Annotated in this window: 98 protein-coding genes and 1 pseudogene (2 of these 99 cut by a window edge); 47 read left to right on the forward strand and 52 right to left on the reverse strand. The window is 45.5% G+C overall.

Features of this window, described 5'->3' with window-relative positions:
* The 10 genes in view from flgK to flgB are tightly spaced (at most 26 nt apart) and all read right to left on the reverse strand, a layout consistent with a single transcriptional unit that may run on beyond the window.
* A protein-coding gene (gene flgK / locus KHN79_RS20720; protein ID WP_182010814.1) for a flagellar hook-associated protein FlgK crosses the window boundary here: on the reverse strand, window positions 1-966 show its 5' portion. It extends 408 nt beyond the left edge of the window; only the first 966 of its 1,374 coding nucleotides appear in the window; it begins with the start codon at window positions 964-966; the stop codon falls past the left edge of the window.
* A complete protein-coding gene (locus KHN79_RS20725; protein WP_182010813.1) occupies window positions 967-1,488 on the reverse strand; it encodes a rod-binding protein in 522 nt (173 codons plus the stop codon).
* 9 nt (window positions 1,489-1,497) lie between these two features.
* Window positions 1,498-2,622, reverse strand: a complete 1,125-nt coding sequence (locus KHN79_RS20730) for a flagellar basal body P-ring protein FlgI (protein ID WP_182010812.1) — start codon at window positions 2,620-2,622, stop codon at window positions 1,498-1,500.
* Window positions 2,622-3,317, reverse strand: coding sequence for a flagellar basal body L-ring protein FlgH (gene flgH, locus KHN79_RS20735; protein ID WP_182010811.1), 696 nt, complete (start codon window positions 3,315-3,317; stop codon window positions 2,622-2,624). The genes KHN79_RS20730 and flgH overlap by 1 nt, the downstream gene beginning before the upstream one ends.
* Before the next feature lie 26 nt (window positions 3,318-3,343).
* Window positions 3,344-4,129, reverse strand: a complete 786-nt coding sequence (gene flgG / locus KHN79_RS20740) for a flagellar basal-body rod protein FlgG (protein ID WP_182010810.1) — start codon at window positions 4,127-4,129, stop codon at window positions 3,344-3,346.
* Window positions 4,130-4,155: 26 nt separating this feature from the next.
* Window positions 4,156-4,887: a flagellar basal body rod protein FlgF gene (locus tag KHN79_RS20745; protein WP_182010809.1), complete on the reverse strand. Its 732-nt coding sequence runs from the start codon at window positions 4,885-4,887 to the stop codon at window positions 4,156-4,158.
* A gap of 11 nt (window positions 4,888-4,898) precedes the next feature.
* On the reverse strand, window positions 4,899-6,095 hold the full coding sequence (gene flgE / locus KHN79_RS20750) for a flagellar hook protein FlgE (RefSeq protein ID WP_182010808.1): 1,197 nt from the start codon (window positions 6,093-6,095) through the stop codon (window positions 4,899-4,901).
* A 26-nt stretch (window positions 6,096-6,121) separates the two neighbouring features.
* Window positions 6,122-6,802 carry a flagellar hook assembly protein FlgD gene (gene flgD / locus KHN79_RS20755; protein ID WP_182010807.1) on the reverse strand — a complete coding sequence of 227 codons (681 nt, stop codon included), beginning with the start codon at window positions 6,800-6,802 and terminating at the stop codon, window positions 6,122-6,124.
* Complete coding sequence (gene flgC / locus KHN79_RS20760; protein ID WP_182010806.1) at window positions 6,802-7,236, reverse strand: flagellar basal body rod protein FlgC; 435 nt, start codon at window positions 7,234-7,236, stop codon at window positions 6,802-6,804. Before flgC ends, flgD begins: the two co-directional genes overlap by 1 nt.
* A gap of 2 nt (window positions 7,237-7,238) precedes the next feature.
* Window positions 7,239-7,583, reverse strand: a complete 345-nt coding sequence (flgB, locus tag KHN79_RS20765) for a flagellar basal body rod protein FlgB (RefSeq protein ID WP_182010805.1) — start codon at window positions 7,581-7,583, stop codon at window positions 7,239-7,241.
* A gap of 225 nt (window positions 7,584-7,808) precedes the next feature.
* Here flgB and flgA point away from each other — a divergent pair, with 225 nt between their 5' ends.
* The 4 genes from flgA to KHN79_RS20785 all read left to right on the forward strand — a co-directional run bounded on the left by flgA (window position 7,809) and on the right by KHN79_RS20785 (window position 10,036).
* The gene (flgA, locus tag KHN79_RS20770) at window positions 7,809-8,459 is read left to right on the forward strand and encodes a flagellar basal body P-ring formation chaperone FlgA (protein ID WP_244812723.1); all 651 of its coding nucleotides are present in this window, start codon (window positions 7,809-7,811) and stop codon (window positions 8,457-8,459) included.
* A 125-nt stretch (window positions 8,460-8,584) separates the two neighbouring features.
* Window positions 8,585-8,866, forward strand: coding sequence for a flagellar biosynthesis anti-sigma factor FlgM (gene flgM, locus KHN79_RS20775; RefSeq protein WP_182010803.1), 282 nt, complete (start codon window positions 8,585-8,587; stop codon window positions 8,864-8,866).
* Between the two features lie 16 nt (window positions 8,867-8,882).
* Window positions 8,883-9,320 (forward strand): flagellar protein FlgN, encoded by a 438-nt coding sequence (locus KHN79_RS20780; protein WP_182010802.1) that lies wholly within the window; start codon window positions 8,883-8,885, stop codon window positions 9,318-9,320.
* On the forward strand, window positions 9,320-10,036 hold the full coding sequence (locus KHN79_RS20785) for a lytic transglycosylase domain-containing protein (protein ID WP_182010801.1): 717 nt from the start codon (window positions 9,320-9,322) through the stop codon (window positions 10,034-10,036). The genes KHN79_RS20780 and KHN79_RS20785 overlap by 1 nt, the downstream gene beginning before the upstream one ends.
* Window positions 10,037-10,275: 239 nt before the next feature.
* Here KHN79_RS20785 and KHN79_RS20790 read toward each other — a convergent pair whose 3' ends face one another.
* The 4 genes from KHN79_RS20790 to KHN79_RS20800 form a co-directional block, all read right to left on the reverse strand.
* Complete coding sequence (locus KHN79_RS20790; RefSeq protein ID WP_182010800.1) at window positions 10,276-11,346, reverse strand: YadA-like family protein; 1,071 nt, start codon at window positions 11,344-11,346, stop codon at window positions 10,276-10,278.
* A gap of 571 nt (window positions 11,347-11,917) precedes the next feature.
* Window positions 11,918-12,277: a hypothetical protein gene (locus KHN79_RS21700; RefSeq protein ID WP_224915410.1), complete on the reverse strand. Its 360-nt coding sequence runs from the start codon at window positions 12,275-12,277 to the stop codon at window positions 11,918-11,920.
* Window positions 12,278-12,427: 150 nt separating this feature from the next.
* Window positions 12,428-12,817, reverse strand: coding sequence for a cytochrome b562 (locus tag KHN79_RS20795; RefSeq protein WP_182010799.1), 390 nt, complete (start codon window positions 12,815-12,817; stop codon window positions 12,428-12,430).
* Window positions 12,818-12,956: 139 nt separating this feature from the next.
* Window positions 12,957-13,709 carry a phosphatase gene (locus KHN79_RS20800; protein WP_182010899.1) on the reverse strand — a complete coding sequence of 251 codons (753 nt, stop codon included), beginning with the start codon at window positions 13,707-13,709 and terminating at the stop codon, window positions 12,957-12,959.
* Between the two features lie 341 nt (window positions 13,710-14,050).
* Between KHN79_RS20800 and KHN79_RS20805 the strand changes: the two genes are divergently transcribed.
* Window positions 14,051-15,100 (forward strand): serine protease, encoded by a 1,050-nt coding sequence (locus KHN79_RS20805; protein WP_182010798.1) that lies wholly within the window; start codon window positions 14,051-14,053, stop codon window positions 15,098-15,100.
* Window positions 15,101-15,158: 58 nt separating this feature from the next.
* Here the strand turns inward: KHN79_RS20805 and KHN79_RS20810 are convergent, their stop codons facing one another.
* Window positions 15,159-15,446, reverse strand: coding sequence for a hypothetical protein (locus KHN79_RS20810; RefSeq protein WP_182010797.1), 288 nt, complete (start codon window positions 15,444-15,446; stop codon window positions 15,159-15,161).
* A gap of 192 nt (window positions 15,447-15,638) precedes the next feature.
* A complete protein-coding gene (locus KHN79_RS20815) occupies window positions 15,639-16,109 on the reverse strand; it encodes a GNAT family N-acetyltransferase (protein WP_182010796.1) in 471 nt (156 codons plus the stop codon).
* A 460-nt stretch (window positions 16,110-16,569) separates the two neighbouring features.
* On the opposite strand from KHN79_RS20815, the gene KHN79_RS20820 reads away from it, so the two are divergent.
* The 8 genes from KHN79_RS20820 (at window position 16,570) to KHN79_RS20855 (ending at window position 25,451) form a co-directional block, all read left to right on the forward strand.
* Complete coding sequence (locus tag KHN79_RS20820) at window positions 16,570-17,427, forward strand: DMT family transporter (RefSeq protein WP_182010897.1); 858 nt, start codon at window positions 16,570-16,572, stop codon at window positions 17,425-17,427.
* A gap of 404 nt (window positions 17,428-17,831) precedes the next feature.
* Window positions 17,832-20,030: an FUSC family protein gene (locus KHN79_RS20825; RefSeq protein WP_182010795.1), complete on the forward strand. Its 2,199-nt coding sequence runs from the start codon at window positions 17,832-17,834 to the stop codon at window positions 20,028-20,030.
* 10 nt (window positions 20,031-20,040) lie between these two features.
* Window positions 20,041-21,678, forward strand: coding sequence for a TolC family protein (locus KHN79_RS20830; RefSeq protein WP_182010794.1), 1,638 nt, complete (start codon window positions 20,041-20,043; stop codon window positions 21,676-21,678).
* A gap of 2 nt (window positions 21,679-21,680) precedes the next feature.
* The gene (locus tag KHN79_RS20835) at window positions 21,681-21,884 is read left to right on the forward strand and encodes a DUF1656 domain-containing protein (protein WP_182010793.1); all 204 of its coding nucleotides are present in this window, start codon (window positions 21,681-21,683) and stop codon (window positions 21,882-21,884) included.
* Window positions 21,885-21,896: 12 nt separating this feature from the next.
* Window positions 21,897-22,784: an HlyD family secretion protein gene (locus KHN79_RS20840; RefSeq protein ID WP_182010792.1), complete on the forward strand. Its 888-nt coding sequence runs from the start codon at window positions 21,897-21,899 to the stop codon at window positions 22,782-22,784.
* Window positions 22,785-22,805: 21 nt separating this feature from the next.
* Entirely contained in the window at window positions 22,806-23,492 is a 687-nt protein-coding gene (locus KHN79_RS20845) for a potassium channel family protein (RefSeq protein ID WP_182010791.1), read from the forward strand.
* Window positions 23,485-24,627 (forward strand): AI-2E family transporter, encoded by a 1,143-nt coding sequence (locus KHN79_RS20850; protein WP_182010790.1) that lies wholly within the window; start codon window positions 23,485-23,487, stop codon window positions 24,625-24,627. Before KHN79_RS20845 ends, KHN79_RS20850 begins: the two co-directional genes overlap by 8 nt.
* Window positions 24,628-24,797: 170 nt before the next feature.
* Window positions 24,798-25,451: a DUF2057 domain-containing protein gene (locus tag KHN79_RS20855; RefSeq protein WP_182010789.1), complete on the forward strand. Its 654-nt coding sequence runs from the start codon at window positions 24,798-24,800 to the stop codon at window positions 25,449-25,451.
* 118 nt (window positions 25,452-25,569) lie between these two features.
* Here the strand turns inward: KHN79_RS20855 and KHN79_RS20860 are convergent, their stop codons facing one another.
* The gene (locus KHN79_RS20860) at window positions 25,570-26,334 is read right to left on the reverse strand and encodes a ferredoxin--NADP reductase (protein ID WP_182010788.1); all 765 of its coding nucleotides are present in this window, start codon (window positions 26,332-26,334) and stop codon (window positions 25,570-25,572) included.
* A 207-nt stretch (window positions 26,335-26,541) separates the two neighbouring features.
* On the opposite strand from KHN79_RS20860, the gene KHN79_RS20865 reads away from it, so the two are divergent.
* A complete protein-coding gene (locus tag KHN79_RS20865; RefSeq protein WP_182010787.1) occupies window positions 26,542-26,994 on the forward strand; it encodes a thioesterase family protein in 453 nt (150 codons plus the stop codon).
* 97 nt (window positions 26,995-27,091) lie between these two features.
* Here the strand turns inward: KHN79_RS20865 and KHN79_RS20870 are convergent, their stop codons facing one another.
* Window positions 27,092-27,310, reverse strand: coding sequence for a VF530 family protein (locus tag KHN79_RS20870; protein WP_014234972.1), 219 nt, complete (start codon window positions 27,308-27,310; stop codon window positions 27,092-27,094).
* A 165-nt stretch (window positions 27,311-27,475) separates the two neighbouring features.
* Window positions 27,476-28,630, reverse strand: coding sequence for a D-alanyl-D-alanine carboxypeptidase family protein (locus KHN79_RS20875; RefSeq protein WP_182010786.1), 1,155 nt, complete (start codon window positions 28,628-28,630; stop codon window positions 27,476-27,478).
* Window positions 28,631-28,854: 224 nt separating this feature from the next.
* On the opposite strand from KHN79_RS20875, the gene KHN79_RS20880 reads away from it, so the two are divergent.
* On the forward strand, window positions 28,855-30,150 hold the full coding sequence (locus tag KHN79_RS20880; RefSeq protein WP_182010785.1) for an alpha/beta fold hydrolase: 1,296 nt from the start codon (window positions 28,855-28,857) through the stop codon (window positions 30,148-30,150).
* Window positions 30,151-30,262: 112 nt separating this feature from the next.
* Here the strand turns inward: KHN79_RS20880 and KHN79_RS20885 are convergent, their stop codons facing one another.
* Together KHN79_RS20885 and hutG are read right to left on the reverse strand one after the other, a co-directional pair.
* Window positions 30,263-31,585 (reverse strand): YjiH family protein, encoded by a 1,323-nt coding sequence (locus KHN79_RS20885; RefSeq protein ID WP_182010784.1) that lies wholly within the window; start codon window positions 31,583-31,585, stop codon window positions 30,263-30,265.
* Window positions 31,586-31,820: 235 nt separating this feature from the next.
* Window positions 31,821-32,633: an N-formylglutamate deformylase gene (hutG, locus tag KHN79_RS20890; RefSeq protein WP_182010783.1), complete on the reverse strand. Its 813-nt coding sequence runs from the start codon at window positions 32,631-32,633 to the stop codon at window positions 31,821-31,823.
* A 242-nt stretch (window positions 32,634-32,875) separates the two neighbouring features.
* On the opposite strand from hutG, the gene KHN79_RS20895 reads away from it, so the two are divergent.
* The 3 genes from KHN79_RS20895 (at window position 32,876) to KHN79_RS20905 (ending at window position 36,154) form a co-directional block, all read left to right on the forward strand.
* Window positions 32,876-34,261, forward strand: a complete 1,386-nt coding sequence (locus tag KHN79_RS20895; RefSeq protein ID WP_182010782.1) for a formimidoylglutamate deiminase — start codon at window positions 32,876-32,878, stop codon at window positions 34,259-34,261.
* The gene (locus KHN79_RS20900) at window positions 34,254-34,850 is read left to right on the forward strand and encodes a HutD family protein (RefSeq protein WP_182010781.1); all 597 of its coding nucleotides are present in this window, start codon (window positions 34,254-34,256) and stop codon (window positions 34,848-34,850) included. The genes KHN79_RS20895 and KHN79_RS20900 overlap by 8 nt, the downstream gene beginning before the upstream one ends.
* A gap of 323 nt (window positions 34,851-35,173) precedes the next feature.
* The gene (locus KHN79_RS20905) at window positions 35,174-36,154 is read left to right on the forward strand and encodes a rhodanese-related sulfurtransferase (protein ID WP_182010780.1); all 981 of its coding nucleotides are present in this window, start codon (window positions 35,174-35,176) and stop codon (window positions 36,152-36,154) included.
* A gap of 137 nt (window positions 36,155-36,291) precedes the next feature.
* Here the strand turns inward: KHN79_RS20905 and KHN79_RS20910 are convergent.
* Both KHN79_RS20910 and KHN79_RS20915 read right to left on the reverse strand, forming a co-directional pair.
* Window positions 36,292-37,165 (reverse strand): annotated as a pseudogene (locus tag KHN79_RS20910) (patatin family protein).
* Window positions 37,166-37,285: 120 nt separating this feature from the next.
* Window positions 37,286-37,927, reverse strand: a complete 642-nt coding sequence (locus KHN79_RS20915) for a MarC family protein (RefSeq protein WP_182010778.1) — start codon at window positions 37,925-37,927, stop codon at window positions 37,286-37,288.
* Window positions 37,928-38,113: 186 nt separating this feature from the next.
* Here KHN79_RS20915 and nfsA point away from each other — a divergent pair, with 186 nt between their 5' ends.
* The 5 genes from nfsA to KHN79_RS20940 all read left to right on the forward strand — a co-directional run bounded on the left by nfsA (window position 38,114) and on the right by KHN79_RS20940 (window position 44,854).
* The gene (gene nfsA / locus KHN79_RS20920) at window positions 38,114-38,836 is read left to right on the forward strand and encodes an oxygen-insensitive NADPH nitroreductase (RefSeq protein WP_182010777.1); all 723 of its coding nucleotides are present in this window, start codon (window positions 38,114-38,116) and stop codon (window positions 38,834-38,836) included.
* Between the two features lie 484 nt (window positions 38,837-39,320).
* Window positions 39,321-40,442, forward strand: coding sequence for a polysaccharide export protein (locus tag KHN79_RS20925; protein ID WP_182010776.1), 1,122 nt, complete (start codon window positions 39,321-39,323; stop codon window positions 40,440-40,442).
* A gap of 98 nt (window positions 40,443-40,540) precedes the next feature.
* A complete protein-coding gene (locus tag KHN79_RS20930; RefSeq protein WP_182010775.1) occupies window positions 40,541-40,981 on the forward strand; it encodes a low molecular weight phosphotyrosine protein phosphatase in 441 nt (146 codons plus the stop codon).
* Between the two features lie 26 nt (window positions 40,982-41,007).
* Window positions 41,008-43,158, forward strand: coding sequence for a polysaccharide biosynthesis tyrosine autokinase (locus KHN79_RS20935; protein ID WP_182010774.1), 2,151 nt, complete (start codon window positions 41,008-41,010; stop codon window positions 43,156-43,158).
* A 391-nt stretch (window positions 43,159-43,549) separates the two neighbouring features.
* The gene (locus tag KHN79_RS20940) at window positions 43,550-44,854 is read left to right on the forward strand and encodes a dicarboxylate/amino acid:cation symporter (RefSeq protein ID WP_182010773.1); all 1,305 of its coding nucleotides are present in this window, start codon (window positions 43,550-43,552) and stop codon (window positions 44,852-44,854) included.
* A 78-nt stretch (window positions 44,855-44,932) separates the two neighbouring features.
* Here KHN79_RS20940 and KHN79_RS20945 read toward each other — a convergent pair whose 3' ends face one another.
* The 8 genes from KHN79_RS20945 to KHN79_RS20980 form a co-directional block, all read right to left on the reverse strand.
* Window positions 44,933-45,979 (reverse strand): lipase family protein, encoded by a 1,047-nt coding sequence (locus KHN79_RS20945; protein ID WP_244812726.1) that lies wholly within the window; start codon window positions 45,977-45,979, stop codon window positions 44,933-44,935.
* Between the two features lie 80 nt (window positions 45,980-46,059).
* Window positions 46,060-46,578, reverse strand: coding sequence for a DUF6795 domain-containing protein (locus KHN79_RS20950; RefSeq protein WP_182010772.1), 519 nt, complete (start codon window positions 46,576-46,578; stop codon window positions 46,060-46,062).
* A 220-nt stretch (window positions 46,579-46,798) separates the two neighbouring features.
* Window positions 46,799-47,161, reverse strand: a complete 363-nt coding sequence (locus KHN79_RS20955) for a YkvA family protein (protein ID WP_182010771.1) — start codon at window positions 47,159-47,161, stop codon at window positions 46,799-46,801.
* A gap of 153 nt (window positions 47,162-47,314) precedes the next feature.
* A complete protein-coding gene (locus KHN79_RS20960; protein WP_182010770.1) occupies window positions 47,315-49,378 on the reverse strand; it encodes an alpha-amylase in 2,064 nt (687 codons plus the stop codon).
* A 140-nt stretch (window positions 49,379-49,518) separates the two neighbouring features.
* Window positions 49,519-50,205 carry a monofunctional biosynthetic peptidoglycan transglycosylase gene (gene mtgA / locus KHN79_RS20965; RefSeq protein WP_182010895.1) on the reverse strand — a complete coding sequence of 229 codons (687 nt, stop codon included), beginning with the start codon at window positions 50,203-50,205 and terminating at the stop codon, window positions 49,519-49,521.
* Window positions 50,206-50,350: 145 nt separating this feature from the next.
* Complete coding sequence (glgB, locus tag KHN79_RS20970; protein WP_182010769.1) at window positions 50,351-52,555, reverse strand: 1,4-alpha-glucan branching protein GlgB; 2,205 nt, start codon at window positions 52,553-52,555, stop codon at window positions 50,351-50,353.
* Window positions 52,556-52,802: 247 nt separating this feature from the next.
* Window positions 52,803-54,983, reverse strand: a complete 2,181-nt coding sequence (gene malQ / locus KHN79_RS20975) for a 4-alpha-glucanotransferase (protein ID WP_182010768.1) — start codon at window positions 54,981-54,983, stop codon at window positions 52,803-52,805.
* A gap of 134 nt (window positions 54,984-55,117) precedes the next feature.
* Window positions 55,118-57,571 carry a glycogen/starch/alpha-glucan phosphorylase gene (locus tag KHN79_RS20980; protein ID WP_182010767.1) on the reverse strand — a complete coding sequence of 818 codons (2,454 nt, stop codon included), beginning with the start codon at window positions 57,569-57,571 and terminating at the stop codon, window positions 55,118-55,120.
* Between the two features lie 716 nt (window positions 57,572-58,287).
* On the opposite strand from KHN79_RS20980, the gene malT reads away from it, so the two are divergent.
* The 7 genes from malT (at window position 58,288) to sstT (ending at window position 67,214) form a co-directional block, all read left to right on the forward strand.
* Entirely contained in the window at window positions 58,288-60,996 is a 2,709-nt protein-coding gene (malT, locus tag KHN79_RS20985) for an HTH-type transcriptional regulator MalT (RefSeq protein ID WP_182010766.1), read from the forward strand.
* Between the two features lie 695 nt (window positions 60,997-61,691).
* The gene (locus tag KHN79_RS20990; RefSeq protein WP_182011183.1) at window positions 61,692-62,609 is read left to right on the forward strand and encodes a DUF368 domain-containing protein; all 918 of its coding nucleotides are present in this window, start codon (window positions 61,692-61,694) and stop codon (window positions 62,607-62,609) included.
* Between the two features lie 147 nt (window positions 62,610-62,756).
* Entirely contained in the window at window positions 62,757-63,182 is a 426-nt protein-coding gene (locus tag KHN79_RS20995; protein ID WP_182011182.1) for a hypothetical protein, read from the forward strand.
* 9 nt (window positions 63,183-63,191) lie between these two features.
* Window positions 63,192-63,791, forward strand: coding sequence for an SCO family protein (locus KHN79_RS21000; RefSeq protein ID WP_182011181.1), 600 nt, complete (start codon window positions 63,192-63,194; stop codon window positions 63,789-63,791).
* Between the two features lie 114 nt (window positions 63,792-63,905).
* Window positions 63,906-64,208 carry a PTS glucose/sucrose transporter subunit IIB gene (locus tag KHN79_RS21005; RefSeq protein ID WP_182011180.1) on the forward strand — a complete coding sequence of 101 codons (303 nt, stop codon included), beginning with the start codon at window positions 63,906-63,908 and terminating at the stop codon, window positions 64,206-64,208.
* Between the two features lie 319 nt (window positions 64,209-64,527).
* On the forward strand, window positions 64,528-65,604 hold the full coding sequence (gene rsgA / locus KHN79_RS21010) for a ribosome small subunit-dependent GTPase A (protein WP_182011179.1): 1,077 nt from the start codon (window positions 64,528-64,530) through the stop codon (window positions 65,602-65,604).
* Window positions 65,605-65,993: 389 nt separating this feature from the next.
* The gene (sstT, locus tag KHN79_RS21015; RefSeq protein WP_182011178.1) at window positions 65,994-67,214 is read left to right on the forward strand and encodes a serine/threonine transporter SstT; all 1,221 of its coding nucleotides are present in this window, start codon (window positions 65,994-65,996) and stop codon (window positions 67,212-67,214) included.
* 66 nt (window positions 67,215-67,280) lie between these two features.
* Here the strand turns inward: sstT and pdxY are convergent, their stop codons facing one another.
* Both pdxY and KHN79_RS21025 read right to left on the reverse strand, forming a co-directional pair.
* Window positions 67,281-68,150 (reverse strand): pyridoxal kinase PdxY, encoded by an 870-nt coding sequence (gene pdxY / locus KHN79_RS21020; RefSeq protein WP_182011177.1) that lies wholly within the window; start codon window positions 68,148-68,150, stop codon window positions 67,281-67,283.
* Window positions 68,151-68,339: 189 nt separating this feature from the next.
* Entirely contained in the window at window positions 68,340-69,533 is a 1,194-nt protein-coding gene (locus tag KHN79_RS21025; RefSeq protein ID WP_182011176.1) for a tetratricopeptide repeat protein, read from the reverse strand.
* Window positions 69,534-70,205: 672 nt separating this feature from the next.
* Here KHN79_RS21025 and pulA point away from each other — a divergent pair.
* The 3 genes from pulA to KHN79_RS21040 all read left to right on the forward strand — a co-directional run bounded on the left by pulA (window position 70,206) and on the right by KHN79_RS21040 (window position 78,012).
* Window positions 70,206-74,171: a pullulanase-type alpha-1,6-glucosidase gene (gene pulA, locus KHN79_RS21030; RefSeq protein ID WP_182011175.1), complete on the forward strand. Its 3,966-nt coding sequence runs from the start codon at window positions 70,206-70,208 to the stop codon at window positions 74,169-74,171.
* A gap of 216 nt (window positions 74,172-74,387) precedes the next feature.
* A complete protein-coding gene (locus KHN79_RS21035) occupies window positions 74,388-76,472 on the forward strand; it encodes an alpha-amylase (RefSeq protein WP_182011174.1) in 2,085 nt (694 codons plus the stop codon).
* 418 nt (window positions 76,473-76,890) lie between these two features.
* Entirely contained in the window at window positions 76,891-78,012 is a 1,122-nt protein-coding gene (locus KHN79_RS21040; RefSeq protein WP_182011173.1) for a hypothetical protein, read from the forward strand.
* Window positions 78,013-78,398: 386 nt separating this feature from the next.
* Here KHN79_RS21040 and KHN79_RS21045 read toward each other — a convergent pair whose 3' ends face one another.
* The 4 genes from KHN79_RS21045 to lamB all read right to left on the reverse strand — a co-directional run bounded on the left by KHN79_RS21045 (window position 78,399) and on the right by lamB (window position 82,938).
* Window positions 78,399-79,994, reverse strand: coding sequence for an alpha-amylase family glycosyl hydrolase (locus KHN79_RS21045; RefSeq protein WP_182011172.1), 1,596 nt, complete (start codon window positions 79,992-79,994; stop codon window positions 78,399-78,401).
* A gap of 88 nt (window positions 79,995-80,082) precedes the next feature.
* Window positions 80,083-80,601, reverse strand: a complete 519-nt coding sequence (locus KHN79_RS21050; RefSeq protein ID WP_182011171.1) for a glycosidase — start codon at window positions 80,599-80,601, stop codon at window positions 80,083-80,085.
* 163 nt (window positions 80,602-80,764) lie between these two features.
* Complete coding sequence (locus KHN79_RS21055) at window positions 80,765-81,676, reverse strand: MalM family protein (RefSeq protein WP_182011170.1); 912 nt, start codon at window positions 81,674-81,676, stop codon at window positions 80,765-80,767.
* An 83-nt stretch (window positions 81,677-81,759) separates the two neighbouring features.
* Window positions 81,760-82,938 (reverse strand): maltoporin LamB, encoded by a 1,179-nt coding sequence (lamB, locus tag KHN79_RS21060; protein ID WP_182011169.1) that lies wholly within the window; start codon window positions 82,936-82,938, stop codon window positions 81,760-81,762.
* Window positions 82,939-83,396: 458 nt separating this feature from the next.
* Here lamB and glgX point away from each other — a divergent pair, with 458 nt between their 5' ends.
* From glgX to KHN79_RS21075, 3 genes are all read left to right on the forward strand, one after another.
* Complete coding sequence (gene glgX / locus KHN79_RS21065) at window positions 83,397-85,367, forward strand: glycogen debranching protein GlgX (protein ID WP_182011168.1); 1,971 nt, start codon at window positions 83,397-83,399, stop codon at window positions 85,365-85,367.
* Between the two features lie 383 nt (window positions 85,368-85,750).
* Entirely contained in the window at window positions 85,751-86,395 is a 645-nt protein-coding gene (locus tag KHN79_RS21070) for a recombinase family protein (protein WP_182011167.1), read from the forward strand.
* Entirely contained in the window at window positions 86,392-87,600 is a 1,209-nt protein-coding gene (locus KHN79_RS21075) for a multidrug effflux MFS transporter (protein WP_182011166.1), read from the forward strand. Before KHN79_RS21070 ends, KHN79_RS21075 begins: the two co-directional genes overlap by 4 nt.
* Window positions 87,601-87,669: 69 nt before the next feature.
* On the opposite strand, the gene KHN79_RS21080 is transcribed toward KHN79_RS21075, so the two are convergent.
* Both KHN79_RS21080 and KHN79_RS21085 read right to left on the reverse strand, forming a co-directional pair.
* Window positions 87,670-89,700 (reverse strand): TonB-dependent receptor, encoded by a 2,031-nt coding sequence (locus KHN79_RS21080; RefSeq protein WP_182011165.1) that lies wholly within the window; start codon window positions 89,698-89,700, stop codon window positions 87,670-87,672.
* A 137-nt stretch (window positions 89,701-89,837) separates the two neighbouring features.
* Window positions 89,838-90,776 carry a LysR family transcriptional regulator gene (locus KHN79_RS21085; protein WP_182011164.1) on the reverse strand — a complete coding sequence of 313 codons (939 nt, stop codon included), beginning with the start codon at window positions 90,774-90,776 and terminating at the stop codon, window positions 89,838-89,840.
* A 194-nt stretch (window positions 90,777-90,970) separates the two neighbouring features.
* Here KHN79_RS21085 and KHN79_RS21090 point away from each other — a divergent pair, with 194 nt between their 5' ends.
* The 5 genes from KHN79_RS21090 to KHN79_RS21110 all read left to right on the forward strand — a co-directional run bounded on the left by KHN79_RS21090 (window position 90,971) and on the right by KHN79_RS21110 (window position 95,105).
* The gene (locus KHN79_RS21090) at window positions 90,971-91,891 is read left to right on the forward strand and encodes a siderophore ABC transporter substrate-binding protein (RefSeq protein WP_182011163.1); all 921 of its coding nucleotides are present in this window, start codon (window positions 90,971-90,973) and stop codon (window positions 91,889-91,891) included.
* Window positions 91,892-91,980: 89 nt separating this feature from the next.
* Entirely contained in the window at window positions 91,981-92,937 is a 957-nt protein-coding gene (locus tag KHN79_RS21095) for an iron chelate uptake ABC transporter family permease subunit (protein ID WP_182011162.1), read from the forward strand.
* Window positions 92,930-93,880, forward strand: coding sequence for an iron chelate uptake ABC transporter family permease subunit (locus tag KHN79_RS21100; protein ID WP_182011161.1), 951 nt, complete (start codon window positions 92,930-92,932; stop codon window positions 93,878-93,880). The genes KHN79_RS21095 and KHN79_RS21100 overlap by 8 nt, the downstream gene beginning before the upstream one ends.
* An 11-nt stretch (window positions 93,881-93,891) precedes the next feature.
* Complete coding sequence (locus KHN79_RS21105) at window positions 93,892-94,653, forward strand: ATP-binding cassette domain-containing protein (RefSeq protein WP_182011160.1); 762 nt, start codon at window positions 93,892-93,894, stop codon at window positions 94,651-94,653.
* 104 nt (window positions 94,654-94,757) lie between these two features.
* Window positions 94,758-95,105 carry a RidA family protein gene (locus KHN79_RS21110; RefSeq protein ID WP_182011159.1) on the forward strand — a complete coding sequence of 116 codons (348 nt, stop codon included), beginning with the start codon at window positions 94,758-94,760 and terminating at the stop codon, window positions 95,103-95,105.
* Between the two features lie 102 nt (window positions 95,106-95,207).
* Here KHN79_RS21110 and KHN79_RS21115 read toward each other — a convergent pair whose 3' ends face one another.
* Window positions 95,208-96,095, reverse strand: coding sequence for a LysR family transcriptional regulator (locus tag KHN79_RS21115; protein WP_259345775.1), 888 nt, complete (start codon window positions 96,093-96,095; stop codon window positions 95,208-95,210).
* Window positions 96,096-96,187: 92 nt separating this feature from the next.
* On the opposite strand from KHN79_RS21115, the gene KHN79_RS21120 reads away from it, so the two are divergent.
* Window positions 96,188-96,502, forward strand: a complete 315-nt coding sequence (locus KHN79_RS21120) for a multidrug efflux SMR transporter (protein ID WP_182011157.1) — start codon at window positions 96,188-96,190, stop codon at window positions 96,500-96,502.
* Between the two features lie 72 nt (window positions 96,503-96,574).
* Here KHN79_RS21120 and KHN79_RS21125 read toward each other — a convergent pair whose 3' ends face one another.
* The gene (locus KHN79_RS21125) at window positions 96,575-97,408 is read right to left on the reverse strand and encodes a LysR family transcriptional regulator (protein WP_182011156.1); all 834 of its coding nucleotides are present in this window, start codon (window positions 97,406-97,408) and stop codon (window positions 96,575-96,577) included.
* Between the two features lie 123 nt (window positions 97,409-97,531).
* Between KHN79_RS21125 and KHN79_RS21130 the strand changes: the two genes are divergently transcribed.
* A complete protein-coding gene (locus tag KHN79_RS21130) occupies window positions 97,532-98,179 on the forward strand; it encodes a glutathione S-transferase family protein (protein WP_182011155.1) in 648 nt (215 codons plus the stop codon).
* Between the two features lie 123 nt (window positions 98,180-98,302).
* On the opposite strand, the gene KHN79_RS21135 is transcribed toward KHN79_RS21130, so the two are convergent.
* The 5 genes from KHN79_RS21135 to KHN79_RS21155 all read right to left on the reverse strand — a co-directional run bounded on the left by KHN79_RS21135 (window position 98,303) and on the right by KHN79_RS21155 (window position 103,434).
* Window positions 98,303-99,394, reverse strand: coding sequence for a P1 family peptidase (locus tag KHN79_RS21135; RefSeq protein ID WP_182011154.1), 1,092 nt, complete (start codon window positions 99,392-99,394; stop codon window positions 98,303-98,305).
* A gap of 17 nt (window positions 99,395-99,411) precedes the next feature.
* On the reverse strand, window positions 99,412-100,230 hold the full coding sequence (locus KHN79_RS21140; protein WP_211907289.1) for an ABC transporter permease: 819 nt from the start codon (window positions 100,228-100,230) through the stop codon (window positions 99,412-99,414).
* Between the two features lie 39 nt (window positions 100,231-100,269).
* Window positions 100,270-101,169, reverse strand: coding sequence for an ABC transporter permease (locus KHN79_RS21145; protein ID WP_182011152.1), 900 nt, complete (start codon window positions 101,167-101,169; stop codon window positions 100,270-100,272).
* Window positions 101,166-102,290: an ABC transporter ATP-binding protein gene (locus tag KHN79_RS21150; protein WP_182011151.1), complete on the reverse strand. Its 1,125-nt coding sequence runs from the start codon at window positions 102,288-102,290 to the stop codon at window positions 101,166-101,168. Before KHN79_RS21150 ends, KHN79_RS21145 begins: the two co-directional genes overlap by 4 nt.
* Window positions 102,291-102,369: 79 nt before the next feature.
* Window positions 102,370-103,434 carry a spermidine/putrescine ABC transporter substrate-binding protein gene (locus KHN79_RS21155; protein ID WP_211907290.1) on the reverse strand — a complete coding sequence of 355 codons (1,065 nt, stop codon included), beginning with the start codon at window positions 103,432-103,434 and terminating at the stop codon, window positions 102,370-102,372.
* A gap of 289 nt (window positions 103,435-103,723) precedes the next feature.
* Here KHN79_RS21155 and KHN79_RS21160 point away from each other — a divergent pair, with 289 nt between their 5' ends.
* A complete protein-coding gene (locus KHN79_RS21160; protein ID WP_182011150.1) occupies window positions 103,724-104,602 on the forward strand; it encodes a MurR/RpiR family transcriptional regulator in 879 nt (292 codons plus the stop codon).
* A gap of 77 nt (window positions 104,603-104,679) precedes the next feature.
* On the opposite strand, the gene KHN79_RS21165 is transcribed toward KHN79_RS21160, so the two are convergent.
* Window positions 104,680-106,176: a CoA-acylating methylmalonate-semialdehyde dehydrogenase gene (locus tag KHN79_RS21165; protein WP_182011149.1), complete on the reverse strand. Its 1,497-nt coding sequence runs from the start codon at window positions 106,174-106,176 to the stop codon at window positions 104,680-104,682.
* 38 nt (window positions 106,177-106,214) lie between these two features.
* Window positions 106,215-107,555, reverse strand: a complete 1,341-nt coding sequence (locus tag KHN79_RS21170) for an aspartate aminotransferase family protein (RefSeq protein ID WP_182011148.1) — start codon at window positions 107,553-107,555, stop codon at window positions 106,215-106,217.
* A 99-nt stretch (window positions 107,556-107,654) separates the two neighbouring features.
* Here KHN79_RS21170 and KHN79_RS21175 point away from each other — a divergent pair, with 99 nt between their 5' ends.
* Window positions 107,655-108,569, forward strand: coding sequence for a LysR family transcriptional regulator (locus KHN79_RS21175; RefSeq protein ID WP_182011147.1), 915 nt, complete (start codon window positions 107,655-107,657; stop codon window positions 108,567-108,569).
* Between the two features lie 263 nt (window positions 108,570-108,832).
* Window positions 108,833-110,032 (forward strand): type III PLP-dependent enzyme, encoded by a 1,200-nt coding sequence (locus tag KHN79_RS21180; RefSeq protein WP_182011146.1) that lies wholly within the window; start codon window positions 108,833-108,835, stop codon window positions 110,030-110,032.
* Window positions 110,033-110,099: 67 nt separating this feature from the next.
* Here KHN79_RS21180 and KHN79_RS21185 read toward each other — a convergent pair whose 3' ends face one another.
* The 4 genes from KHN79_RS21185 to KHN79_RS21200 are packed head-to-tail and all read right to left on the reverse strand — an operon-like array spanning window position 110,100 to window position 114,474.
* On the reverse strand, window positions 110,100-111,500 hold the full coding sequence (locus tag KHN79_RS21185; RefSeq protein WP_182011145.1) for an APC family permease: 1,401 nt from the start codon (window positions 111,498-111,500) through the stop codon (window positions 110,100-110,102).
* Between the two features lie 52 nt (window positions 111,501-111,552).
* Complete coding sequence (locus tag KHN79_RS21190) at window positions 111,553-112,845, reverse strand: FAD-binding oxidoreductase (RefSeq protein ID WP_182011144.1); 1,293 nt, start codon at window positions 112,843-112,845, stop codon at window positions 111,553-111,555.
* Window positions 112,846-112,881: 36 nt separating this feature from the next.
* Window positions 112,882-113,301: a RidA family protein gene (locus KHN79_RS21195; protein WP_182011143.1), complete on the reverse strand. Its 420-nt coding sequence runs from the start codon at window positions 113,299-113,301 to the stop codon at window positions 112,882-112,884.
* Window positions 113,302-113,334: 33 nt separating this feature from the next.
* On the reverse strand, window positions 113,335-114,474 hold the full coding sequence (locus tag KHN79_RS21200; RefSeq protein WP_182011142.1) for a tyramine oxidase subunit B: 1,140 nt from the start codon (window positions 114,472-114,474) through the stop codon (window positions 113,335-113,337).
* A 232-nt stretch (window positions 114,475-114,706) separates the two neighbouring features.
* Between KHN79_RS21200 and KHN79_RS21205 the strand changes: the two genes are divergently transcribed.
* Window positions 114,707-115,343, forward strand: partial view of an AraC family transcriptional regulator gene (locus KHN79_RS21205; protein ID WP_182011141.1) — the 5' portion only. It continues 206 nt past the right edge of the window; the window shows 637 of its 843 coding nt (coding positions 1-637); its start codon is at window positions 114,707-114,709; the stop codon falls past the right edge of the window.

The raw sequence follows: 115,343 nt of genomic DNA on the forward strand, positions 1-115,343 counted from the left end.
AAACAAAGGCGCTCCCGGATTACCATTAAGATCGGTACCAGTAGCAAGTACGGCATTAAATTCATCCGCAAACGCCTGCGCCATATCATCAATTGCACTCTGATAGGGCTCTAAGACATTTTGCTGATAATCATTTAATGCACCGATTTCACCGCCCTGAACATCAGGAACAATGAAGCTTTGTTTACCAAACTCGACTTCAATCACAGGCAAGCCTGATGCCGAAGGATCCGGGGTTGCTTTTAGCGTACCGTAATCGCCGCCCATCACCAAAGGTTGACCGGAAGCTAACGCAACCTGAACACCACCGTCTGACTGAGTAGTCGTTTTAATTTCAACAAAGTTTGATAATTCACCGATCAACTTGTCACGAGCATCTAAAAGGTTACTAGGATTTCCACCTGTCCCCTGTAACTCTATGATCTGTTTGTTAATACCGGCGATATTACTTAGCAAAGTATTGGTATGGTTAATTGCCGCGTTTCGCTGGTCATCCACATTTTGTAATTGGCTATATAATGACTCGCTTAAGGTGTTAAAACGAAGGCTCAGTGCTTCTGCTTCGCTAATGATTTGCTGGCGGTAAGGGACCGATTCTGGCTTGACCGTTGCGTCATTCAAACTCGCAAACAGGGCATCGAACCCGGCAGAAAGATTAAGACCATCAGCGTTGAGTGTATTTTCCAGTTGACTCATGTTGGTAGTGTAGCGAGAAGCATAAGCGGCAAAGCTGTTTGTCGACCACATCTGCTTCACCAGATACTCATCACTGACACGACGAATGCTGGAGACTTCCACACCGATACCTGGGCTAAGGCGGTCATATTTACCGCCTTCAACGGAAGCCATCAATGCCTGTTGGCGGCTGTAACCCGGTGTATTCACGTTTGCCACGTTTTGTGCCGTGACATCCAAAGCAACCCGGTTGGCATTCAGACCAGATAAAGCGATATTGATTAGACTCATTTACAGCTCCCTTTTACGAATCAGTGGCTGCGCAAAAGCAGTGGTATTCACTTCCTGCTGCGCCTGCTTAACAGAGGCGACCGTTTCCCCGGAAAGATGTATCTCTTTACCAAAAATACTTGCCACATCTTCAGTGCCAGACTTTTTGAGTCGGTTATCATTTGCGGCCTGAAGGGTGCTGCTGTTCTCAGACTTTACGCCATTGAGCGGGTTACCCAGTTGTTTAACCAACATATCAGCGATACCAGAGTTCTGCTTATTTGCCATATTGATAGCTAGCTGTCCGTCGTACATATCGCGGAACACACCTTGTTGCTGGCTGGCAAACGGGCTGTCCTTATCTGCCAGTACATCACTACTACTGCGCATCTGGCGCAATACCATCTGTAAAAACATCGCCTCGAACTGCTCAGCAACCACTTCTAAGGCTTCGCCTTGCTGGTTGCTTTGCTTGATCTGCTTTAGTGTATTGTTGTCGTGGTAGAGCACAGAGCTCTGTTCATTTAGCCCTTCCAGGTTCATAAGTGCTCCTTAAATCACCACAAGTTCTGCATTTAGCGCACCAGCCTCATATAACGCCTGTAGAATCGACATTAAATCGGTTGGTGTTGCACCTAAGCTGTTTACTGCGTTCACAATCGTATTTAACTCAGTGCCCGGGGGCCAGATAACCATCTGAGCACGCTCTTCACGTACGTCCAGATCAGAACGGTCAACTACCTGAGTTTCACCGCCGTTAGCAAACGCATTGGGCTGGCTTACCTGCTGAGCTTCAGAAATAGTCACAGTGAGGTTACCGTGGCTAACCGCCGCTTCACTGACTTTGACATTCTTACCGACGACAACCGTGCCGGTGCGGGAGTTAAATACAATGCGTGCAGGTTTTCGTCCTTCCATTACTTTCAGCTCTTCCAGCATCGACATCATAATGACGCGCTGTTGGGTATCTTTAGGAGCCTGAACATCGATACGTACCTTGTTTACCGCCACCGCGACTTTAGGGCCAAAAATATTGTTCACTTCGCGCGTAATGTTTTTTGCGGTGGTAAAGCTGGGTTTACGCAGGTTCAACACGATTTTTTCCATCTGGTTGAAGTCACTTGGAATCGCACGCTCCAGTGTCGCTCCGTCCGGAATTCGCCCAGTTGTTGGTGTGTTGACGACGACCTTAGAGCCGCTCTGACCTTCTGCAGATACGCCACCCACGACTAAGTTACCCTGAGCAACTGCGTAGACTTCTCCGTCGACGCCTCGCAAAGGAGTCAGTAAAAGCGTACCGCCGCGCAGGCTTTTTGCATCACCGAGAGAAGATACAACCACGTTCAGTTTCTGACCCGGGCCCGACATAGGCGATACAACAGCGGTAACACTCACTGAAGCGACATTACGCAGTTTAGGATTGCTGTTATCGTCGATCTGAACACCAAACTGACGAAGCATGTTAGTGACAGACTGCGAAGTGAAATTGACTTGGTTCCGGTCACCCTGTCCATCCAGGCCGACGACCAAACCGTAACCCACCAGTTGGTTATCACGGATGCCCTGTACATCAACCAAATCCATAATAGGGATGGCAACTTGCGCTTTTGCAACCGGATTCATTCCCAGTGACAGCAAAAGAGAGAAGACGATAAAAAGAGAATTTTTTAACTTCATTAAAACGGTACCCAAGGGCTGTTGAAGAGTTGTGAAAGCCAGCCTGCAGCATTGCTGTCAGCCAGAGCCCCCCGGCCTGAGTAAGTGATCCTTGCATCACCAATGCGTGATGAAGGGACCTGGTTATTGCGGCTGATATCATCAACGCGGACAATGCCGGTCAAGCGAATGAATTCATCGCCTTGATTAAGACGAAGCCACTTTTCACCACTTACGCGCAATACGCCATTCGGCATGACTTCATGAACCGTTACGGTAATTTGCCCTTCAAGTCTATTGCCCTGAGAGCTCGATGCACTACCGTCGAAACTGCGTTCGCCATTCACGCTCGCACTTAAATCATTAAAGGTTTTGTTGCCAAATACCGGAGCGGCGAAACCAACGTTAGCGCTTTTATCATATTGCGTATCAGCGGTTTTGCTCGATTCCGTCTCTTCAGACAAAACGACAGTCAGCATATCCCCGACACGGTAAGCACGTCTGTCCTGAAACAGCGTCACATGGTAATTGTGACGATAAAGGCTACCTGCTTTTGCTTCCGGCAATGAGTAGTCCAGTTTTGGCGGTGCGTATTTTTCTTCATCCGGTTTAGGCGGAATGAATTCGTCCCGACCAGCGCACCCGGCCAACAGAATGACTGCGGCGGTGACTATCCAGCCTTTAGAAAAAACGTTCATTCTTAGATCCTTTATCATCACATTTTTACTGCATTAATCTCGTATTACATCGATTGAGCGACAAACTTCAGCATGTCGTCAGCCGCCGATACGACTTTTGCGTTCATTTCGTAAGCACGCTGAGTGGTGATCATGTCAACCATCTCTTCCACTACCTGAACGTTTGAGCCTTCCAGTGCTCCTTGCTTGATGCTGCCGGCACCATCTTCACCCGCAATTAGCTCATCTGCAGGACCACTCGCTTCTGTTTCTCTGAACAGGTTTCCGCCCATTGCCTCAAGACCTGCCGGATTAACAAAATTAGCTAGGGTGATCTGCCCCAGGTTCTGCGGTCTCACGTCTGCTGCTGTCGTCGCAGTTACCGTGCCGTCAACACCTACTGACAAGGAGATCGCGTCTTCAGGGATTTGAATTTGCGGCTCAAGAGGAAGCCCTTGTGTATTCACCATTAGGCCTTCTGAGTTGACGTGAAACTGGCCATTACGGGTATACATGATCTGACCATCTGAATTTTCAATCTGGAAAAAGCCCTGACCCATTACGGCAAGGTCGAGTTCCTGACTGGTATTTTGGGTGTTACCCTGAGTAAACACTTTTTGCGTGCCCACAACACGTACACCGCTACCCAGCTGTACTCCGCTCGGCAGTTCATTAACCTGGTCAACAGCAGCACCCGGCTGACGCTGAATGCTGTAGAACAAGTCCTCAAACACAACGCGATCGCGTTTAAAACCGACGGTGTTAACGTTAGCCAGGTTGTTTGAGATGGCGGTCATTTTCGTGTCCTGAGCCGCCATGCCCGTTTTACTTACCCATAGTGCTGAATGCATTACTATTTACTCCTGTACATCCGTGTTTAGCGGGATGCCATTAATTTGTTTCCGGCCTGAGCAAGTGTCTCTGCCGTTTTCATCATGCGTACCTGCATCTCAAAGTTGCGGGTCAGTGACATCACGTTAAGCAGCTCATCAATCGCTGACACGTTACTGCCTTCAATGTGTCCTTGCGCAAGCTGAACCGTTGGATCAGCTTCGAACTGCGCATCGTCAACACCGTGTAAAAGACTGTCACTCCCTTTTTGCAGCTGGCCTTGTGGTGGGTTAACCAATTTCAGTGTCCCTACCACCAGCTCTGCACCACCACCAGGTGGAACTACAGAAACCTGGCCACGCTCGCTGATTTCTACTTTTTGATAATCAGGAAGGATTACAGGTCCGCCATCACCAACGACAGGAAAACCGTTGATGCTAAGCGCACCAAAGTTATCGACAGCGATGTTACCGGCACGGGTATACGCTTCGTTACCATCTGGGGTTTCCACTGTAAGGAAACCCTCACCCATAACGGCGACATCAAGTGCTCTTCCGGTTTTAATCACGTCACCCGCGTCAAAACGAGTAGCTGCAGAGTTACTGGAAACCAGTGTACGGCCATCAAATCCCGAGCCCTGCAGCGCAGTACTTTTTACCTGCTCCATATCAGCACGAAAACCTGCGGTGTCCGCGTTTGATAAGTTGTTCGAACGCACGTGCTGAGCTTGAAGAACCCGGCTGGCACCTGACGTTGCGGTAAATAACAAACTATCCATTTCAGACTCCGTTAAATCGCGTTAAACAACGCCTGAGTTAACTGGTCATTGGTTGAGATGGTTTTAGCATTCGCCTGGTAGTTACGCTGTGCTGTCATCAGATTAACCAGCTCACTGGTTAGGTCGACGTTAGAGCCTTCCAATGCACCCGGAGTTAGGTCGCCCAGAGTACCTGAACCAGGAGCACCAACAATTGGCGCACCAGAGTTAAAGCTTTGGCTCCATGAAGTGCCGCTGACTTTAGCCAGTGCTTGCGGGTTAGCAAAGTCAGCCAGTACCAGCTGACCTTGTAACTGAGACTGACCATTGGTGAAGGTTGCGTAAACCATGCCGTTATCTTCAACACGAACGCCTGCCAGCTCACCAGAACTGTAGCCATTAGGGTTATTTGTGCTTACACCAAACGCAGCGCCAAACTGAGTAGAACCAGCAAGGTCAATATCAATACTCATCGCATTTGCGCCCGCCGCAGGAAATGCAACGTTAAACGTTCCTGCTGGTGTTGCAATAGAACCATCAGTATTGAAAGTAACCGACTCAGTCGCGACCGGTGTAGCAGAGCCATCCACCTGAACATTCACTTCCCAGGTGTTTGAAGCGGTTTTAGTGAAATACTGAGTGACGGTGTGCGTGTTACCTAATGAGTCGTAAACTTGAGAAGTGTAAGACGAGTTAAACGAATCAGGATCATTAGGATCGAAAGGGTTTACTACTGTATCGATAGTAGTCGCACTGGCATCAAAGTTAGCAACGAAGCTAAGGCTATCTGTCGCTTTCGCCGCTAAGTTAGCCGTTGAAATCTGTAAATCACCAACCGCACCAGTCTGCAGAGTATTGTTGTTATCAACACTGTAACCCTGAAGCTTCGCGCCAGTATTACCGACGATGTAGTTGTTTTTATCCGTACCAAAAACGCCAGCACGGGTATAAAGCGTTTGTCCCGCGGTGTCTTTAGTAACGAAAAAGCCGGTGCCGTTTATGGCTAAATCCATCGAACGTCCCGTTCCACTGACCGAACCGTTTTTATCAAAGTTTTGCGAGATAGCGGCGACTTCTACACCACCAGGTTGCATGCCGTTGTAAACAGCAGAAAACTCTGTACGAGCGCCTTTAAATCCGTATGTTGATGCGTTCGCAATGTTGTTACTGATAGTACTCAGTTCTGTGTTAGTAACATCCAGACCGCTAAGTGCAATATTAAAACTCATAACTAACCTCTGTATTCCTTATTTGGTTAAGCACCAAACTGACTGATTTGATAGAAAGGCACGCTACCGACACCTTCGATATTGACAAACGAAGTACCGCTAGAGCCTGAAATTTTGACGTTCTCGACCTTACCTGCCAGAAGAACATCGGGTGCTTGCTGCCCTTCCTGAACTTCAACAGATAGTGTGTAGTTACCCGGTTTGAGACCAAGCTCCTCCGGGTCAATAGAAAAGTCGACTTCACCAGCCGGATGAGCGCCGAGAGGGACTTTGGTTGACTGGCCAAACTGATCCGTGACGACCAAATTGACCTGATTTGAGTTGCTGGTAAGTTCGACTTTACCGCTTTGTACGCCCTCACCCAGTTCAAATTCATTGCCATAGACATAAACCGTCTGCCCAACGAGACCCGCTGTTGAAAGCACCTGCAGGTTTTCCTGCAAAACCATGCTGTTCTGCATAATGTTCGCCATGTTTTCAGTGCTCTGTACTTGGGAGAACTGAGCTAACTGACTCACATATTCAGTGCCGTCTAACGGATTCAGTGGATCCTGATTTTGGATTTGTGCCACCATCAACGAAATAAATTCGTTCTCAAGTGATGTCGCACTGTTCATGTCTAACGCGTTTCCAGAAACACTCGCGGTTGATGAAGTCGTTTGAGTCGCAGTGTCAGCACTTAATGCCGTATATTGAGCAATACTCATTAGCTGCCCTGCCCTAGTTTTAGCAGGCCTTGCTGCATACTTTTCACGTTAGCAAGCACCTCAACGTTAGTTTCAAAACTGCGGGTCGCCGACATCATGTCCGCCATTTCGGACACAACATCAATATCCGGGTAGTAAACGTAACCTTCATCGTTTGCCAGAGGATGACTCGGCTCAAAGCGCTTTTCTGCTTCACCGGCACTTTGTACAACGTCTACGATTTTCACTTCAGCACTTGGGTACGCGTCGTTACTCATAGCAAGTTGCGACTTGCCGTAGACAGTAGCAAAAACAGGTTTCAGCGCTTTATACGCATCATCAGGGTTTGCGGATACGGCATCCGCATTCGCAAGGTTACTTGCCACCGTATTCAGACGTACGGTCTGCGCATTCATTGCGGAACCTGCGATGGAGTAAATATCAGTAAATGACATGCTTAGCGTCCTTCTATTGCTCTTGCTAACCCGTTAAATTTCATATTAAGAAACGTCAGGCTAGTCTGAAAATCCATACTGTTTTGTGTAAACTTTCCTTGCTCAACACTAAGTTCCACAGTGTTGCCATCCTTGCTGTTCTGGAATGGAATCGCATATTGAGTCGATACCTGCATCTTGGGTGCAGAGGACATCTCGCTCATTACCGTGGTAAAGCTGAGGTCTTTTGCTAAATACCCTGGGGTATCAACATTCGCTAGGTTACTCGCCAGGACTTTGGTACGCTGAACGCGAAAATTCAGAGAGTCCGGGTGTACACCCAACGCATTTTCAAAATTGATAGCCATGCATTTTTCCCTTGAGGTTGGCTCGAATACCCAGAGATAGAAACAAAATGCATGCCAAAAAATAAGGTCTTAAAAAACAAGGTGTTAAAAACAGCAAGGAACCCTAACTTCCTAGTTGCGGAAGTGGATTTAGGGAAGAGGAAATCGCTGATTTCCTCCGTAATAAAGGTGGGAACGCTCTGCCTGTCACTGCATTTTTCATCACTGACAGCAGCGGAACAGACCATGTCTGTAGAAGCGATCCAGCAAGCGGTAAGCGATGATTATGAACAAGAAGTCAGCCATCTGGCTCATGTAAATGGCTGGCAGGACTACGAGCTAAACTATGAGGTAAGAATACCAGGTTCAGCGAACCATCTGCCCGTTTGCCCGGAGCCTTTGGTGATCACCGGACGAGATAATCAATCCATACCGGTAGGAAACCTGAAGCGTGCAGTGAGCTGTGAGACCCCGGAAGTATCGTGGCGTATCAATACCGCAATAAAAGCGGCGCTGAATTTAGAGGTTGTCGTCGCCAATACGTTAATCCAAAGAGATGAAGAACTCTCATACAGTGTACTTCGACTGGAAAGGCGTACCCTGACCCGCCCGGAAGACTTCTTCTCATCCATTGCCCAAGCGGCGGGTAAACAGGCATCGCGCCGGATCCGTAACGGACAGCTAATCAACCCTAACTCCGTCAGTGCCGCGGACTTTGTAAAGAAGGGCAATCAGGTAGTCATCATTGCATCTAAAGATGGCTTTACAGCCAAAACCAAAGGTGTAGCTCTTGAGGACGGAGTGAAAGGTCAGCAAATAGATATCCAGAACAGTACTTCCGGCAAGAGCATCAAAGCAGTGGTCATCGGGCTTAACCAGGTACAAACGCAGTTCTGATCCGTTGCAAGCAGATCGATTCTCAGAGCAGGTAATAAAAACTTAAAAAAATATCGATCAGGAATTAATTTTTCCGCTTTTTAGCCGCTTTAAAAGAATAACAGCGAAAAATTCAGGAGAGTGATATGAAAATTGAAAAAGTGACAGGCGGGCAATTAACCCAAACCAAATTTAATCAAGAGTCCAGCAAAGCGATTGAAACGGCACCTTCAAAAAAGGTAGCGGAAGCAACGCTAAACGTGAATACTGCCTCTCTGGACAAAGCAATGGTTGAGATGGAAACACTACCGGATGTAGACATGGCGAAAGTTGAAAAAATTCGTAATGCGCTTGCCCGTGGTGAACTTAGTCTAGATGCTAAGGCTCTTTCTCAGGCTGTAATGCAATTCCATACCGGTCACGAATAATTACAGGGATAACGTCATGGCCTCTGAAAAGCAGTTACTGATACAGGGATTTATCCAATCAATCAGCGAAGACATTAAACTTTATCAAAAGTTAATGGTTTTGCAGCAAAAACAAAGTGCCTTGTATCTGAACTTCGATGCTGCCGCTTTGAGTGAAAATGTAGATCAGCAAACACCGGTTCTAGACCAGCTTAACCGTAATGCAGTTAAGCGCACTCAGTGCATGCTCAAACTGGGTCTGCCAGCGGATGAAAAAGGCGTTAGTAAAATATTCTCGATACTGCCGGAGAAGCTCAGACTTGCCGTGACAAAACAGTGGCGTCACTTAGAAACACTCATTAAGCAATGCCAGCAATACAATCAAAAGAACGGTCAAAGCTCAGCTTCATTCCATGAGCTAATGAGTGAGTTCACTAATGCCTCTCCGGACACTTACGAAGATTTGTTAGTTTGATGGCTTGCCGTCCTTTCTGGAATTTTCCAGTTTTTTTCCTGCCACGTTCCCTGCGTCTGGCAGGTTTCTTTATTTTTGTCGTTTTTTGTCAGACAACGTCCGCGGCACCTTCTCAGTCTGCTATTGATACGGAACTTAAAGTACTCAGCCCCTATCAAGTTCAGATACAACAAAGGCTAGACTCAAACCTATCTTTAATTAATCAGATATTTTCGATATTAGATAAGCGCAAGCTGCCAGAAGCCTTCGTCTTAGTGCCAATGCTGGAATCGTCATACAGAGCAGATGCCGTTTCGCACGCCAATGCTGCTGGCCTTTGGCAACTGATACCTTCAACAGCAAAACGATTTGGGTTGATCGTTGAGGAGAACAGGGACGAGCGTTTTAATATCAGCGCAAGTTCGCTAGCCGCGACCAGCTACCTGGCCTTTTTATACCAGAAATTTGAAGGTAATCTGGCCCTGACTTTAGCGGCTTATAACGCAGGGGAAGGGAGAGTTGCCAGAGCGATTAAACAAGCTAACAGCCGAAACTTCGCTAATCTGAAACTACCTCAAGAAACAAGACAATACGTCGCTCGGTTTTATGCCTTACAGTCCATCATCAACATCAGCAAACTGCGTAACCATAACAAAGCAACACTATTCCTGTATGGTTCACAAAGTAGCGGTCCTTTAATCAACTTAGCACCACTACCTCCACTCATCTCTCTTTGATATTGCCAGTGAAACGAGAATCCTCCAATGTGGCAGAGACAGTGAGCTGTAGGATTTAAATAGACTCCCCTGACACTCTTAAACATGTAGTGTTACCTGATAGTCAATCTGTACCAAACACCATATAAATCATTACAGGACGAATAACAACGCTCCCGTTCGAACAAACGAACCTTTTGCTTTCTCCAAATAAAAAGCTTTCAGAGAGCAGGTGTTAAACCTGTTCTCTGAAAACATAATTATTTAAATAAATTTGTCGAGAACGTTGCAGAAAGACCCACAACCGGCTTGTTCCAATCATCCGCAGAACTTGCAGCAAGTGTTCCTTTAACAACCACGGCTTCGTTACCACCCATAAGTCCCATCGCCAGAGCTCTTTGATCATTATAAAACCCGACGCCGACTTGCACCGCTAAGTCACCATCCCAGTTAACCGGAGCGACCATACTAGCGGCTGCTGCGTTAGCGGCGATCATACCATCTAAGCGAGTAACATTTCGTTTAAGACTTGATACGTCTTTTTCTAGGTCAGTCACCCTCGAATCAAGTCCGGCAATTTGCACTGATTGTTCGGATTGCATTTGATATAAGTCATCACTAGCGGAATATAGTTCGTTGATTGAAGTACGATTATCGACGATAGATGCCTGATTCGTACTGATGGCAGCGCTATTATCACTGATGGATGCCTCGTTCGTACTTATGGCCGTACTATTGTCACTGATAGATGCCTGATTTGTACTTATGGCCGTACTATTATCATTGATAGATGCCTGATTGGTGCTGATTTCAGTGCTATTATTACTGATTGCAGCGCTATTCCCACTGATAAATTCTCGGTTAGCACTGATTTCATCACTATTTGCGCTCGTCGTTTCAGTAATCGCCGCAGCAGTTTCAGCAATTGCTGTCTCAGTATCAGTAATGCGGGTGCTATTTGCCGATGTCTTTTCATCGAGAAGTTGACGGGTTGCTTCAGTATTCGCAGCAATAGCGTCCGTATTAGTAGCGATGGCATCGGCATTATCACTAATGGCATTCGCGTTAGCAGTGATATCATCTGCATTACTACTAATTGCATTCGTATTAGCAGTAATATCATCTGCATTATCACTAATGGCAATCGCATTATCAGCAATATCATCTGAATTATCACTAATGGCATTCGTGTTAGCGGTAATAGCATTAGTATTATTAGTAATCGCAATCTCATTTGCAGCAATATTAGCCGCATTAGTATCAACATCTGCTGCATACACGTTAGCTGCAAAACATGAAACGATAGACAAAGCTAAAATCGACTTTTTCATTTTTAATGATTCCTTATCCAGTAAAACTAATGTTTGTATGCTTTAGTTTTCAAACAAATAGATTTAAGTCGCCATTTTTCCATTGAGGTAAATAGAGCATTTAGCCATCTAATACTTGCAAGAGAGTCCGTCTTGAACGTCTATCTTGCTTGTTAGTTTCCTTACTATTGGCTAACACTGATCTAACCACTGCCTGACCATTGTCACCTATCCCACGTTACTCAAACTGCATAAACGCCCTATATCAAACGTAGCATCATAGTCAAGAGATTGCATATTATTGTCGTAATATAAAACGCTACTTCCAATAATACCTATAACTTAGTGTTAAAAGAGGCGACAACAAATAGGCACGCAATAAGCTCTCGTAGCTTAGGAAAAGACTGAACTGATTCAGGCTTTGCCACCCCGAGTGCAATAGGCCGGGAAGGTATTCCATGTCTGAACGAAAACTAATTTCATTCCCCACATAGCGTTACTATGCGGTGAAAATGGAGGGAGGGGGAGGATGTGAAGAGTGATCTGCTCTGATGGGCTTTCTTTGTCTGGCTTTACTGATTATTTAAATGAATCATGAAAAGGATAGAAAAGGCGGAGCTCTGGGAACTGGCGTTTCAAATCGTACACTTAGAGCCAAAAAAGTGTAACTGTCAGAAATGACCAAGCTCAGTCGTGAAAGTATAGGTGTAGTTAGAAGTGAATCTTGATGGAAGGTAGAAAAGTGACTAAACGGACAAGGTTTGCCCTTGTGAGTGACAGAATTATCACCTTCTTCTATCTGAACTAGTTCGAAACCATTTAACGTACAAAGTGTCGCCCACACACCCATGCTGTTACCATGAGCACTGATAACAGGCATTAGTGTAACCAGTACCCAACTTAACGCACTGGCAAATAACATGGAGCGATAAAAAGGAATCAATCTACGCATAACGGTGACTTTACAAATTTCACACAGCGTAACCAATTCTAAGCGCAGGCTCAATAAAGGGTTACAGAATCACGGCTATTTTTCTGGCAGAGACAAAAAAGCTCGCGAAGTTGCGAGCTTTTTCAATCATTGCTGTGCTGTCCATCAAAGTTAGCCGAACAGTTTGCTCCAGATACTTGGGTTACGCTTGTCATGATACTCTTCACGAAGACTATCAATCTCACGCAGCTGTGCTTTGGCTTCTTTCAGATTACCAGCATCCAAATCTGCTTCGATTTTGTCCAGTGTTACCGACAATTTATTGAAACCTTCTAGGAAGGTATCAAACTTTTCAGGCGGGTAGTTACCACGCTTAGATTGTTCTACAATCGCTTGCAAGCTATCAATGGCTGACTTCATGGTTTCAACATCCGACGCTTCAGCCGCTTGTTTGAAATCCATCTTCATCTGCTTCATGTTTTGTTTGAGATCGACCGCTTCCGCCATTGCGTAGCTTGAACCCAACGCAATCGCACACCCTAAAATTAAAGGACGTAACATCTTCACTTCTCCATTTATAATGCCGAATTCTATGTCGGCTTTGCTTATCTCAGTTAACCTTCGCTCGGGATAACCGGATATTTGAGCACGCAGTGTACTGGAAACGCATTAATGCTGCATTCCCAAAATGTAATCTAGTTTATGCCTTGCGCATCTCGTCATACTCAGCAATAGAGTCACGTCCGCGCAACTCCAGGAAGGATAAAAACTGCTCCACCGAGGAGGTGATGACTTTTTCGCTCTTGATCCCGACTCTGTCCATTAGCTCTCCAACCAAATCAAGATTACCCACGTCGTGGCAAAAATGTGCGTCACTGCCCGTAGTAAAAAACACATCTTGCTCTTTACCTATCTGAGCAATCTCATGGCAACGATCAACGCTACCGACACGGCTGTTTCCTTTCAGAGTGGTGTTATTAATCTCAATCGCGACGTTATGTTGTTTCGCACACTGTAAAACCGCTTCAAAATCGAAATCAAAATTCGGGTTTCCCAGGTGCCCTAGCGCATCAACGCGACCGCTTTGAATCACATTAAGAAGAGCTTCAGTATGCGTTTCCTTATTGGAGGGAGAAAAAACAGGCTCGTGAAAACTGGCAATCACCCAATCCAGGTTACGGTCTACTGATACCGGGATATCAATTTCCCCTTCCGTATTAAGAATGTTAGCTTCAACACCACGCACAATCGCGACACCTTCGAGAAAACGAGGCAGAATTTTTTGGTTGGAGAAAAACCAGTAGTGAGGTGCTCCCGGCATCGACTCTGCATGGTCAGTAGTACAAAACATGTCTAACCCGTTTTGTTTTGCCGACTTTGCATTTTCAATCAACGTACTATAGGCATGACCGCTGGCGTACGTATGTGTGTGAGTATCAACCTTAAATTTCATCATTATATCTCTCGGGGGCACAATCTTTCCGGTATTGTATACCCAAATGACCTCCGGGTGCGTATTTCAGGGAAAATGGGTTGACTGACAGACCCGGCCAAAGTCTTTAGATTGAATGGTTATAAACTAAAAACAGTTAACAAAGTATATGAGCTGATAGCTGGGAGATAACTCGCAAACCGAGCGGCTTGGTTTGCGCCAGTGCGAATCGTCGTCAAATCGACTTTTCAACATTCACACAACTGCACTATGGTTATTGACGTTAAACACAGGCGATGTTGTGCTTGTCGGTGTCTTAGCTACAGTAAATACAACAACACAATAAAAACAAGGATGACGTTATGAGGTTTAATTATGTTTTGCTAAGCGGGGCTTTCCTCATGTTTCCTGTGGCCACTTCTGCAAGTACAGACAGTAGTATCTCCAAGCAAGATATATCCGCAGCCATCGTTGGCGGCGAGACCACAACCCTGAATCAACTGCCATTTTTCGCGCGTCTGATTCTGCATAAGACTGGCGAGAATCAATTTGCCAATATTTGTGGCGGCAGTGTTGTGAATGATCGTTTCATTCTGACGGCAGCACATTGTGTTCAGTCCGACACGTTTACTGACGGCTGGACCACGGACGATTTACGCGTATTAGTGAAGAATCCGACCATGGATGACGTCTACGTATCCGAGTTTAAAGACGTTAGCCGAATTATTATTCACCCTGACTATGATGAGAGTGACTTGTGGCTAAATGATCTCGCTTTACTTGAACTCACCTATCCTATAACCGATAACGTTCAATCTATTACTTTACCGCAAGACTTTGGTGACTACAGTGATGTATCGGTATATCAGATATTTGGATTAGGAAAAACGTCAACCACTACCTCATCCGTACCAAACTATTTACGCTGGGCAGAAGTGGAACCATTGTCGGACTATGAATGTGCAGCCATGGTTTCCGGATTTCACTCACAGGAAAGCTTATGTGCAACTGGCTTTGAGAACAGGGTGTATAGCGGAATTTGCGGCGGAGATTCCGGTGGCCCTCTCACCTATGTCGACGATGAAGGCGTGTATCAGCAAATTGGTATCGTCAGTTATGGATCATCAGTCTGCGAGTCTGCCACTTATCCAAGTGTATTTACCGAAATACTCAATTACACATCCTGGATTGAACAACATACCAGTACCGGGGTAGTAACCAGTTATGACGCCAGCTTAGCCGCAACGGAAAGCTATCACAGCGAAGGCGATTCAGAGAATGTGGAAGAGACAACCATTGTCGACGAAGGCGATAGTGATAGCGGCGGCGCACTAGGCGCGAGCCTTTTAGTAATCGGCGGTTGGCTTGGTTGGATTCGTCGCCGCAAGCAAACCAGCGTATCCATACGATAGCGCAGAGAGTAAAACAGCCTTCCTTAAATCATGCTTAAGTTCCGGAAGGCTAATTTCATTATCTGCGGATATAAATCGAACTGGAGCTGGCAACCTGACTATCCGGGATTCGAAAGCCCACTTTTAGCATGGTGTTGTGCAGTACTTTGTTGAACAGCTCAAACTCAACGGTCTCTTCTCGCTGATCCCGATATTCTGTTTTTAGCTCCGGAAACTTTGATATTGCTTCTTTTCGAATCCTGGTCAGTTCATCCTTATTAATGCTCTGCTTACTCAAAAGTTTACTACCTACAAAGCTTTCGTATGCACGAGCACATTTCATTAATCGCAAAACAAAATCATTCATCGTTATCGTTCTTTTTCTTAGTAGCCTGACGTTAAAGAACACTCTGACATCCGGTGCTCCTGCCTTCTGAAAAGATACCAAGAAACTTCAGCGCTAGTGTGTAGGAAAAAACCCAATAAAACGAAGGAAAATGCCGACTATGAGTTTTTTCTGATTTTCTAACAATAAGTTAAGAATCTCACTTAACTGATATCAGAGCATTTGTTTCATGATGTGCTGGGGGCCGACCGGCCCACCAAGATACAGCTCGTTTGTATCCTCAAATCCCGATTTCAGGTAACACTGGTAAGCGGCGTTATTACGGCAGTTCACCGTCAGATAAAGCGCCTGATATGCCGGAAAGTGAGATCTAGCAAACAGTGCAAACTGACTGATGGCCTGCCTGGCTATCCCTTTCCCCTGAAACCGGTGGTCCACCAGCAACGCTCTCACGCCCAGGCTATTTGGGGGACAAAAATCATAGCGATTATTGTATCCGGTATCGAATAGGAAAAACCCCACTACGGTATCGTCCGCTAAAATTAAATGCGGCAACTCCGTAGTATCCAAGCTTGCTAACATTGCAGCAATGTCACCGACCGTAAACTGCGATTGTTCTTCAAGCACACTTAACTTGCATACTTGCTCATATCGACCCGGTGTATATTTTTCTATCGTAACCATGAATATTCCTTTACTGCTCAGATAAACTGCAAAATGCCAACTGTCGTGAATCCCAACTTCGTCACTTTGGCTCTAGTAGCACTATCCTACTTAAATGCATGTGCGAGTACAGCTATAACTAAGTACATAATTAACTAGTTATACCCAAATGACTTCAAGATGCAGGATTCAGAGCATTGTCACTGGCATGAGCTCAAGGAAAATAGTGCAGCGGAATAGCGAGCTCTTTCCAAACTATTTGACGCTGAAATCGTGTCAGTGACATGCTCCCGAAGGGCGAGTTGACTTGGCTCACAGCCTTTGTTAACGATTTTTGATTTAGAACCACTAGATCTTCAAATCGTTGCCGCGCCTGTGAACCAAGTCATTCTCGCTCAACCTAGCACCTTGAAGTTATTTGGGTATAGATACTTAATATTAACGCTACACTGAGCGTATGTTCTGATACAAAGGATTGAGAATGTTTACTTTTTTGGTGACTGTCGTCGTGATGCTTGCTTTTGCGGCTAATTCAATCTTGTGCCGTCTCGCATTGGCAGAAGGATATAGCGATGCAGGCAGCTTTACAGTCATCCGGTTAATTTCGGGGGCGGCGACACTGATTGTCTTTCTTTTAATAGCCGGAACATGGAGAACAGAAAAGCCGACCAGCCGATTCAGCGTTCTTGCAGGGTTAACCTTGTTTGGTTACGCAATGCTTTTCTCCTATGCCTATATAAACATGACAGCAGGGACCGGCGCGCTACTTCTGTTTGGTGCTGTACAACTGACACTTTTCACATTGCACTGGTGGCAGGGAGAGCGCTTCAAAACCTTAGAAATAGTCGGCATAACCGTCTCTGTTCTCGGTTTCGCCTGGCTTATGCTCCCGTCAGCAACACGCCCAGATATATGGTCTGCAACACTCATGGTGACATCAGGTGTTTGCTGGGCTTTCTTTACGGCGCTTGGTAAGCAGGCAACAACTCCAAGCAGCGGGATCGCGTGGGGCTTTATTGCCGCCTCTATGATTAGTCTGCTCGTCTCTCCATTTTTACTTTCGTCACTCTCCCTTTCATTTGAAGGAATAGTGCTTGCCGTCACATCGGGAGCCGTCACCTCAGGTCTGGGTTATCTGTTGTGGTATCACGTGATAAAAAAGTTGTCTTTACTCCAGGCTGCGGTGAGCCAGCTATCGGTTCCCGTGATTGCCCTCGTATTGGGAGCTACTCTGCTCGGTGAATCTTTGTCACTCCATTCTGTTCTCACCAGTTCAGTCATCTTAGGTGGTATTGCTCTGGTGTTTTTAGCCCGCTCTCTAAACACCGACGAAAACTAAACAACCCGATAAAGATAGAACTTTTCATCTCAAATCCGCATTCTTCATCTATGCTTTTTAGAAGTAGGGTCATGAATGACAAAGAAAAAAGTACCCAGCTCAACCATTGGCGAAGTAGAGAATTGAAGAAACTTTGATCGGGAAGCGCCAGAAAAAGTCTTATAAATGAGACTCCACCATAAGTAGCTGTTTGAGCATTTTTCCAATTCCCTTAGTCGTAGCAAGGGCTACAGCCAGATTGACTACTTAATGTGCATTTCATTTTGACAATAGATTTACAAACCGCCTCTTTTCTCTCGTTATATTCCGCCACCCTGAATATTTTCAGTATAAAACACTGATTTTATGCTTTTTTAATAACACATTTATCAATTTTCAATTTCCGGCCTGAGCAAACTTTGACTATGAACGATAAAATTAAATTCGCTATAAAAGTATCGCTTAGCCTCACTTTGGCTTTCCTGATCCCCTTTGCTATGGGATGGCCACAGGCATCTACCGCAGCAACTACTGTGATGCTTATTGCATCAACAGGCAGCCGGCGCGAGTCCTTGGCCAGTGGAACATTGCGGGTTCTCGGCACCTTAGCTGGTGCGGTTATTGGTCTGCTGTTGGTCGGACTATTCGCACAAGATCGCTTTCTGTACATGCTGTCCGTTTCGCTTGTCGTGTCCTTTATCTTCTACTTCCGTAATGCGTACCAACAAGACCCAACTTTACTTATGCTCACCGGAGTAATGACGCTAATGATGTCCAATGGCGGTGATGCGGAAGGTGCATTTCTTTATGGTATCGATCGTGCCTATATGACGGTATTTGGGGTAGTGGTATACACGCTTGTAGGCACATTCCTGTTCCCGGTCAAAACTGAGCAGAACCTGAGGCAACTCATTGAAAAGTTAAATCAGACTCAACAAGCTCTGTTTGTCGCAATCTTACAGGCTTCCGGAAACAGTCATACAGACCAAGACCAAGGACAAGAACAAGAACAAGAAATGAATACCTCGGATTCAGCGGAGGAACCTGAAAGCAAAGCAACTCAGCTGACTATCGATGAACTGACAGAGGAAATGTTTGCCGCTCAAAATAGTCTGGAACAACGGTTCGCAACAGTTAGTGTGGAGTGCAGTGACGTTTCAGCTTATATCAAAGAGTGGCGCTTAGCCGTGCATCTGAGTAAGCAGATCACTCAGCAATTAAGCGTTGCCGTACACAGCCATTTTGACCTGCAAGACGATCGCAAATGCATCAGCAACTTTGATGAGACGATTGCGGAAGTTGAGCAGTTGTTCCAGATCTGCCAACAAATCTGGGACAACCGGGAAAACGTCTATCGCGCTAAAGAGTTTAAGGTCGATTACGACCAGGAATCATTAGATTCAGCGCCGCACCTGACTAAAGGCTCCGTAATTACACTAGGGTATCTGCTTGAATCAATGCATCAGAACCTTTCACGTTTAGCTGAAAGTATCAGCTGTATTGATTCTGTCACCAACAATGTCTCTTTCGATATAGAGCTGCCAAAACCTAAAGGCAAATTTCTATGGTGGGATTCAGAGAACTTTAAAACAGCGGTCAAAACCTTTGTTACTTACTGGGTTGCCGGACTGATATGGATCTACTTTAATCCGCCAGGCGGCTACTCGTTTGTCATCTTTTCGACCATATTCATGTCTTTGCTGTCCTTCTTGCCGGTACACCCAATCATGTTGCTTGTACTGTTTACCTTTGGGTTCTTATTTGCGGTGCCGTCTTACGTATTCATATTACCGCAACTGGATCTTGGTATAGAGTTAGGTCTGTTCATTTTCATCTATACCTTTATCGGCTTTTACCTTTTCAACGGACCAATCACCATCTTTTATATGATCGGCCTGTTTGTACTTGGGTTGAACAATCAAATGTTCTACCACTTCGGTATCATGATGACGATCATGACGCTGTTCTACATGGTCGTTTTCATGATCATTTTCTCACACTACTTTCCGTTCAACTCCAGACCAGAACACTTGTTTTTGACGATAAAAGAGCGCTATTTCCGGCATACAAGAGAGCTGTTTGCCACCTATCAAAAACAGTCGGATTCTGTTTTCACATCACTGAAACGCGCTCTGCACTTGGTGACTTTGAACGTGTCAGCGAAAAAGATGAAAGTCTGGGGGTCGAAGATAAACCACAAGTATTTTGACCAGACTGCGCCGGAAGCAATCAGTGCATTCAGCAAATCTTGCGATGTGTTATGCAACCACATCAACGTCCTTATGGTTGCTGAAAAGAAATTACTGGCAAACCCGCTGATAAACGAACTTCGCCAGAAACACCGTGACACCATTCTACCTTTGATGGCAGGAGCGTTATCCCGCGATCAGATAACAGAAGAACTCGACTTCGTTTTTGAACAATACAGCCAGGATTACCAATCCTTTGAAGACAAACTGGAAGATTTTTTTAGTGAACTGGATTTATCTGACTACGCGCATTCGGAGATTGCTGGTTTTTATATCTTGCTAAATTTAAAACGGAACGTATTCGAAGCAATGAAAGAGTGCAAGAAAACCTACGAGGATATCGATTGGGTAAACTTACAACAGAAGCGGTTTTAAAGGTGGGGATATGATGCTTCAAAAATTAACTAAACCAAGCCTCGCCATCATTACTCTGGTCGGGCTCAGTGCATGTACCACTGTGGGGCCTGACTATGTCCATCCGCAGCCATCCGCACTGCCTAGTAGTTGGTCGAAACAAACATCAGCAGCAGATACGCAGCGGACTGAACAACAGATACAACAATGGTGGCGACAGTTTAACGATCCGACACTGAATCAACTGGTTGATATGGCCAGCCAGCAAAACCTAGATCTGGAAGCGGCAGGATTACGTATTGTCCAGGCACGCGCGTTAGTCGGTGTCGCTACAGGTTTGCAATACCCGCAAGTACAAACCGCGTCTGGTAATTTAGCGCGAGCTTACATTAACGACCGGGGATTCAATAACGCCGCACTTTCTTTTGATGCAGCATGGGAAATGGATATCTGGGGTAAGTACGCACGTGGTATTGAGTCGGTTGAAGCGGGCTACTACGCAACGATAGCCTCTTATCACGACATCATGGTCACCGTCACCTCGGAGGTTGTACGTAATTACATCAATTACCGTACCTTCCAGGAGCGCATATTACTGTCTGAACGCAACATCGCCATTCAGGAACGTGTAGTGCACATCACCCAGGTTCAGTTTGACTCTGGTAATGTGACAGAGCTTGATGTCCAGCAAGCCCAAAACCAGCTCTATACCACGAGAGCTGCTCAACCAAGCCTTGAGATAGCAATGAAACAGTCGCGCACAGCGATTGCTCTGTTGCTCGGAGTTTTGCCACAAGAAATCGATTCCATCCTCTCATCCAACGGCCTTCCTGAACGCATCGCGAGTTATGAAGCCCAATTTAAATCAAGCGGAAGAAAGCCGGCATTATCCGGCAATGATGAAAAATCGATCGTTCCTCACCCGCCACAAGTAGGCACCCAGATAGATGCAAATCTGGTGATGCGTCGGCCAGATCTGCAAGTCTCTGAGATGCAAGCCCGTGCTCAAAGTGCACAGATTGGTGTTGCAGAAGCGGCTCTGTACCCTAGTTTTTCTCTGTTCGGTTCTATCGGTATTGACAGTACCGTGCCGGATGGCAGCAGCTTTAGCTTCAGTGATTCTCTCACAATGGTGATTGGCCCGGCCTTCAGCTGGAACATTTTCCAGTATGGAAGGGTGAAGAATAACATTCGCTTCGAAGATGCCAGCTTCCAGGAAACCTTAACCAACTACAACAAGAAAGTGCTCCAGGCGGTAAATGAAGTAACCAATGCCTTAGAAGCCTACGACCTGTATTCGCAACAAAAAGCGTTACGTTTGCAGTCTGTAAACTCTTCGATTCGTGCGTTCAATATTTCGATGACACAATATGAGAACGGTCAAATCTCATTTGAACGCCTGCTCAGTTCAGTCGAAAAAATGACTCGGGCAGAAGATAGCTACGCCTCTATCAAAGGCGACGTAGCAAATCAGGTCGTGGCACTTTACAAATCCCTTGGCGGCGGCTGGCAGGCACAAACTGGTAAGCCTTTCCTGTCAGAAACCATCGCTAAACAGATGAATGAACGTACGGACTGGAACGGATACCTTGATCAAGACAACCGCGTGTTGCCACTACTGCCAATACAGGCAGCAGATAGCGCTGAATCCAATGGAGAGGAGCCATAATTATGCCTTATGAACTCTCTTGGGGTGACGTGTATTTCTCCCCTTTACTTCTGGTGCTGATCCTTGCTGTGACGGCAACCTGGATAACGGTGATCCTGTTAAATAAGACCCGTTTGTCACGCTTTATCGCTTTCCCGTCACTGACTTTTATCGCCATCATGATCTTATATGTGGTGGCCATCGACAGTTTTTATATTCAATTTTAGGTGCCAAACAAGATGAAAAAATTAATCGTAATTGCACTCAATCTTGTCATTCTTGGTGGCGCGGCTTGGCTCGGCTATCAAAAATTTGAAGAGTATTTTAACAACCCCTGGACACGAGACGGCCAGGTACGCGCCAACGTCATAAAAGTTGCGCCTCGGGTATCCGGCCCCATTGTGAATGTCGCAGTACAGGACAACCAGGAGGTAAAAACCGGCGACTTACTGTTTGAAATCGATCCGACAACTTACGAAGTCGCCTTGTCTCAGGCGGAAGTGGGACTGGAAAAATCCATCATCAGCTCCCGTGGTAAAAAAATCGAATACGACCGCTTAAAGGATATCCGGGCTAAAGACCGGGGCGCGGTATCGCACAAAGACCTTATCCGTCGTGAAATCACTTATGAAGAATCTTTACTGCAAATCAAATCAGCAGAAGAGCAGTTAAAGTCCGCCAAGTTGAATCTCAGCTATACCAAGGTCTATGCAACCGTCGATGGGTTTGTTTCTAACCTGGATATTCGCAACGGCACCCAAGCGGTGGCCAATCAGCCTTTGCTGGCGCTTATCGACAAAAACAGTTTCTGGGTGTTTGGCTTCTTCCGTGAAAACCAGTTGCAGGAAATAGAACCGGGCAGTAAAGCACGTGTCACCTTAATGTCGCATCCGGACACGCCGATTGATGCAAAAGTCGACTCTATTGGTTGGGGTATTGCACCAAGCGACGGCACTGTGGGTTACAACCTGTTGCCCAATGTAAACCCGGTGTTCCAGTGGATTCGCTTGGCACAGCGGATCCCAGTTCGTATTTCCATCCAGGAACTGCCAGAAGGTATTGATCTTCGGTTCGGCCTTTCTGCATCCATTATGGTGATGAAAGATTCCCCAGAAAACAATGAATAAACACTAAATGAGAGAAAAACCATGAGCATTGGTATAAAACTCAAAAACATTAATGAAGAAAACAACTTCTTTTATCTCACCTTAGCACTCATCGTTCTATTAATCGGTGGCGCTTTGGCTAAGGCCATTGATGAAGTTGCAATTGAGCTTATATTACAATTATTTACGATTATAACTTTCATCGTCTGCTTTGCCAGTCTGCGATTCGACAAGACCTGGTCGAGATTCCTCTATACCCTTGCGGGTGTGTGGGTGTTCGCCATTGTGATAAAAGCGATATTTCATATACAGGAAATGAACGTCGTAACACTCGCTTTAACTTTCGCGTTTTTCTTTGGCACCTTTAAATCAATTGCCAGACAGATCTTATTTACCGGCCACATTAACAGTAACAAAGTGATTGGTTCCGTTGCCCTGTTCTTACTGCTTGGTTTGATGTGGGCCATCGCTTACCTCATTTTGCTCGAGTTTTCACCACAGTCTTTCACTGGTATGGAAGCCATCTCTTGGGGAGAAAATTTCTCCAATGCCGCGTATTTCAGTTTCGTTACCCTAACCACGCTCGGTTATGGGGACATCAGCCCTCTGACGCCGTTGGCTCAGGTCATCGTTTATTTGGAGGCCATTACAGGTGTGTTTTATATGGCAATTGTGGTTTCGAGCCTCGTCAGCTCTAACATTGATAATCAGGTAGATAAAAATGAATAAACAATCGGAAAGAAACGACAGTAAGCTTTTCATCAGCAACATGGTGGAATCAGCAATACGTATTGGCCTGGTCTTTGTGTTGTTCATGTTTACGTACGACATTATCAGGCCTTTCATTCTTCCCGTGATTTGGGGGGCAATCATCGCTGTTGCACTCATGCCGGTAACCCTGAAGCTACAACGTATGTATGGCGGCCGACGTGGCCTGGCTGCAACTACTATCGCTTTACTTGGTATTGCTCTACTCGTAGTACCACTGATTTTGGTGTCAGGTTCCATTTTTGACGGTGCAACGCATGCGCTTGAAGTATTACAGAGCGGAGAGGTTAAAATTCCGGGGCCGAAGGCTTCCGTTGCTGACTGGCCAATCGTAGGTGATAAGCTTTACAGCGTCTGGACTCTCTTTGCGACGAACATCGAGCAAGCTATCCAAACCTTTATGCCCCAGATTAAGTCTACATTAACTTCTCTGCTCGGCATGGTTGGTGGAGCGTTAGGCAGCGTATTACTCTCAATCTTGTCTCTCGCGATCGCCGCTGGTTTTATGACTTACTCAGAATCATTGGCATCAGGATTAACTACGCTTGCTATCCGCGTTGCTGGTGACAATGCGAAAAGCTGGACGACATTAATCGCAGCAACGATTAAGAGCGTGTTACTTGGTGTGGTCGGCGTTGCTGCAATCCAAGCGCTGCTTATCGGTGCCGGCTTCTTTGTATTTGATATTCCGGCAGCTGGTTTGCTTACTCTGATCCTTATGATTTTGTGTATTGCCCAGCTACCAGCACTGCTCGCGGTACTGCCTGTTATTGCTTATATGTACATGACGCAAGACAGCACGACTGCAACCTTATTTACCGTTTGGGCTGTTGTTGGTGCACTTTCTGAAAACTTACTAAAACCTATGCTTATGGGGCGTGGAGTCGATGTACCGATGCCGGTGATTTTACTGGGTGCTATCGGTGGGATGCTTGTTTACGGCATCGTAGGTCTGTTTATTGGTGCAGTTGTGCTGGCGATTTGGTATGAGTTGTTTGTATGGTGGCTGAGCAGCGAACACCAAGAACAGAAGATAGCAAAACTAACAGAAAGCTCAGATGAACCGAATGAATCGGGTCATGGCGCGGGAATTTGATGCCATCTGATTTAGCCCCAACACAAGCCGTTGCATTGCAGCGGTTTGTTTTTATCTAGAGAATGAAACTAATGTGAAATTTTCAAACTAATTACACTCGACAGTTGCAATCAAACACATAACGTTGCACTCTCGATGTTCACTAATAGATAGTGCTTAGGATAAAAACAATGAAATTGATCAAGCCTTTAACTTGCGCGCTCGCTTTGGCTATGAGTAGCATCGCATTTGCTGACGTAACCATCAGCGTTCCTGACGACGTTTCCGTTTTAGCGGCAAACGGGAAAACAGTGAAGCTATCTGGTGGCTTCCTGGCTTCAGAAAAAACGTTCACGCTACCTGACGGCGTCAACCAGATCGTGTTCCGTTATTCTCCTTACTTCAATCAAGGGAACGATCGCTTGAGCGTCGAAAGTGATGCGATTGTCGCCCGGTTCTCAGCAGCAGACTCTGAGTTAACATTCCAACTTCCGAAATACCGCAACATAAATGATGCAGAAGACTCAATCAAAAACTTAGACTGGAAACTGGTTGATGCATCCGGCAATGCGCTTAACGTTAAGCAAGATAAACTTATTAAGCCAGGCTTGCAGCTAGGTCGCGATTATGTTCGCGAAGTTGAAGATTACAACCGGGACGGTGGTGTAGCTGCAATCGCGGTCGCAGGAGCATATGTTCAACCGATGACGCTCCCTGCAGAAATTCCGGAAGACATGAAGCAGAAAAACTCTGACTCCACTGCAGAGGAAATGCTGCACTTCTGGTATCAAAAAGCCGATGCGGAAACTAAGGCTCGCTTCAAAGCGTACATCAACCAGCAATAAAATCTTCTTCACCGAACCTAATTTGCTGAAATACAAAAAGCCCGCGGTAATAGCGGCTTTTATATACGTTTATAACCTTCGAAAACAATGACATTGTCGGTCACTTGATGTATCAGACTTACCAGTAACGTTCGTAGATGATGTTACCACCCGTACGGTTCCTAAACTTCTCTAAGCCGCACTCTTGCAGTACTGGCAATGTATCTTTAATCATCTCCGGGTTACCACACAGCATCACAAAGCTTTTAGAAGGCGAAAACGGTACATCCACATGTCTTGCCAGTTCGCCTGAGGCGATTAGCTCCGGAATTCGACCTTGTAGTTTACCTTCCACCGATTCTCTGCTGATGATCGGCACGTACTTTAACCGCCCCTCATAACGCTGGACGAGATGCTCGATTAAGAATTTATAAACCAAATCTTTTTCATAACGAACACCATGAACCAGCACTATCTTTTCGTTATGTGGAAGCACGTTAATGTCATCGAGCAAAGAAAGAAAAGGGCCAATACCGGTACCGGTAGAAAGCAGCCAGAGATCATGAGCTTGTTTGGGGATAATATCCTGTATCAAATCACCGTGAGCGGTTTCTCCAACATAGATCCCGTCGCCACTTTTCAGCTTTTGTAATTTTGGTGACAGCCTGCCTTGCTTATCTGCAACGATTAAGAACTCTAGCCAATCAAACTGCTCACTCGGAGCATTAACAACGGAATACGCACGGCTGATCAGATTTCCGTCATCATCGAGTAAAGCGAGCTTAGTAAACTGACCAGCCTTAAAAGAAAGCGGAGCGCCAGACACTCTTAAACTGAACAAATCGCTAGTCCAATCTATTCGCTTCTCAATTTTAGCGAGATTGAAGTTTTTCAGTTCTGTCATGAGACCTCTCCCTTTTAGCTCATCTCAAATAAACTTACGCTTCCAAATTCACTATGTAAAGCTTAAAGTTTACATAGATAACTAGTTTATTTCACACTTACAGAACAATTTTATTACATCTCGACGCATTAGATCTAGAATAAATACTCAGATAAATAAGTAGCCTCGCAATTTATGGCAACGTTGATGAAAAAAGGAACAAAGAAAATGGACGCACAATTAAAAGACTTCCCTGTAGTTACTGAGATCAGAGTCGCCTGGGGGGAAATGGATGCCTTGCAACATGTCAACAACGTGGTCTACTTCCGCTACTTTGAGACCGCTCGCCTGGATTATTTTGAAGCGATTAATTTGCTGGTTGACCTACAAACCTCGCAAATCAGCCCTGTCCTGAGTGAAACCCAATGCCGCTATAAGTTACCAGTAACCTACCCAGACACACTGCTAATAGGAGCTCGAGTTATCGACATGCAGGGCGACCGCATGACGATGGAATATCAGGTATTTAGCAAGAAATGGGGAAAAGTGGTGACAGTAGCGACGGCTACAGGCGTGATGTTTGATTTTAAGAATAATAAAAAGACTGCAATTCCTGACAATGTACGCAAATCAATACTTGAGCTGGAAGCAACAGTAGGAAGCACTCACCACTTAGAGTAATTCTAGTTTCACAGACTCCCGACAGCGCTTGCGTCGCTTTCGGGAATCATACTTTATACCCAAGTAACTTCAAGATGCTAGGGTATAGTGTTGATACTTAACAAAAAGTCTCTATGTACAGCGCTTCCACTTTGTCTCTTGCCCACTGAGTTTTACGCAGAAACTTCAGAGAGGATTTAATCGATGGATCTTTCTTAAAGCAATTTACGCGAACACGTTCGTACATTCCATTCCACCCGAAGTGTTCAACTAAACGGGTGACAATTTTTTCAAGGCTCAACCCGTGCAGTGGGTTATTCGGTTGCTCGTTGCTCATGGTTTCAATCCAACTATATATAAGGTATGACGTTTGTACCGCTTGTTGCCGCTAATCTAACTCAAACCAAGGCTGCGGGCTAATCATATTGAAAAGAAGCGCAAAATGAACAAAAACAGCCCGATAAAAATCAGGCTGCTTTCAGGCCAACTCTAAAACGTGCCGCTATAGAAAGGACTTCACCCAGAGCACAATGGTATCCCAGATCTGACCAAACCAAGAGGCTTCTTCTACAGCCTGATTACTGACCAGTGGATAGCTGGCCACGATTTCGTCGTTACTTTTCCATACTATTTTTCCAATTTCATCACCTTGATTAATAGGTGCCATTAGAGGCTCATTGAACTCAACGCTTTTGTCTAACCCCGCGGTCATGGAGCGAGGTAATGTCAGATAGGCATCTGATGCTAAGCTCGCTTCAATCTCATTAACATTCCCTTTCCAGACGCGAACTTTAGATTCAACCTCTCCCTGAGTTGCAACTTTCTTAGTGTCGTAAAAACGAAATCCGTAACTGAGTAAATTTTTCGACTGACTTATTCGCGCTTGCTGACTAGAAGTACCCATCACAACAGAAACTAAACGCATTTTTCCTTCTGTCGCTGAACTAACCAGACTATAACCTGCATTACTGGTATAGCCCGTTTTACCGCCATCCACATTTATGGCGTTATCCCACAGTAATTTATTGCGGTTGTATTGGGTAATATTGTTCCAAGTAAACACCCTTTCGCTATAAAGTGCATAGACATCAGGCACATCATTAATAAGAGCCCGCATCAACTTAGCCATATCAAGGGGAGACGTCTGAATACCTTCGCTGTCCAGGCCATGTGAGTTCACAAAACGAGAGTCTTGCATTCCTAACTTGTCAGCCCACCCGTTCATCAACGCAACAAAGCCACTCTCGCTGCCAGCAACATGTTCAGCCAGAGCGACACAGGCATCATTTCCCGACTGAATGATCACACCACGCATCAGGTTCGCTACGCTGATTTCGTCTTTCGGTTTAATGAACATTTTTGAAGAACCGGGGAATTTTTCTGACCATGCATTTTCACTGACGGTCACAATATCTTCCCAACCCAATCGACCTGCATTGATTTCCTGGCCGACGACGTAAGCTGTCATTATCTTGGTCAAACTGGCAGGCGCTAACTCACCTCTGCCATTTTTTTCGGCAATGATTGCACCAGACTGAAAGTCCATCAACACGTACCCTTTTGCCTGTAGCTGAGGCGGATTTGGTGTAACCACGGCAAAAGCTGGTACGCTCATTAAACACGTCACGATAATCCATCGAGCCAGCGACATTTTCATTCAACATCCTCCACAATAAGCCCTGCACTTGCTAGCAACTCTATTGAGCATAGCTCACTAGCCCCATTGCACCAGTTGCTAATCGTTTCATTTTCTTGAACTTACCCTGATTTTACAAAAGGGGATTAGCAGCGAGGTATGCCTTGGTTAATGACAAAATTCCAAGTAAAGTAACCAACGACAGCGCTTCATGCCGACACCCAATAAGGACTAAGAATAAAACAATGAATGCTCAATCATTTATCGATGCCGGATTGCACTACACCCCCTTCACTTTCACGGTTCCTCTGGATTACCAGAACAAGATTAAAGGGACAATCGAGGTATTTGCCCGCTCAGTTTGTTTAGCGGGAGAAGAAGATTCCGCTAAACCTTGGTTAGTGTATCTACAAGGCGGCCCCGGATTTCCGTCGCCACGGCCGAACGGAAATAGTGGCTGGATAAAAAGAGCACTTCAGCAATACCGTGTTTTGTTGCTTGATCAGCGAGGCACCGGAAACAGCTCGGTCATCAATCACCAGACACTGGCTCACCTGACACCGCAAGAGCAGGCTGAGTACCTGAGTTATTTCCGAGCAGATAATATTGTTCGTGATGCCGAGTTTATTCGTCAGCAGTTCGGCGTTAAAAAGTGGTCAATTCTAGGCCAGAGCTTCGGCGGATTTTGTTCTCTCACCTATTTATCGATGTTCCCTGACAGTCTGCTTCAAAGTTACATTACCGGTGGTGTACCTTCTGTCTCGCGTCATCCCGATGACGTATATGAAGCGACATTTAAACGCACAATGGAGAAAAACCAAGCGTTTTTCCAACAGTTTCCAAAAGCGCAGCAGCTTTGCCAGAACATTGCAAATCACCTTCTTGAACACGAAGAGTACCTGCCAAACGGCCAGCGTTTTACGGTTGAGCAGTTCCAGCAAATTGGCATCAACTTTGGTGTCAGCGATACCTTCTTACCAACCTATTACTGGTTAGAAAGCGCACTAATCGAGGTAAACGGAAAGCCTCAGCTGCGTTACGAATTTTTGAGTGACATGTTGGCTCAGCAAAACTTCCAGACCAATCCGATCTACGCCATTTTACACGAGTCGATTTACTGCCAGGGTTTCGCTTCTGACTGGAGCGCACATCGTGTGCATCAGTCGCATAAAGCATTTAACTATGAAAAAGGAAAATCATTCTACTTTACAGGAGAAATGGTCTTCCCGTGGATGTTCGATCAATACGTAAACCTGAAACCACTGAAAGAAGCAGCGGAGCTGCTGGCAAGAAAAGACGACTGGTCACCACTTTATGACGAAAGTCAGCTGAAAAAGAATAAAGTACCTGTAAGTTGCGCGGTATATGCCGACGACATGTTTGTGGAAATGGACATCAGCCGGGAAACGCTGTCCATGATGCCTAACTCAAAGGCGTGGATCACCAACGAATATGAGCACAATGGTCTGCGCGCAGACGGTGAACGTATTCTAGATACCTTAATCGCTATGGGTAATCAGACAGCAGCCACATTGGTGTAGTTAACTTGATCTCAGGATAATCCAAGACTCTAGCCTAAAAGCGTAACAGCCCAAACAAAAAATCCCCGCAGAAGCTTCTGCGGGGATTTTTATTTACAGCAGTTTCTCGCAATTAACTTAGAGCAAAATTCTGGATTGCAAAGGCGAGAGGCGAGCTTAGCAGTAATGTGATAACTGTACGCTGGAACCACACCACAAGGATTTGTTTAACGGAAATCGGAATCTCAGTAGATAAAATACAAGGAATGGAAGCAGAGAAGAATAAGATTGAGGAGATCGAAATCTGGCCAATCACAAAACGGGTGATAAAGTCACTCTTTGCTGCGATAAGCGCAGGTAAGAACATCTCTGCAAGCCCTGTTGCTGCCGCTTTAGATACCAGCATAGGATCCGGCATCTGTGCTAACCATGCAAATGGGTAGAATACAAAGCCTAACCATTCAAAAACTGGTGTGTACTTTGCTAAAAGCAGGCCAATCAAACCTACCGACATGATCGATGGCAGGATGCTCATCGCCATCAACAGGCCTTCCTTAAGGTTTTTAATAATGCTGCTGATGATTGGCTCTGATTTATCTGCAATTTGCAGCCCTTCATTTACCGCTTGCTTAATACGTGGCAAATCGCTGTCCGTTTCGTCTGCTACAGGTTTTGTATCATCTAAACGGCTTAGCGGACGTAGTCGGACAGTGATTGCAGTGACAACAAAAGTAAGGGCTAATGTACTCCAGAAAAACAGGTTCCAGATATCCATCAAACCCAAAGTTTTCGCCACAATGACCATGAATGTCGCAGACACAGTAGAAAAGCCTGTCGCAATGATCGCGGCTTCTTTAGCTGAGTACTGACCCGACTTGTACACGCGGTTTGTGATCAGCAGACCGATAGAGTAACTGCCGACAAAAGAGGCAACCGCATCAATTGCGGACTTACCCGGCGTTTTAAAAATAGGTCTCATGACCGGCTGAAGTAAGACGCCAACCAGCTCCAAAAGGCCAAAGCCGATTAAAAATGCCAGAAAAATCGCACCAACAGGAACAATAAGTCCAACGGGTACAACTAGTTTGCCGAATAGAAACGGCAACATGTCTTTCTCGAAAAGCAATTCAGGCCCAACGGTAAAGAAAGCCATTAATGCAGTGATAACACCAATCACTTTTAATACGGAAAGGATCTTTTGGGTGAGGCTGGAGTTCCAGCTACCTGAGATAAAAGGATAGAGTCCACCAGCGACAATCATCAATACTGCGTATATTTCTACGCCTTTTGGAAACGAGGCTCGCAGCCAAGAAACCATATGATCCAGCGGTATTGTCGACTTTGAATTAATTTCGACAGGAACAAAGAAAAAGATGATACCGATAAGACTAAAAAGCACCAGCCTGAGTACTGATGCCCAAACCGGTCTGGTGAGAATAGCTTGAGTTGTTTCCATTTAAAACCTTCCTTAGTTATACCCATTCCCCCAAAGCAGCATCGATGCGAATACATTAATAAGCCTCTGTTTATAAAACGAATAAAGGCTAATCAATAGGCTACCGAAGCCACTTCAAGTAATTTGTGTCTAGCCGTTCAAGTCACCAATGTATTAGGTAGGTGAATTGATACATTCCTTGCTAAATTCGACGAGCACTTTGGCTCGTCTTTACATAAACCCGAGCTCAGGTTATTTATATTTTGGTATTGAGGATCGCACTTAAAATGGCTTTAAGTTGAGACTTAACCGCCGCTGATTTTTCTGCATCCAGTTCATAGCGCCCTTGAGTAAGTGCGTCATCGTTCAGATAAGTCGCCTGAGACAACTCCAGCTGAATAGCATGAATATTTTCGCTCGGCTTACCAAAACCGCGCGTAATAAAGCCACCTTTAAAACGGCCGTTAAGCACCTGATTGTAGCTATCGAATAATGCATCCATTACCGCATCGACAATCGCAGAGCTACAAGATTCGCCCTGATTTGTACCCCAGTTAAATTCAGGTAACGTACCGTCAAACAACATCGGAACCTGTGCGGCTATGCTGTGTGCATCAAACAGAATGGCATAACCGTGAATCTCTTTTAAACGCGCAAGCTCTTGTTCAATCGTTGAGTGGTAAGGCTGCCAGATTTGCTGGATATAGCGGTCATGATCCGCTTCTGTCGGTGCTTTACCTTCAATAAAGACAGGCGTGGAGTCGAATAAGATTTCCGGGAATAAACCGGTGGTTTTGGTCGCGTATAATGGCTTGTCATCACTAGGACGGTTAAGGTCGACGACATAGCGGGAGTAGTTGGCAGAAATTACGCTTACACCAAGCTCCTTCACACATTCATAAAGCTCAGGAATAAACCAATCCGTGTCCGGAAGTTTACGCGCAGCGTCTGTCAGTCCTTCCTCAACCTCTGGCGTTAAATTTAAGCCTGAGTGAGGCATGCTCACTAGCAGTGGTACGTTTCCCTGATGAAATTCGAAAGGTGATGGCACTGTATTAGGTTGAGTCATTTGCAGACACTCCGTTATCTTAAAAACAAATGTATATACATTTACTAATGTATCTATCATATACCTTTGTTGCAAGCGTGAAGTGTCTAAAACAAGCCTTACGCTTCAAATTTTTTCGCAATAATTACCCTATATTTTGTATAAAAATAACTTCAAAAATATAACTTGTATATACATATAAAGCTCAATTAAACTGGCTCGCAAACTATATGTTCATCACTATCTAGAACCAGGAATCCACTATGACAGGGACTCAAACACCACAGTATTTTTTTGCTGAAAAAGCTTGGCTTAATCAGGATTGGCAAAATAACGTCTTGTTCGAAGTAACAGATGGCGTTTTTACTCGTATCGAATCAGATTCTGAAGCACCAACTAATGCAGTAAAGTTATCTGGGCCAGTGTTGCCGACGATCGCTAACGTCCACTCGCATGCATTCCAGCGAGTCATGGCTGGCATGGCTGAAGTGTGTTTGAACCCGAACGATAGTTTTTGGAGCTGGCGTGATCTGATGTACAAAATTGTACAGAAGCTGTCTCCGGAACAGGCAAATGTAATTGCTACTCAGCTTTATATCGACATGCTCAAAGCCGGCTACACTCAAGTGGGTGAGTTTCATTATCTTCACCACGATGTGGCAGGTAAGCAATACGCAAATCGTGCCGAAATGTCCCATCAGTTAATTAATGCCGCTGATCGCTCTGGTATCGGCTTAACCCTGCTTCCTGTTCTTTACTCTCACTCTGGTTTTGGCGCACAGGCACCAAATGAAGGTCAGGCACGTTTTATCAACTCTTCTCAATCGTACTTGGATCTGCAACACCAGTGTGAGCAGGCTTTAACGGGGTCTAAACTGCATAACCTTGGAATCTGCTTCCACTCATTGCGTGCGGTTACCGAGCAGCAAATTAATGAAGTGTTGGGTGAACTGAACAAACAGCGTGTTGTGCACATTCATATCTCTGAACAACAGAAAGAAGTCAACGACAGTATCGCCTGGAGCGGTCAACGCCCGGTTGAGTGGTTACACGACAATATCGGCTTGAATAAGCGCTGGAATTTAATCCATGCTACACATTTAAATGATTACGAACTTAAAGCTATTGCACACAGTGGCGCGGTTGTGGGCTTGTGTCCTACCACAGAAGCTAACTTAGGTGATGGCATTTTCCCAGGTGTTGAGTTTGAACGTTTAGGTGGTCGCTGGAGTATTGGTTCTGACAGCCACGTTAGCCTGTCAATCGTTGAAGAGCTGCGTATTCTGGAATACGGGCAACGCTTACGCGATCAGCAACGCAACCGTCTATACCGTGAGGAGCAAGTCAGCATCGGTGACAACCTGTTTAAGCAGGCACTAATTGGTGGTAATCAATCTTGTGACGTTGAGCTTGGCTTGTCTGTCGGCAGCCGTGCGGACTTTATGACGCTTGACGACACGCATCCATTTATTGGCGCAAGCGAATCCAAAGATATGCTGAACCGCTGGCTATTTGCATGTAGCGAAAACGTAGTTAAAGACGTATTTGTTGCAGGTAAGCAAGTGATCGAAGACGGCCGTCATGAGCTGGAGTTAGTTAGCCGAAGCGAGTTTGCCCAGGTGATTAAGAAGGTGATTTACGATGCTTAATCACACCGACTTATACAGCATCATCCCTCAATCTGATTATCTGCGCATGCCGTGGAAGAACGGGTTAGGTGAAACGTTAGAAATTGCCGTACATCGTGAAAAAGATGAAGTGCAGTACCGGGTGAGCCAGGCTGCGGTAGTAGAAGACGGTGTTTTTTCTGATTTCAGCGGACTGCACCGTACCCTTGTTTTACTGCAAGGTAACGGAATGCTGTTGACTCATCGAAACGGTGCTAAGACGTACAGCCACGATCTGCAACAGCCGCTAGCTATTGCCAACTTTGCTGGCGGTGATGTTACCCATGCATCTCTATCTAACGGAAAGATTGAAGATCTCAATATCATGGTGAGAGAAGGCAAAGTAACATCAACTGTTGAAGCTGTCTTTTCTCCGGATTCATTTTCGGTTGAGCACTTAGATAAGACTTTGTTCAGTGCATTCTACGCCAATAGTGATTGCATATTGGCTCTGGAATCACAATCAGAGTCTCTAGAAGTACGTGTGAGAAGCCAGGACACTCTACGCTTCCACGAATCACTGAAAGCGACCTTGCTTGAAGGTATGGGCGTAAGCATCAGCATTGAGTAAATATTGATCTGAACATTTATACCAGGGCACATTCTTACTTTTAGTCTACCTGTGAGGTTAATTAGTATGTGTGCCCTATCTATCCTACTGGCCGCTAATCAGCTACCGCCACTAGATTAATATTTCATACCATCCCTCTCATACCTTCCAACAGTAAATACGCTTTGTCCTTATAGGTTTATAGAAGCAATAATCTGCTCCCCAAGTCCACTCCTACCAATACCCACAAAGATTACCCGTATTTCCGACTAAATTACTCAGGTATAATTTTGGCCGCTAAAATTTAAAGGTCATCGACCACCTGTTTTAATGAAGGAAATCTCATGAGTCAGTATGTTGTCTGCGCGCTGTACAAGTTTGTGGAACTCGGTAACTATAAAGAACTACGTGAACCATTGCTTGAGCTGATGGAAAACAACCAAATTCGCGGCACACTACTGCTGGCTAATGAAGGTATTAACGGCACCGTTGCTGCTAAGCGCGCTGGTATTGATACGTTGCTTGCGTGGCTAAACAAAGAGCCGCGTCTTGCTGGCACCGTTTACAAAGAATCATTTGCAGAGACTCAACCGTTCAACCGCACGAAAGTGAAGCTCAAAAAAGAGATTGTAACTTTGGGCGTAGAAGGTATCGATCCTCGCCACGTAGTGGGTACTTACGTTAAACCAAAAGACTGGAACGACCTGATTGCTGATCCGGAAGTATTTGTCGTCGATACACGTAATGATTACGAAATTGAGATCGGCACGTTTAAAGGCGCAGTAAACCCGCAAACTGATACATTCCGTGAGTTTCCAGACTATGTAAAAGAGAACATGGATCCGGGAAAACACAAGAAAGTAGCGATGTTCTGTACCGGTGGTATCCGCTGTGAAAAGTCGACTGCTTACATGAAAGAACAAGGCTTTGATGAGGTCTATCACCTTGAAGGCGGTATCTTGAAGTATCTGGAAGAAGTACCACAAGAAGAGAGTTTGTGGGAAGGTGATTGCTATGTATTTGACGGCCGTGTAGCGGTAAACCACCAGTTGGAAAAAGCAGACTACGACTTGTGTAACGCTTGTCGCCTGCCAATCACAGAAGAAGACAAACAGTCAGAACTTTATGAGCAAGGCGTAAGCTGCCCTAAATGTCACGGTACTCATTCAGAAGAGCAAATCACCCGCTTCCGTGAGCGTGAAAAGCAGATTGAATTAGCAGAACAGCGTGGTGAACAGCACGTTGGTGGTGAAAGTGCGAAACAGCGTGAACAACGTCGAGCTGCAAAGATTGCCCAAAAAGAAGCACAGCGCAAACAAGTCTAAGTAGACTGACCTCAGATTAAGTATTCTAAGCGAGCCATTAATGTGGCTCGCCTTCTCAAGGCTAACTCATTCTCTACTAACGCACACGCTGTCTAACTTTAAATAAGTAATAAAGCATTATCAGTTCTAAAAAGGTTCTAGACACAGAAGTGACAGTTCTCTCTGTCCAGTCCATGAACGCCAGCGAGATTTTTCAGGTGCGTTCTTCCCTCGTTAAGCCCCATTTCATATCCTTCAAGCAGTACCGACTGACGCATTGATAAACGCTGAACGTGGAAGTTCTCCGGCGGTGCAATAACGCGGATACGTGCATCTTCTGGCGGGTTGCGAATAAATTCTAAAGACTCATTGTAGTTTTCAGACCGGCGCAGCATGGCTTCGACCATTTTGGGATGATCAGCAAACAGCTTTTTAGTCAGCCACGTAGTTTTAACTGGCTTCTTCGAATAATTCAGCGGATGTGACAACACAACCGTAATATCTCGCGCACCTCGGCGGTAAGCTTCTCTTACCGGGATGGAATCTGCGACGCCACCATCGGTATAGCAGCCGCCAGAAAAACATGGGGTATGTTTGTACGCGATTGGTAAAGCAGTAGTTGCTTCAAGTGCCTGATGGAAATTAGCGCGGTTCACGCGGTAATAATCAGCTTTACCCGTATCTACATTGGTCGTGGTCGCGAAGAAAGGAATCCCTTCAAACAGTTTTTTTTTCATTGACAGGATACAAGCGATTAGACTCTTCAAAGAGCCATTTTACATCAATCAGATCGCCACCTTTAATAAAACGAGTCGGGTCGAAAAAGCGTTTGCAGGTCGCTAGCTTGGTGATGATGTTAATACTGCGATGCGGGTAATCGGTTAGGTAGCCAATCAAATTTGATGCGCCAGCTGACACACCGATAGCAAAATCGAATGGTTTGTAATTTTGCTCCATGAATGCGTCCAATACTCCGCTAGCAAAGACGCCGCGCATCGCGCCACCTTCAACAACAATTGCTTTTTTGACCATGTTTCCTCCCCAATACTTTATCTTCAAAATAATATTGAAATTAAAGCAGCAGAAACAATCGGTTATTCTTATTATTTAGATAGGTGATTCCTATACCCAATCCAAATAAATAATAGACGATTATGAGAAAACGCTCTTATAGGCTTCCGCAGCGCCATCAATCAGCATTTGGGTACCGATCACAGCTAATATCAGACCCATCATTTTGGTCACAACATTGAGAGCGCTAGGGCCAACGGCTTTAACTAATTTATCGCCAAACAGAAACAGGATGTACGTGATAATACACAGCACAGCAAACGAGATAATAGTTATGATGGTCTGATCAAAGCCTCCTGCCGTAGCAAAGTTCATTGCGGTTGCAATAGTGCCAGGCCCGGCCAAAATCGGGGTCGCCAGCGGTGATACAGCTATGCTTAAAGCCGCCTGCTGCTGCGCCGGTGAGTATGCTTTTTCTTTGGTTTTTTGATGGGTCGTATCCCCCTGAAGCATGTTATAGCCAATAAGGAAGACCAGTATCCCGCCAGTAATACGCAGCGCATAAAGCGTGATACCGAACAAATCGAATATCAATTTGCCCGCAATGGAAAACAGAGCAACAATAATAAAAGCAATAAATACCGAGCGCAGCGCTATAGAACGAACCGTCTCTTTATCTTCATCTGCCGTTAAGCTTAAAAATATCGGGATGTTCGCTAGCGGGTTCATGATGGCGAAAAAGCCCATAAACACCGTTACCGTGTGAACGATCAATTCCTTCATATTTGCATCGCATGTAATTTATTGATTTTATATCAGTATATATCGTCAATTCTGGGGATGCTTTGTACCTGCTATCCCAGACACAAACTTATGCGCTAAGGCACACTTTTTCTCGCGTAACAGTTTACCCAATAAATAAATGCCGATAAGGTAAGACTGAACAATAACAAAGGATGTTAATTCATCATGAACAACACCATTGAAACGATATTAAGTCACCGCTCGATTCGAAAATTCAGCTCACAACCAATAGCAAAAGAACAACTCGATACCATTATTCAGGCAGGCCTGGCCGCCTCCTCTTCTAGTATGTTGCAAGTGGTCTCTATTATCCGAGTTACTGACCCTGAAAAGCGTGCACAACTTGCTCAATACGCTGGTAACCAAGCTTACGTTGCAAGTGCTGCAGAATTTTTAGTGTTCTGTATTGATTATCAGCGTCACGCAACAATAAACCCAAACATACAAGCAGATTTCACAGAGCTGACGCTTATTGGTGCGGTAGATTCCGGTATCATGGCGCAAAACTGTTTGTTGGCGGCCGAATCAATGGGGCTCGGTGGCGTCTACATTGGTGGTTTGAGAAACAATGCTCAGCAAGTTGATGAGTTGCTCGGATTACCGAAAAATACTGCCATTTTGTTTGGTATGTGTCTGGGTCATCCGGAGCAAAGCCCGGAAATTAAACCCCGTCTACCAGCGAAAGTGATCGTACACGAAAATCAGTACCAGCCTTTAAATGTGGCAGATATCGATACTTACGATCAAACCATGCACGATTACTACGCTAGCCGTTCAAGTAACCAGAAACAAAGTACCTGGTCACAAGAAGTCACGACGAAGCTTGCCGGGGAATCGCGCCCGCATATTTTGCCGTATCTGAATAAAAAAGGGCTGGCAAAGCGCTAGTCACCGTGCTCTGCATTTTGAAAGTCTCTTGCTAGCGAGGGACTTTTAGCAATATTGGCGAAATGCTCCACTGAAGAAACCGCATTTAGTTGACGTGCTCTGACAAGATAATTTCGGACAGCTTCCGACTCAAAAAATAATAATTGACAAAAATATTACAAAAAAATGTGTTTTCCATCACACAAATGAAACGAATTTCCCTTCCAGTCACCTTACCAGTCGGCTTACCCTTCGTAACTAACGATACAATTAACAATAAAAACAATAAATTAAGAACAAAGCATTGAAATTTCCTAACAACTTTCCTGACCAAGCACTCTATTGCCCCTTTCATCAATATTCTTTAAAGTACGCTCCGAAAATGTGATCTTGAGTCCATTAATATAACCATAAATATACAAGTAGTAGCGTTGATAGGCCTAAAACCTTCTGTCAGTTTTAACGCCATCATGTTGATAATTTTTACGTTTGGAAAATGGATGCCATGCTATTTAATCAACTTAAGTTAGCTAGTGTTGTTATATCGTCTCTCGTTGTAACTGGCTGTACTCTTCCCGGAAGCCATCTTCCGCTGAGCAATAAAAGCATTACTTCGGTACAAAATGATACCACTCAAAAAGACTTCACTGTTTATCCATTGACTCTCGAACGTGTCTCTGAACTGAAATCCTTTGAAAGTCCAACAAAATCAAATCCAGAGTTGGATCGCAGGCTTGCCGCTTATGAGTACGAAGTCGGCCCCGGCGACATCCTTAATATAACTATCTGGGATCACCCAGAGTTAACAATCCCTGCAGGCTCTTACCGTAGCTCCGAAGAAGCGGGCAACTGGGTTCACGCCGATGGCACCATATTTTATCCATACATCGGTATCGTAGAGGTTGCTGGGAAAAATGTTCGTCAAATTCGTACTGAGATTTCGAAGCGACTAACGAAATATATAGAAAGCCCACAAGTGGATGTGAGTGTTGCGGCATTTCGTTCTAAAAAGTCTTACATTACCGGTGAAGTTAGCCGGCCTGGTCAGCAAGCCATCAGCAATATTCCTCTAACTCTGCTAGACGCGATCAATAACGCTGGAGGCCTTGCGGAAAACGCTGACTGGCGCAACGCCACACTGACACGCAACGGATACGTCGAATACGTTTCCCTTTATGCATTAATGCAGCAGGGAGACTTAACTCAAAACCGTTTGTTAGAGCCTGGTGATATTGTTCATGTGCCACGTAATGACGCCCAGAAAGTGTTTGTTTTGGGAGAAGTGAACGATCCCAAACTGCTCAAAATAGACCGGGCGGGCATGACTTTAACAGAAGCATTAAGCAGCGTCGGAGGCATTAATCAACTTTCAGCTGACGCTACAGGTGTATTCGTAATTAGAAAGTCTTCTATTGAGGAAGAACTAGCCAATATTTACCAGCTTGATATATCAGACGCTTCGGCATTAGTCATTGGTACTGAATTTGAGTTAAATCCGTATGACATAGTCTACGTCACTACCGCGCCAATCAGCCGCTGGAACCGTGTGATAGCGCAATTAGTACCGACAATTTCTGGTTTCAATGAATTAACCGAAGGCATGCTACGCGTCAGGAATTGGCCGTAATCCCTGTTTATTTAAGAGGCTCATTAAAGTAAAGGTATCAATCAGCGAGAGTCTCTTTTTTCTTAATATTCGTTATTGGTAAGGAACACTATACTATAATGTTTTCTAATATTCTTGTTGTCTGTGTTGGCAATATCTGTCGTTCACCTAGCGGTGCAAAGTTGCTACAAAGTTTATTGCCCAATAAAACAATTACCTCAGCAGGGCTGGCTGTCGACAAAAGCAAGCTAACTGGAAAAGCGGCTGACGCAACTGCGACGACCGTTGCGCTTGAAAATGGAATCAGCTTGGAAGGACACCAAGCACAACAACTTACCCCTGAAATGTGTATGCAACATGACCTCATCCTGGTTATGGAGCAAGGACACATTGAAGCCCTTACCCAAATTGCGCCTGAAGCAAGAGGCAAAACCATGCTCTTTGGACACTGGCTTAACTCAAATAGCATTCCTGATCCTTACCGACAAAGCCGAGAAGCTTTCGAGCACTCATACAGCCTGATAAAAGAGGCAGCTCAGTCATGGGCTAACAAGCTCTAACGATTAACAATTGGCAATATAAAATAATGGCTAACCAAATCATTCAATCTACGCAACCTGCTGAAGATGAGATAGACCTAAGCAAACTGTTTGGCATCATGATTGATGCCAAATGGTTCATCATTGGTGTCACACTATTTTTTTCAGTTTTCGGCATTGCCTTCGCCTTACTATCTACTCCTATTTACAAAGCCGATGCTCTGATTCAAATCGAGAAAAAAAGCTCCGGTGGCGTCTCATCGATTGTTGGTGATATGGGAGAGCTATTCGCGGCAGAATCTTCGACAACTACTGAAATTGAGATTCTGAAATCGCGGATGATCTTGGGAGACACCGTCGATGAGTTCAACTTAACAACCCTTGCCTCACCTGATTACTTCCCTTTGGTTGGTAAAGGCCTTGCTCGTATCAACAACAGCGAAAACTATATTTCTGTTGATACTTTCGAGATACCGCGTACAGCTAGAGGGGTATCACACAAGCTCATCACGACCGACTCCGAAAAAGGTCAATTTGCGCTTACTGTTGAAGATAAAATTGTTCTCTCTGGTAGCACAGGTGAGCTGATTGAAATGAACGGTTATCGTATCAAAGTCTCTGAACTCATTTCAGGCAATGACGATAGCTTTACACTCAATAAGATAAGCAGACTTGATGCCATTGATAGATTGGAGTCGCAACTTTCCATCTCAGAGAAAGGTAGCCAAACTGGTATAGTTTTACTCAGTATCGAAGGTGAATACCCTGAGCGAAACCAAGCCATCTTAAACAGTGTGGTTCAAAGCTATTTTTTACAGAATGTAAAAAGAAACTCTGCTGAAGCTGAGAAAAGCCTGACATTTTTGAAGAGCCACCTGCCTGAAATAAAAGAAAAACTAAATGGCTCCGAAGATGTCCTAAATCACTTTAGGCAAGAGAACGAATCTATCGACCTAAACTTAGAAGCTCAATCGACGCTTAAAGTAATGGTCGCATTGGAAGCTCAGCTTAACGAACTTGCCTTTAAAGAGAGTGAAGTTAGCCAAAAGTTTACTCAAGACCACCCAGCCTACAAATCTTTACTGGATAAGCGTAAAACCCTGCTCCTAGAAAAAGAGCGGTTAAACAAACAAGTTCAAAAACTGCCTAAAACTCAACGAGAAGTACTACGTATGACTCGTGATGTAGAAGTAAACCAACAAATCTATATTCAGCTTTTAAATAAGGTGCAGGAGCTGAACATCATCAAAGCAGGAACTGTTGGTAACGTCCGTATTATTGACAGCGCACAGTCTTACTCTGCAGCAGTCAAACCCAAGAAGTCTTTCATCGTGGTTCTCGCAACCCTTTTAGGAGGAATGGTGTCGGTTGCACTTGTCTTGATCCGTTCGGCTTTCCATCGCGGCGTCACATCCGCAGAAGAAATTGAGCAACTTGGTCTGCCTGTTTACGCTAGCGTGCCGCAGTCCGCAGAGCAGCTGGAATTCACGAAAAAGTTGAACCGCATTAAAGGTGCCAACGATAAGCCATTACTTCTCGCTGAGGCAAACCCTGCAGATTTATCTATCGAGGCTCTTCGCGGGCTACGAACCAGTTTACATTTTGCAATGATGGAAGCGAAAAATAACGTCCTGATGATATCAGGCCCCGCCCCATCACTGGGCAAGAGTTTTGTTTCTACAAACTTCGCAGCTGTGGCCGCTAAAACGGGCCAAAAGGTACTGCTTGTTGATGCAGATATGCGTAAAGGCTATCTACAGAAAAGTCTGGGGTTACGTTGGGACAATGGTCTTTCTGAACTTCTCAGCGGCAAGATCTCGTCCAGTGATGCGATCAAAACAACCAGTATAGAAAATTTAGATGTGGTCACTCGAGGTCAGGTACCACCAAACCCATCAGAGCTGCTTATGCATCCTAGATTCAAGAACTTTGTTGATAAAGTCTCTGCTGAGTATGATTTAGTCATAATCGATACACCACCAGTTCTTGCCGTTACTGATCCAACAATTGTGGGAGCGATAGCCGGCACAACCTTAATGGTGACTCGATTCGAGCAAACTACATTGAAGGAAATCAACATTGCCCATAACCGCTTCGAACAAGCGGGGGTTGAAGTTAAAGGTGTCCTACTCAACGCCATTGAGAAGAAAGCATCCAACGCATATGGATACTACAATTATTCTTATACAAATGAATAGGACGTAACCTAAAATAACTCGAAGCCCCCGCTACGTTTAGCGGGGGGCTTTACTTCATTTAAAGCGCCCCTATTGCCGTAGAGCTAGTGTTGTATGGCTTCATGTGCGCTACATAAAGTACTCAAAGTACACTTATCTGCCGCAATATGCACTTACACCCAGAATGTAACAAAAGGTTTGCAACAGCGTTAAGTTCGGTGAAAATGTTAAATAACAGATAAAAAATAAAGCAATCAGTTAATTTACGGTTACAAACACCAACTACCTGCGTGATCTACATCACACCCAGCAATTATCCATAAGGTTTTCCTTTCTCATTTTTTTACTCCACTGCTACCCTGCTCGCCACTTTGAAGTGAACTCAAAGTGCATAACTATAAGGAGTGTTCTCATGAATACCAAGAAACCGATGTCGCTAACCAGCCGAGTAATTTTTGGTATGGTAGCGGGTATCTTGACAGGATTTGCAATTCGCACACTTTTTGCCGACAACGGATTTGTCGATGCTTACATTGTTAATGGATTATTTGAAGTTGGTGGCCAGATCTTTGTCGCTAGCTTGAAAATGCTGGTAGTACCGCTGGTGTTTGTCTCACTGGTTTGTGGTACCAGCTCTCTTAAAGACCTATCAACTTTAGGTCGAATGGGTGGTAAAACACTTGCTTTATACATTGCAACCACAGCTGTAGCTATCACACTAGCTCTGACAATGGGCGCAGTGTTCCAGCCGGGCGCTGGTGCGGATCTTACCGCAGTAGGTTCATTCAAATCAGCTGAAGCACCATCTTTGGGTCAGGTGTTCATTAGTATGTTCCCGACCAACCCTATCAGCGCAATGGCTGAAGGTAAGACTCTGCAGGTTATCGTGTTTGCCGTTCTGTTCGGTATTGCGATAAGCGCAGCGGGTAAACCAGGTGAACGTATTGCGTCATTTTTCAGTGACCTGAATGAAGTGATCATGAAGCTTGTTGCTATTCTGATGAACCTTGCACCTTACGGTGTGTTCTTCCTGATGGCGAAGCTGTTTACTGGTCTAGGTCTGAGCGCGATCATCAATCTTGCTGAATACTTTGTTGTTCTCGCAGGTACGCTATTGCTTCATGGTCTAGTTACTTACAGTCTGATGCTAAAAGGCTTTACTGGTCTAAACCCCATCACGTTCTTACGTAAAATGGAAGACGCTGTGATGTTTGCTTTCTCTACTGCATCATCTAACGCGACAATTCCTGTCACGATGGAAACAGCAAAACATCGTATGGGCGTTGAAAACCGCATATCGTCGTTCACTGTGCCACTTGGCGCAACCGTGAACATGGACGGTACAGCGATCATGCAAGGTGTGGCTACAGCGTTTATCGCACAGGCATTCAACATTGACCTGACCATGGGTGACTACTTGATGGTTATCATGACTGCTACACTGGCATCTATCGGTACTGCTGGTGTTCCTGGTGTTGGCCTAGTCATGCTGGCTATGGTACTAAACCAAGTAGGCTTGCCTCTTGAAGGTATCGCACTGATTATGGGTGTTGACCGTCTGCTTGATATGATTCGTACCGCTGTAAACATCACCGGTGATAGCGCAGTAACCATTATTGTTGCTAAATCAGAAGGTGCATTGGATGAAACTCGCTTCAACGATCCAATGGCCGGCGCAGCCGAAGAAGAAGTGCATCTTAAACGCGCTGACGCTTAAACTGTTTTGCAGTTATTATCCTGTCTAAAACAAAGCCCCGATGGAAACATCGGGGCTTTGTTTATTTAAACAATAAAATTATCCCGCAACCTTAAGTGCACACCTAGCACTAGCATAAAGCTTGTCGATTAGCTTACTAAAAGACCATTTGATAACAGAATAACTTATTGAAGATAAATTTATTGCGGGATTACCTGACATAACATTCATATGTCCTAAAATCCCTTTTATTCTAGAAGCATAGGCTTGCCTTAACTTCGCTAATCTATCCATCGTTCTTGCCAGCATATCCCACATCGTTAACGTCGATGTGAATCCCACTTGAAGAACATGCGAGAAACCAGAATCACGTAATAAAGTCAGCATTGCTGAAAACACTTTCTGCAGCCATGTTGCATTGAGACAAGCTTCCTTTCTTCGGTCATAGTTTAGCGAGGTCCTTTTATATAGGTAATCCGATGAACGTTGTTGTAAAAATCCCCAGTCTTCTTGGCTTGCTGTGTTTACATAGCCAGGATTACCTCTTGCAGGTAAAGTGTGAGTAAAAAAGTAGACTCCACTGCTCCCATCCAATCTATATTCATTACCTGCATGGACGAATGGCCAAAGGGGAATCATCGGAACTGGATCAGCACCATGAGTACATCGGTATGACCTATCCACACTTCTTAATGCATAAGACTTTAGCCCTACTCTAGGAGATCCAAAAGTATATAAGTGAACGCAATATTTATAGCGAGCTTTAATCCAATCAGCAGCAAGAGAAGCAATCGCACCACCAAGGCTATGGCCAACACAATGTACTATTTGGGGTGGTTTTGTGGTCGAAAACAATCTCACTAACTGAGGGCGAATCGTATTGAAAAGATTTACAAATCCTGCATGAACTGGCTGTCCGTTATAAGACCCTTTTAGCCCAACATTACCATCAGCAAGGATATCCCCTGCATTAGATTCAGTACCTCGAAACGATATAACTAAATGATTAGCGTATTCCCCTTTACCATAGCCGACAACAGCTAAGTCTGAAGTCATCCCACCGATACCTAAAACCCCCCCAGTAGTACCTTGAAGAACATCACTTTTTGTATCAAAAGTAAACGATCTATTTATGTAAGGCTGCACTCTTTTCCGTTATTTAGCATATACGTGATAAGGTATTTCAGCGATTCTTGACGCAAGTCTAGGCGATAATGACTTCATAACTACTCCTCATAAATACCAGTATCAACGTAACCAAAAAGCTTACATTGGCTATAAACATAGGTGTCAGCCTCATTGTTTCGACTATAAGAAAAGGCAAAGTAAGATAATTTGTCCGTGGCTTCACAAGTCAGGTTCGCCATATTATCTCTGACGAAATCATCAATTTCGTATCCATCTATGGACGATTCCCATATCGTAATCTCTTCACCGCTGTCTAAGTTGGTTTTTAAGAACACAACAACATATTTTTGGTCAAGAAAACTTGGGGATAGAATTTTAGTCTCTTGAATAGAATGAAAATTAAACTCGCCTTTTTCATTTGTTGTATCACTAAACTCTCTAATCTGACCACGAAATCCTACTTTTAATATCACCTTTTGATGTGGTATCGGTGCACCATGCATCTTCAACACTCCATGAATGTTTGGTGTATATTTAAAATTCTCTTTTCCTTTCAACTGACCACTCCCCATAAAAACAAAAAGAAGCAAAAGCATGAACAAAATACTAAGTTTCATATCAATCACGAATTACAATTTCTTCCAATATAAACTGTCGAATTAAGTCCTTCGAGAACAAGGGGAAAATTATGCGAGCGATTCACTGAGTACAGGGAATTATCAAAAATAACAATTACATATCACCATTAATTACCATTGCCTACCAGTAAGATCTAAAAAACCCTGATGACATAATCACCAGGGTTTAATGCAAATATTCAAATTCTTCTAATAGTTTCTATTTAACTATAGAACGAATCTTCTCTCTGGCTTGCTTTTCATGCTCTGGCGTAATTGCGTTACCGACAGAGTTTACAGCCAGTGTTAACACTGCCAAATCATCAGTAAATCCTACACCGGCTAATATATCTGGAACCATGTCGGTTGGCAGAACGAAGTAAGCCAATGCACCACCGAGAATCGCTTTATGGCGAGCCGAAGTGTTGGAATCCGTCATCGCAAGCCAGGATTTAATGCCCAGTACCGCAAAATCTTCGCCGACTTTCAGCACCGATTTTTTCATCTTATTCCAGAACGTTTTCTCATCTGGCACTTTTACCGTTTCATCAGATGCCGGTTTCATAAATAAGGGTGTCATCATTATTGCCTCCAATATTTATGACTATAGCGCCCATATTAGAATCATGAAACTGAACGTATGATGAATAAAGAAAACAGAAAAACCCCGAACCTAAATCCGGAGGGATGCTCTTAATTTTACTAGTGCTACCTTTTGAACAATCCGGGAAAGCGTTTACTGCTCATCTCTGCCTACAAACGCAACCACGACTTTGTCTTTATCTAGCTGACGTGAGAACACATACGCACCGTCTTGTTCAATAACTTTGTGCACTCCTGCTCCAATCGCCGGATGCGCTTTACGGAACTGCCCCACCGTCTGCCAGTGTTTTAGCAATGCCAGCTTTTCGGCACTCAGTTCCCAAACCATGTCCGAGCGCGTCCCCTGATGGAAATCATCCGCATATGGCCCAATGTTCCGGCCGATTTCGTCACCGTAATAAATCTGAACAGCTCCGGGACTTAATAGCAATGCATTCGCCGCATTACGCTGCATTGCGTAGTCTTTGAAACGTGAGAAGAACAATTCGGTATCATGAGAAGACATATAACTGACAGGATTGAAATCTTTCTCATTGGCGATGGTGTCAGCGTAGCTCATATATGTCTCGGCCATCTGACTGAAACAGGCTGCGCCTTTATCGAGTTTCTTCTGCATATCGAAGTTGATTAACGCATCGAAGCCATCGTCAAAGTATGGGCTACGATACGCAGTGTGCCCCCATACCTCACCCATCATCCAAAATGGTTGTCCTGATTTGCCATTCTCTTTTCGCCACTGCTGCAGGCTTTCAGTGGCTTCTTGTTTAAGACGTTTCCATACCTCACCTTCGACATGCTTGACGGTGTCTACACGATAACCATCAATGCCGAAGCGTTTCACCCAGTCCGTTTGCCATTCAATCAGATAATCTGAGACTGTGAAGTTATCGCGGGCCTTAACACGGGTCCCTGGATTTTCGAGTAACCACTTGGGCGGCGTTACCGCTTGATCAGACTCAGTGAGAAAGTCCGGTAAGCCAGCGAGCGACATGGTGATATCACTGCTACCCGGTACAGGATAACCAGGTAAGCCTGTTCTGACCCAATCACCGCCCCACCAGTTAATCCAGTTCGGGCTTTGATAGTCAATGTATTGATGATAGCTGTGCCAGTTCTCCCCACTCCCTGGTTTCCAGTCACTCCAGCTCTTTGGTAAGTCAGCGCCAGATTTTAGAACGTCAATGCCATCAAACTGCAGATCAGCTAAGGTGGAGTAGCCAGTGTGGTTAATAACGGCATCAAGTAGAACTTTGAGGCCGCGTTTATGTGCTTCTTCCACCAGAATTTTTAGATCGGCTTCATCACCAAAGTTTTCATCGATCTTAGTAAAATCGCGTGTCCAGTAGCCGTGATACGCATAAAACGGGAAAGAACCACTGTCACCGCCTCCGACAAAGCCATGTACCTGCTCGACTATAGGTGACAGCCAGATTGCGTCGGTACCTAAACTCTTTATGTAGTCTAGCTTCTCAATGACTCCTTTCAGATCACCGCCGTGGAAGGTGCCAATTTCTTCTTTGCCATCTTTTTTACGGCCGTAGCTTTGGTCATTGCTAATATCAGCGTTATTAAATCTGTCGACCATGACAAAATAGATATTGGCATTTCGGTAATCAAACGGAACCGCTTCTTTGGTTTTCTTAACCTGTTCGAGCAATACAATACCGCCCGAAGCTTTGTCAGATGTTATAGATACTTTTTGGTCTTTAACTTCAACTACCTGACCGGAATAGGCATCTCGTAATTTTGTACCATCAGGGAAACTGTCCCCCAGAGCAATGGACACTTCACCACCCTGGTAGACTTCACATTGGACTTGAGGAACCGGACGTTTGAACTCGTTTTTTGCGGTCTTCTTCGGTTCCCGCTTGAAAAGCAGTGTTTTAGCTTCGTCGTCATAGGCGAACGAATAATCACCGGTAAAGCGAATGTTCAGCGGTAGCTCTGTGGGTTTGCCGCAATTTAAAGAGATAGGCTTGTTAAATTTTACGTTTTGATTTTCGGGAGCGTTACAACTTCCTTCGATACCCGTAATCTTTAGTGTGTAGCCATCTTTAGTCAGTGGCACAATCAGAGCTTGCCCTGCACTGAGAGGAAAATCGCGGCTATTGGTTGTAGTCGATATGGTGATATTAGGTTCAGCAATCACATGTGCCGATACCAGCAATAGAGTCGTAGTGGCTAGATTCAGTTTCATCGTTCAGTCCATTGGCTAGTGTGATTTTAATAATTTTATTCACACTAATATTGCCTCTATAAGAAACTGAACACATCATTCTGAATGGCTACGCCCTAAACATCGGGGTTAATCACATTTTCACTCTACAGAGGCGTAGATTATTTTTCCTCTAGCTCAACGCTGCCAAGGTTACGCATTTGCTTCATTGCCCAGTTGACCCGGTTAATTGTGTAAGACGTTTGCGGATGAACCTTAATGCGATATGGATTCGGCAACACAACAGCTAACCTTGCCGACTGATGCATAGAAAGTTGCTTGGCCGGAATTCCGAAGTAGTTGTTTGCGGCAGCTTCTGCGCCATAGATACCGGGGCCAAATTCCACCACGTTGAGGTAGACTTCTAAAATGCGCTCTTTACTCCACATCGTTTCCATTAACAGCGCGAAGTAAAGCTCATAGGCTTTACGAATATAGGAATGAGATGGGAACAGAAATACATTCTTAGCCGTTTGCTGAGTAATCGTACTTGCCCCACGAGAAGGACCATCTTCATCTGCATTTTCGATAACTTCAGACAGCGACTCCAAATCGACACCATAGTGGGCAGGAAATTTCTGGTCTTCAGTCGCAATCACAGCGAGCTGTAGGTTCTCTGAAATGCGAGACAGCGGCACCCACTTATGTTGACTTTGTTCCGGATAGTTCGCTGGCGGAGAAATCATACGGCTCAGCTTCCATCCCCAAACGGGAGGATCGACAAACTTTACCACCCCGACTAACAAAACAGGGGCAAGTATCAGTATCAACACCATTTTCAACAGGAATGGCTTCAGTTTTCTCAAAATTTGCAAGTTCCCAACAACCCAGAGCTGTAATCGCTAGGGTTCAGGTTGACCGAATTTGTGAAGAACAACAAGTTTGTGAGGTAAAAACTAAGTCAAAAAAAGCCCGATTTACAATGTAAAACGGGCTTGGGGTTAGTTTAAGTTCCTATTTAACGAGCTTATAGAACACTGTCGATAGCGGTGGCAAGCGAAGTCCAAGTGACTGAGGAAGTGACTCACTTTCTAACTTTTCTGTCTCTACGTCTTTATGAACATTAAAATCACTACCATGGTACTTTTTGTCATCAGTGTTAAGCAGCAGCTGGTATTTACCTGCATTCGGAACACCCAAACGGAAGTTCTCGTGCGGTACAGGTGTGAAGTTGGTAACAACCAAAATACGCTCACCATCCTGGCTGATTCGCTCATGAGCCAAAATACTGGCATCTGCCTCATCCTGAAGACGCCACTCGAATCCCGCAGGTTCACAATCTTGGTCGTGCATAGCAGGATCATTGCGGTAAAGATGGTTCAAATCACGAATCAGAGACTGAACGCCTTGGTGACGCTCAAAATCCAGCAAGAACCATTGCAGTTGATCATCATGGTTCCATTCCGCAGTCTGACCAAACTCAGCCCCCATAAAGTTCAGCTTCTTACCCGGCTGACCGTACATATACCCGTAGTAAGCACGCAGGTTCGCGGTTTGCTGCCACTCATCACCCGGCATCTTATTATGGATAGAAGCTTTACCATACACCACTTCATCATGAGACAGAGATAACACGTAGTTTTCACTGTGCGCGTAAATAAGCGGGAACGTGATGGTATTGTGGTGGTATTTGCGGTGAACCGGATCTTCTTTAACATATGAAAGACTGTCATGCATCCAGCCCATGTTCCATTTAAAGCCAAAGCCTAGTCCGCCCATAAAGGTTGGTGCTGACACGCCAGGGAATGCCGTCGACTCTTCAGCAATTGTCATCGCATTAGGGAAGTGTTTGTAAACTTCCTCGTTCATCCACTTCAGCGTTGCGATCGCGTCATAGTTTTCGTTACCACCATCAATATTAGGAATCCACTGATCATGGCTACGTGAGTAATCCAGATAAATCATGGAAGCAACCGCATCGACACGAATGCCATCTATATGGAATTGCTCAAACCAGTAAAGCGCATTAGCGACTAGGAAGCGGCGAACATGCTCACGACCGACATCGTAGATATAAGAGTTCCAGTCTTGGTGCCACCCGCGACGAGGATCAGGATCGTGGAACAACGGTGTACCATCGAAGTTAGCCAGACCGTGATCATCTGAAGGGAAGTGGGCTGGAACCCAATCTAGAACAACACCAATACCAGCCTGGTGACAGACATCGACAAAGTACTTAAAGTCATCCGGAGAGCCGTAACGGCTAGTTGGCGCAAACATGCCTACTGGCTGGTAACCCCAAGAACCATAGAATGGGTGCTCAGAGATTGGCATCAGCTCAACATGGGTATACTCCATGTCGACTAAGTAAGGCACCAATTGATCAGCCAGCTCACGGTAATTCAGGAACTCACCCTGCTCGTTGCGTTTCCATGAACCTGCGTGAAGTTCATAGAATGACAAAGCTTCGTCGCGCTTTTGCGTTACCGGGCGATTTTGCCACTGTTGATCCTGCCATTGGTAACGGCTGTGATCATAGGTAATGGAAGCGAATGATGGGTACTGTTCTGAGTAGAAACCCCAAGGATCTTGCTTGTGTGGGAGCCCTTCCCCATTCGGACCTTTGAGTTCAAATTTATACTGTACGCCTTCTTCTAACCCAGGGACAAACAAACCCCAGATTCCGTAGTCAAGACGTTGCATCGGGTGGCGACGACCATCCCATTGGTTAAAACCACCAATGAGGCTTACCGCAGAGGCGTGAGGAGCGTACACGAGGAAACGGACACCAGAGATATTTTCTCCGCCGCGTTCGAGTGTGACAAACTGAGCTCCCATGTAGTGATACATGTCGACAGGAGTGTGAAGATGTTCGTATTCTTGATAGATATTGTGGTACTGGTATGGGTCATCAATAATCTGCTCAACCTCATCCCAACTTACTGCTAATTGGTAATGCGTAAGGTGTAAATCGCGCTTTTCTTTTAGGATAAAACCACTCTCACCTTCACGCTCTAGCGCGATGCGAGGTTCTCCTTCAATAAGCAACTCTACCTTGTCTGTACCGGGCATCCAGACTCTCAGAGAGCCCTCACCATCTTCTATAAACGGTCCGAGTGTTGAGAACGGATCTGCATAAGAGGCTTGCTCCAGCAGTTCATAAGCGCGTTCGTACTTTTTCTTTGTTCTCTTTATCTTGTTTGTTTTGGTGTTTTTCAATTCTTCCCCCTAGAGCCAATATTCACCGTAAGCAGATAAATTTTAAGCAAATATTGGATTGCCAGCCAACATCTAAATCCAAATGACTTCAAAAACAAAAATGCCCGCTATTATCGCGGGCATAATAATAGAACTCCATCCTAACGGATTGTTCTTAAAGAATGAGTGACCTGGTTGGAAGTTTCTTACCTGAAAGATAACAAATTTGAAATCGTCCCATTTAGACAAATCACTCAATACATCTTTCTTATTTACTTGCCTTAGCACGTACTTCCGTCAGACGTTTTGCAATTCGGTTTACATCTTCTCGGCTGAACACTTCATCGAGGTTCATTGACAGCTTACGACGCCAGTTTGGATACTCATCAACTGTACCTGGAATGTTGACCGGTTGATCCATTTCCAGCCAGTCTTCAAGCTGAACGCTAAGCAGTGCAGAGTCACCCGCAGCTACATGCAGTTGAAGCGCTTCGCTCAGGAATGAATCCATTGGCACGTACTGTGCGTCATGGCCGATGCCTTCTGGCAGGTAACCATGCCAGCGAACACTATCCAGAATACCTTGCTTGCATTTCAAACGATCCGCAAACAGACCTTCTAGTTGCTGTTCATCTGGGTACAGACCAATCTCACGCCCCATTTTCAAGTCATCACAGTGCCAGAAACCGCGTAGTGTCGGCATATCGTGAGTACAAAGCGCGGCCATAGACTGCTCAGCGTAGTGCTTCGGAGAAATGAAACCACCGTCTTCTTTTGATGTTTCGAAGAAGAATACTTTGTAAGAGTGCACGCCTGCATCGCGAAGGATATCCACGATTTCATCTGGCACAGTACCCAAGTCTTCACCGATAACAGAACACTGATGACGATGTGACTCAAGTGCTAGAATTGCCAGCATATCTTCTACCGGGTAGTACAGGTAAGCACCTTCAGTCGCTTTTTCACCTTTTGGAATCCACCACAGACGCAATAAGCCAAGTACATGGTCAATACGCAACGCACCACAGTGCTTCATGTTTGCACGCAGTAGCTTGATGTAAGCATCGTAACCTGTTGCTTCCAGTACTTGTGGGTTTAGCGGTGGTAAACCCCAGTTTTGACCCAGAGGACCTAAAACATCTGGTGGCGCACCAATACTTGCGTCCAGAACCAGGTTACCTTCGTCAGCCCAAGTTTCGCTGCCAGAGTCCGCAACGCCTACTGCAAGGTCACGGTACAGACCAACAGACATGCCTTTTTCTTCAGCAAGTACTTGCGCTTCTTTGATTTGGTCATCAGCGATCCACTGCAGGTACATGTACAGGTAAACGCGTTTTTTGTTGTCTTTGATGTACTTCTGAGTTCCAGCAGACTCAAACGTGCGGTATTTCTCAGGGAATACAGGCCAGCCCCACATGCTTGAATCTTCAGCGTGCAGGTCAGCGTGAATAGCATCAAATGCCGCTTGGTGTAACAAGCTATCGCCGCCCTTCTCAACAAACTCTAAGAAGGCACGTGCACGATCGGTATTCTTGTCAAGATGACGCGCTTTGAACTCGCTGAACAGAAGCGGTAGTACACTCATCTTAAGCGCAGACACTTCTGTGTAGTTCACCCAGTGTGAGTCGCGAGCTTTTTGCAGACGCTGCTGGAATTCAGCACAACCAACTTGTTGTTGCGCTTCAGCGCTTAATGCAAATTCTGGTACTGAAACCACATCAATGTACATGATGTTCAGCCAGCGGCGAGAAGACGGGCTGTACGGGCTTGCGCCTTCTGGGTTAGCCGGGAACAGCGAGTGAATCGGGTTCAAACCAATGAAGTCACCACCACGCGATGCGATATCACTAACCAGTTGCTTAAGATCGCCGAAATCACCGATACCCCAGTTATGCTGAGTACGCAGTGTGTAAAGCTGGATGCTCGGACCCCAAAGCTTTTTGTGTTGGTTTAGCGAATCTTGTTTGTAACAAGCTTTCGGTGTGATGATCAGTGACATTTCGTAAGGTGTTTTACGACGCTTACGCTCGATGATCAGTTTGTGGTAACCCCATGCCAGATTCTTTGGCAATGCAAACACTAGAGGGCCACCCTCAGCACGTTCATCACGAACAATTTGAGACTGAAGATAGCCTTCAAGTACCTCTCCTTGCTCTGTTTCTAAACGCCAGCTGAATTCACTCTCACGAGCACTCGTACCTAGGTTTAGTTCTACTTCGACAGGGTCGCCGTCGCGCAGAACAAGAACAGGGGCTAGTACGTCTTTCTTATGTTTTCTTTCAGCAGAAGCTAAAAGGTTTTCGTCGCTGCTTGTATCGTAGCCAAGTGAAGCGAGTAAGCGGGTCAGAGTCTCATCAGAAACTTTTGCCTCATCTCCCCAGGCGCTCACGTAGCTGTCAGCCAATCTCGCCATTGCCGCGACTTTCTTTAATGCTGTTTGTTCTTTCATCGCTTTCTCCGAAGGTAATGCAAACACCTTCCATGTAGGGTTTTATTTATTATAAAAACTTAGAGTTATCAAAAACTAATAGTTATAAATTGCCCAAGGTAGCGCTTGGCTACCTTGGGTATTTAACTTATTTATTAACGGTGAACCGGTTCTAGTTTCCAGATGTTATTCACATAGTCGCGGATTGAGCGGTCTGATGTGAACTTGCCAACAAGGGCAGTATTAAGGATGGCTTTCTTAGCCCAACCAGCCTGGTCTTTGTATTGCTGGCCCATATCTTCATGCGCTTTCACATAAGATGCGAAATCTGCAAGACATAGGTATGGGTCACCGCCATCTAGTAGGCTATCGAATGTTGCACGCAGCAGGCCTGGTTGACCCGGAGTGAACTCTTCGCCTGTCAGAAGATCCATAGATGCTTTCAGCAGGTGATCCGCATTGTAGTAGTTGTAAGGGTTGTAGCCAGCAGCTTTAGTTGCTTTCACACCCTCAACATCCAGACCGAAGATGTAGATGTTCTCGTCACCCACTTCTTCACGGATCTCTACGTTCGCACCATCCATCGTACCGATAGTCAGGGCACCGTTAAGCGCCATCTTCATGTTACCAGTACCTGAAGCTTCTTTACCCGCTAGAGAAATCTGTTGTGATACATCCGCCGCAGGGATGATGATTTCAGCCATGCTCACACGGTAGTCAGGGATGAATACCACTTTCAGCTTGTTACCGATGCGAGGATCGTTATTGATCTTCTCTGCAATCTTGTTAACCGCGAAGATGATTTCTTTCGCCAGGTGGTAACCAGGAGCGGCTTTCGCTGCGAAGATACATACACGTGGTGTGCACTCGAAGCCAGGCTCGTTAAGGATACGGTGGTACAGAGACAAGATGTGTAGCAGGTCTAAGTGCTGACGCTTGTACTCGTGCAGACGCTTGATTTGAACATCAAAGATTGCATTTGTATCTAGCTCGATACCCATGTGCTCTTTCACCCAGTTAGCCAGGCGCTCTTTGTTCTCTTTCTTAACTGCCATGAATTCTTTTTGGAATTTCTCGTCAGTTGCAAACTTCGCGATACCTGAAAGTTGCTCAAGCTTCGCTGGCCATTCGTTGCCAATCTTATCTGTGATTAGCTGAGACAGGCCTGGGTTACAGAACTTCAACCAACGACGAGGAGTAATACCGTTCGTTACGTTGTGTAGACGAGTTGGGTACATTTCGTGGAACTCAGGGAATAGGTCTTTCTTAACCAATTCAGAGTGAAGTGCTGCCACGCCGTTTACTGCGTAAGAACCGATTACACATAGGTTAGCCATGCGCACCATGCGGTGGAAACCTTCTTCGATGATAGAAAGCTTAGCTTGCTTCTCACCGTCACCAGGCCACATTGCACGAACTTCTTGCAGGAAGCGGTGGTTGATTTCAAAGATAATTTCCATGTGACGTGGAAGTAGGTGCTGCATTAGCGCCTCTGGCCATGTCTCTAGTGCTTCTGGAAGTAGCGTATGGTTAGTGTACGCAAATGTGTGCGAACTGATTTCCCAAGCCGCTTCCCAAGTCAGACCCTTCTCATCCATAAGGATGCGCATTAGCTCAGGAATCGCAATTGTTGGGTGCGTATCGTTAAGCTGAATCGTCTCTTGCTTAGGTAGGTCTGCTAGTGTGTAACCCGCCGCTTCGTGACGACGTAGAATATCACGTACTGATGCAGCAGAGTGGAAGTACTGTTGCATTAGACGAAGTGTTTTACCTTTCTCGTGGTTGTCGTTCGGGTAAAGCACTTTAGTGATGTTACCTGCGTCGATCAGTGCGTGCTGAGCTTCGAAGTAATCACCATTATTAAAGCTTTCTAGTGAGAATGGTGCAATTGCCTGACATTCCCAAAGACGTAGCGGGTAAACCGTGTCTGATTCGTAACCTACGATTGGTAGATCCCAAGGCATCGCTTTTACTGTCATGCCAGGAACCCATTTACGAACTTCTTTACCGTTCTCATTCACTACTTCAACGTGACCGTAGAAGCCGATTTCCTGAGCAAGTTCTGGACGAGCCACTTCCCACGGGTAACCTTCAACGCCACACCATGCATCTGGTGCTTCTTGCTGACGGCCATCCTTGAATGATTGCTTAAATAGACCGTACTCGTAGTGTAGGCCATAACCCACTGTTGGGTATTCTTGTGCTGCACATGAATCCATGAAACATGCTGCCAGACGACCTAGACCACCGTTACCTAGTGACGGGTCGCGTTCTTCTTCAAGAAGGTCAGTCAGGCTGTGACCAAGTTCGGCCATTGCTTCTGTTACTTGCTCGTACAGACCCATGCTGATTAGGTTGTTACCAGTCAGACGACCGATCAAGAATTCTAACGACAGGTAGTTAACGCTCTTCGCGCCTTTGATTTTTGGATCTTCTTCAGTAGCAAGCAAATCAAAAGTAGTTAGCTCTGCCAATGCGCGACCCATTGCAAGGTACCATGCGCGGCTATCTGCGTTTTCTACTGTGTGTGCGTAAGTTACTGAAAGGTGTTTCTTTACGCTGTCTTGGAACGACTTTTTGTCAAAATTTTTCTGTTGTGTAGGTTTCATTAAGAAATTCTCACGTCTTTTAGTAATTCATCTGCCATACATCGTGCATTTAGCAGTGTGAATAAACATCCTCCCAATTCTCCTCCTTCGAAGGAGGAGGAATGGGGGAGTAGAGGGGGTTACCGCGAACGGTTAGTGATCTAAATCTCAACAAAGCTGAAACTGCGTCAGTTGATAGTGATTTAGATCACGTGCAATTGTGAGAATAGTCTGAGATTTACGCATGACACTTTTTAGAGCACGAAATAGTTAGGTTGTAAAATTTGTCTTAGCGATCACAATAACCCGATTGAGAAAGATGAAACTCTTCCAAATATCGTGCAGACAAATTACTTGGCAATGACTTCAGAGTGCATTTTCGTGATAAAAATCACAAAACAAGGGCGTAGTTAGTATCATTTCTCAATTCCACAAGGAATTAGGAAGTGGATCAAAGTAAGCTACATTTCTGATGTCGTACCATCCCAAACGTTTTGCAAAACTTATAATCTTTATCCATTTATCGCTAGCTTTTATACCTAAGTAACTTTGAAGTCCGTTCTGTATACGCCATTACAGCGCTTACACGCTCTATGAGCCAGAGCCGACTAACTGACATGGACCGCTGAAAACAAGTTCAGCTGTATCGTTCAGTAAGAATGATTCCGTCGTTATTTAGATTGGTATAAGGACCTTGAAGTCATTTAGGTATACATAAATTAAGGACATAATTACTAATGTGGATTCCATCTAAGCTCACTCGACCTGGTCGGTTACACAACGCTATTGTGCGTCCAAGAGTGCTGGACTTACTGCAACAAGCGCCTTATTACAAGTTGGTTTTGTTTCGCTCTCCTGCCGGATACGGTAAAACGACGATGGCAGCACAGTGGCTGTCAGATAAGCCTAATGTTGGCTGGTACAGCATTGATGATAGTGACAATGATGGCTTTCGTTTCGTCAATTACCTGTTACAGGCACTGAACAAAGCAACCAATTTCAGTTGCGCTAATGCTCAAAAGTTGGCAGAAAAGCGTCAGATTTCCTCTTTGCGCTCTTTATATAGTGAGCTTTTCGCGGAAATGGCTGACTTTCACCAGGAATGTTACATCGTTCTTGATGACTACCACCTGATCACTAATGATGAAATTCATGAATCCATGCGCTTTTTCTTAAAGCACATGCCAGATAACCTGACCGTCGTTGTTACCAGTCGTGCTATGCCACCACTCGGAACGGCGAATCTTCGTGTGCGCGATTTGATGATTGAAATCGGTAACGAAATGCTGGCGTTCGATACGGAAGAAACCACCCGTTTCTTTAACCAGCGTATCGCTGATGGTATTGATGAAGACATGGCAAACAGCCTGAGAACGTATGTTGAAGGCTGGCCTTCTGCACTGCAACTTATCGCATTGCAGGCACAGCATCAAAAACGTAGCCTGGCGCAAACTGTTGAGTCAGTTTCCCAGTTCAACCACGCGCATTTATGGGATTACCTGGTAGAAGAAGTCTTTGATCTTCTCGATCACGAAACTCGTCACTTCCTGATGCAAGTCTCAGTATTAGATCATTTCAACGATGAGTTAGTATTTGCTTTGACTCAGCGCGAAGATGCACTTGGTATGATTGAATCGTTGAACCGCTACGGCTTGTTTATCTACCCTCTTGAGGGCGAACATAACTGGTTCCGGTTCCACAATTTATTCGGAGAGTTTTTATCTCACGAACGTCAAGCCCGGATTCCTCAGCAAGAAAAAGATCTGCACCGTAATGCCGCTCTGGCCTGGTTAAAACAAAAATCGCCGCACCAGGCGATTCACCATGCACAAAAATCAAACGATAAAGATCTGGTTGTCGAAATTCTAAATGAGTTTGGCTGGAAAATGTTTAACCAAGGCGAGTTAAGCACGCTGGAAAACGCGATTCATCAGCTTGATGCAGAACTGCTGTTCAGCCATCCGAAGCTGACCATGCTTCGTGCATGGCTGGCGCAGAGTCAGCACCGTTACAATCAGGTAGGTCAGCTACTTGAAGAAGCGGAAGCCGAACATAATAAGCGCAATATTGAGCTGGATGTCGGCTATCAAGGCCAAGCCAATGCGTTACTTGCTCAGGTTGCAATGAACAGCAACCAACCAGAAAAAGCACTTGAGTTAGCAGAACTTGCGCTCAGCAAACTAGACCATACGAACTATCGCAGCCAAATCGTCGCAACGTCCGTTGTCGGTGAAGTAAACCACGTACTGGGCAAGCTTGATCGCGCACTACCGATGATGCAGCAAACTGAGAAGTTGGCTCGTCAGTACCAAGTTTACCACCAGGCGTTATGGGCAATTTTGCAGCAAAGTGAAATATTAATTGCTCAGGGCTACGTCCAGGCCGCTTTTGAAGTGCAAGATTCGGGTTTCCGCTTAATTGAAGAACATCAGCTACAGCATGTTCCTCTTCACGAGTTCTTGCTGCGTATTCGCGCTCAGGTACTCTGGTGCTGGAACCGTCTGGATGAAGCAGAAGAGTGCGCTCACAAAGGGCTACAGATCCTTGAGAGCCATTCTCCAAGTAAGCACTTACACAGCTATTCAATGCTTGCCCGTATCGCCGTAGGACGCGGAGAGCTCGATAAAGCCGGGAAATTTATCGAGCACATTCAGCACCTGATGAAACAGTCTACTTATCATGTCGACTGGACCGCTAATGCATCCCTGTCGCTGATCCTTTTCTGGCAAGCCCGGGGAAATACAGAAGCAATACAAGAATGGTTAAACAGTGCGGTTCGACCAGAGTCAGCATGCAACCACTTCTGTCAGTTACAATGGCGTAACATCGTTCGTGCACATATTAATCTGGGCCAGTATGAAGAAGCTCGCCAGGCGTTGAACTTCCTACAAAGTGAAGCAAGCCAGAGCCACTTAGTGACTGATACCAACCGTAACTTAGTGGTAGAAGCCGTTTTATCTGCTCGTCAGAAAGATGAAGAAAAAGCCAAATCTCTGCTAAAAGAAGCGTTAGTAATGACTAACCAGACGGGTATGGTTGGCAACTTCCTGATTGATGGTGCAACAATCGGCGGGCTGTTAGAGAAACTCAGCCTGCGTCATGAGTTAGGCGATCTAGAACGTCACCGTGCACAGCAACTGATGAAAGACATCTCATCTAATCAGCGCAGCCGTTCGATTCACTTTGATGAAGAGTTCATTGAAAAGCTGGTGAACCACCCTAATGTGCCAGAGCTAGTCCGTACCAGCCCGTTAACTCAACGTGAATGGCAAGTACTCGGTTTGATTTACTCCGGATTTAGTAACGAGCAAATCGCCCAAGAACTTGATGTAGCAGGTACGACGATCAAGACTCATATTCGCAACCTATACCAGAAGCTGAATATTGCTAACCGTAAGGAAGCGATTGTCACCGCAGAAAACCTATTGCAACTAATGGGTTACTAGGGTCTGTTGACTTCTCGTGGTTAAATTTAGTGAATCAAGGGTTGGCTTGTAAAGTCGGCCCTTTTTTATACCAATCACAGTAAATAAGTGATCAGAAATAGCGTAGAAAAAATGCTTGATAACAAGGCAAAAATTTTTGGTAAGTAGTTATTCTACAATCAAAATTTTTAACGACGTTAACGAGTATTTTAGCAAGCTAGAATGACCCGTTATTTACTACGATTGGTATTATTGGCTGAATTTACGAAACAGTAGTGTGTAAACGAGGGAGAGGTTTAGACAAAAAAATAGCCAACCGCAATGACCGCGATTGGCTTATATATATCGTGAACAATCTATATTCACTAACAACGTCAGTTGGCTAGGTGACCCTCGGCTTAAGAAGGGTCGCCGACAATTATGCATATATCATGCCAATAATAAAAGGTTTATTTGCGTGCTAACGATCACATTTACAAATTCTCACTGGTAAGACTTGTAGCAAAATACGAAACGTGATTGCATTTTGCAAATGCAAATTGAGAATGAGCAAAAACAATCAAATAAATGACAGTTGTATCAAAGCCTGATTAACAGGCTCAATGTTCACAAAACAATCAACTGGCCGGACTTATACCTACTATTTCATACTTTTTTGCTGGCAACGTTTGTATACTCTTTCCCATTCAAACGACTTAATCCTTAACCGGAGAAAAATGAACTATCTAATCACCTTCTTCAAAGGAATCGCTATGGGAGCTGCTGATGTGGTTCCCGGTGTGTCTGGCGGTACCATTGCCTTTATTACCGGTATCTACGATACGCTGTTAGAGAGCATTCGTCGGATCAATCCCTATCTTCTAACCATCTGGAAAAGAGAAGGATTCAAAGCTGCATTTAATCATATTAATGGCTTTTTCTTGCTTGCTTTGTTCTCGGGAATTTTCGTCAGTATCGGAACGCTTGCAAAACTGATCACCTGGCTACTAAGCACACACCCGATTCCGATTTGGTCGTTCTTCTTCGGCCTGATTCTGGTTTCGGTCTACCATATTATCCGACAGGTCGAGCAACGCGATGCCATTCGCTTTATTACCCTGCTCGCAGGCGTGGCATTCGCTTACTGCATTACCGTCCTTAAGCCTTTGCATATGGAACCGACTATGCTGAACACGCTTATTGCGGGCTCTATCGCGATTTGCGCCATGATCCTGCCGGGTATTTCAGGCAGTTTTATTTTGTTATTGATTGGCATGTATACACCTGTGTTAGCTGCAGTTAAGGGATTCCAGATCGATATCCTGGCGTTATTTTTGTGTGGTTGTGTCATCGGCCTACTGACCTTCTCGCATTTGTTATCCTGGCTGCTGCGCAAGTTCCGAGACGCGACTCTCATGTTCCTGACTGGCTTGATGATCGGCACACTGCCTAAAATATGGCCCTGGAAAGAAACCTTAACTTGGCGTACCAATTCAAAGGGTGAACAGGTACCACTGCTACAGCACAACTTGTCACCGTTTGAATATGAACACATTACTTCTCAACCATCACAACTCGTAGTCGCCGTAGTAATGATGTTTGCGGCAATCGCTCTTGTACTGAGCCTTGAAAAGTTCGCAGATTCGAGTAAATAAACTCTACTAATCAAATACAAGCGGAGCCAGCGGCTCCGTTTTTTTTCAAAATAATAAGGCAGACACAAATTCTTGAACTTATTTCGTGGTGCGCTATTCAGATGTGCTACGATGCAGGTCTTGTTAAGTGATAAATGCTGAGCTTTAATGAAACTGTTAAAAATAACAGGCCTCGCTGTGGCACTGGTCGCAGGGTTTTATGCCCCTACTCTAATCAAAAGCTTGTCGGCCCCTTCAGAAATTAAACCGCTTGATGAATACTGCTTTCTTTCGACAACAACCTGCATTCAGCAAGAAGTCTCTATGACACTCAATGTTGATAGCGCGCAACCGCTGGTTCCGGCGCAGTTCACCGTCGAATGGCAGGATACGCAAGCAGAGCAACTTGTTCTGAGCCTTGCAGGTCGCGAAATGGAAATGGGTGAACCTAAGTTCCTTCTGAAAAAAGTGTCGCCGGGACAATACACGGGCGAAGTGATCTTGCCTGTCTGTACGCAAGAGTCTATGACTTGGGTCGGAGAGCTAACCGACGGACAAAATACCATTTATCCAGCCATTAAAATGCAAAGATAAGGATTCAATATGAGCCGAAACTGGTCCCTGTTTCTCGTAGTCGCGTTCGTGCTCGGGTTTGGTGCTAAGAGCTATTTAGATAGCCAGGAAAACCTCCCAGCTGAACAAACTGAACCGACAAAATCAGAACAATCTGTGTTATTTGGTGAGGGCAACCAAGCCGTTAATATCTTCGATGAAAATGATCCACGTATCCGTATTGTGTACTTTGGATTTACCCGTTGTCCGGATGTTTGTCCGACGTCCCTCGCCATGCTGGCAGGAGCGCTGAATCAAATCGATGACGAACAAAAAGCTCAGCTACGTCCAATGTTTATCTCTCTCGACCCGGAACGTGATGAGGCAGATGCTTCAGCAACATACGCGCATTACTTCCACCCAATGATTGAAGGCCTGTCAGCGCCATTAGAGACAACTACCCCTCTGGCGCACAGCTATGGCGTGATTTTCCGCAAAACAGAACTGGAAGGCTCAGAGCTGAAATACACCTTAGATCACAGCTCTTATTTTTACTTCTTAAAACCTGATGGAACTTTGATTACTAAAGTCCCTCACACGCTGTCCCCAGCACCGATCGTAGAGGCAATTACCCAACTCACCGAGAAGTAAAGTTCAAACAAAGACCAACTACGTAATCAAAATGCGATTCTGTGTTTTACCCCTCACATAGTGGGGTTTAATTAGGTTATAAAATAATTTCCATTTAATAGAGATAGAAAAGGCATGTTCGAAGGCTTAAAACGCATTTTAAAATCCCTGACTCAGGTGAATCCAAATATGGATCAGGATGTTGACACTATCCTAGCGGCAATAGGCGGCATTGAGAACGTTCTCGAAACCGGCGCTTGCGCGACAAGGCTGAGGCTGACACTCAACTCTACTGCAATCGTTGATCAAAAAGCACTGAAAGAACACGGAGCTCACGGTGTAGTAGTGTTAGATGAGCGTCACATCCAAATTATTTATGGACTAAAAGCGAACACATACTCGCAATTAATGGAAGAACGGATGAGCAGCCGCAGCTAGCTATAAAGAGATTCGTGAGCAGGAATTTTTCTGTTGTAATCGCACGGAAGTGACTATACTCTCCGAGTCTTATTCAACCAGTACTACCAACAAACTAAAGAGGACAAAAAATGATTGTAATGCAAAATACTAGCTGGGCATCGCAAGGGTAACCGTCCAAAATCTATCTTTATGGCATAGCCACAACCTTCCCTTCATTGCCCGGTTTTCACCGGGGTCAGATCTTTCCGAATTAGACCCTAATGCAAATTGTATTAAGGCGCACTGTATTTACGTACATAGTAATTAGGTACATTGTTGCGTCCGGGATAATTCAACAATGAATAAAACACATACATTTTTTGAAACGCTAACTTCAACCGAAAATCCGCTAAAGCGTTTAGGCTGGAAACCGTATTTCCAACAACAACTGACTTTAGATGACTATGAAGATACACAGTTTGCGCGAGTGATTGCCCATCACCGTAGCGGCTATGTATTAGCTGGTGAAAGTGGCCAGATTCACCTGAATGCTCACTCTTCTTTACCCAGCATGACTGTCGGAGACTGGGTGATATTAGATAACAACCAGCAGTTTCTCCGTTTACTTGAACGCCGGAGTTTGTTCACGCGTAAAGCAGCTGGAGATAAAGTGGCTGAGCAACTTATTGCCGCTAATGTCGATACCGTATTTATCGTCTGTTCTCTCAATCATGACTTCAACTTAAGCCGTATTGAAAGGTATCTGGCATTGGTTCACGAAGCTGAGGTGGAGCCAGTCATCGTACTGTCCAAAGCTGATCTTTGCGACAACGCAGATGAGCTGAAAAGCCAGGTACAGAAACTGGATCAACTGCTGGTTATCGAAACCGTTAACGGCTTAGAGGCACACAGCGTTGCTAAGTTAATGAGTTGGTGTAACGAGGGCCAAACGGTCGCGTTTATCGGTTCGTCCGGCGTTGGTAAATCGACGCTCATTAATGCATTACTCGGGCAGCAGGAACAGGCCACCAGCCATATCCGAGAGGACGACAGTAAAGGTCGCCATACTACCACCTCACGTTCCATTCATATCTTACCATCCGGTGGTCTTTTGATGGACACCCCCGGAATGCGTGAGATCCAGCTGGCGGATTGTGAGACTGGGGTCAGCGAAACCTTTTCCGACATTACCGAGCTTGCCGAGCATTGCCACTTTAGTGATTGCCAGCATGTGTCAGAACCAGGATGTGAGGTCCAGGCAGCTATCGAAGATGGCAGATTGGAATTACGCAGGTTAAACAACTATCAGAAACTGTTACGTGAGCAAGCCATCAATGGCGCGACACTGGCAGAAAAAAGGGACAAAGATAAGCAGTTTGGAAAAATGGTACGTAGCGTAATGAGTGAGAAACGCAAAAGACAGCAAAGTTACTAAATCTGTTTTAAACCATTAAAAAGGCGCAAGCCTCCTGCAGGGTCTGTTAATCTTTTATTGTTAGTTTTGTTTAAAAAGTTAATAGACCCTTTCAAGTTTTATCAAAATCTTCATTCACAAACCCCAAAACCACGCAACATTAAATACTTACGTTAGCAATATTGAGCAAACATTCAGTCTAAGAACAAACTAAAACTAGACACAAAATATTACCAAGCTAAGATGTGTGCTATTCAGCTTACAAAGGCTGAATATACAAAACAGGATAATTGATAATCATGTGTCTTTGTGACGCTTAGCATTGCTCTCCCTTGCCATTCAAGGGCATCATCGCCGTGAGATGTTGAGTTTTGTTGCGTCACTTAGCCAACCCATTGCAGGAATGACGTATGCAACATAACAGCCTCGTTGCCCGATATGCTCGTGGTAACCTCGTTCTTCAGATCCTAGTCGGTATCGTCTTAGGTATCTTACTGGCAACAATTTCACCAAGTTACGCTGAAAGTGCTGGCCTGATTGGTAGCTTATTCGTTGGAGCGCTTAAAGCTATCGCCCCAATCCTTGTGTTTATTTTGGTTGCAGCGTCTATCGCAAACCAAAAGAAAAACCAGCACACTTACATGCGCCCAATCGTCGTTCTGTACCTGATGGGTACATTCTTCGCAGCGCTATCAGCCGTGGTTCTGAGCTTTCTTTTCCCGACCACTTTGACACTTGTAACCGGTGCTGAAGGTGCGACACCTCCTCAAGGTATTGCGGAAGTTCTGCATACGCTGCTGTTTAAAATCGTCGACAACCCGGTAAATGCACTGGTAGAAGCAAACTACATTGGTATTCTTGCCTGGGGTGTGGGTCTTGGTCTGGCGCTACACCACGCTTCAGCAACAACAAAAGCGGTATTCGAAGATCTTAGCCACAGTGTGTCACACATCGTGCGTTTCATTATTCGTCTGGCGCCTTTTGGTATCTTTGGCTTGGTTGCTTCTACATTCGCAACAACAGGTTTCAGCGCGTTAGCAAGCTACGCACACCTGCTTGCCGTTCTTCTTGGTGCAATGTTTATCATCGCATTGATAGTGAACCCTGCAATTGTTTACTTCAAAACCAAACAGAACCCATACCCATTGGTGTTGCAATGTCTGCGTGAAAGTGGCGTGACGGCATTCTTTACCCGTTCAAGTGCAGCAAACATCCCTGTAAACATGGCGCTGTGTGAAAAGCTAAAACTTGATGAAGATACTTACTCTGTATCAATCCCTCTGGGCGCAACTATCAACATGGCCGGTGCTGCAATCACTATCACAACACTAACATTGGCCGCTGTGCATACTATGGGTATTGAAGTTGACCTAATGACAGCTCTGCTTCTAAGCATCGTTGCAGCGGTGTCTGCGTGTGGTGCTTCAGGGGTTGCGGGTGGTTCTCTTCTATTGATTCCTCTTGCATGTGGCCTGTTCGGTATTTCAGACGACGTAGCAATGCAGGTTGTCGCAGTAGGCTTTATTATCGGTGTAATTCAGGACTCTGCAGAGACTGCGCTAAACAGTTCTACAGACGTTGTCTTTACAGCTGCAGTTTGCCGTTCAGAGCACCAGAAAGAACAGCAATAATCTGATTAAGATTCAATAAAAAGGGGGGGAGCCAACTGGCTCCCCCCTTTTTTGTACCTGTATCGATTAAGCTTCCGTTAAGGTCACTTCTTCTATCGGGAAATGTTTGCTTGGCTCAACAAACTCTTGTTGCGCTGCAATAGTTTGTAACTCCCACTCGCCCGCTTGATAAGTGGTGCTCAGCACGCCGTAGCAAGCATCATGGCAGTGCTGAAATGCCTGTTTAGGGCTCCAGCCTTTCAAAAGTCCTGCTGTAAAAATTGCAGATATCAAATCGCCCACACCAACTGGTTGTTTAGCAAATTCAAAATGTGGTCGTTTGGCCAGATAAATCGCTTCTTGTGTCGCAAGCAGCATATTGAAGCTACCGTTTTCCAGGCAATAAAGATGTTTAACTAAAACGACTTTTGGTCCTTTTGCCAAAGCTCGCTTGCAGGCTTCGACTGCGTCTTCTAACGTCTCGATTTCCATTTCTGCAAACTGACTAAGTTCAAACTGATTTGGCACGACCACATCTGCCATTGGCATCAGGCGCGTTAACAGGTTTTCAGCGATCCCCGGAGCAACGATGCAACCTTTATCCGGCGCTCCCATCACTGGATCACAGACATAAAGCGCTTGTGAGTTTTCACTTTTCACTTTATTAACCGTTTCTTCTACTGCAAGGCACTGTTCAGCACTACCCTGATAGCCGGTTAGCACCGCCTGACATTTATCCAGCGCACCAATGTTTCCCAAACCACGAACGAGTTCACTGATGTCATCTGCTGAAAATGCGCGGCCAGTCCAACCTTCTGCATATTGGGTATGATTAGAAAATTGCACGGTATGAATCGGCCATACTTCAAACCCCATACGCTGCATAGGGAAAACGGCACTGCTGTTACCAGCATGACCAAAAGAAACATGTGACTGTATGGAGAGGATACCTTCCATCTATCTGTCCTCTTATTGTTGTTATCGATAATTCAAAGACTGCGGCAAGCGCCGGTTTTGCTAAGCTGGTAGTGTATCCGACTCGAAAAGATTGTCTAACTCTAATCTTAACCACGTTAGCTCTGTCATTAATTTTTGCCCGACTGAACAGGCACAAAAAAGCCTCTTTAATTAGAGGCTTCTTAAAATTCAGGGCTGACGAAAGGGTTGCGTAAAATCGAGAGCATCTTTAGAAGGCTGCGGCGGACTAAATGGTTGTGACTTAGTGTCTTTCTCATCCGTAACCAACTCATGTTCAAAATCAGCCACATGCCCTTCATTAAACATATCTTGTTCTGGCGTAAGTTCACCGACCTCGGTTTCACTTAACTCACCGTCATCGGGAAAGTATGGTGAGCGTTTATAGATCTTGTTCAGCACACGTATGATGGCGTGTTTTTTTACCGACCCGGTCGTTAACTTTCTTTGCAACGGTTTAGCAATTGCCTGCAGTCCGACAACGATATCCACACCAATATTAGCTGCAACTTTATCACGTGACATACGCGCGGGTTCATAACCAAGATTAGCCGCCAGGAACAGCCAGATGTAAGCAATCGCGTTGCCGGTTCTGCTCGAATCTTTCCAGGCTTCACCTGCATGATACATCGCTTGAGCACTGCCACTTTCTGCTGCTCTTTCAAGCCAATAACGACCTTTCAGCAGACTTTTCTCAACACCGATTCCTTTGATATAACACAAGCCCACCTGAGTTTTACCTGCGGGGCTCCCCTTAGCTGCGGCTTTCTTAAACCAATAAAGGGCGTCTGCTCTCTGACCTGAAGTATTTTCCGGAGAAAGCTGCCACTCTCCCATATATAACAACGCGTCTACGCAACCTTCGTCGGCTGCCGCCTCAATCAGCTCAAGGCCTTTCGTCTCATTCTTCTCCACACCACGGCCGAACACCAACGCTTTACCCGTTGTAAACTTCGCGTCTGCATCCCCTTCCATACCTGCTATCGCTGTGCGCCAGAAGTTGGCCTGCTCTTTAAGAATCACATCCTCACGCATACGCTCACTGAGCCGGACAATGCCATACATAGCACTGACATTATCCATTTTTGCTGCTTTGTCGTACCAGTACAGAGCTTGCTTGATATTGCCTCTTTCCGCTTCTTTAGCCAGGAACAGAATTGTTGGAATATGCCCCGTCTCCGCTTTGAACTCACGCTCCTGAAGCTCTTGTTCACGAGCTCTTTGCATCGTCTTACGGTAAGCGGCCTCACGGGCTTTCCTCTCGGTTTCAAGACGCTGCTTTCGCATCGATAACGAGATCATCCACACAAGTATCAGGACAAGAGACAGGCCAGTTGCCACAATAGCAATGCCCATACTACTCATAAATTGCCTCTTTGCTTACTGGAGCCTCTATTGACGCCCCTTAAAATTTACAGTTTCCAGCTAGTTTCGCTGCTTACATACTATATCGGCCATTGGCCGAAAACCTTAAGTTTAGAGTCACAGTAATCGATATTACTTCGTATTAAAGGCTGCCTTCCAAATAGAAGTAGAGAACGTTATCCGCATCTCTATAACAGTTCGGTAAGTAAAAGTGATAAGAGTAGATGGTACAGATATCAAACTATTTCCGATCAAATAACGAACACTCACTTCAACACTCTATGGCATCACCGCCACTTATTTCTCGTTAAAAAATATCATCTTCCTTTTTGTAGAAGGTTGTCACGCTTTTGGGGCTGAGATGTTCTCCTCCTCTGTCATCCCCCCTATCTACTCCTACTGAATTTCACTTTTTAATGCTGTGTGCAACCTCTCACTATGCGCTCGCATTATCATTGAATTTGTGAAGCAAATCGATTGTGTAAGAAAATTTTCACTTGTAAAAAACTTAGCTGCCCACTCTCACATTTTGCTGATTATTCAATGTACTAGCATTTATCTGAACATTTCCTTTAGGCATTTTGCCAGCTAGGAGCCGTTGCTATCAGGCCATTTTTAAACCAGAAAGCCAGCGTTCCTTTATATCAATTCAATAAAAACGGATATGTAAACGTGGACAAAAAAACATTCAAATTATCAACGGTTGCCAAAACCGTGCTGCCTTTGATCTCCGTTGCGGTGATCGGCGGTTGTGGCAGTGACACCGGTACCATTAACGACGATATTAGCGATGCCCTGTACTCTGCAGGTGAGAATGAAGTCGTTATCTATTACAAACGAGACACCAGCGACTATGACGGCTGGGGCTTACACCTTTGGAATGGCGAAGGCTGTACCAGTACTGACTTAGATGCCATGAGCATTGCAGGTAGTGGCACTGACTGGTCATCTCCTCGCGCATACGATGGTATCAGCGAAACTTACGGCGCTTACTACGTACTAAAAGTCGATCCTGACGCTTCTGATCCTTACGAGTGTATGAACTTCATCCTGCACAATGGCGATGACAAAGCATTCGGCAGCGCGAACTCTAAAGTAGAGCTGACTAAACTGGGTGAATCCAAAGGTGTGTTTGGCTTCCATGGTAGCAGCGAACTTTACTACGAGCCGATTGCAGATCGCCCGGTAGACGTTGACGGCCAGAAAGCACACTGGCTGGATGCGACGACCATAGCGTGGGAGGCAGCTTCAGGCGCAGATTCTATGAAGCTTTACTACAGCCTGACCAACGACATCCAGATGGATGCGGACAAGCAGATCACCGGAGGCACAGCGATAGAGCTGACCAGTGAAGGTGATCTTTCTGACGAACTCAAAACGCGATTCCGTCATCTGTCCAGCCTGCAAGCTGCAGGGATTAACGTTGATGACGCTACGCTACGAACCATTCTGAAGTCACAAATTGTCATGGTGGCTTACAACTCCTCTGGCGATGTCATTTCAGCGACTGAAGTTCAGAAAGCAGGCGTGCTGGACGCCGTATTTGCAGATGCCGACACCGGTAACGCTATCGGCCAAGAGCTGGGGGCTATCGTAGAAGGAAGTGCTGCAACCTTTAAACTGTGGGCACCAACGGCTCAGGAAGTATCTCTGATCATTTACGATGAGAATTTGACAGAAGAGTCAACGGTAACCATGACCGAAGACAGTACTACAGGTATTTGGGCATCTGAATCACAAAGTGGCGTCTTAAACAAATTCTACCGTTACCAAGTGACCGTTTATCACCCGACAACGGGCGTTGTGGAAACGACTCTGGTCACAGACCCTTACTCATTGAGCTTGTCTGAGAACTCTCGTTACTCACAAGTTGTCGACCTAGACGATGCGAGCTTAATGCCATCAGAATGGGCAAGTTACGAGCGTCCGACACTAGCAAAAGATGAAGATCACGTATTATACGAATCACATCTGCGTGATTTCAGTTTCAGCGATACTCAGGGTACCGCAGCATACAATGGCAAATACCTTGCACTGACCGAAGCTGATCGTGAGTCCGTCTCTCACCTTCAAGAGCTGAAAGATGCGGGTCTGACTACACTGCACATCCTGCCTGCGTTTGATATCGCAACCATAGATGAAGACGAAGACAACCGTGTCGACATTACGGATACCGTCGGCAAACTGTGTGGTATCAATCCTGATGCAACAATCTGTAGCGAAGAAGACGAAGCGAAAACCATTGAAGCTGTACTTGATAGCTATGACCCTGCGTCAAGCGACGCTCAGGCTCTGATGGGTGATCTGCGCGGTCTGGATAGCTTCAACTGGGGTTACGACCCATTCCATTACACGGTGCCTGAAGGCAGCTACGCGACAGACGCTAATGGCGCTCAGCGTATTCTTGAATTCCGTCAGATGGTTCAAGCCGCGCATAAGATGGAACTGAAACTGGTAATGGACGTCGTTTACAACCATACCAATGCCTCTGGTATAAATGAAAAGTCCGTTCTGGATAAAATCGTACCGGGATACTACCACCGTCTGAACGTAAACACCGGCGATGTAGAAACCTCAACCTGCTGTGACAACACGGCCACAGAAAACTTGATGATGGGTAAACTTATGGTTGACTCGCTGAAAGTTTGGGCAGAGGACTACAAAGTCGATGGTTTCCGTTTTGACTTGATGGGTCACCAGCCAAAAGATGTGATGGTTTACGCTCTGGAACAGATCCGTGCCATTGACCCTAACACGCTGTTCTACGGTGAAGGTTGGGACTTTGGTGAAGTCGCCAACGACACAATATTTGACCAAGCTACGCAGCTAAACATGGCAGGTACCGAGATTGGTACGTTCTCTGACCGTCTGCGTGATGCAGTGCGTGGTGGTGGTCCGTTCGATGGTGGTGTCGATACCGATGGCAGCCACTCACTTCGCTACAACCAAGGTTTTGGTAACGCCGCTTATGCTAACGAAGAAACCAAAACGGATACTGACTCTGTGAATGGTCGTCTGCACAATCAAGACATCGTACGTCTGGGTATGGCGGGTAACCTGGCTGAGTTCGTGCTGCTGGATTACACCGGTGAGACTAAACTTGGTAAGAACGTAGACTACAACGGTGCGCCTGCTGGCTATACGAAATATCCTTCTGAAAATATCTCTTACGTGTCTAAGCACGATAACCAGACACTTTGGGATAACAACGCCTACAAGATCGAGACAGGTACAAGCTCTGCTGAACGCGCTCGTATGCAGTCTGTCTCGCTATCAACGGTAATGCTGGGTCAGGGTATTCCTTTCATCCACATGGGCTCTGAGTTACTGCGCTCGAAATCGATGCAGCGCGACTCTTACGACTCTGGTGACTGGTTCAACCGCGTCTTCTTCGACGGCAGTGACAACAACTGGAACGTAGGTCTGCCTCGTGAAGACAAAGATGGCGATAACTGGGATCTTATCAAAACGATCATCAGCGACAGCACAGCGATGCCTTCTATGACTGACATTGAGCTAACCAAACAGCAATTCCTGGAACTACTGAAAATCCGTAGTTCAAGCGAACTGTTCCGTCTGGATACCGCTCAAGAAGTCATGAACCGTGTCGACTTCCGCAACGTGGGACAAGACCAAGTCGCAGGCCTAATCGTCATGTCTATCGATGACGGCGTATCTGCAGGTACAGACTTAGATCCAAACTACGATGCAATTGTCGCCGTGGTTAACGCTTCTGCAGAGGAAAAATCGTTTAAGGTAACAGGTGCGAGTGGCTTTGAACTTCACGCTATTCAGCAAGACTCTGCTGATTCTGTTGTAAAAGGCGCAAGCTTCTCTGGTGAAACCTTCACTGTACCAGCGCTGACAACGGCAGTGTTTGTCCAGCCTCAGTCCGGCGCGCAAGGAGCAGGTCTACCGGTAGATACATCCAACAAAGACGTATCGAGCATCCCTCCTTACGGTGAAACAGTAGTTTACGTGAAAGGCACAATGAACGACTGGGCTGACAGCGCGGACTGGGCAATGACCTTTATCGGAAACGGTATTTACTCGGTAACAGGCGTATTGGAAGCGGGCGAACATGAGTTCAAGTTTGCTGACGAAAGTTGGTCTAACCCGAACATCGGCTGTAGCGTCGCTGACCAAGGTAGTGGCTCACTGGATCTTGGTACGGGTGACAACTGTACTCTAACGGTCGCAGAAACAGGTAAATACAACTTCACACTGAACGCGCTGAACGTTCAAGATGAAAGTGTAGAAAACCCTGTAGTAACCGTTACAGAGGTTGCTGACGTGGCAACGTTCGGCGATACAGACCTTTACCTACGTGGTGACGTGACCGACGCAAGTTGGGGTGCCATTGAAAGTGCGAAGTTCAGCTATGTTGCTAACGATGTTTACTCGTTAGATATCGACCTAACTGCGGGTACCTACGAAATGAAGGTAGCAAGTGCAGACTGGGCAGACGCAACTAACTTTGGTGGTGAAGGTGAGATCGAATTCGGCACACCACTGACTATGGAAGCAGGTGGCTCAAGCGGTAACATCGTTATCACTGTACCAGCAGACGGAAGCTACAACTTCCACTTCAATGCGGCAGATACATCAGCACCAATCGTGACAGTTACTCAAAACTGATTGAGTTAACAACACAAAAAAGGGAAGCATCGGCTTCCCTTTTTATTGCTAATTCTATGATATTAAGAATAATTTATTCTTATTTTTGTGAACAAGACAAAAATTTGTAGGGTGAGATAAGTTTAACTTATTGGTGCAACGCTCGGATTGTAGAGGCACCTTTTTGTTATAAATACGCTAGGTCAACATACCCTAGTCATTCGGGGAAAGAACACAATGAAAAAAACCATTCTTGCACTCTCTGTCGGACTACTCAGCGCCTGTAGCCAAATACCAGAAAATGCCATCTTACTGAGCGTCGGTGAAGAACAAGCCGTATTTGAACAAAACGCCCAAGGTTTGCTTATTGCGGAGCAAAAACTGGACAAAGGCAGTTACACTTTTACTATTGCCGACAACAAACAGACCTGTGGTAACAGCTTTGCTCTGGCAGAAGAAAGCCGCATCAAATTCAATACACCATTAAAAATGGACAACTGCGCAATGGATACCAACATTCCGCTGCGCATATTCAAAGCTAATACCTACCAGTTTACGCTCAACCCTGCGACCAATGAGCTGACTGTTAAAATAAAACCAAAGCAATCCCAGAACATGGCCTACTCTTGCCCTGTCGCAACCGACACGGCTAAAACCATCAAGGTTTCCGAAACCTTTAGTGACGGAACCTTAGTTCGCGATGCGCTCAGCGGACAAGAAGCAACAGTTACAAACGGTAGCGTGACCATGCAGCCGGGCCCGATGAGTCAAGGATTGCTGTTACTTGAAAAAGTTGACCAACAATCAACGAAGCCATTTAGCTGGGATAACGCCACCGTTTACTTCGTTATGACCGACCGTTTTTACAATGGTAACCCGGATAATGACCACAGCTATGGCCGCAGTAACGACGGTAAGTTTGAGATCGGCACCTTCCATGGCGGTGACTTAGCCGGCCTGACCCAAAAGCTCGATTACATTGAATCTCTGGGCGTCAACGCAATCTGGATCACATCACCACTGGAGCAGATCCACGGCTGGGTTGGCGGCGGAGACAAAGGTGACTTCAAGCATTATGGCTACCACGGTTACTACCATCAAGACTGGACGAAGCTCGACGCCAATATGGGTACCGAAGATGAGTTGCGTACCTTCGTCGATACTGCACATAAGAAAGGCATTCGCATCGTTTGGGATGTGGTAATGAACCACACTGGCTATGCAACCCTAGCCGACATGCAGGAATTTGGTTTTGGTCAGCTTTACCTTGATGCTCAGGAAGCGAAAGACGTTCTGGGTGAAAACTGGACCGACTGGCAGCCTAAGTCAGGTCAGAGCTGGCATAGCTTCAACGACTACATCAAGTACAGTGACAGTGAAGCGTGGGAAAAATGGTGGGGTAAAGAGTGGATTCGCACCGACATCGGCAGTTACGACGCACCGGGGTATAACGACATCACCATGTCTCTCAACTATTTACCGGATCTAAAAACCGAGTCGACTGACAAAACGGGCTTGCCTAACTTCTTCCGCAATAAGGACACCTATGCGCGTGATGAACTGCAAACGCCACGTGAGCACCTGATCACCTGGTTATCCGATTGGGTACGCGACTACGGCATTGACGGCTTCCGCGTCGATACTGCAAAACACGTCGAAATGGAAGCCTGGACAGAGCTGAAAACGAGCACCACACAAGCACTGGCGGAGTGGAAGCAAAGTAACCCGGATAAAACACTGGATGATTTACCGTTCTGGATGACAGGCGAAGTCTGGGCGCACAGTGTAGTGAAAAGCCCTTATTTCGATAACGGATTCGACTCGATTATCAACTTTGAATTCCAGTCTGATGTCGCGCCAAAAGCGCTCAAGTGTTTCGCCAATCTGGACAGTGATTACCGACGTTACGCAGAGCAAATCAATAACGACCCTGAGTTCAATGTGTTGAGTTATCTCTCTTCCCACGACACGCAACTGTTCTGGTCTGCACGCAGTCGCAGCTTTGATGATCAAGCTCGTGCCGCCAATGCACTAATGCTGGCACCAGGCGCAGTACAAATCTATTACGGTGACGAAGTTGCCCGTGATTTTGGTCATACAGGATCAGACACCCACCAGGGAACCCGTTCCGATATGCCATGGGATAAGATCAATGGCGAGCGTGAAGACTTACTTCAACACTGGCAAAAACTTGGCGAGTTCCGGAAACGCCATCCAGCGGTTGCTCAAGGTAAACACATTACGCGAAATCAGGACGGGTACTACGCGTTCGAGCGCGAGTATCAAGAAGACAAAGTGCTAATTGTCTACACTGGCGAATAGCACACACGTTTATCTTCCAATAAGTGAAGCGTAAACCTGTCTCTTACACTCCCTCCCTAACCACATGGTCTAATGCCGCTCGTCTAACAGCGAGTGGCATATTTCTGTATCTCGTCATCCTGTACAGCGACGAAGGAGCGTGATACAGGATCTTCTATCCTAGCGCTTTATGGTCGAAATCGTTTCATTAACCGCTCAGCGCGCTGCGATTAGATTCCTAGGCTCGCTGGAATGACAAAAAAACATCGTTCAACGACATATCCCTGAATAGCTTCATTTGACTCAAAGCAATCCATCACTTTTTGCCTTTTCATCCTTTTCTGATAAGAAACGCTGTAAAGGTCTACATTATATCCGGACAAATTTCGGCAGAATGGCGCCTGCTAACTTGGTCACAACACTATCGGGGTTTTACATAATGAGCGCTTCGCACACCAATACTTTAGAAATAAACAATGATGCAGGTCCAGCTGAAGCGCCAGAAGCAGAGTCATCAACCCCTCTCAACCAGTTCGATGAGTCCGTGCTAAGCACAACAGAAGCAACTGATACTGAAGAACCTGAAGTAATCGCTGACCAAACGGCAAAGGTAACCTCTACTGCATCGGAAATCTCTGAAAGTGTTGGTCAATACTCAGGTATGGATACGCAAACCACCCTGCCAGTAACCACGTCGAAAGCAGATCAATCAACATCAATAAGCGATATCGCTGCGAATGACTCAGTGACAACCGAGACGAGCACCGAAGCAACGCTGTTAGAAACCCACTCCACGAAAGCAAAAGAAACTGAGATAACAGATTTAGTTGCGGTAAATGAGAGTGAACACCACTATCCAGAGAAATCCATATCAGCTAGCAGCGGAGAAAGCCGCACGATTAAGGATCATGCACTGAATGAGGCTTTGATAACACCGTCAGTCGACACTGTCGCTGTCACTGAAACACCGACGCAGTTTGATTTTCATCTTCCGTTCAGTACCGACTGGCTCATGGTGCTGGTATTTTTCTTAACCACGGTTTTCTTGTTCTTAACTAACCGCAGACAGATCAAAAAAGCGGCTCAGTTGGCACAGTCCACTTCTCAACCATTAATGCCGATGCAGCAACCAACCGTTGATGTAGAGTTTGAAAAAGCCAAAGTGGTCGCAGAAAGCCGCCAAAAATGGATGCACTCTTTAAGAGAAGAGGTCGCCAACTTTGTTTCCGCAACTAACGCTATTTGGGATCTGCACAAAATTAAAGACGGCTGTGAAGATATTCTGACTGACATGAATGACCCGCAGTTTGTGATGAAAGAGCTGTATCACTGGTCTTGTACCTATAACAAGGCAGTCCAAGACACAGAGCAACTCTATACTAAAATTCATTTACTCATTAATCCAAATGAAGAAAAAGCACAGATACTGAGTAAGTTACTGGACAGAACAATGGTTGCTGTTGAAGCGAAGAAATCACCATCAAAGATTAATGACGATATCATTGCCATTACGCAAGAAATATTAAAAGACGAGTGGGAACGCGTAAAAACGTTTGGCTAGTGTGTTTGTCGCTTCATCACCGCATTAACGTTAAGACTAGAGTCTGTTTTCACCATAACATAAGCCAAGTGGTGCCTTGCTAATTGGCAACAGCACCTGGCCTATGTTTTATACCCAAATGACTTCAAGATGCAGGATTCAGAGCGTTGTCACTGGTTCAAGTTCTAGGAAAGTAACGCAGCGGAATAGCTAGCTCTTTCCAAGTTATTTGACGCAGAAATTGGGCCAGTGACACGCTCCCGAAGGGCGAGTTGCCTTAGCTCACAGACTTTGTTAACGATTTTTGATTTAGAACCACTAGATCTTCAAATCGTTGCCGCGTCTGTGAACCAAGTCATTCTCGCTGAACCTAGCATCTTGAGGTTATTTGGGTATATAAATGGATTTTACTGGGCTACGGCAAAGAACCGACCTTGTAAAGGTGACATCGGTATTTGATACTGACCATCACTCAATGAGATTGTCTCATTTGTAAGGAGATCGACCAGATCTTGATTACTACCGACAGCATCCTCACTCAACACCAAAGTTGTTGTGCTTTCTATGGTGTTCAGCGCAAACAACACCTGATCAGTACCAGACGTTTTTAAGTCGACATAACTACCATTGCTCGCTAACAAATTTGTACGTGAGCCTTGATACAAAGCCGGATGCGCTGCTCTCATCGTCATCAAAGACTGAACATAATCTTTAAGATCAGCCTGATTAGCATCTAGCGTAGCAGTAATACCTTCTATTTTTGCACTGCTTCTGGCAACGTGGTCATCGCAGAGTCCTACGACCGCACAACTATTGATATCCTCTTGTGCCGCAAAGCCATCTACTTGATCACCAATTTCATCCCCGTAATACAAGGTTATCGGCCCTGTATAGGCTGCCTGGAAAGCAAACGCTGCTTTGTGACGTAACCAGTATTCCGCATCATTCACATCAGCTAGCCCACCTCGCTGTAACAAGTCACCAAAGCGCACTAAATCATGGTTACCAATCATCAGGTTTGGCTGCGCGTGAGTAGGATATTGATTGTGAGTTTGATAGCCATTGTCTAGCCAGTCTGCTCCTCTGCCTCCAACGCCGCTCTCATTTACCGCCAGGGTTTCCACTATGCGGTAGCGCATCGGGAAATCAAACGCAGAACACAGAGCTGGATCACTTTCTGTACCGTAGGCGTCATCAGCGATATCTGACTCCCCTTTCCAGATTTCAGCGACCATATAACCAAGAGGGTTAACCTGTTCACCTTCACTGTTGGTGTACGTCACACTTTGCGAGGCTTCATCGACTGCTTGGCGCAACTGTGTCCATGCATCCGTCGGCACCTGATACGCCTGATCCAAACGCCAGCCATCTATTTTCAGCTCGTTAACCCAATAGGTAGCGACTTCTTTGTAAAAGTCGAGACTCGCTGGGTAATCAACCGGGTTGCTTGAGCCAGACGGCAGTAAACCAGAAGGTGATGGCTTGATCAGCCCTGCTTTATGGTGACCAAATACGCCATCAAAAAAGACATACAGCCCTCGTTTATGCGCTTCATTTACTAAGGTTCTTGCCGTTTCCAAGTCGCCGAAACGAGGGTCAACTGTGAAGTAATCAGTTGCGTAGTAGCCTGTTGCGTCCAGGCGATCTGCCCAGTGATCTTGTCCTTCAATCGCTTCTGATTCGAAGATAGGTGTCAGCCAAATGGCATTCATGCCCAACTCTTGAATGTAATCCAGTGAATCAATGATACCTTGTAAATCACCATTGTGATGGCTGGTACCATAGCCTGTACCATGGCCGATACTGGAATCACCATCGACGAAGCTCTCCACCATAATCTGATAAGTACGGATGTGATTACTCTGTTCAAGTACATTAGTTTGGCATGCATAAGTCGCCTCAGGCAACACAGTTTCACCGCTGTCACCACCGGATGAGTTACAACCAAGTAATCCCCCAGCGACTGCAAATGCTAAGACAGATTTGTATAAATGCTTATTCATGAAACTCTCCCAAAAAAATTAGCCCCGACACGCTTTCATGCTGGGGCTAATAAAATAAAAATCGAAAATAAAATCACTTATTAGAATATTATTGGCATTTAGAAACCATTATTGAATATGGCTCACCGCTGTCTTTAAACTCCAGGCTCCATAGATATTTACCCGGCTCTTTAATGTCAACTTTAGTATCGGTTCCGTAGCCACCGTAGGTAAGTTCATTTAATTCTGACACCGTTAGCACTTTACCTTTTGCGGTAAATTGCGGGCTCCACTGGGCAGCCGCATATTGCATTTTATAGCTACCAGTCTCTTCAGTAGTAATAACTTGATAAATGTTGTTGCCTTTATAAGTGAGTTTACGCTCTGCTACATGCTTCCAATCGGCATTTGGGAAACTACCAACTACGAAGATGTCTTTGGAGAGAGGACCAACATCACTTGAATCAGGTAAATCACAATTGGTCATCATTCCTATGTTCATGCTAGTAAAAGCAACAGTAGAATTAACTTCATCTTGTGCACTGTTTTCTGATGATGTTGAAGAGCAAGCAGATAGAATGGATACAGCAGCTAAAGCGCATGCTGCATTTAGAATAGTTTTTTTCACGTTATATCCTTTTATTTTTATTAAACTAATAATCAATAAAACTACAACTGGATATATTATGAACTTAATTAAACAATATATTAAATGTGAATTTCTTGATATGTGAAAAGCGTAACTAAATGCGCAATAAAAAGCCGACTTTGTTAGTCGGCTTTTTATTTAATTACTTGCTGTTTACTGCTTTAACAAAAGCTTCTTGTGCACCTTCAACACCTAGTGCTTTTGCTTCTTCAAGCAGGGCTAGAGCTTTATCAACATATCCTGCGTTTACTGCGCTTTCTATTGACTCTAGATAGAATCTTTTCTGAGAATCAGTAATTACGCTTGAGTTTTCTTGTTTTACAACAATATTAGTTTTTGAAGCAAGACGTTCTTTTTCTTGCTGATCGATCATTGCTGCCTGAGATTTTTTTGCCTCCTCATGAGCAACGTCAGAGCTATTTACCACGACAGGGTCTTTAACGGCAATAGTTTCGTCTACCTCAACCGCAAGGCTAAGTTTTCCGTATTTTGAATGAGGCACAACTGGATCTGGAATATCTGGCGGATAGTTACCTCTGCCAATTGCATCTATTTTTGCAGGGTGAAGTACTGTAGATTCTTCACTAACTAATTTATCAGTAGTGAATATTAGTAATTTAACTTTTTGTTCACCACTAGGCTGAACACTAAAGTTTGTTTCGAGACGATCACCTTTCATCCCATGAGCGTGTTTATATTCAAAATCGTCTTCATTAAACTTTTTAATGATCTGATTGCTTTCGCTGAGAAGTAAAACATTTGGGTAAAATACGCTCTTTCCGAAGTGACTGGTAATCGTCACTTCCATTTCTTTACCTTTTGAATCAAGAGAAAAAGCTGCAATAGGGCTAGGGTTCTGAGTGAGTATTAGTTGTTGATTTTTTTCGTTAATTTCAAAATCTAAAAATTTTGTAGGGTTAACATTTAACCACTCAACATTACTAAATTCACTTACAATCTGATTATTACCAGTAACATCAAGCGTTACTATCTCGGATGACGTACACCCGAGTAAATTTAAGCTTAGTAATCCACATAATACTAGTCGTTTCATGGTTGCCCTTTTCTTGTTAGAACTAAAAAGCCGACATAAGTCGGCTTTTGTTATATATGAAAACACTTACTGTTGCAATGTGCTTACCACCAAGCTTCTGCTTGGATACCGATGCTAAATTCAGTGTCGTTACCAGCGCCGAATGCATCGTTGTTTTCGTGATCCATGAAGTATGAACCAAATACACGAATTTCAGGACGAGCCCAGAAGCTTGAACCAGCAGACCATGCCTGAGCGATAGTTAGTTTAGAACCAGCGCTATCACCGTTTGTATCAGACTCACCGCCGAAGTAACCAGCTTCAAATACAGTTTTCATTTGTTCATCCCACTTGTACATAGGACGCACTACTACGTTGTAGTTAGTGATATCACCTTCGTCAGTGTCTGATGCACTTGAGTACATTACAACGTGGCCAACTTCCCAAGCATCACCGAAGCCTGTAACACCCCAGTTCATGATACGGAAACCGTCAGCGTCCTCGTTTGCTTTATCGTGGCTGTACCAGCCGCCAGCTCCGTAAGTAGCCATCTGTTTACCGTAACCAGCAGTACCGTATTGAAGTACAGTTTGGTTGAAACCTGCTGACAGGCCTTGACCAATTACGGCTGTAAGTAGAAGACCATCTTCACCTTCAACTGTCTCGCCTTGCTTCTCGTTAACAAAAGCGTATGCACCAGCTAGTTCTAGGTTAGCGCCTTCCCAAAGGTTGATGCCCGCGTAACGAACGTCAGCGATGTAACCGTTAGAATCGCCTTCATCATTGTGCATTAGAGCAGCTGAAAGTTTACCACCACCAACAGATAGGTTTTCGATACCACCACCAGCACCGCCTGAAGTGTCTAGGAAGTAGAAGTCTGTGATGTGAACGTCTTTACGTTGGTAGTATGTTTGACCAGCCCAAAGTTTTGCTTCTTTATCTGCTTTGATAAGACCTGTAGCTTGAACATTCATTTTACGAAGTGCAGGCTCTTGACCTTCCCAGTTGTTGTTACCTTGAGCTGAGTAAGCAACAAGTGAGTCAAGGTAAAAACTTACATCATTCTGGTTGTAAACTTCAGCACCAAGGCCAAGTTCTGCATATAGATCGTTTTCGTTACCTAGACGACCTACTTTATTCTTCTCGTAGCTAAGGTTTTCACCGTTATCACCGCTTAGGCCGATGCCCGCACGCATGTAACCGTTAAAATTCGCTTCTGCGGCAAATGCGCCAGCAGAAAGAGTAGTAGCCACTGCAGCAGCAATTAAAGTTACTTTTTTCATTCTTAACTCCATAAAGGGTATTTATAATTCTGTCTTGCATGCTCATTCTTAAGGTGACTAAAGGCAGTACAAACTCACCTATAGAAAGAGAAGTAAGATGGGAACAAGTCCCCGTTTGTTTCAACGATTTAAAGATTACCCAAGGAGTACAAGGATGACTTCCTCCGCCCCAAAGTAATTTGAGGGGGATGAGAAAGGCGTAGAGATTTTACCGTATGGTGTTTATTCGAGTGAGATCACCAATCTAGGGAGGAATTAGTAAGTTTGTTCGGTTTAGCTTCGCTACAAAGTGATAGCTATTTCATATTTTTGCCTCAGAAGTGTCATCTGGAGTAATTTAATTACAGGCGCATTTTATAAATATTTTTCTATTTAGGGCGGTTGACCTTAGTAAGACAAAGTTTTTAACTTATAGTTTCTTAAAGGTAGCAATAAAAAACTAAATAAAAGACTCTCCGATGACGCAACTTCAATCTCACCCTTATCCCTTGGGTGCAACATTACACAGAGAAGGCTGTAACTTCTCTATTCATTCGCCCGAGGCCAGAGACATAAAGCTCGCCTTGTTTTCTGACAATGGTAAATACACGCTGCACGACCTACCCGGTGAATATGCAGGCATTCGGCATACCTTTATTCCCAAGATAAAAGCCGGGCAGAAGTACGGTTATGTGGTTTCTTATCAAGATGAATCTATTCTTATCTCCGACCCGTACGCAAAATCCATCGATGAAGCCCTTCATTATCAGCCACCTTTCTCAGCAGAAAAAAGTTTCGGTATGCCTAAGTGTGTGGTTACTGATGATAACTTTGACTGGCAGGGAACAGAGCATCCGCGTATCCCAAGAGAAGAGATGGTGCTTTTTGAGACGCACGTAAAAGGCCTGACTCAATTGCACCCGAAAGTGGCCACAGCGACAAAAGGACGTTATCTCGGACTTTCTTCACCTGAGATGCTCGAGTTTTATAAGCAGCAGAACATTAACACTCTGCAATTATTGCCTGTTGCAGCGTGTATGCACGAGCCGCACCTGCTGAAGATGGAGAAGGTCAACTACTGGGGCTACAATCCGTATCTCTTCATGGTGCCTGATCCGCGCTACGCGAAAAAAGATGCGGTTACCGAACTGAAAACCACCATTAGAGAGCTACATAAACACGGTATAGAAGTGATTCTAGATGTGGTTTACAACCACACCGCTGAAGGTGGTGAGGGCTCGACGATTTTCAATCTAAAAGCGCTGGACTCACGCTTTTATATTAAGCACGGTACCCACTTTGCTAACTATACGGGTTGTGGTAATACCGTCGACCTCACTTATCAACCATCGCTAAATCTGGTCATGGATACGCTGCGCTACTGGGTCAGTGAATTTAAAGTCGATGGTTTCCGCTTCGATTTAGCCGCAACACTTGGCCGCCAGGGTGACAATTACAACCCTGAAGCCGCATTTTTCAAAGCGGTGGCGCAAGATCCGATTCTGCGTGAAACCAAGTTGATCGCCGAGCCGTGGGATATTGGACCAAATGGCTACCAGGTGGGTAACTTCCCGTTCGGCTGGAATGAGTGTAACGATAAGCTACGTGATATTTCCCGCAGCTTCTGGCGGGGTGATCAAGGCTACCTGAAAGAATTTGCCACCCGTCTAATGGGTTCCCGGGATATCTATAGCGCAGCAAACTGGCCTTATAAGTTGACCGTCAACTACATCACATACCACGATGGCTTCACGCTCCAAGACTTGGTTTCATACAAGCAAAAGCATAACGAAGCCAACGGTGAGGAAAACCGCGACGGACACGGTGACAACCGCTCGGAAAACTACGGCGTTGAGGGTGAAACAGAAAACCTAATGATCATCGCAACTCGGGAAAAGCAAAAACGAAATCTTATTGCGAGTTTACTGTTTGCCTTTGGTATTCCCCACATCCTCACGGCAGACGTGCTGTCCCACACGCAAGGCGGTAACAACAATGCCTATTGTCAGGACAACGAAACCAGCTGGCTAAACTGGAGTGAAACGGAGCGTAAACAGCATTTCAAAGTCTGGATGTCGCAAATGGTGGCTAATCGCCAGAAATACATGGTGCCATTCATACACTCTTTCAGCGGGGAAAACCGACACAACAACCGGATATTCTGGCGTCGAACCGACGGACGTTTAATGGAGCACGATGACTGGAACCGTTTAAGCTCTGTGGCACTTCACCTTGGGATTGGTAAAGACGGACAAGAGCTGGTGTACTTAATCAACCAGACCAACGCCACTGCGCGCTTTAAATTACCAAATGATCGTAAGCAAGATTGGGTAACCGTGTGTGATACTAACGTGCGTAACTTAAATCCCGGTCATGCTGAGGGTGAAGTTCTGCTTTCTCCGACTTCGATGGTGATACTGCATTACCAGCCTAAAACAAAGTCTAAGTAACTTTGCTCTGACATCAATACATAAAAACCAATCAGATTAAGACTAATGCCGTTCGTTTAACAGCGAACGGCATTTTACAGTCTCCCGTCTTTCTGAACAGCGACGAAGGAGCGTGATTCAGAATCTACTATCCGAGCACTTTATCGCCAAAACGATTCCTATATCTTTTCAGCGCTCTGATAATAGATTCCTAGTCTTGCTATGGCTCGCTGGAATGACCTAGCAAAGGACGTTAACCGATAAACATCCGTCAGATGATGACTGGCTTTTTTGTAATAGTTTTTCACTCAAAGGCTCATTTGGTGTTGTGGTTATTAATTGATCCGCGTATATTTATGGACTATTACTTTATATGACCCACCCCATTGACGAGGCAAATAACCATGACAACCTACCTCTACTCTCGCTATTCGCCTCGCAACCGGGCTTACAGCGAGAACCTGGCAATATTGCAAGCCGCCGCTCCGGGCGCAAAACATTTTGAAGATAAAGTTCGTGGCTGTGTTCCGCCAACTGAACGGAACGCTTTCCAGCAACTGCTCAAGGCTCTTCAACCCGGTGATACCGTCGTAATTTGGTGGCTCAGCACCTTTGGACGAGACTTCAGCCAGGCACTCAACACCATCAGACTGTTACTTGATAAGCAAGTAACACTTCAAACCGTTTGTGAAACTATGAGTTTTGAGCCAGGCTCTGCCGAAACCCACACGATGCTTACGTTACTTACAGGGTATGGGAAAGTACAAACTCAGCATCGTTTGTTCGCCGCAGAACAAGGCCGGAAAGCAATTAAAGATCAACCGGACGTGTGGAAACAGAAATTTAGAGGCCGTCCTGCTGACAAAGACAAACATCAGAAAATCGCCGCTCTGCTGCTTGAAGGAAATACTCTGCGAAGTGTTGCCGAGCAGTGCGAGGTGAGTTTGTCTACCGTGAAACGTATCAAGACGAAACTGAATGATTTTGATGACGAAGGTGGGCTAAGAAAGCGTCGTAAGGCAGGACTCTCTGACGGTGAACCATCATGAAACAAGGTATCCACTTCCGTTCCATTCTCATTGCTTGTCTGATCATCAGTATTGGTCAGCTCAGTATGGGGCTGGTTATGCCTTCCCTGCCCTGGATTGCAAAAGACTTTTCTATTTCTCTTGATCAAGCCCAGTTATTAGTCAGTATTTACTTACTTGGATTCGGCCCTTCGCAATTTGTTTACGGTCCGATTTCAGACGCTTTAGGACGCAAAAAAGTACTATTAGCGGGTCTTCTGATTGCGATGTCAGGACTGATCATGATCATACTCGCAAGCGACACCTTTACGGGGATGGTCATGGGCCGTTTTCTGCAAGGGTTAGGGACAGGATGTTGTGCAGTACTAGCACGAGCTTCCACCCGGGATCGCTTTAGCGGCAGTGAGCTTCCCGTCGCCCTGTCTTACATCGCAATGGCAGCCTCTATCACGCCGTTGATCGCACCAGTTATTGGTGGCTTTATTAACTTCCACTTTGGCTGGTCGATGGTGTTTATTTCATTGCTGGGCTACGTAGCAGTAGCGTGGGTGATTATTGCATTTCGTTTCACAGAGACGATCCCGCAGCGCTCTTCGATCCCTTCGGCGAAAATCATGTTGCGCCAGTACCGTGATTTACTCTCATCGCGCTACTTTATGAGTTTTGCCAGCATCAGCTGGTTAAATTTCAGCTTAATGATCACCACCGTTTCGGTAATGCCGTTTATCATGCAGAACCAAATCGGCATGACATCTGATGAATACGCGATGTGGGCTCTTATTCCGGCTTTCGGGATGTTAGCTGGCACAACCATTTGTAACCGTATACGTCCTGTCATCGGTAATAAAAAGATGCTGCTATCTACCCCGGTGTTGCATATCAGTGCCGCAATATGGTTATTCTTCTGTCCTGTAGAGCCCTTATATCTGATGCTGGGGCAGCTGTTGATGATTCTGGGTAATGGTATCGCACTACCCTGTGCCCAAGCTCTGGTGATGCAGCCTTATAAAAAACAAGCCGGTTCTGCCGCAGCGATGTCCGGAGGAGGCCAGATGATTGTCTCTTCGCTCGTGAGCTTAACGTTGGTACAGCTCGGTTTAAGTGAAGCGTGGCACCTTTCACTGGTTATCGCGCTGTTCACTGCAATTACCTTAGCGAACATTTTGCGAGGTTTCAGTGCACCGTTACCTGCAGAACAAACAGCGAATGCAGTCACTCAGGGTTAATACGCTTAGCGATAAAAGAAAGAGGCGTCACAGTTAACTGTGACGCCCCTTTGCAGATGAATATCGGTATTAGAAGTTCGCTGTCATACCAACATAGTAAGTACGTGGCGCTTCAACATAACCAATATTTTCAAGCTCTTTTGAAACACTCTCATCCGTCAGGTTAGTGATACCGGCACGAAGGCGAAGTGAGTCATTAACATGGTACACCGTACCCAGATCCAGAGTCGTGTAGGAGTCCTGAGTCAGCTCTGAATCAATCTTACGTTCACCGCGGTAACGGGCACTCGCAAACAGGTCCAGGTCATTGGTTGGGTACCAGTTCAGACGGGCAAATGCTGAATGTTTGTAACGCTCATTAAGCTCTTCACCTGTCGATTTATCTTCGGTATCCAAGTAAGTGTAGTTGCCTGACATTGCCCATTGCTCAGAAAGTTGAACGCTACCAGACAGCTCTGCCCCCTGAATAACCGCTTTCGAGACGTTTTTAAATGACTTGTACGGATTAGAAAGATCGCGATCGATTGGATCACCGTTTGCGTCGATACAGCTCATAATGGAACTTGACCACGTTCCTGTTTCACAGAAAACATCGGTTTGTTCAATCAGGTTTTCAACTTCGTTACGGAACAGCGCCGTTTCAATGTTCCAGCTTTGAGCACTGTACAATGCAGAGAGTTCATAGTTAATACTGGTTTCCGGACCTAGGTCTTCATTACCCTGAATATCACAGTTACCTTTACAGCTAATCAGCTTAAAGTCCGGATTGTTTTGCGTCATAGTCGGAGCTTTAAACGCTTTACCTACACCACCTTTCAACACCAGAGAATCGGTGGTTTGGTGTACAAGGTAAACACGCGGGCTAAATTCTTCACCGAACTGCTCATGTTTATCCAGACGTCCACCGATAGTTGCAGTTAGCGTGTCTGTCACTGCCCACTGATCCTGAATAAATGCCGCGCCCTGGTAGGCTTCCGCTTTATTATCAACAAGGTTTTCCGGGTTAGAAAGCTCACTGTTCTGATAATCGACACCAAACGTTAGCGTATGACTGTCACCTAAGTAGGTTGTCGCCGACGCTTCTACAATCTGGGTAAGCTCTTCAATTGAATCAACACCATCGTTCGCAGCATCAACGTTCTCCACATTCTCACGAGAGTAACGTACCTGAGTGTCACCCCAAGACCACAAACCCGTGTGTGAAATCGCCTGACTGTCGCGTCGCACTCGTGATTCGGAGTAAATTACACGTGTCGCACTTTCAGCTGCCGTATCGCGTTCATCATCACTATAACCTAAGTCCAGATCGATAAACTGGTTGTCAGCTAAGTGCCATGACAACGTGCCGAATAGTGCTAATGTGTCACGGCCTTCAAATGCCGTTACCTCTGAACGATCGTAATCAACGCCCCTTACCGTTTTAATACCAGAGTAAGGCTGCCATGCATCACGACTGGTTTGCGAAACGGAAAGACGTGCAAACAGTGTATCGTCAATTAAAGCACCGGATGTGGTTAAGCCAACTGTGTACTCTTGCCCGCCGTTACCATCATTTGGTGTTGTGTTATCCATGCTAAGCTGTGAGCTCCAGTCATTTTCTGGTGACTTAGTGATGATGTTGATCGTGCCGCCCATACCATCCGAACCGTAAAGTGCAGACATAGGGCCACGAATGATTTCAATACGTTCAATTGAATCCATCGGGATTGTGGACAGATCGAAATCGTTACCACGAACAATCGCACTTGCAGAGCTCATACGACGTCCGTTCACCATAATAAGGGTGTATTTGGCCTCCATACCACGAATAGAGATTTGCTGACGCCCGGCACGAGTGCTGCCGTAGTCAGCTTCTACACTGGTTTGGTTAGCAACGATATCAGCCAGGGTGATACCCGGATCATTTGCGATATCATCAGCAGTAATCACAGACATCGATGCAGGTGCGTTTTTAAGCTCCATTTGCGTACGGGTTGCCGTAACAACCATCTGCTCATCGATGTTGGTTGGTGTTGTATCAGCCATTACTGAAATTGAAGTACATAATGCACCGATAGCCACTGCTAATGGTTTTGGTGCGAACAGAGTCGTCTTAGACATAGTAAAACCTGTTATTATTATTGAAATTCATAATGATAATGGTTCGCATTAAATAGATTTTACTTATCTAAGACAAGTGCTCTTGTATCCAGTCAGTAAATTACCGTTATGCAGGAAATGAATAATCGAAATTTCAATCATTCACTTTCTTCAAAGCCGTAGATTTCTTTAAATAAAGACTTAACCCAGTTACACATCGGATCGTTGTGATAACGTTTATGCCAGTACAGATAGACAGACTCACTGCTAAGCCGAATCTCTTTGGGGACCTTTTTGGTCACCAGTTTTCGTCCGTGGCATGCCCCTTCGGCAAATGGTGTAGGCAGGTGAAAAATGACATCCGTTTGCTCAGCAATAGGTGGCGCAGCATTAAAAGTGGAAAGCTGCAACGGAATCGACAACGGGCGATTTCTATCCACGACACCAAGCTCCGCGAATCTGTGATAGATCGAAAATGTTTTCCCGCCCTGAAGTGAAATTTGACCGAAGTTACAGTCAAGCAGCATCTCGACGGTTAACTCTTCAACCTTCGCTAAAGGGTGAGATTCACTCATCAGGAACCGGTAGTCTCGGTTCGCGATCTTCATGCGATACAAATTTTGCTCTGAGCTTGGTGGAGATGCAGTAGAGATGACAAAATGCACGTCACCGGTAATCAGGGCATCAAAATGCCTTTTAGGGATGGAATCAACATCAATGATCATGTTTGGCGCTTCTTGCCTTATCCGGGAGATAACACTTGGAAGCAGCATGATGACCTGAGGTACTAAGCCGAAGAAGCGAATCGTTCCTTTGCTCTTTTCGGGAACAAAAGACTGGCCGTGCATCAGCTTCTCCAGCCCGGTAAGTACTGTGTTTAAGTCTTGTTTAATTACCTCAGCTTTCGGGGTCAGCTCGTATCCATGAGCAGTTCTTACCAACAACTCATCGTCAAACAAACTTCTGAGCTTTTGTAAAGAACGACTGACGGATGGTTGGCTCATACCTAATAAAACCGCAGTATTGGAGACATGCTTTTCCTCAAGCAAACTCTTGAGAATAAACAACAAATTCAAATCCACCTGAGCTAAATTCACTTTTTAAATACTCACTATTCTTATAATTCTGTTGCTGCCTATAGCTTATCTGCTAACGTGTATGCAATCAATAATCATTCTTATTTGATTTAAATCAAATTCGTTTCATTTTTTCAGCTCATCTTTCTCTCTGTTTTCATGTTAATGCGTTTTCCAGTGAAGGTGACTGAATATGCAGACCTTTGGGAATCATCATGTTTGGTAAAACTTCTCTTCGTGTAGCAACAAGTACACTGCTGCTTGCCTTAGTACCTTTCGGAACCATGGCAAAAACCTACCAACACAGCATGGGTTCGGTAGAAATTAATGATGTACCGAAACGTGTGGTTGTACTTGGCTATGGCAGCCTTGATTACGTCGATGCTCTTGGGATCACACCAGTTGGTGTACCTAAAACACTACTCCCTACCACCTTGGAAAAATACAAAGGCGATTCTGTGATAAACACAGGCAGCGTAATAGAGGTGAGCTTTGAAACCTTGTTTACCTTGAAGCCGGATCTGATCATTGCAGAAGGCCGCATGGCAAACTCCTACAAAGATCTTAAAGATATCGCACCGACTTATATGTTCGAGATCGATACCAAAGACTACTGGAAGACCACACAAAACCACTGGCGCGTGCTTGGTGACATTTTCAACAAAGAAGAGCGCGCAGAGCAACTAATTGCCGACGTTCAGGCGCAAATAGAGCAACTTCATACAAAAGTGGCCGCTAATCCGCCTCGCGCTCTGACAGTTTCCAACAGCGGTAACAACCTAGCGATGTTCGGTCCCGATAGCCGCTTCTCGTTTGTGTATAACGAAGCTGGCTTTGCAACCTCATCCTCTGACAACGTGAAAGCAAAAGCTGGCAAACACGGTAACCTAATTTCGTTTGAATACATCGCAGACGCACAACCAGAAGTGTTACTGGTATTGGACCGCGAACAGGCAATCGGCCGCAGCAATGGCAAAGCTAAGGCGCTGTTTGATAACGAACTGATTAAATCAACACCGGCTGAAAAGAATAACCGCGTGATGTTTATTGACCCGGCCGCCTGGTACTTAACTGCTGGCGGTTATCAGTCAACTCAAACCATGATTAAAGAGCTAAACCAAGTCATTGTTAACTAAGCAAACCAGTTTAATCACCCTATAAAAGATGGCCTTTCCGCTAATAGCGTGAAAGGTCATTGTCATATCTATAACGTTGTTTCTTCACTATGAAATTACATCATATTTTGGCTTTCGTTTTGCTACTCATCCTTGCCGGCACATCGCTGTTGGTTGGTGTTGCAAACGTCTCTCTATCGCAAATTCTGGCTGGTGACAGCCATAGTCTGAACATTCTTCTGGTCAGTCGACTGCCCCGCTTGCTCGCCATTATACTGGCTGGTGCAGGCCTGAGCATCGCCGGGTTGATCATGCAGCAGATCGTGCAGAACCGGTTTGCAGCCCCGTCAACCACAGGTACCGTGGACTGGGCTATGTTCGGTTATATCATTGCTCTGATCTTCTTTTCCGATATGAGCAGCTGGGTTCACCTCATTACCATTTTCGCTTTTTCAGTGCTCGGTACGGTTATTTTCGTTCGCTTCCTGCAACGCCTGAAGTTTAAGAATACCGTCTTGGTGCCGCTGATCGGCATCATGTACGGCAACGTGGTCTCTTCTATGACGACCTTCGTTGCGTATAAATATGATTTAGTCCAGACGCTCGGCTCCTGGACAGTCGCCAACTTTGCTTCTGTTTTGCGCGGTAATTACGAGTTCTTATATCTGGCGCTGCCTGTATCCTTACTGGCTTACGCCTACGCCAACCGCTTCAGCGCGGCCAGTGTTGGTGAAAGCTTTGCCAAAAACATCGGGCTTAACTACCAGCGTATCGTATTAATTGGTGTCATTTTAGTCGCCGTCTTGTCATCGTCCGTTGTGATGATCGTCGGTATGATTCCTTTCTTAGGTCTTATCGTGCCGAATCTGGTGTCGATCTTCATTGGAGATAACATGCGCCGCAACCTGCCTTGGACTGCTTACGCCGGGGTCATTCTGGTACTGACCTGCGACATTGTAGGCCGTCTGATTATCTTCCCTTATGAAATTCCTATTTCGATGATCATCAGCATCTTAGGTGGTTCTGTTTTCATTTACCTGGTATTGAGAGACAAAGCGAATGCGTGATTCAATTAAAGTTATGCTACTCGCGGTTATCGCAGTACTTATTTGTGCCGTTTTCATCGGCAAAGGATTAACACCTGACAACTACCAGTTTTTCTTATCACGCCGCATTCCTAAAGTGCTGGCGATTGTGCTGGCTGCCATTGCGATTGCATCCTCGTCACTCATTTTCCAGACCATTACCAATAACCGGATCCTCACACCGTCTATTCTCGGTTTCGATTCACTGTACGTGATGATTCAGGTGATATTGGTGGTGATGTTTGGTGGCATGAGTGCATGGGTCATTAACAGCAAAATCAATTTTGCTCTTTCCACCAGCATCATGATCGTGTGTGCGATGACCCTGTTCACCTTCTATTTCAGAGGCCGTCAACGCAACATCTTCACTCTGTTACTGATCGGTATTGTACTCAGCAGTTTGTTCAGCAGTATCACCGGCTTTTTCACTATGGTGACGGACCCGGACGAGTTTAACTTCATTCAGGGTTCTATGTTCGCCAGTTTTAATAACATCAACAGTGAACTGGTTTACTGGTGTGTTGTTCCGATGCTGCTGTGTGGCGCTTATTTAATGCGTATCTCACATAAGTTAGATGTCATGTGGTTAGGCGCAGACAACGCCAAGAGCTTAGGTGTAGACACCCATAAACTGACGATGCAGGTAATGTTTATCATCACGCTGATGGTGTCCATTTCCACCGCTCTGATTGGTCCAATCTTGTTTTTTGGTTTAATTGTCGTGGCGCTAACTCGCCAGGTTTTTACTGGCTACCAGCATCGACTGCTAATTATCGCCAGTTCCGTTTTGTCGGTAGTGCTGTTGTCCGGCGGCCAGTGGGTGGTCGAAAACATGTTCGATTTCAATACCACCATCAGCGTTATTATCAACTTTATTGGCGGCGGTTACTTCTTAGTGCTGCTTATGAAAAATAAATTCGATTAAAGGTTTATCACATGATCCGTATTCAAGGTTTAAGCAAAAAATACAACGACAAATACGTGGTAAAAAATGCTGATGCCCTTTTTCCATTAGGTAAAGTGACCAGCATTATTGGCCCGAATGGGGCAGGCAAAAGTACGCTATTGTCCATGGCGAGTCGCCTGACCGAAAGCGATGCCGGAACGGTCGTCATCGGAGATAAACCACTTGATCAGTGGAACACAGAAGACCTCGCTAAACGCCTTTCCGTTTTGCGTCAATCCAACAACATCAACATGCGTTTCACTGTGCGTGATTTGGTGGCATTTGGGCGTTTCCCTTACTCTCAGGGACGTTTAACCGCAGAAGATAACCGCATTATCGAAGAGTCGATGCAGCACCTGGAGATAGACCATTTGCAGGATCGCTTTATTGACCAACTTTCTGGCGGTCAGCGTCAAATGGCGTTCATCGCCATGGTGGTCGCACAGGACACCGATTATATTTTTCTTGATGAGCCATTGAATAACCTAGATATCAAGCACTCCGTCGATATCATGAGCACACTGCACAAACTGGCTCAGCTAAAAAACAAAGCGGTGGTGATCGTCATTCACGACATTAACTTTGCTTCCTGCTACTCAGACCATATCGTCGCAATGAAAATGGGTGAAGTCATTAAGGCTGGCAACGTAGGCGAAGTCATTGATGAAGCGGTATTAAGCGACATTTATGAAATTCCGTTTATCGTCCAGGAAATCGATGGCAATCGTATTTCTTTATACTACCGACGTTAAAGCCCACAAATCCTATACAGAGTGGTATTCGCGTAAGCGGTATTTCGTTAGTATTTCTGACTGAACAGCTAATTGAAATACAAATAAAAGATAAAAGGCAAGCAATGACAATTGAACGAATTGAATCCACAGAGCGCATGAGCCGTATTGTTAAACACAACGGTACTATTTATCTTTGTGGTCAGACAGCAGGTGATGCTGCGTGGGATATTACCGAGCAGACGCAACGCTGTCTGGACAAGATTGATGCGTTACTGGAAAAAGCGGGTAGCCATCGAGACAAGCTGCTGTCCGTTACTATTTACCTTCGGGATATGAAAGACTTCGCTGAAATGAACAAAGTGTGGGACGCTTGGGTCGCTGATGGCGAAAAACCTGCACGAGCGTGTGTTGAAGCCCGCATGGCAAGAGACGTAATTCTGGTTGAAATGTCGGTAACTGCAGCGCAATAGTCTGCGAAAGCTCAGTAATAAGAACCCATAAGACTCTGAAACGCCACCTTCCCTGAGGTGGCGTTTTGTTTTTCTTCACCTACTTTAAAACGCTGGGTAATTCTACTTTGTCGGGGTGAATGTTTGCTTTAACTCATCAAACAACCACTGAAATACCGGCCCGTTAATTCTGCCTTTTTTAAACACCAGATCGACGGGCGCATTCCAGGGCTTATGATCGAAGGCCACTTTAATTTTATGCAGTTCTCCAGAATCGATTAAGTCATTGACCAAAAATGACGGTAAATAAGCCCAGCCAACCTGCTGCTTAACGAGTTCTAACGCACTGTAGTGACTAGAGCTCCACCATACCTTCGGCGCAATACTGATTAAAGCCTGCGACTCTGTTTTTGCTTTCCCGCGAATCGCGATCTGGCGGAACGGCGCTAAATCCGATTGCAGCTCCACATCAATCTCAGCAAGCGGATATTGCGGGTGACAAACAGGAAGGTAATCAATACTTCCCACGTAGCAAAAATCGACCTGTTTTAACTGTTCAAATTCAGTGAACATCACTCCGATATCTACGTCACCATTTGCAACTTCAGTGGAAATATCACCGGAAGCCAGACTCAGTACATCAATCTGAATCGTCGGAAACTGGCTATCCAAACGCTTAAACAAGTCGGCAAGTTTCGAGTTATAAACTCCGTCGTCGATGGCGATGGTGAGCTGGCTTTCTTCCGACCTTTCAATAGACTGAGCGATTTTCTCAAATTCATCCGCCTGAGCTAGCAGGTTTTTTGCACTGCGCAGCAGGCGTTCACCCGCCGGAGTTAACCTCGGACTTCTGGCCGAGCGGTCAAACAATTCGATACCCAAATCTATCTCTAAGCTACTAATACCGTGACTCACCGCAGACTGAACCTTGCCCATCTTTCTGGCACAGGCAGAAAATGAACCTAACTCAGCGGAGAGCACTAACATCCTGACTTGTTCCAAACTCAACATATGAAAAAATTCGATAGTTACTAACTTTTATCTATCATAATAATCGATAGCATAGCCTGCAAATGTTTCCTTTATTTAAACAGGTGGAATGTATGAGCTGGTTATATCTGCTTTTAGCTGGTGTTACGGAAATCGGGTGGCCGGTTGGCTTGAAAGTGGCTCAGTCGGGGCACAAAGTACTGGGTATTTCTATGGCAATCGTATTCATGGCGATCAGCGGCGCACTGTTATTTGCTGCGCAACGTGCTATCCCTATGGGTACCGCCTATGCGGTCTGGACAGGCATCGGAGCAGCTGGGACATTTCTTGTCGGTATTTATTTCTACGGAGACCCGGCTTCCATGATTCGCTATATCGGCATTATGCTAATTCTGTCTGGCGTGGTCATGCTGAAGCTTGGGCACTAACTCGTTAAAAGCATTAGCGTAGCCATTACTCTATCTGCGTTAATGCTTTCTTAAACGCTCTCGTATATCGCGTTAATCTATCATTGAAAAGTCGGCGCTAGCTAAATCAAATGAGCTAAGCAATGGGTGCTGGTTTACTCCGGACACGAGCACAATATCAACCGCGGGCAACGGTGGCATGTCTGTGAGAATATTAAGATCGTAAGAGACACTCAGTCGCCCCATCGCGCCAATAGCTAACCCTTCTCGAACAATTGCTCTCTGTGCCGATGCAGTATTGCAACAGGCCAGCAGCTGATAAGAAATCCCTCTTTTGGTCAAGCCATCAATCGCGGCCGCATGGTATTTACAGTCTGTCTGGAACAGTGCGAGCGGCAGAGGTTTAGACTTATCTATTTGGTAATCCTGACTGGCAATCCACACACCTTTATCATGTGCAAGCCAATGCCCCTCCTCACTGTCAGGAGAACGCGTCAGTATCGCCGCATCAATTTTACCTTCATCCAGCCACTCGCGCAGTGTAACGCTGGGCTGACTGAACACTTGTATGGAACAGGTCGGCTCTGCTTGTTTCAAAATGCCGATGACTTTTGGCAGAATGGCGTCGTTGTAATCCTCCGGACAACCAAGTCGGAGTGGCTGTTTATCCTGATAACCGCTTACTTGCTTAACCGCTTTATTATGTAACGCCACCAGCTGCTCAGCATGTGCACGCAACGCGAGCCCTGCCTCGCTCAGAACAAGATTGCGTCCTTCTTTAACGAAAAGACCAATATTGAGCTCATCTTCCAGCTTGCGCATCTGGGCACTGAATGCAGACTGAGTTCGGTTAATTTGCTTCGCGGCACGGGTAAAGCTACCCGTTTCTGCAAACGCCAGAAGACTTCTTAAAGCATCAATATCCATATTACGGTCTGTTGATCTATCGGTTTTATTAATGTGTCCTATCAAAACTATCCGTTAGTTTTCGATAACACAATCTTTTAACTTAAATGTTCCTGACAAGAGCAAAAAAACAAGGAAGTATGGATGAAACTTTACATCGGCAATCAAAATTATTCGAGCTGGTCACTGCGAGCATGGCTTATCTTCATGCACTACGACATTGATGTTGAGATCAGAAAAATCAAACTGTTCACCGAAGATTTCTACAACACTCTAGAGGATGTTACGCCAACCGCCAAGGTTCCGACGCTAGTTGGAGATGATGTGACCGTATGGGATTCACTGGCCATTCTCGAATACGTTAATGACGCTTATTTAAATGGCAAGGCGTGGCCACAATCTCTTTCTGAGCGGGCTAAAGCAAGAGCGGTATCGGCCGAGATGCATTCCGGATTTATGGCGCTGCGAAATGAAATGCCGATGAACTGCCGCGCCAGGAGGAAAATCACGTTAAGCAGCCAGGCACTCAAAGATATTGAGCGTATTGATCAAATCTGGTCTGAGCAAATGGCACAATACCCAGACGGCTGGTTATTTGGCGAGTGGTCGATTGCCGATGCCATGTATGCACCGGTGGTACTGCGCACTCTTACTTACGGTATTCCATTGTCTGAGAAGGCAATCCAGTATCAACAAAAGGTACTGAAAAGCGAGACTATGCAACGCTGGCTGGCAGAAGCGAGCTTAGAAACCGATATCGTCGAGGAAGATGAAGCGGGCGAGCCAGCCTAACTCCCCGCATAACCGGACATACAAAAAAGAGCCTATGGCCAAATGGGTACGTTCTGGTCAAAGGCTCTCATCTCGCTAATTAGTAATTAAATGCTATTTGTTCGCTTACTTACACACTAAAAGTTACACACTAAAAAACCGGTCAACGTGCTTAACCAGCTCGCCAGTATCAATGGCTTTACAGTTGTACCCTGCCGGCTTAAACGTCATTACATCTTCAGCTGCGACCATGGCGTTAACCACGGACTCTTCAACCGCCTGAACCGCAGCTAGGTAAAAATCGTCAAACAACTCGTCATTTACACAAGTCATCGACGCGTAATTACCAGAGAGCTGCGGAAGATCCTGTGCGTTCGCGGTACTAAATGCCAAAAAGATATCGCCCGAGTTATTCCCGCCAGGCGAACCATTTCGTCCGATACCAATCGCCGCACGTTTTGCCATGCGTTTAAGCTGATGCGGTAACATAGGTGCATCAGTGGCCAGGATAACGATGATGGAACCCATCTCTTTCTCCTCCGGCATCATCTCATCTGGCATATATTGCCCGACAGGTACGCCGAGCACATTAAACCAGGGACGAATACCGTGATTCGCCTGTACAAGCGCAGCAACGGTATAGCTGTCATCACCAACACTGACCAGCCGGGAAGAGGTCCCCGTTCCGCCTTTAAAACCGTAGGCGATCATCCCTGTACCACCGCCAACGTTCCCTTCAGCTATCACACCGTCTTCCGCACTGTCTAATGCATCAATTGCGTCTTGCTCAGTCACGTGCATCGCATTGATATCATTCAGCACACCATCATAAGTTTCTGCCACAACCGGCATTGCCCACAAATGATTGTCTGCCCACGCCTCTTTATAGTGATTCACCATCCATTTAACCGTGGCGTGATGAGTGATGCCGACTCCGTGAGTATTGGTGATCATCAGTGGTCCGCAGAAATATCCACCATCCTGAATCCAGTGAGTTCCGGTCATTTCGCCGTTACCATTAAGCGCATAACTTCCCGCCCAGACAGGCTGTGGCGTCTTTGAGTACCCGCGAGGTAATATCGCAGTTACGCCCGTTTGAACCGGCGAATCAAGATCGTGTTTAATTAGCGTTTTATAACCAACCAGCACTCCGGGAATGTCAGTTATCGCGTTATTAGCCCCTGTCACACCGGGAAACGGAAGGCCTAGCTCTCTCGCTCTGAGTTTTTTAGTCATATCCAAACTCCATATCCTTATATTGAGCTTTTCTTAGATTTAAAGTAGATACCCGCATACGCGATAACTAATGAGAACAGCAGCATTAGTGTTGCTATCGCATTGATTTCCGGTTTGATTCCTTTTCGGATCATGCTGAGAATGTACACAGGTAAAGTGGTCGAATCCGTACCACTGATAAAGTAAGTGATCACGACGTCATCAATAGAAATGATGAAACTAAGCAAAGCGCCACCTATCACTCCGGGAAGGATCAAAGGCAGAGTCACACGTTTGAATGTTTGCCATTCATTGGCACCCAAGTCAGCAGACGCACTTTCTAATAGCGGGTCCATTCCTGCTAATCGAGAGCTGACTACGATGAATACATAGCTGATTAAGAATGTACAATGACCAATGACGATAGTGGTTGAACCTAAGCTCAATCCCGAACCAATAAAGAATATCAGCAGCGCAATCCCTAGCACGATGTCTGGCATCACCATAGGCACATGCATCAGCATTTTGTAAAACGGCTGTAGCTTGAAGCGGAACCGCGCCAGCGCCAGTGCAACCATAGTGCCCAATACAGTGGAAATGACGGTAGCACTGCTTGCGACCATCAAACTATTCTTGAGTGCATTGAGCAACTGACCTGTTGAATCAATGTAGGTGTCTGGCAACTGCATTTCGGTTTCCATGCCGAACATGATTCGGTACCAATCCAAACTCGCCCCAGCCCAGTTCATAATGTTTACCGAGTTAGAGTTGAACGAGTACACCACAATCAAAATTACTGGTGCATAAAGAAAAATAAAAAACAGCAAACTGTAGGTCGATAAAATCCGTTTAAACATCGAGTTCCCTTGCATACTATATGTCCTTACTGAATGCCGTTACTGGTTTGCTGGAGAGCGATTGATTCGGTAGAAAAACACACTCAATAACACCAACATGAACAGTGTGATGATCATTGATAACGCAGCACCAAAAGGCCAATTTCTCGCGTAGAGGAATTGCTGCTCAACCATGTTGCCAATCATCAGAACCTTGGCTCCGCCGAAAAGCTCCGGAATCACAAAGTTGCCCAAACTCGGGATGAACACTAAGACACTGCCAGCCATAATGCCGGGTAGTGTCATTGGGAATATCACTCGACGGAAAGTAGTAAAAGGCGTAGCTCCGAGATCTTCAGAAGCCTGAATAAGCCGAGTGTCTAGTTTCTCCACGCTTGAGTAAATCGGCAGGAACATAAACGGAACAAAAATGTACACCATGCCGATGATCACGGCAGTACCTGAGTACATAATGCTCAGAGGTTCCGAGATGACCCCTGTCCACTCTAAAAACTGATTAGCAAAACCGGAATCGCGCAGAATCAGAATCCATGCGTACAGGCGAACAATCATGCTGGAAAAGAAAGGAAGGGTTATCAGTAAGATAAACAGTGACTTCATCTTAGGTGATAAACGACTGATCCAAAACGCGACCGGGTAGCAGACCACTAAAGAGCAGATAACCGTTGCGGCAGCCAAGCCGATTGAACGGAATAAAATCTCCAAATAAACAATATCGAACTCTTCATAAAAACCGTCAGCCCAGCCCAGAATACGCCCGTAGTTCCAGTGGTAGAAACTCCACTCTACTCCACCATATAGTCCCGGTTCCAAAAAGCTGTAAGTCAGCATGATCATTAACGGAATTAAAAAGAACACGCCCAAAAACAGCGATGTCGGGGATAGCATTACTAGCAGGGATACCTGCTCTCTGGAAAGCGTCTTTGAGGATGGTTTCATGCAACCTCCCGCTCAGAGTTCCTTTCGATACTAATCACATGAGGGGCGTTGACCTGATAATACATAGTCACAGTATCACCGACATGAAAACTGCCATCACTGCGACGAGCCAAGGCTGTAACAGACTGGCCGTTAGCTAGCTTACCATGCAACTGATAATCGGCACCGACGAACACGATCTCTTCGATGGTCATATCAACTCCATGCGTTAACCCTTGTTCAACAGCTGATTTCAGAGAAAACTGCTCTGGCCTCAGTAAGAGTTCAATGCTGTCACCAACACGGTAGTTACCCGCTTCGCAGAATACTTTTATTCCATCGCAATCAATAACCGCAACGTGATTTTCCACCAGTATTACCCTGCCATTAAACAAGTTACTTTCGCCGATGAAAGTCGCGACAAACTTATTTTTAGGGGTATGGTAAATCTCATCCGGCGTCCCCATCTGCTGAACCTTACCGCCATTAAGCACGACAATACGGTCTGACATGGTTAACGCTTCTTCTTGATCGTGTGTCACGAAAACAAAGCAGATACCGAGCTCTGTTTGTAAACGCTTCAGCTCCAGCTGCATCTTCAGGCGCAGGTTCTTATCCAGTGCAGACAGAGGCTCATCGAGCAACAAAAGCTTAGGTCGGTTGATAATGGCGCGCGCCAGAGCAACACGTTGCTGCTGACCACCAGAAAGCTGAGAAGGAATCCGCTTTTCAGTACCACTAAGGCCAACCATTTCTAACGCTTCTTTTACGCGCTGGTTGCGCTCGGCCTTGTTCACTTTCGCGACATCCAGTCCGTAGCCGACGTTGTCTTCGATGGTCATATGCGGAAACAGAGCGTAAGACTGAAAAACGGTATTAACAGGACGCTTATGGGCAGGCAAAGCAACGATAGACTCGTTATCAATTAACACATCGCCTTTATCTAGGCTTTCAAACCCCGCGATGATTTTAAGAAGTGTAGTCTTGCCGCATCCTGATGGCCCTAACAAGGTAATGAACTCTTTTTTGGCGATGGAAATATCAACCCCATCAAGCGCTTTAATCACACTACCTTCCGGAGTGGTAAACTGACGAAAACCACGGCGTATGCGAATGTATTCTTCGGATAGTGAATCTGGCATCTAAATCACCATTCAATATTGTTGAATACGGACCTTAAGCTCATTGAAGATTAAGTTATAAGCCCGTATTTTTGATCAATTAATGAGTACGGATCTTGGTCCAAACACGGTCATACAACTTGATGTCTTTACCTAATTCAGCAAAGAGTTGCAGTTTTGAACGAACTTCAGCCGACGGGTTAATGCTTGGGTTATCGCGAATGTACTCAGGAAGAAGGGCAACCGCATCTTTGTTGACTGAACCATTCATCTGCTGTTTGGTATTCAACGCAGCGATTTCAGGCTGAGTGAAAAACTCTAAGAACTTTTTCGCATTGCTCTTGTTTGGCGCTGACTTAAGCACACACATGTTTTCCTGGTACATGGTCGCGCCCTCTTTAGGGATCACGTAACCAAGCTCATCTGGTGTCTGGAACACATACAGCATTGCGCCGACATACCATTGAGCAGCTGCAATGTCACCCGACTGCACCAGCGGCGCACTGTCATAGGTAAAAGAAGAGACGTAAGGTTTTTGTTTGATGATGAACTCTTGCGCTTTTTTCAGATCATCACGGTCTGTCGAGTTCACACTCTTACCGTGTTCAATCAAACCGACACCGATCACTTCACGCATGTCGTCCAGCATAGCGATCTTCTTGCCCTCTTTAGGCAAATTGAAGAACTCCTCCCAGGAGTCAATCGAACTCACGTGCTTCTTGTTGTAAAGGATACCGACTGTACCCCACGCGTACGGCAGACAGTATTCACCTTTAGGGTCTGATTTGGCGTTTAAGAAACTGGTCTCGATATGTGAGAATCCCGGATACTGGTTAATGTCGGTTTTCTCCAGAAGGTTAAGATGCGCCATGATGTCCTGCATATGTACCGACGGAAAGACGATGTCGTATCCTGTCGCGCCAGCCTGCAGTTTCGCTAACATTTCTTCGTTAGAAGTGTAAGTATCGATGCCGACTTCAATTCCGGTTTGCTTGGTAAATTCATCCAGAACCGCTGGGTTGATATAATCCCCCCAGTTGTAAAGCTTAAGAGTTTCCGCAGAAACGGCTTGCTGAGACAGTCCCAGCCCCATCATTGTGATTAAAGTAAGTGCTGTTTTTTTACTAACTAAGTGGGGGTAACTCTTAACATTTAATGCCTTCATGTATCCACCTTCCATGTGTTTAAAGCAAGCTGTTTAAAACGTTTCGAATTCACAGAATCATCATCTTTCCGATCTCAATAACAATTCTTTTATATTGGCATGTTTATTTCAATATCAGGATATGTTAATCATCTAACATAATAATTAACCCCGTATAAACAGGGTGTTAAATATCATTCTTTAAAACAAACCAGAAAATCAGGGCAAATCTTCTAACGTTAGGCACTGTCTTGGTGCAACATTTTCGCAACAATCACCACAGTGGTGCAGCCAAACACAAGGAGGTGTTATGGTGAATACATTCACGAATCCGTCGGACGTAATGATCAGTTCCGCTACAGCACAAAAACTTAAGTCTTTGATCCCCAAACTTTCTGTTTCAGAAGCAAGGGTGGCGCAATATATTTTGCTCAATCTCGAACAGATCAGTTTCGAAACCGGAACTTCTATTGCGGAAAAAGCAGCGGTCAGTCAGATTACTGTAAGCCGATTTCTGAAACGTGCCGGATACCACGGAATAGCCTCTTTAAAAGAAGAGGTGAAACGAGAGCAGCTAGGACAAAACTACAAAACGGACACGAATGCTCCGCTTGATAGCCTCTATCAGGAGCACATGAAGAACGATATGCAGGCTTTGATGCGTCTTTACGAACAATTTGGTACAGGTACGTGGGATGGGATCGTCGGTTGTGTCAGCGCAGCTCGAAAAGTCTATGTGACCGGATTTCAGTCCATTCGGGGTACTGCCGAAGATGTAACGCGACGTCTTTCTTTCGCACGTGATAACGTCCAGTATCTCTCTGCTCACGACGGAATGCTGGCAGAATGGCTGGGAATGGAAACACAACCCGCCAATCAGAAAGGTTACGATGTGCTTATCCTGCTGGATATTGTGCCCTATGCAGTCGAAAGCAGACGACTTTGTGATGAAGCCAGAAAGCGTAATATTCAAATAGTCATCATCACTGATGAGTTCTGCTACTGGGCAGAAGAGTATACCTCGCACATATGTCACACTAAATCTAAAGCGGATTTGTTTCTGGAATCGACGTGGGGAATCGTGATGGCAGCGAACATGCTGGTACACAGTGTGGCCGCTAAAAGCCCTGACAGCCAACAGCGAGTAAAACGCTGGAACGCTCTGTCAAAAAGCATGAACTTGTTCTAAAGATAAATTATGCAATTAAATAACCTTCCCCCAGCCTCAGAGCCGGGGGAAGGCATACTTAACCGAGAAAGTGAACGTTACTTGCTGCTTGGGAAAGCAAATTGCGCACCTTCGTTAGTTTGCGGTTTCGGCCATTTCTGCGTGATCGATTTACGGCGCGTGTAAAAACGCACACCGTCTGGACCATATGCATGCAGATCGCCGAACAGTGAACGCTTCCAGCCACCGAAGCTGTGGTAAGCCACTGGCACAGGTAACGGTACGTTTACACCTACCATGCCCGCTTCCACTTCATCGCAGAAGATCTCTGCCGTTTCACCATCGCGGGTAAAGATACAAGTCCCGTTACCGAACTCATGTTCGTTAATCAGCTGAATCCCTTCTTCAAGCGTGTTTACACGTACAACACACAGTACCGGGCCAAAGATTTCATCCGTGTAGATCTTCATCTCAGGTGTCACTTTGTCGAATAGACTGCCACCAATGAAGTAACCGCTTGAAAAGTCAGGAACCGAAAGACCTCTACCATCGACGACTAACTCTGCGCCTGCTTCAACACCGCTTGCGATATAACCTGCGATTTTTTCCAGATGCTCTTTAGCAATCACAGGTCCCATATCAACAGAGTCTTGCGTATAGGCACCGACTCGCAGCTCCTGAATCAGCGGAGTCAGTTCTTTAACCAGATTATCTGCGACCTCATCACCCACACACACGGCAACAGAAATCGCCATGCAACGCTCGCCGCACGAGCCAAACGCCGCTCCCATAAGTGAGTTAACTGTGCTTGATACTTCAGCATCCGGCATGATAATCGCGTGGTTCTTCGCGCCGCCAAGTGCCTGAACTCGTTTACCACGCTTGGTGCCTTCTGAGTAAATGTATTCGGCCACAGGTGTTGAGCCAACAAAGCTCATCGCTTTCACTTCTGGTGCTTCAATTAATGCGTCGACGACCTCTTTTCCACCATTTACCAGATTTAACACGCCACTTGGCAGGCCTGCTTTATGTAACAGTTCAACGATAAACAGCGTTGACGCCGGTACCTTCTCAGACGGTTTAAGAATAAAGCAGTTACCGCAAACAATCGCCAGCGGGTACATCCAGAGCGGCACCATCGCCGGGAAGTTAAATGGCGTAATACCGGCAACGATACCGACTGGTTTGTGATCACTCCATGCATTAATACCAGGGCCTGTGCCTCGGGTGTACTCGCCCTTTAGCAGTTCCGGCGCGCCACATGCGTATTCCACATTCTCAATACCGCGCTGAAGCTCACCCAGTGAATCTTCTATCGTCTTGCCATGCTCTTCACTGATCAAGCGCGCGATTTGTTCCTGGTTCTCTTCCAGGAGATCTTTGAACGCAAACATGATGCGTGCTCTTTTCAGCGGCGGCGTCTTGCTCCACGCCGGGTATGCTCGCTTGGCCGCTTCTACTGCCTGATTAACGGTTTCCGCGGTTCCCATCTCAACCTGACGAACTGCCGCACCTGTGGCTGGATTGTAAACATCAATAGTTGAACCAGAATGTGAGAATTTATCGCCGGCAATAAAATGTGAAATAACGTCCATGCTTTAATTTCCTTTTGTTAATTCTTAATTTCTAATACTTAATTTAGTTGATTCAATGTTTCGTAAACCGCGTCAAATAGACGCTCAAGATCATCGGCTTTAGCATTAAAAGTCGGACCAAACTGAATCGTGTCGCCACCTGAGCGAACATAAAATCCTTTTTCCCAAAGAGATAATGTACATTCGAACGGTCGAATGGTTGGATCATTGTCTCGCGGGGCGATCTGAATGGCGCCAGCTAAGCCGCAGTTTCGGATATCGATAACATGGTTTGCACCCTGAATCGCATGCAGCTTGTCTTCGAAGACAGGCGCGAGTTCACTCGATTGCTGAATTAATGCATCTTTTTCTAACAGATCCAATGTCGCTAAACCTGCGGCACACGCAACCGGATGCGCGGAGTAAGTATAGCCATGGGCAAACTCGATCATATGCGGCGGTAAATCCTGCTCCATAAACGCCTGGTAGATTTCATGGGACGTGATCACCGCGCCCATCGGAATGGCACCGTTGGTGAGCTGCTTAGCAGTATTCATAATATCCGGAGTCACCCCGAAGTACTCAGCCCCACTCCAGCATCCCATACGTCCGTACGCCGTAATCACTTCATCAAAGATCAGTAGGATGTCATGCTGATTACATATTTCACGCAGACGCTGCAGGTAACCTTTTGGTGGCACAATCACGCCCGCGGAACCTGACATTGGCTCTACAATAATCGCCGCGATATTTGATGCGTCATGCAGTTCAATGAGTTTCAAAAACTCATTCGCAAGTTCCACACCACCGGTTTCCGCACAGCCTCTGGTGAAGGCTAATTCAGGTTGCAGCGTATGCGGGATATGATCAGCATCGACTAACTGGCCGAACGTTTTTCTGTTTCCGCCAATGCCGCCCAGACTGGTGCCACCAAAGTTAACGCCATGATAACCACGTGCGCGACCAATTAATTTGGTCTTCGACGCTTTACCCTTCACACGCCAATAAGCTCTAGCCAGCTTGAGTGAAGTGTCGGCACATTCAGAGCCAGAGCCGGTATACAGTACATGATCGAGACCTTCTGGCATCTTCTCGACTATTCTCTCCGCTAGCTTAAACGAAAGCTCATGGCCAAACTGAAATGCCGGAGAGTAATCCAGAGTGCCCAACTGTTCAGCAACCGCTTTTTGGATCTCCTGACGGCCATGTCCGGCACCGCATGTCCATAATCCAGACAGTGAATCGTAGATATCACGACCATTGGAATCTTTCAGCCACGAGCCTTGAGCCTGAGTGATGATGCGAGGGTTTTGATGAAAGCTGCGATTGGAAGTGAATGCCATCCAATGAGCGCAAGAATCTGTATCGATTCCGTCTTGTGCAAATTTGTAGTTACTCATCGCTATACTGTCCTTGTAGTGATTAGGGGCTGTTGACCCTAGACTTATTTTTAGCACATGAGTATGTTAAGTAGATTATAAATTTACTTTACGATAGTTATGAAAAATCTCAACAATAAAAAACGAAGCGTCATTAATCAGATCACCGACTTTGATATCAAACTGATCCGCTTGTTTAAAACCGTTGTCGAGTGCGGCAGCTATACCGCGACAGAGCCCGTTCTCGGTATTACTAAATCGGCGATATCCTTGCAAATGAGTGATCTTGAGAAGCGATTAAACATGAAGCTTTGCCACCGAGGCCGAGGCGGCATCACCCTAACCGACGAAGGTGAAGCAGTATTAGAATCTGCCGATATTTTGCTTGCTTCGGTTGAGCAGTTTCGAAATGACGTGAACCAAATCAATAATGAGCTGAGAGGTGAGCTTAATATCGCCCTGGTCAATAATTTAGTCACTCAGCCACACATGAAAATCACCCAGGCGCTAAAACATATTCGCCAGATGAGTGAGAAAATTAATATCAACATCACGATGTCGACACCAGCGGATATAGAAAAAGGCTTGATCGATGGGCGCTTTCACGTCGGTGCTTTCCCTGCCAATAACCAAAGTAACAACTTCGATTACCGGACTCTATATAACGAAAGTTACTACCTGTATTGCAGCAATGAACACCCATTTTTCGGTGAAGGCGATCATGATACAGAGAGCCTCAAACAGACCAATTCCGTCATCACACGGCACAGAATGTCTCCCGAAGTCACCGACCTTTATCAAAAGCTCAAATGTACGGCAACAGCGTCCGATCATGAAGGTATTACTTTCCTCATATTAACAGGGACTTACATCGGATTTCTGCCGCAACACTACGCCGACTACTGGTGTAACAAAGGTCAAATGCGTCCGCTGTTCCCCGATACATTTCAGTTCAGTTCTGATATCTCGCTCGTGACAAGAAGTGGATTAAAACACAACCAAATCATCAATAAATTCTTAGAAATCATAGAGTAATGATTAATAACAAATAGCTATCCTGACGATAAAAAAATTCTACTTTATTTGCGGCATTTTTTATTGCGCATGAAAACTTATGACCTTAATATCGCGCTGCTTCTTGATGATAGCCAATCCGAGTACATCACAGCAGTTTTGTGGCAAGGCGATAGAGCAACTATCCAAGAGTTTCTTTGACGGCGGTAACCCCGCTTTTATTGACGCTCCACTTTTCATCACAATGCACGTGAAAAGTGTCTACTTAACTTTGGAGGTTTGCTATGGCTCAATCTGCGTCTGTACTAGGTTTTCAATCTTTTTCTTCTCCGGCTCTACCTGCGGAGACTGTCGATCTTATCCAAACTTCTGTTGAGCAATTTGGCGCGCCATTACTGATGCTTGACTGCGATATCATTCGTCAAAATTACAGAGCACTAAGCCAAGCACTACCGAATGTCACTCTGCACTTTGCTCTTAAGCCGCTGCCACACCCGACAGTAGTCAAAACTCTGCTGGAAGAAGGTGCAAGTTTCGATCTAGCGACTTCTGGTGAAGTAGACTTAGTGAAACAGCAAGGTGTACCAGCAGAGCGCACGATTCACACTCACCCTATCAAACGTGACCGTGATATTCGTGATGCACTGGCCTACGGCTGCCACGTATTTGTGGTTGATAACCTGAACGAATTAGAAAAATTCAAAGCGTACAGCGAACAGGTAGAACTGCTTGTTCGCCTGAGCTTCCGTAACTCTGAAGCTTTCGCAGATCTGTCTAAGAAGTTCGGTTGCATGCCAGAGCAAGCGCTGAACATCATTGAAACAGCGAAAGAATGGAATATTCGTATTAAAGGCTTGTCATTCCATGTCGGTTCACAAACCATGAACCCACAAAAATACGTTGATGCAATCCGTACCTGCAAACAAGTGATGGATGAGGTCGTAGAACGTGGTTTACCAGCATTAAGCACCCTCGATATCGGTGGTGGTTTCCCAGTGTCCTACTCTGAGCAGGTGATGCCAATCGCAGAGTTCTGCGTACCGATTAATGAAGCATTAAACGAGCTACCAGAAACGGTTCACATCATTGCGGAACCAGGCCGCTTTATTGTTGCGGAGTCTGTTACCAGTGTTGCATCGGTAATGGGTCAAGCAGAGCGCGACGGTCAGATGTGGTACTACCTGGATGATGGTATCTACGGCTCGTTCAGCGGTTTGATGTTCGATGATGCGCAGTACCCGTTGGTGACGCTAAAGCACGAAGGTGAGTACTTACCTAGCGTGTTGTCTGGCCCAACCTGCGACAGCATTGATGTGATCGCAGAAAACGTGATGTTGCCAAAACTGGAAAACGGTGACCTGATCATCGGACGAATGATGGGCGCTTACACCAGCGCAACAGCTACAGATTTTAACTTCTTCAAACGTGCAGAGACCATTGTTATCAATGAGTTTGAGGAAGGCAGCCAACGCATGTTTGGTTAAACATCTTTACAGGTTAAACACAAAAAGCTCCCGACAACGGGAGCTTTTTGCTTTACAAATTTACCCACTAATCCATATCTGGTTCGAACAGATTACGCTTCATATAGAACTTGACCCAAACCGCGCCGATGGCAATCACGAGCGCTAAAATACCGCCTGTAATGGTATAGACGAGTGATGTCATCTCTGGTGAAGGAGAGTTATTCAGTGCAACATAACCCATCCCGATAATCCCAAGGATTTGTGGTACAGGATAGAAAGGCGTTTTATAAGGACGCTTGTGCTCCGGCATACGTTTACGTAAAACGATGACATTAATATGTGCCACCATGTACGCCAGCAGCCAACTTGTTGTTGCCGCAATCACTAACACAATCAGTGAGTCAATATCGAGGAACAAGAACGGTACTGAAGTACAGCCAGCCATCACAACAATTCCTACCCAAGGTGCGTCAAAACGGTTTAGTGCCTTAAACTGAGGGAAGACCTGATCTTGCATCGCCATACCATGCAGCATTCTCGGGATAGAGGCTAAAATAGTATTCACCGTGCTGCAAGTTGCCGCCAGCGCCATCACAGTCGCAATGACTAACCCTGCCTGGCCGAAGACAGCATTGATGTAATCGAGATAAGGAATTGGCGACCCGACTAAAGTATCCACGTTAAGGTATAAGCTGGCACCATAAGCAAAAGCCAGAAAAATCGCGAATATCAAAATTAAAGAGAGATGCATAGAACGGGGGATATTCTTAACCGGATTTTTCACCTCTTTGATCATCGGGCAGATAAACTCAACACCAACCATCAGCCACATTGCCAACGCGACTAAGCCAACAAAACTGCCATCAATCACACCACCGAAGCTCCAGTCTACCGTGGCACCCGACAATTCAGGATGTGGTTCACTTAATCCGGTTATCGCACAAAGGCCAACCAGAATAAGCGCTGCAACCAAAATGAACGCCAGCAGGTTCTGAACACGGGCAAAGACATCCGCGCCCACCATGTTCGTTACACTAAGCAAAACAAGGATACCTAGAGGCACCACTTTCTCTGGAAGCACACCCGGCAATAACTCACTTAGCATCGCATCGACTAAGAACAACTCAACCGGCAGCGCCAGCACAGACACCACGACATAACCAGCGAACACAGCGACAATCGCCGGAAAGTGGCCGATTGCTTTTTGCGTGTAAGTAGCAAGCGATCCTTCCTGAGGAAACATTAGCGAGAGTTCTGCAAAACTCATCGCATTAAACTGCGCCAAAATAAAAGCGGTAAACATTGCGGCGATAAATGCCATCCCACCCAAGCCGATGCCCTGTGTCGCGGAAATCATCGCCCCCTGAACAATAACCAGACCAATACAGATCGCCATCATTGTTCCGAGACCAATTTTTAACTTTTGATTCTTCGTTGCTGATCCTTCAGCTATATGAATTTTGTTACTTCTGACTAATTCGTTCATAACCCTATTCCTTAGATTACTTAAATCAAAATACTTATTTAGATTGGTAAAGCTACAATCGTTTGAAACGATATGGGTCGGGATTGACTAGCGGTGTTGTGCCACTAATCAGATCAGCAGCTAACATCCCTGCCGCTGGCCCAGTACCAAACCCATGTCCGGAAAATCCAGTCGCAATCGTCAGTCCGGGTATTGCATCAAGGTGATCGATTACTGGCTTGGAATCCGGCGTGATATCAATCAGCCCTCCCCACTCTTCTGCGATTTCAGCGCGCTGAAAATCTGGCCAGGCCTTTCGCAGATTGGTAAGCGCTTCCTGATTTAATCCCGCGTTATGCTCCGGGTTCATCACGCGAATCTCTTCGAACATTGAAGATTTATTGCGTGACCAGCGTTTTGAGGCTTTCATTTCTTCAATAAAATGTCGCCCGACTGAAATACGCAACGCATCGCGTTGTTGTTTTAGCTGACCTAAATAACGGTGGCCGATGAGAAAGTGGTCGAGCGTAAGCCGCGCTTCAATCGCTCCGCGCTGCATGATGACAAAGCCACCATCCAGGTGTTTACGAAATGAAAAATTCGGCCCCGCAACCGCAATATCTGTCGGGCCGTCCATCGGCTTGGAGCGCATCACGGAACAAACCAAAGGTAAAGAAGGCAGCGACACGCCGTGGTTACTCAAAAAGGCTCTGGACCATGCACCACCAGCTAGCAGCACTTGCTCACATCGAATCTCACCTTTCTCCGTGAGCACCCCGCTGACCTTTCCGCCAGACAAAGACAAGTTACGTACAGCACAGTTCTGGATAATTACCGCTCCTTTCTCGATGGCCGCTTTCGCCATCGCACTGGTGGCGATGGAAGGTTCAGCTCTGCCATCCGAGGCGGTATAGATTCCGCCCAGCCATTTGCCTTCACCGCCGGGCACCATCGCTTTGATGTCTTCAGCACTCAAAAGTTTGGAGTCCAGAGATAGCGACTTAACCGATTCAAGCCACGATTCATAAGCGCCCATCTGCTTTTCGCTATCAGCCAGGAACATAATGCCGCTTTGCTTGTAATCCACATCACGGTTGATTCTTTCTGGCATACCTGCCCATAGCTGGTCAGAAGCGATTGCTAAAGGAACATCATCCGCGTGGCGATTGGTTTTACGAATCCAACCCAGATTACGCGAAGATTGCTCTGCGCCGACAAAACCCTTTTCAATCACTACAACAGGAATGTTTCTCTCTGCCAGGGTAAGCGCCGCATTAACTCCGACAATACCGCCACCGATAATAACAACACTGGTTGTTGCCGGAAGGTCGTTTGGGGTTTCTACGAATTCGAGTGTTTTTATCATGTCTACATCCTTTTCATATGATAAGAATCTGCCTTGCTAACCGATAACTCGCAGTTCGGTTTCGCTACCAGAGGCGCCCCGGTATGCCGTTACTTCCAGCTCAACTTTGTAAATACTGGAACCGAGTGGAGGGCAGGTGACGGTGGTCGTCGGATCAATGCCTCTGAACTTACTGCCAATGTGTTCCATTACTGCACTGACGTCCTCCGGATTTTGGATAAACACCTTAGAAGTCACTACATCCGCTAAGCTGGAATCCACCGCAGCAAGTGCGCGCTCGATATTCTTAAAGACCTGATCAGTTTGCTCGAAAACATCTTCCGGCATTTCGTTGGTTTCCGGATCCCGACCCGCAGTGTTAGATACAAATATCCAGTTATCTACGGTTACGACGCGCGAGTAACTTGCAATCTCTTCGAATCGGGACCCGGTTTTTACCTTGATGATTTTTGCCATCACTCATATTCCTTTTTTGGTATGTCTTTCGATTTAGCTGAGTACTGGTTCATCCCATAAGTTCAGCGATACGCCGATGCCTTTCTCAATAGCATTGCGGTAAATTTTGGTCGCCCACGCCACGTCTTCAACCGGCATTCCGCCCACTGACATCACAATAATTTCTTCATCATTTTTACGTCCCGGTGTAGCACCCGCGACAATATCGCCCAGATCTTCCAGTTCGTTGGCAGACATCTCTCCCGCATCGATCATGTCCATAAAACGCATCCCCACCAGAGGAATGATGTTGTGTGTAGGTTTCGGTACTTCCTCAAACCACGCCTGATATAACCCTTTGTTATCCATAACTTTACGAACATCCGATTTTTCCATCCCTTCATCGAGACGACAGCTGGCAGGCATCGCAAGAAACGCACCCGGTTTTACCCATTCGCGTTTCACTTCCGGATAAGTGGATGGGTCACCGGTTTCACCGGAGTTGCAATAAGTCACCAGATCAGAACCACGAACCGCCTCTTCTACGGTATTCACAATCTGTACATTGGTGATTTGAGGGTAAGAAGCCGCTAGCCATGTCATAAAGCTGTCTAAGCTCTTTTTGCCACGACCTTTGATTTTGATGGTGTCGACCTGAGGACAGGCCGCGATGAACGCTGCAACAGTGGTTTTGCCCATAACACCAGGGCCAAGTAAACCAATCACTTTTGCGTCATTTCTAGCGAGGTAGCGTGCTCCGACTCCCGGTACAGCACCAGTGCGGTATGCAGAAAGCAGGTTAGCCGACATGTACGCCAGTGGTGCACTGGTCTCAATATCATTCAGGATAAACATCAGAATCGAGCGGGGAAGACCTTTCTCACGGTTGGCAATGTTCGAGCCATACCACTTCACTCCACACGTCTGGAAATCACCGCCAAGGTATGCAGGCATCGCCATTAGACGGCGGTCTGCGGTCGGTTTCGGCATGTCAGGGAAAGGAGACTCATCGGGAAAAGTGACCATCGCGCCGTGCGAATCGTTGTTCGCACCTGCCATTCGGTAGTCACCTTTATGGAGCAGCGAAAACATCTCCTCCATTGTGTCGACACACGCAGGCATATCCGTAACGCCCGCTTTAATCATGTCCTGTTCTGAAAGGTAGATAAAATTAATTTTAGTGCTGTCTGACATAACGCCACCTATATCCGTATAGTTTGTTGTTTGCTGCTTCATGCATTACCTAAAAAATGAGTTCGGGATATTTCCGTCCTGACCCATTGCTTTCGATACTATTGGGCAAATTTCGCGACGTATTGAATTTTTGCGACATTGAGGGACAAGCGGCTTCATAGAAAAATATGGCACCTTGCTTGCTTTACTTGCTTACTTTTGCGGCTTATCGCGGAGCAGTGAGGAGAGGTGAATGGTGGCTTCATCAATGATGTTCAATATTTCAGGTATACACTCAAAACAACCTTGGTTTGTCTTGAGCTCAGAGCAGTTCCTTACTCGGCTATCAACCACCAATCCCGAAGTATCTCACTTCTACAGCTTTAAAGCCGGGAACTCTGAATCCCCGACGACTGCGATTCCGGATGGCTGTATTGATATCGTCTTTGACTGTGATGCCGATACATCCGGCGCTTTGGTCTGCGGTACAAGGTTAGAGGCATCTTCGGTCATATTCGAACGTAGCCATCGCTACTTTGGCGTGAGGTTTAATCCGGGTGTAAAGCCGGATTTTTTACACGCATCGGCGGGTGAATTAACGAACAAAGAGTACAATTTACAAGATGTTATGCCTTGCTCAAGTCAACTCATTGATTACGTTTTAGAAGCAAAAGACTTTTCGAAACAAGTAGAGGCAGTAAGCCAGTTTCTCAACGTTCTTACCACTAAAAGCCAACGCAGTTCGGCTAACGTGACACGACAGATCGTCGCCAAAATTTGTCAGCATAAAGGGAATATTCAAGTTCAGGAATTAGAACGGTTTTCAGGATACACCAGCAGGACTTTGCAGCGAATGTTCAAGAATGACATCGGCTTGTCACCGAAAGGGT

The organism is Vibrio sp. B1FLJ16 (assembly GCF_905175385.1).
GTDB lineage: Bacteria > Pseudomonadota > Gammaproteobacteria > Enterobacterales > Vibrionaceae > Vibrio.

What these genes read in the sequence shown, in the direction of transcription:
- KHN79_RS20805 (WP_182010798.1), top strand. Translation starts at nt 14,051, where the DNA reads ATGAGGTTTAATTATGTTTTGCTAAGCGGGGCTTTCCTCATGTTTCCT.
- KHN79_RS21160 (WP_182011150.1), top strand. Translation starts at nt 103,724, where the DNA reads ATGGTGAATACATTCACGAATCCGTCGGACGTAATGATCAGTTCCGCT.
- KHN79_RS20825 (WP_182010795.1), top strand. Translation starts at nt 17,832, where the DNA reads ATGAACGATAAAATTAAATTCGCTATAAAAGTATCGCTTAGCCTCACT.
- KHN79_RS21125 (WP_182011156.1), bottom strand. Translation starts at nt 97,408, where the DNA reads ATGGATATTGATGCTTTAAGAAGTCTTCTGGCGTTTGCAGAAACGGGT.
- KHN79_RS21075 (WP_182011166.1), top strand. Translation starts at nt 86,392, where the DNA reads ATGAAACAAGGTATCCACTTCCGTTCCATTCTCATTGCTTGTCTGATC.
- hutG (WP_182010783.1), bottom strand. Translation starts at nt 32,633, where the DNA reads ATGACTCAACCTAATACAGTGCCATCACCTTTCGAATTTCATCAGGGA.
- KHN79_RS21140 (WP_211907289.1), bottom strand. Translation starts at nt 100,230, where the DNA reads ATGTTTAAACGGATTTTATCGACCTACAGTTTGCTGTTTTTTATTTTT.
- malT (WP_182010766.1), top strand. Translation starts at nt 58,288, where the DNA reads ATGTGGATTCCATCTAAGCTCACTCGACCTGGTCGGTTACACAACGCT.
- flgC (WP_182010806.1), bottom strand. Translation starts at nt 7,236, where the DNA reads ATGTCATTTACTGATATTTACTCCATCGCAGGTTCCGCAATGAATGCG.
- KHN79_RS20840 (WP_182010792.1), top strand. Translation starts at nt 21,897, where the DNA reads ATGAAAAAATTAATCGTAATTGCACTCAATCTTGTCATTCTTGGTGGC.
- KHN79_RS21130 (WP_182011155.1), top strand. Translation starts at nt 97,532, where the DNA reads ATGAAACTTTACATCGGCAATCAAAATTATTCGAGCTGGTCACTGCGA.
- KHN79_RS21165 (WP_182011149.1), bottom strand. Translation starts at nt 106,176, where the DNA reads ATGGACGTTATTTCACATTTTATTGCCGGCGATAAATTCTCACATTCT.
- KHN79_RS20895 (WP_182010782.1), top strand. Translation starts at nt 32,876, where the DNA reads ATGACAGGGACTCAAACACCACAGTATTTTTTTGCTGAAAAAGCTTGG.
- KHN79_RS20790 (WP_182010800.1), bottom strand. Translation starts at nt 11,346, where the DNA reads ATGAAAAAGTCGATTTTAGCTTTGTCTATCGTTTCATGTTTTGCAGCT.
- KHN79_RS20745 (WP_182010809.1), bottom strand. Translation starts at nt 4,887, where the DNA reads ATGGATAGTTTGTTATTTACCGCAACGTCAGGTGCCAGCCGGGTTCTT.
- KHN79_RS20935 (WP_182010774.1), top strand. Translation starts at nt 41,008, where the DNA reads ATGGCTAACCAAATCATTCAATCTACGCAACCTGCTGAAGATGAGATA.
- KHN79_RS21005 (WP_182011180.1), top strand. Translation starts at nt 63,906, where the DNA reads ATGTTCGAAGGCTTAAAACGCATTTTAAAATCCCTGACTCAGGTGAAT.
- KHN79_RS20955 (WP_182010771.1), bottom strand. Translation starts at nt 47,161, where the DNA reads ATGATGACACCCTTATTTATGAAACCGGCATCTGATGAAACGGTAAAA.
- KHN79_RS20800 (WP_182010899.1), bottom strand. Translation starts at nt 13,709, where the DNA reads ATGAAATTTAAGGTTGATACTCACACACATACGTACGCCAGCGGTCAT.
- KHN79_RS20830 (WP_182010794.1), top strand. Translation starts at nt 20,041, where the DNA reads ATGATGCTTCAAAAATTAACTAAACCAAGCCTCGCCATCATTACTCTG.
- KHN79_RS20730 (WP_182010812.1), bottom strand. Translation starts at nt 2,622, where the DNA reads ATGAAGTTAAAAAATTCTCTTTTTATCGTCTTCTCTCTTTTGCTGTCA.
- KHN79_RS21045 (WP_182011172.1), bottom strand. Translation starts at nt 79,994, where the DNA reads ATGAATAAGCATTTATACAAATCTGTCTTAGCATTTGCAGTCGCTGGG.
- KHN79_RS20885 (WP_182010784.1), bottom strand. Translation starts at nt 31,585, where the DNA reads ATGGAAACAACTCAAGCTATTCTCACCAGACCGGTTTGGGCATCAGTA.
- KHN79_RS21170 (WP_182011148.1), bottom strand. Translation starts at nt 107,555, where the DNA reads ATGAGTAACTACAAATTTGCACAAGACGGAATCGATACAGATTCTTGC.
- KHN79_RS20815 (WP_182010796.1), bottom strand. Translation starts at nt 16,109, where the DNA reads ATGGTTACGATAGAAAAATATACACCGGGTCGATATGAGCAAGTATGC.
- glgX (WP_182011168.1), top strand. Translation starts at nt 83,397, where the DNA reads ATGACGCAACTTCAATCTCACCCTTATCCCTTGGGTGCAACATTACAC.
- KHN79_RS20820 (WP_182010897.1), top strand. Translation starts at nt 16,570, where the DNA reads ATGTTTACTTTTTTGGTGACTGTCGTCGTGATGCTTGCTTTTGCGGCT.
- KHN79_RS21180 (WP_182011146.1), top strand. Translation starts at nt 108,833, where the DNA reads ATGGCTCAATCTGCGTCTGTACTAGGTTTTCAATCTTTTTCTTCTCCG.
- KHN79_RS20845 (WP_182010791.1), top strand. Translation starts at nt 22,806, where the DNA reads ATGAGCATTGGTATAAAACTCAAAAACATTAATGAAGAAAACAACTTC.
- KHN79_RS21055 (WP_182011170.1), bottom strand. Translation starts at nt 81,676, where the DNA reads ATGAAACGACTAGTATTATGTGGATTACTAAGCTTAAATTTACTCGGG.
- KHN79_RS21155 (WP_211907290.1), bottom strand. Translation starts at nt 103,434, where the DNA reads ATGAAGGCATTAAATGTTAAGAGTTACCCCCACTTAGTTAGTAAAAAA.
- KHN79_RS21000 (WP_182011181.1), top strand. Translation starts at nt 63,192, where the DNA reads ATGAGCCGAAACTGGTCCCTGTTTCTCGTAGTCGCGTTCGTGCTCGGG.
- nfsA (WP_182010777.1), top strand. Translation starts at nt 38,114, where the DNA reads ATGAACAACACCATTGAAACGATATTAAGTCACCGCTCGATTCGAAAA.
- KHN79_RS20930 (WP_182010775.1), top strand. Translation starts at nt 40,541, where the DNA reads ATGTTTTCTAATATTCTTGTTGTCTGTGTTGGCAATATCTGTCGTTCA.
- KHN79_RS21090 (WP_182011163.1), top strand. Translation starts at nt 90,971, where the DNA reads ATGTTTGGTAAAACTTCTCTTCGTGTAGCAACAAGTACACTGCTGCTT.
- KHN79_RS20785 (WP_182010801.1), top strand. Translation starts at nt 9,320, where the DNA reads ATGGCTTGCCGTCCTTTCTGGAATTTTCCAGTTTTTTTCCTGCCACGT.
- KHN79_RS20995 (WP_182011182.1), top strand. Translation starts at nt 62,757, where the DNA reads ATGAAACTGTTAAAAATAACAGGCCTCGCTGTGGCACTGGTCGCAGGG.
- KHN79_RS21095 (WP_182011162.1), top strand. Translation starts at nt 91,981, where the DNA reads ATGAAATTACATCATATTTTGGCTTTCGTTTTGCTACTCATCCTTGCC.
- KHN79_RS20940 (WP_182010773.1), top strand. Translation starts at nt 43,550, where the DNA reads ATGAATACCAAGAAACCGATGTCGCTAACCAGCCGAGTAATTTTTGGT.
- KHN79_RS21035 (WP_182011174.1), top strand. Translation starts at nt 74,388, where the DNA reads ATGAAAAAAACCATTCTTGCACTCTCTGTCGGACTACTCAGCGCCTGT.
- KHN79_RS20980 (WP_182010767.1), bottom strand. Translation starts at nt 57,571, where the DNA reads ATGAAACCTACACAACAGAAAAATTTTGACAAAAAGTCGTTCCAAGAC.
- KHN79_RS20900 (WP_182010781.1), top strand. Translation starts at nt 34,254, where the DNA reads ATGCTTAATCACACCGACTTATACAGCATCATCCCTCAATCTGATTAT.
- KHN79_RS20860 (WP_182010788.1), bottom strand. Translation starts at nt 26,334, where the DNA reads ATGACAGAACTGAAAAACTTCAATCTCGCTAAAATTGAGAAGCGAATA.
- KHN79_RS21190 (WP_182011144.1), bottom strand. Translation starts at nt 112,845, where the DNA reads ATGATAAAAACACTCGAATTCGTAGAAACCCCAAACGACCTTCCGGCA.
- KHN79_RS21145 (WP_182011152.1), bottom strand. Translation starts at nt 101,169, where the DNA reads ATGAAACCATCCTCAAAGACGCTTTCCAGAGAGCAGGTATCCCTGCTA.
- pdxY (WP_182011177.1), bottom strand. Translation starts at nt 68,150, where the DNA reads ATGGAAGGTATCCTCTCCATACAGTCACATGTTTCTTTTGGTCATGCT.
- KHN79_RS20990 (WP_182011183.1), top strand. Translation starts at nt 61,692, where the DNA reads ATGAACTATCTAATCACCTTCTTCAAAGGAATCGCTATGGGAGCTGCT.
- KHN79_RS20795 (WP_182010799.1), bottom strand. Translation starts at nt 12,817, where the DNA reads ATGTTACGTCCTTTAATTTTAGGGTGTGCGATTGCGTTGGGTTCAAGC.
- sstT (WP_182011178.1), top strand. Translation starts at nt 65,994, where the DNA reads ATGCAACATAACAGCCTCGTTGCCCGATATGCTCGTGGTAACCTCGTT.
- KHN79_RS21110 (WP_182011159.1), top strand. Translation starts at nt 94,758, where the DNA reads ATGACAATTGAACGAATTGAATCCACAGAGCGCATGAGCCGTATTGTT.
- KHN79_RS21080 (WP_182011165.1), bottom strand. Translation starts at nt 89,700, where the DNA reads ATGTCTAAGACGACTCTGTTCGCACCAAAACCATTAGCAGTGGCTATC.
- KHN79_RS20880 (WP_182010785.1), top strand. Translation starts at nt 28,855, where the DNA reads ATGAATGCTCAATCATTTATCGATGCCGGATTGCACTACACCCCCTTC.
- KHN79_RS20915 (WP_182010778.1), bottom strand. Translation starts at nt 37,927, where the DNA reads ATGAAGGAATTGATCGTTCACACGGTAACGGTGTTTATGGGCTTTTTC.
- flgA (WP_244812723.1), top strand. Translation starts at nt 7,809, where the DNA reads ATGTCTGTAGAAGCGATCCAGCAAGCGGTAAGCGATGATTATGAACAA.
- KHN79_RS20865 (WP_182010787.1), top strand. Translation starts at nt 26,542, where the DNA reads ATGGACGCACAATTAAAAGACTTCCCTGTAGTTACTGAGATCAGAGTC.
- KHN79_RS21185 (WP_182011145.1), bottom strand. Translation starts at nt 111,500, where the DNA reads ATGAACGAATTAGTCAGAAGTAACAAAATTCATATAGCTGAAGGATCA.
- KHN79_RS20925 (WP_182010776.1), top strand. Translation starts at nt 39,321, where the DNA reads ATGCTATTTAATCAACTTAAGTTAGCTAGTGTTGTTATATCGTCTCTC.
- KHN79_RS21040 (WP_182011173.1), top strand. Translation starts at nt 76,891, where the DNA reads ATGAGCGCTTCGCACACCAATACTTTAGAAATAAACAATGATGCAGGT.
- KHN79_RS20855 (WP_182010789.1), top strand. Translation starts at nt 24,798, where the DNA reads ATGAAATTGATCAAGCCTTTAACTTGCGCGCTCGCTTTGGCTATGAGT.
- KHN79_RS21200 (WP_182011142.1), bottom strand. Translation starts at nt 114,474, where the DNA reads ATGTCAGACAGCACTAAAATTAATTTTATCTACCTTTCAGAACAGGAC.
- lamB (WP_182011169.1), bottom strand. Translation starts at nt 82,938, where the DNA reads ATGAAAAAAGTAACTTTAATTGCTGCTGCAGTGGCTACTACTCTTTCT.
- malQ (WP_182010768.1), bottom strand. Translation starts at nt 54,983, where the DNA reads ATGAAAGAACAAACAGCATTAAAGAAAGTCGCGGCAATGGCGAGATTG.
- KHN79_RS21105 (WP_182011160.1), top strand. Translation starts at nt 93,892, where the DNA reads ATGATCCGTATTCAAGGTTTAAGCAAAAAATACAACGACAAATACGTG.
- KHN79_RS20810 (WP_182010797.1), bottom strand. Translation starts at nt 15,446, where the DNA reads ATGAATGATTTTGTTTTGCGATTAATGAAATGTGCTCGTGCATACGAA.
- KHN79_RS20725 (WP_182010813.1), bottom strand. Translation starts at nt 1,488, where the DNA reads ATGAACCTGGAAGGGCTAAATGAACAGAGCTCTGTGCTCTACCACGAC.
- KHN79_RS21195 (WP_182011143.1), bottom strand. Translation starts at nt 113,301, where the DNA reads ATGGCAAAAATCATCAAGGTAAAAACCGGGTCCCGATTCGAAGAGATT.
- KHN79_RS20870 (WP_014234972.1), bottom strand. Translation starts at nt 27,310, where the DNA reads ATGAGCAACGAGCAACCGAATAACCCACTGCACGGGTTGAGCCTTGAA.
- flgG (WP_182010810.1), bottom strand. Translation starts at nt 4,129, where the DNA reads ATGCATTCAGCACTATGGGTAAGTAAAACGGGCATGGCGGCTCAGGAC.
- flgE (WP_182010808.1), bottom strand. Translation starts at nt 6,095, where the DNA reads ATGAGTTTTAATATTGCACTTAGCGGTCTGGATGTTACTAACACAGAA.
- KHN79_RS21025 (WP_182011176.1), bottom strand. Translation starts at nt 69,533, where the DNA reads ATGAGTAGTATGGGCATTGCTATTGTGGCAACTGGCCTGTCTCTTGTC.
- KHN79_RS20875 (WP_182010786.1), bottom strand. Translation starts at nt 28,630, where the DNA reads ATGAAAATGTCGCTGGCTCGATGGATTATCGTGACGTGTTTAATGAGC.
- rsgA (WP_182011179.1), top strand. Translation starts at nt 64,528, where the DNA reads ATGAATAAAACACATACATTTTTTGAAACGCTAACTTCAACCGAAAAT.
- flgM (WP_182010803.1), top strand. Translation starts at nt 8,585, where the DNA reads ATGAAAATTGAAAAAGTGACAGGCGGGCAATTAACCCAAACCAAATTT.
- KHN79_RS20950 (WP_182010772.1), bottom strand. Translation starts at nt 46,578, where the DNA reads ATGAAACTTAGTATTTTGTTCATGCTTTTGCTTCTTTTTGTTTTTATG.
- KHN79_RS21100 (WP_182011161.1), top strand. Translation starts at nt 92,930, where the DNA reads ATGCGTGATTCAATTAAAGTTATGCTACTCGCGGTTATCGCAGTACTT.
- KHN79_RS20960 (WP_182010770.1), bottom strand. Translation starts at nt 49,378, where the DNA reads ATGAAACTGAATCTAGCCACTACGACTCTATTGCTGGTATCGGCACAT.
- flgD (WP_182010807.1), bottom strand. Translation starts at nt 6,802, where the DNA reads ATGAGTATTGCTCAATATACGGCATTAAGTGCTGACACTGCGACTCAA.
- KHN79_RS21120 (WP_182011157.1), top strand. Translation starts at nt 96,188, where the DNA reads ATGAGCTGGTTATATCTGCTTTTAGCTGGTGTTACGGAAATCGGGTGG.
- flgH (WP_182010811.1), bottom strand. Translation starts at nt 3,317, where the DNA reads ATGATAAAGGATCTAAGAATGAACGTTTTTTCTAAAGGCTGGATAGTC.
- KHN79_RS21150 (WP_182011151.1), bottom strand. Translation starts at nt 102,290, where the DNA reads ATGCCAGATTCACTATCCGAAGAATACATTCGCATACGCCGTGGTTTT.
- KHN79_RS20850 (WP_182010790.1), top strand. Translation starts at nt 23,485, where the DNA reads ATGAATAAACAATCGGAAAGAAACGACAGTAAGCTTTTCATCAGCAAC.
- flgB (WP_182010805.1), bottom strand. Translation starts at nt 7,583, where the DNA reads ATGGCTATCAATTTTGAAAATGCGTTGGGTGTACACCCGGACTCTCTG.
- KHN79_RS21135 (WP_182011154.1), bottom strand. Translation starts at nt 99,394, where the DNA reads ATGACTAAAAAACTCAGAGCGAGAGAGCTAGGCCTTCCGTTTCCCGGT.
- KHN79_RS20905 (WP_182010780.1), top strand. Translation starts at nt 35,174, where the DNA reads ATGAGTCAGTATGTTGTCTGCGCGCTGTACAAGTTTGTGGAACTCGGT.
- KHN79_RS20835 (WP_182010793.1), top strand. Translation starts at nt 21,681, where the DNA reads ATGCCTTATGAACTCTCTTGGGGTGACGTGTATTTCTCCCCTTTACTT.
- KHN79_RS21175 (WP_182011147.1), top strand. Translation starts at nt 107,655, where the DNA reads ATGAAAAATCTCAACAATAAAAAACGAAGCGTCATTAATCAGATCACC.
- KHN79_RS20780 (WP_182010802.1), top strand. Translation starts at nt 8,883, where the DNA reads ATGGCCTCTGAAAAGCAGTTACTGATACAGGGATTTATCCAATCAATC.
- KHN79_RS21070 (WP_182011167.1), top strand. Translation starts at nt 85,751, where the DNA reads ATGACAACCTACCTCTACTCTCGCTATTCGCCTCGCAACCGGGCTTAC.
- KHN79_RS21700 (WP_224915410.1), bottom strand. Translation starts at nt 12,277, where the DNA reads ATGCGTAGATTGATTCCTTTTTATCGCTCCATGTTATTTGCCAGTGCG.
- KHN79_RS21115 (WP_259345775.1), bottom strand. Translation starts at nt 96,095, where the DNA reads ATGTTGAGTTTGGAACAAGTCAGGATGTTAGTGCTCTCCGCTGAGTTA.